This window comes from Streptomyces sp. NA02950 (genome assembly GCF_013364155.1).
Taxonomy (GTDB): Bacteria; Actinomycetota; Actinomycetes; order Streptomycetales; family Streptomycetaceae; genus Streptomyces.
This window is the reverse complement of the sequence record NZ_CP054916.1, coordinates 4,083,031-4,167,500: the sequence shown is the minus strand read 5'-3', so window position 1 is coordinate 4,167,500 and position 84,470 is coordinate 4,083,031. Positions and strand designations below refer to the sequence as shown.

80 protein-coding genes, 2 rRNA genes and 1 pseudogene (2 of these 83 only partly in view) are annotated in these 84,470 nt (G+C 70.2%); 61 read left to right on the top strand and 22 right to left on the bottom strand.

What is annotated here, in order from left to right:
• The 10 genes from HUT19_RS18000 to HUT19_RS17955 all read left to right on the top strand — a co-directional run.
• Positions 1 to 958 (top strand): 23S ribosomal RNA (locus HUT19_RS18000); it begins 2,164 nt to the left of the window's first position.
• Between the two features lie 71 nt (positions 959 to 1,029).
• Positions 1,030 to 1,146: ribosomal RNA gene (rrf, locus tag HUT19_RS17995) — 5S ribosomal RNA — on the top strand.
• A gap of 88 nt (positions 1,147 to 1,234) precedes the next feature.
• Complete coding sequence (locus tag HUT19_RS17990; protein WP_176181468.1) at positions 1,235 to 1,891, top strand: HAD family phosphatase; 657 nt, start codon at positions 1,235 to 1,237, stop codon at positions 1,889 to 1,891.
• A gap of 25 nt (positions 1,892 to 1,916) precedes the next feature.
• A complete protein-coding gene (locus HUT19_RS17985; protein WP_176181467.1) occupies positions 1,917 to 3,137 on the top strand; it encodes an MFS transporter in 1,221 nt (406 codons plus the stop codon).
• On the top strand, positions 3,106 to 4,278 hold the full coding sequence (locus tag HUT19_RS17980) for an acetoin utilization protein AcuC (protein WP_176181466.1): 1,173 nt from the start codon (positions 3,106 to 3,108) through the stop codon (positions 4,276 to 4,278). Before HUT19_RS17985 ends, HUT19_RS17980 begins: the two co-directional genes overlap by 32 nt.
• A gap of 88 nt (positions 4,279 to 4,366) precedes the next feature.
• Complete coding sequence (locus tag HUT19_RS17975) at positions 4,367 to 5,182, top strand: phosphatase (protein ID WP_176181465.1); 816 nt, start codon at positions 4,367 to 4,369, stop codon at positions 5,180 to 5,182.
• A 128-nt stretch (positions 5,183 to 5,310) separates the two neighbouring features.
• The gene (locus HUT19_RS17970) at positions 5,311 to 5,520 is read left to right on the top strand and encodes a helix-turn-helix domain-containing protein (RefSeq protein WP_014053989.1); all 210 of its coding nucleotides are present in this window, start codon (positions 5,311 to 5,313) and stop codon (positions 5,518 to 5,520) included.
• A 133-nt stretch (positions 5,521 to 5,653) separates the two neighbouring features.
• Entirely contained in the window at positions 5,654 to 5,752 is a 99-nt protein-coding gene (locus HUT19_RS17965) for an AURKAIP1/COX24 domain-containing protein (protein WP_003948845.1), read from the top strand.
• A 217-nt stretch (positions 5,753 to 5,969) separates the two neighbouring features.
• A complete protein-coding gene (locus tag HUT19_RS17960) occupies positions 5,970 to 7,013 on the top strand; it encodes an NAD-dependent epimerase/dehydratase family protein (RefSeq protein ID WP_176181464.1) in 1,044 nt (347 codons plus the stop codon).
• A 14-nt stretch (positions 7,014 to 7,027) separates the two neighbouring features.
• Entirely contained in the window at positions 7,028 to 8,086 is a 1,059-nt protein-coding gene (locus HUT19_RS17955; RefSeq protein ID WP_176181463.1) for a lysophospholipid acyltransferase family protein, read from the top strand.
• 99 nt (positions 8,087 to 8,185) lie between these two features.
• Here the strand turns inward: HUT19_RS17955 and HUT19_RS17950 are convergent, their stop codons facing one another.
• The 4 genes from HUT19_RS17950 to HUT19_RS17935 all read right to left on the bottom strand — a co-directional run bounded on the left by HUT19_RS17950 (position 8,186) and on the right by HUT19_RS17935 (position 12,222).
• Positions 8,186 to 9,412 (bottom strand): DUF5667 domain-containing protein, encoded by a 1,227-nt coding sequence (locus tag HUT19_RS17950; RefSeq protein ID WP_176181462.1) that lies wholly within the window; start codon positions 9,410 to 9,412, stop codon positions 8,186 to 8,188.
• Between the two features lie 219 nt (positions 9,413 to 9,631).
• Positions 9,632 to 10,438, bottom strand: coding sequence for an ECF subfamily RNA polymerase sigma factor, BldN family (locus HUT19_RS17945; protein ID WP_176181461.1), 807 nt, complete (start codon positions 10,436 to 10,438; stop codon positions 9,632 to 9,634).
• A 495-nt stretch (positions 10,439 to 10,933) separates the two neighbouring features.
• On the bottom strand, positions 10,934 to 11,857 hold the full coding sequence (locus HUT19_RS17940) for an HAD family phosphatase (protein ID WP_176181460.1): 924 nt from the start codon (positions 11,855 to 11,857) through the stop codon (positions 10,934 to 10,936).
• An 86-nt stretch (positions 11,858 to 11,943) separates the two neighbouring features.
• Positions 11,944 to 12,222 (bottom strand): glutaredoxin family protein, encoded by a 279-nt coding sequence (locus HUT19_RS17935; RefSeq protein WP_176181459.1) that lies wholly within the window; start codon positions 12,220 to 12,222, stop codon positions 11,944 to 11,946.
• A gap of 315 nt (positions 12,223 to 12,537) precedes the next feature.
• Between HUT19_RS17935 and HUT19_RS17930 the strand changes: the two genes are divergently transcribed.
• Genes HUT19_RS17930 through hemB form a run of 5 tightly spaced genes read left to right on the top strand, consistent with a single transcriptional unit; the run spans position 12,538 to position 18,464 of the window.
• Positions 12,538 to 13,344, top strand: coding sequence for a redox-sensing transcriptional repressor Rex (locus HUT19_RS17930; protein WP_176181458.1), 807 nt, complete (start codon positions 12,538 to 12,540; stop codon positions 13,342 to 13,344).
• A complete protein-coding gene (locus tag HUT19_RS17925) occupies positions 13,341 to 14,810 on the top strand; it encodes a glutamyl-tRNA reductase (protein WP_176181457.1) in 1,470 nt (489 codons plus the stop codon). The genes HUT19_RS17930 and HUT19_RS17925 overlap by 4 nt, the downstream gene beginning before the upstream one ends.
• A complete protein-coding gene (gene hemC / locus HUT19_RS17920) occupies positions 14,807 to 15,805 on the top strand; it encodes a hydroxymethylbilane synthase (RefSeq protein ID WP_176181456.1) in 999 nt (332 codons plus the stop codon). The genes HUT19_RS17925 and hemC overlap by 4 nt, the downstream gene beginning before the upstream one ends.
• Positions 15,802 to 17,466, top strand: coding sequence for a uroporphyrinogen-III synthase (locus tag HUT19_RS17915; RefSeq protein ID WP_176181455.1), 1,665 nt, complete (start codon positions 15,802 to 15,804; stop codon positions 17,464 to 17,466). The genes hemC and HUT19_RS17915 overlap by 4 nt, the downstream gene beginning before the upstream one ends.
• Complete coding sequence (gene hemB, locus HUT19_RS17910; RefSeq protein WP_176181454.1) at positions 17,463 to 18,464, top strand: porphobilinogen synthase; 1,002 nt, start codon at positions 17,463 to 17,465, stop codon at positions 18,462 to 18,464. The genes HUT19_RS17915 and hemB overlap by 4 nt, the downstream gene beginning before the upstream one ends.
• Before the next feature lie 17 nt (positions 18,465 to 18,481).
• Here hemB and HUT19_RS17905 read toward each other — a convergent pair whose 3' ends face one another.
• The 3 genes from HUT19_RS17905 to HUT19_RS17895 form a co-directional block, all read right to left on the bottom strand.
• Complete coding sequence (locus tag HUT19_RS17905) at positions 18,482 to 19,102, bottom strand: nucleoside/nucleotide kinase family protein (protein WP_176181453.1); 621 nt, start codon at positions 19,100 to 19,102, stop codon at positions 18,482 to 18,484.
• A gap of 33 nt (positions 19,103 to 19,135) precedes the next feature.
• The gene (locus HUT19_RS17900) at positions 19,136 to 19,951 is read right to left on the bottom strand and encodes an SDR family NAD(P)-dependent oxidoreductase (protein ID WP_176181452.1); all 816 of its coding nucleotides are present in this window, start codon (positions 19,949 to 19,951) and stop codon (positions 19,136 to 19,138) included.
• 135 nt (positions 19,952 to 20,086) lie between these two features.
• Complete coding sequence (locus HUT19_RS17895) at positions 20,087 to 20,668, bottom strand: hypothetical protein (protein ID WP_176181451.1); 582 nt, start codon at positions 20,666 to 20,668, stop codon at positions 20,087 to 20,089.
• Between the two features lie 227 nt (positions 20,669 to 20,895).
• Between HUT19_RS17895 and HUT19_RS17890 the strand changes: the two genes are divergently transcribed.
• Both HUT19_RS17890 and HUT19_RS17885 read left to right on the top strand, forming a co-directional pair.
• The gene (locus HUT19_RS17890) at positions 20,896 to 22,431 is read left to right on the top strand and encodes an alpha/beta hydrolase (protein ID WP_176181450.1); all 1,536 of its coding nucleotides are present in this window, start codon (positions 20,896 to 20,898) and stop codon (positions 22,429 to 22,431) included.
• A 97-nt stretch (positions 22,432 to 22,528) separates the two neighbouring features.
• Positions 22,529 to 23,128: a Uma2 family endonuclease gene (locus HUT19_RS17885; RefSeq protein ID WP_176181449.1), complete on the top strand. Its 600-nt coding sequence runs from the start codon at positions 22,529 to 22,531 to the stop codon at positions 23,126 to 23,128.
• A 79-nt stretch (positions 23,129 to 23,207) separates the two neighbouring features.
• Here the strand turns inward: HUT19_RS17885 and argS are convergent, their stop codons facing one another.
• On the bottom strand, positions 23,208 to 24,998 hold the full coding sequence (gene argS, locus HUT19_RS17880) for an arginine--tRNA ligase (RefSeq protein ID WP_176181448.1): 1,791 nt from the start codon (positions 24,996 to 24,998) through the stop codon (positions 23,208 to 23,210).
• 148 nt (positions 24,999 to 25,146) lie between these two features.
• Here argS and lysS point away from each other — a divergent pair, with 148 nt between their 5' ends.
• Positions 25,147 to 26,925, top strand: a complete 1,779-nt coding sequence (lysS, locus tag HUT19_RS17875) for a lysine--tRNA ligase (RefSeq protein WP_176181447.1) — start codon at positions 25,147 to 25,149, stop codon at positions 26,923 to 26,925.
• Between the two features lie 115 nt (positions 26,926 to 27,040).
• On the opposite strand, the gene HUT19_RS17870 is transcribed toward lysS, so the two are convergent.
• From HUT19_RS17870 to HUT19_RS17860, 3 genes are all read right to left on the bottom strand, one after another.
• A complete protein-coding gene (locus HUT19_RS17870) occupies positions 27,041 to 28,417 on the bottom strand; it encodes a DUF2637 domain-containing protein (protein ID WP_176181446.1) in 1,377 nt (458 codons plus the stop codon).
• 95 nt (positions 28,418 to 28,512) lie between these two features.
• Complete coding sequence (locus HUT19_RS17865) at positions 28,513 to 29,325, bottom strand: hypothetical protein (protein WP_254885634.1); 813 nt, start codon at positions 29,323 to 29,325, stop codon at positions 28,513 to 28,515.
• 145 nt (positions 29,326 to 29,470) lie between these two features.
• Entirely contained in the window at positions 29,471 to 30,406 is a 936-nt protein-coding gene (locus tag HUT19_RS17860; RefSeq protein ID WP_254885633.1) for a DUF3558 domain-containing protein, read from the bottom strand.
• Between the two features lie 160 nt (positions 30,407 to 30,566).
• On the opposite strand from HUT19_RS17860, the gene HUT19_RS17855 reads away from it, so the two are divergent.
• Together HUT19_RS17855 and HUT19_RS17850 are read left to right on the top strand one after the other, a co-directional pair.
• Entirely contained in the window at positions 30,567 to 31,760 is a 1,194-nt protein-coding gene (locus tag HUT19_RS17855) for an RtcB family protein (RefSeq protein WP_176181445.1), read from the top strand.
• Between the two features lie 76 nt (positions 31,761 to 31,836).
• Positions 31,837 to 32,052: pseudogene (locus tag HUT19_RS17850) on the top strand (MFS transporter); the annotation flags it as partial.
• A 111-nt stretch (positions 32,053 to 32,163) separates the two neighbouring features.
• On the opposite strand, the gene HUT19_RS17845 reads toward HUT19_RS17850, so the two are convergent.
• Positions 32,164 to 32,919, bottom strand: coding sequence for an SDR family NAD(P)-dependent oxidoreductase (locus tag HUT19_RS17845; RefSeq protein WP_176181443.1), 756 nt, complete (start codon positions 32,917 to 32,919; stop codon positions 32,164 to 32,166).
• A 220-nt stretch (positions 32,920 to 33,139) separates the two neighbouring features.
• On the opposite strand from HUT19_RS17845, the gene HUT19_RS17840 reads away from it, so the two are divergent.
• Positions 33,140 to 34,312, top strand: a complete 1,173-nt coding sequence (locus HUT19_RS17840) for a hypothetical protein (RefSeq protein ID WP_176181442.1) — start codon at positions 33,140 to 33,142, stop codon at positions 34,310 to 34,312.
• Between the two features lie 64 nt (positions 34,313 to 34,376).
• On the opposite strand, the gene HUT19_RS17835 is transcribed toward HUT19_RS17840, so the two are convergent.
• Together HUT19_RS17835 and HUT19_RS17830 are read right to left on the bottom strand one after the other, a co-directional pair.
• Positions 34,377 to 35,183 carry an aminotransferase class IV family protein gene (locus HUT19_RS17835; protein ID WP_176181441.1) on the bottom strand — a complete coding sequence of 269 codons (807 nt, stop codon included), beginning with the start codon at positions 35,181 to 35,183 and terminating at the stop codon, positions 34,377 to 34,379.
• Between the two features lie 105 nt (positions 35,184 to 35,288).
• Positions 35,289 to 35,837 (bottom strand): hypothetical protein, encoded by a 549-nt coding sequence (locus tag HUT19_RS17830; RefSeq protein ID WP_176181440.1) that lies wholly within the window; start codon positions 35,835 to 35,837, stop codon positions 35,289 to 35,291.
• A 116-nt stretch (positions 35,838 to 35,953) separates the two neighbouring features.
• Here HUT19_RS17830 and hemL point away from each other — a divergent pair, with 116 nt between their 5' ends.
• The 7 genes from hemL (at position 35,954) to ccsB (ending at position 43,882) form a co-directional block, all read left to right on the top strand.
• Positions 35,954 to 37,270 carry a glutamate-1-semialdehyde 2,1-aminomutase gene (gene hemL, locus HUT19_RS17825; protein ID WP_176181439.1) on the top strand — a complete coding sequence of 439 codons (1,317 nt, stop codon included), beginning with the start codon at positions 35,954 to 35,956 and terminating at the stop codon, positions 37,268 to 37,270.
• A gap of 8 nt (positions 37,271 to 37,278) precedes the next feature.
• Entirely contained in the window at positions 37,279 to 37,965 is a 687-nt protein-coding gene (locus HUT19_RS17820) for a histidine phosphatase family protein (RefSeq protein WP_176181438.1), read from the top strand.
• A gap of 289 nt (positions 37,966 to 38,254) precedes the next feature.
• Positions 38,255 to 39,436, top strand: a complete 1,182-nt coding sequence (locus tag HUT19_RS17815) for a hypothetical protein (protein WP_176181437.1) — start codon at positions 38,255 to 38,257, stop codon at positions 39,434 to 39,436.
• A 119-nt stretch (positions 39,437 to 39,555) separates the two neighbouring features.
• Positions 39,556 to 40,173 carry a TlpA disulfide reductase family protein gene (locus tag HUT19_RS17810; RefSeq protein ID WP_176181436.1) on the top strand — a complete coding sequence of 206 codons (618 nt, stop codon included), beginning with the start codon at positions 39,556 to 39,558 and terminating at the stop codon, positions 40,171 to 40,173.
• A 5-nt stretch (positions 40,174 to 40,178) separates the two neighbouring features.
• The gene (locus HUT19_RS17805) at positions 40,179 to 40,943 is read left to right on the top strand and encodes a cytochrome c biogenesis CcdA family protein (RefSeq protein WP_176181435.1); all 765 of its coding nucleotides are present in this window, start codon (positions 40,179 to 40,181) and stop codon (positions 40,941 to 40,943) included.
• Positions 40,944 to 40,946: 3 nt separating this feature from the next.
• On the top strand, positions 40,947 to 42,782 hold the full coding sequence (locus HUT19_RS17800; RefSeq protein ID WP_176181434.1) for a cytochrome c biogenesis protein ResB: 1,836 nt from the start codon (positions 40,947 to 40,949) through the stop codon (positions 42,780 to 42,782).
• The gene (gene ccsB, locus HUT19_RS17795; RefSeq protein WP_176181433.1) at positions 42,779 to 43,882 is read left to right on the top strand and encodes a c-type cytochrome biogenesis protein CcsB; all 1,104 of its coding nucleotides are present in this window, start codon (positions 42,779 to 42,781) and stop codon (positions 43,880 to 43,882) included. The genes HUT19_RS17800 and ccsB overlap by 4 nt, the downstream gene beginning before the upstream one ends.
• Before the next feature lie 98 nt (positions 43,883 to 43,980).
• On the opposite strand, the gene HUT19_RS17790 is transcribed toward ccsB, so the two are convergent.
• A complete protein-coding gene (locus HUT19_RS17790) occupies positions 43,981 to 44,469 on the bottom strand; it encodes a PLD nuclease N-terminal domain-containing protein (protein WP_176181432.1) in 489 nt (162 codons plus the stop codon).
• A gap of 89 nt (positions 44,470 to 44,558) precedes the next feature.
• On the opposite strand from HUT19_RS17790, the gene HUT19_RS17785 reads away from it, so the two are divergent.
• From HUT19_RS17785 to HUT19_RS17775, 3 genes are all read left to right on the top strand, one after another.
• On the top strand, positions 44,559 to 46,010 hold the full coding sequence (locus HUT19_RS17785; RefSeq protein ID WP_176181431.1) for a menaquinone biosynthesis decarboxylase: 1,452 nt from the start codon (positions 44,559 to 44,561) through the stop codon (positions 46,008 to 46,010).
• A complete protein-coding gene (mqnP, locus tag HUT19_RS17780; RefSeq protein ID WP_176181430.1) occupies positions 46,007 to 46,909 on the top strand; it encodes a menaquinone biosynthesis prenyltransferase MqnP in 903 nt (300 codons plus the stop codon). The genes HUT19_RS17785 and mqnP overlap by 4 nt, the downstream gene beginning before the upstream one ends.
• Positions 46,910 to 46,982: 73 nt before the next feature.
• The gene (locus HUT19_RS17775; RefSeq protein ID WP_176186999.1) at positions 46,983 to 47,651 is read left to right on the top strand and encodes a UbiX family flavin prenyltransferase; all 669 of its coding nucleotides are present in this window, start codon (positions 46,983 to 46,985) and stop codon (positions 47,649 to 47,651) included.
• Here the strand turns inward: HUT19_RS17775 and HUT19_RS17770 are convergent.
• Positions 47,648 to 47,815: a hypothetical protein gene (locus HUT19_RS17770; RefSeq protein WP_176181429.1), complete on the bottom strand. Its 168-nt coding sequence runs from the start codon at positions 47,813 to 47,815 to the stop codon at positions 47,648 to 47,650. The two genes, HUT19_RS17775 and HUT19_RS17770, sit on opposite strands and share 4 nt — an antisense overlap.
• A gap of 114 nt (positions 47,816 to 47,929) precedes the next feature.
• Between HUT19_RS17770 and HUT19_RS17765 the strand changes: the two genes are divergently transcribed.
• From HUT19_RS17765 to HUT19_RS17730, 8 genes are all read left to right on the top strand, one after another.
• Entirely contained in the window at positions 47,930 to 48,391 is a 462-nt protein-coding gene (locus tag HUT19_RS17765) for an Lrp/AsnC family transcriptional regulator (protein WP_176181428.1), read from the top strand.
• A gap of 97 nt (positions 48,392 to 48,488) precedes the next feature.
• Positions 48,489 to 49,667 carry an aminofutalosine synthase MqnE gene (gene mqnE / locus HUT19_RS17760; RefSeq protein WP_254885632.1) on the top strand — a complete coding sequence of 393 codons (1,179 nt, stop codon included), beginning with the start codon at positions 48,489 to 48,491 and terminating at the stop codon, positions 49,665 to 49,667.
• A gap of 42 nt (positions 49,668 to 49,709) precedes the next feature.
• Positions 49,710 to 50,381 (top strand): UdgX family uracil-DNA binding protein, encoded by a 672-nt coding sequence (locus HUT19_RS17755; protein ID WP_176181426.1) that lies wholly within the window; start codon positions 49,710 to 49,712, stop codon positions 50,379 to 50,381.
• 45 nt (positions 50,382 to 50,426) lie between these two features.
• Positions 50,427 to 50,951: a GNAT family N-acetyltransferase gene (locus tag HUT19_RS17750; RefSeq protein ID WP_176181425.1), complete on the top strand. Its 525-nt coding sequence runs from the start codon at positions 50,427 to 50,429 to the stop codon at positions 50,949 to 50,951.
• A gap of 61 nt (positions 50,952 to 51,012) precedes the next feature.
• The gene (locus tag HUT19_RS17745) at positions 51,013 to 51,300 is read left to right on the top strand and encodes a DUF4229 domain-containing protein (protein ID WP_254885631.1); all 288 of its coding nucleotides are present in this window, start codon (positions 51,013 to 51,015) and stop codon (positions 51,298 to 51,300) included.
• Between the two features lie 374 nt (positions 51,301 to 51,674).
• Entirely contained in the window at positions 51,675 to 53,018 is a 1,344-nt protein-coding gene (locus tag HUT19_RS17740; protein WP_176181424.1) for a dicarboxylate/amino acid:cation symporter, read from the top strand.
• 153 nt (positions 53,019 to 53,171) lie between these two features.
• The gene (locus HUT19_RS17735; protein ID WP_176181423.1) at positions 53,172 to 53,831 is read left to right on the top strand and encodes a TetR/AcrR family transcriptional regulator; all 660 of its coding nucleotides are present in this window, start codon (positions 53,172 to 53,174) and stop codon (positions 53,829 to 53,831) included.
• A 152-nt stretch (positions 53,832 to 53,983) separates the two neighbouring features.
• On the top strand, positions 53,984 to 54,427 hold the full coding sequence (locus HUT19_RS17730; protein WP_217712267.1) for a cupin domain-containing protein: 444 nt from the start codon (positions 53,984 to 53,986) through the stop codon (positions 54,425 to 54,427).
• 62 nt (positions 54,428 to 54,489) lie between these two features.
• Here HUT19_RS17730 and HUT19_RS17725 read toward each other — a convergent pair whose 3' ends face one another.
• Positions 54,490 to 55,203 (bottom strand): YafY family protein, encoded by a 714-nt coding sequence (locus tag HUT19_RS17725; protein ID WP_254885630.1) that lies wholly within the window; start codon positions 55,201 to 55,203, stop codon positions 54,490 to 54,492.
• A gap of 111 nt (positions 55,204 to 55,314) precedes the next feature.
• On the opposite strand from HUT19_RS17725, the gene HUT19_RS17720 reads away from it, so the two are divergent.
• Positions 55,315 to 56,196, top strand: coding sequence for an NAD(P)H-binding protein (locus HUT19_RS17720; RefSeq protein WP_176181420.1), 882 nt, complete (start codon positions 55,315 to 55,317; stop codon positions 56,194 to 56,196).
• A 121-nt stretch (positions 56,197 to 56,317) separates the two neighbouring features.
• On the opposite strand, the gene HUT19_RS17715 is transcribed toward HUT19_RS17720, so the two are convergent.
• Positions 56,318 to 56,521: a cold-shock protein gene (locus HUT19_RS17715; RefSeq protein WP_009715975.1), complete on the bottom strand. Its 204-nt coding sequence runs from the start codon at positions 56,519 to 56,521 to the stop codon at positions 56,318 to 56,320.
• 394 nt (positions 56,522 to 56,915) lie between these two features.
• Between HUT19_RS17715 and HUT19_RS17710 the strand changes: the two genes are divergently transcribed.
• From HUT19_RS17710 to HUT19_RS17690, 5 genes are all read left to right on the top strand, one after another.
• Positions 56,916 to 57,749, top strand: a complete 834-nt coding sequence (locus HUT19_RS17710; protein WP_176181419.1) for a menaquinone biosynthetic enzyme MqnA/MqnD family protein — start codon at positions 56,916 to 56,918, stop codon at positions 57,747 to 57,749.
• Positions 57,750 to 57,879: 130 nt separating this feature from the next.
• Positions 57,880 to 59,802, top strand: coding sequence for a serine/threonine-protein kinase (locus HUT19_RS17705; RefSeq protein ID WP_176181418.1), 1,923 nt, complete (start codon positions 57,880 to 57,882; stop codon positions 59,800 to 59,802).
• A 121-nt stretch (positions 59,803 to 59,923) separates the two neighbouring features.
• On the top strand, positions 59,924 to 61,123 hold the full coding sequence (gene mqnC / locus HUT19_RS17700) for a cyclic dehypoxanthinyl futalosine synthase (RefSeq protein ID WP_176181417.1): 1,200 nt from the start codon (positions 59,924 to 59,926) through the stop codon (positions 61,121 to 61,123).
• Positions 61,123 to 61,572: a hypothetical protein gene (locus tag HUT19_RS17695; protein WP_176181416.1), complete on the top strand. Its 450-nt coding sequence runs from the start codon at positions 61,123 to 61,125 to the stop codon at positions 61,570 to 61,572. Before mqnC ends, HUT19_RS17695 begins: the two co-directional genes overlap by 1 nt.
• A 64-nt stretch (positions 61,573 to 61,636) precedes the next feature.
• Positions 61,637 to 62,329 carry a demethylmenaquinone methyltransferase gene (locus HUT19_RS17690; protein ID WP_176181415.1) on the top strand — a complete coding sequence of 231 codons (693 nt, stop codon included), beginning with the start codon at positions 61,637 to 61,639 and terminating at the stop codon, positions 62,327 to 62,329.
• Here the strand turns inward: HUT19_RS17690 and HUT19_RS17685 are convergent.
• Positions 62,286 to 62,909: a GNAT family N-acetyltransferase gene (locus tag HUT19_RS17685; protein WP_176181414.1), complete on the bottom strand. Its 624-nt coding sequence runs from the start codon at positions 62,907 to 62,909 to the stop codon at positions 62,286 to 62,288. The genes HUT19_RS17690 and HUT19_RS17685 overlap by 44 nt on opposite strands.
• Before the next feature lie 65 nt (positions 62,910 to 62,974).
• Here HUT19_RS17685 and HUT19_RS17680 point away from each other — a divergent pair, with 65 nt between their 5' ends.
• Positions 62,975 to 64,285 carry a geranylgeranyl reductase family protein gene (locus tag HUT19_RS17680; RefSeq protein WP_254885628.1) on the top strand — a complete coding sequence of 437 codons (1,311 nt, stop codon included), beginning with the start codon at positions 62,975 to 62,977 and terminating at the stop codon, positions 64,283 to 64,285.
• 98 nt (positions 64,286 to 64,383) lie between these two features.
• Here HUT19_RS17680 and HUT19_RS17675 read toward each other — a convergent pair whose 3' ends face one another.
• Positions 64,384 to 65,172, bottom strand: coding sequence for a VOC family protein (locus HUT19_RS17675; protein WP_176181413.1), 789 nt, complete (start codon positions 65,170 to 65,172; stop codon positions 64,384 to 64,386).
• 249 nt (positions 65,173 to 65,421) lie between these two features.
• Between HUT19_RS17675 and HUT19_RS17670 the strand changes: the two genes are divergently transcribed.
• Positions 65,422 to 65,844 carry a CBS domain-containing protein gene (locus HUT19_RS17670; protein WP_176181412.1) on the top strand — a complete coding sequence of 141 codons (423 nt, stop codon included), beginning with the start codon at positions 65,422 to 65,424 and terminating at the stop codon, positions 65,842 to 65,844.
• 88 nt (positions 65,845 to 65,932) lie between these two features.
• Here HUT19_RS17670 and HUT19_RS17665 read toward each other — a convergent pair whose 3' ends face one another.
• On the bottom strand, positions 65,933 to 66,742 hold the full coding sequence (locus tag HUT19_RS17665; protein WP_176181411.1) for a C40 family peptidase: 810 nt from the start codon (positions 66,740 to 66,742) through the stop codon (positions 65,933 to 65,935).
• Positions 66,743 to 67,598: 856 nt separating this feature from the next.
• Here HUT19_RS17665 and HUT19_RS17660 point away from each other — a divergent pair.
• The 14 genes from HUT19_RS17660 to nuoN all read left to right on the top strand — a co-directional run bounded on the left by HUT19_RS17660 (position 67,599) and on the right by nuoN (position 84,059).
• Positions 67,599 to 67,958 carry an NADH-quinone oxidoreductase subunit A gene (locus tag HUT19_RS17660; RefSeq protein WP_176181410.1) on the top strand — a complete coding sequence of 120 codons (360 nt, stop codon included), beginning with the start codon at positions 67,599 to 67,601 and terminating at the stop codon, positions 67,956 to 67,958.
• A gap of 31 nt (positions 67,959 to 67,989) precedes the next feature.
• Entirely contained in the window at positions 67,990 to 68,544 is a 555-nt protein-coding gene (locus HUT19_RS17655) for an NADH-quinone oxidoreductase subunit B family protein (protein ID WP_176181409.1), read from the top strand.
• A gap of 180 nt (positions 68,545 to 68,724) precedes the next feature.
• Positions 68,725 to 69,459, top strand: coding sequence for an NADH-quinone oxidoreductase subunit C (locus HUT19_RS17650; RefSeq protein WP_176181408.1), 735 nt, complete (start codon positions 68,725 to 68,727; stop codon positions 69,457 to 69,459).
• Positions 69,459 to 70,793, top strand: coding sequence for an NADH-quinone oxidoreductase subunit D (locus tag HUT19_RS17645; RefSeq protein WP_176181407.1), 1,335 nt, complete (start codon positions 69,459 to 69,461; stop codon positions 70,791 to 70,793). Before HUT19_RS17650 ends, HUT19_RS17645 begins: the two co-directional genes overlap by 1 nt.
• Before the next feature lie 160 nt (positions 70,794 to 70,953).
• Entirely contained in the window at positions 70,954 to 71,763 is an 810-nt protein-coding gene (nuoE, locus tag HUT19_RS17640; protein WP_176186993.1) for an NADH-quinone oxidoreductase subunit NuoE, read from the top strand.
• Positions 71,763 to 73,145: an NADH-quinone oxidoreductase subunit NuoF gene (nuoF, locus tag HUT19_RS17635; protein WP_176181406.1), complete on the top strand. Its 1,383-nt coding sequence runs from the start codon at positions 71,763 to 71,765 to the stop codon at positions 73,143 to 73,145. Before nuoE ends, nuoF begins: the two co-directional genes overlap by 1 nt.
• Positions 73,142 to 75,637 (top strand): NADH-quinone oxidoreductase subunit G, encoded by a 2,496-nt coding sequence (locus HUT19_RS17630; RefSeq protein WP_176181405.1) that lies wholly within the window; start codon positions 73,142 to 73,144, stop codon positions 75,635 to 75,637. Before nuoF ends, HUT19_RS17630 begins: the two co-directional genes overlap by 4 nt.
• Positions 75,634 to 76,989: an NADH-quinone oxidoreductase subunit NuoH gene (gene nuoH, locus HUT19_RS17625; RefSeq protein ID WP_176181404.1), complete on the top strand. Its 1,356-nt coding sequence runs from the start codon at positions 75,634 to 75,636 to the stop codon at positions 76,987 to 76,989. The genes HUT19_RS17630 and nuoH overlap by 4 nt, the downstream gene beginning before the upstream one ends.
• On the top strand, positions 76,982 to 77,596 hold the full coding sequence (gene nuoI / locus HUT19_RS17620; RefSeq protein WP_254885627.1) for an NADH-quinone oxidoreductase subunit NuoI: 615 nt from the start codon (positions 76,982 to 76,984) through the stop codon (positions 77,594 to 77,596). Before nuoH ends, nuoI begins: the two co-directional genes overlap by 8 nt.
• Positions 77,593 to 78,552: an NADH-quinone oxidoreductase subunit J gene (locus tag HUT19_RS17615; RefSeq protein WP_176181402.1), complete on the top strand. Its 960-nt coding sequence runs from the start codon at positions 77,593 to 77,595 to the stop codon at positions 78,550 to 78,552. The genes nuoI and HUT19_RS17615 overlap by 4 nt, the downstream gene beginning before the upstream one ends.
• Positions 78,549 to 78,848, top strand: a complete 300-nt coding sequence (nuoK, locus tag HUT19_RS17610; protein WP_176181401.1) for an NADH-quinone oxidoreductase subunit NuoK — start codon at positions 78,549 to 78,551, stop codon at positions 78,846 to 78,848. The genes HUT19_RS17615 and nuoK overlap by 4 nt, the downstream gene beginning before the upstream one ends.
• 16 nt (positions 78,849 to 78,864) lie before the next feature.
• Positions 78,865 to 80,760 carry an NADH-quinone oxidoreductase subunit L gene (nuoL, locus tag HUT19_RS17605; RefSeq protein WP_176181400.1) on the top strand — a complete coding sequence of 632 codons (1,896 nt, stop codon included), beginning with the start codon at positions 78,865 to 78,867 and terminating at the stop codon, positions 80,758 to 80,760.
• Between the two features lie 3 nt (positions 80,761 to 80,763).
• A complete protein-coding gene (locus HUT19_RS17600; RefSeq protein WP_176181399.1) occupies positions 80,764 to 82,410 on the top strand; it encodes an NADH-quinone oxidoreductase subunit M in 1,647 nt (548 codons plus the stop codon).
• Positions 82,407 to 84,059: an NADH-quinone oxidoreductase subunit NuoN gene (nuoN, locus tag HUT19_RS17595; protein WP_176181398.1), complete on the top strand. Its 1,653-nt coding sequence runs from the start codon at positions 82,407 to 82,409 to the stop codon at positions 84,057 to 84,059. The genes HUT19_RS17600 and nuoN overlap by 4 nt, the downstream gene beginning before the upstream one ends.
• Positions 84,060 to 84,158: 99 nt before the next feature.
• On the opposite strand, the gene HUT19_RS17590 is transcribed toward nuoN, so the two are convergent.
• Positions 84,159 to 84,470: the final stretch of a fumarate reductase/succinate dehydrogenase flavoprotein subunit gene (locus HUT19_RS17590; protein WP_176181397.1), read on the bottom strand. Its footprint extends 2,463 nt past the window's final position; only the last 312 of its 2,775 coding nucleotides appear in the window; its start codon lies off the right edge, out of view; the stop codon is at positions 84,159 to 84,161.

Sequence of the window (84,470 nt, the reverse complement as noted above, 5' to 3'; positions counted from 1 at the left end):
CTTGTCGGGTAAGTTCCGACCTGCACGAATGGCGTAACGACTTCTCGACTGTCTCAACCATAGGCCCGGTGAAATTGCATTACGAGTAAAGATGCTCGTTTCGCGCAGCAGGACGGAAAGACCCCGGGACCTTTACTACAGCTTGATATTGGTGTTCGGTTCGGCTTGTGTAGGATAGGTGGGAGACTGTGAACTCTGGACGCCAGTTCAGGGGGAGTCATTGTTGAAATACCACTCTGGTCGTGCTGGATGTCTAACCTGGGTCCGTGATCCGGATCAGGGACAGTGTCTGGTGGGTAGTTTAACTGGGGCGGTTGCCTCCTAAAGGGTAACGGAGGCGCCCAAAGGTTCCCTCAGCCTGGTTGGCAATCAGGTGTTGAGTGTAAGTGCACAAGGGAGCTTGACTGTGAGACTGACGGGTCGAGCAGGGACGAAAGTCGGGACTAGTGATCCGGCGGTGGCTTGTGGAAGCGCCGTCGCTCAACGGATAAAAGGTACCCCGGGGATAACAGGCTGATCTTCCCCAAGAGTCCATATCGACGGGATGGTTTGGCACCTCGATGTCGGCTCGTCGCATCCTGGGGCTGGAGTCGGTCCCAAGGGTTGGGCTGTTCGCCCATTAAAGCGGTACGCGAGCTGGGTTTAGAACGTCGTGAGACAGTTCGGTCCCTATCCGCTGTGCGCGTAGGAGTCTTGAGAAGGGCTGTCCCTAGTACGAGAGGACCGGGACGGACGAACCTCTGGTGTGCCAGTTGTCCTGCCAAGGGCATGGCTGGTTGGCTACGTTCGGGAGGGATAACCGCTGAAAGCATCTAAGCGGGAAGCCTGCTTCGAGATGAGGGCTCCCACCCACTTGATGGGTTAAGGCTCCCAGTAGACGACTGGGTTGATAGGCCAGATATGGAAGCCGGGTGACCGGTGGAGTTGACTGGTACTAATAGGCCGAGGGCTTGTCCTCAGTTGCTCGCGTCCACTGTGTTGGTTCTGAAGTAATGAACCGTGTCCATGTCCGGTTCAACTTTATAGTGTTTCGGTGGTCATTGCGTTAGGGAAACGCCCGGTTACATTCCGAACCCGGAAGCTAAGCCTTTCAGCGCCGATGGTACTGCAGGGGGGACCCTGTGGGAGAGTAGGACGCCGCCGAACAATCTTTAGAAAAAGCCCGGTTGGGAGCCCAGTCTCCCGACCGGGCTTTTTCCATTGCCCGTTCGCGGCCCCTTTGTAGGCTGGCGGCATGCGCTACGACCTGGTCATCTTCGACAACGATGGGGTGCTCGTCGACAGCGAGCCCATCTCCAATCGGATCCTCGCCGCCCATCTCACCAGTCTGGGACACCCCACCAGCTACGAGGACTCCCTACGCGACTACATGGGGTCCGCCATGCACCGCATCCATGAACTGGTCCTGGCTCGCACCGGACAGCGCCTTCCGGCGGACTTCGACACCACCTTCCACGGCCGTGTCTTCGACGCGTTCGCCCGTGAGCTGGAGGCGGTGACCGGTGCGCGCACGGTGCTGGAGAAGCTGCGTGCGGACAGCGTTCCGTTCTGCGTCGCCTCCTCCGGAAGCCATGAGCGGATCAGGGTCGCCCTGCGGAAGACGGGGCTGTACGAACTCTTCGGCGAGGAGCGCATCTTCAGCTCCGAGGACGTGGGCCGCGGTAAGCCCGCGCCCGATCTGTTTCTGCACGCCGCCGAGCGGATGGGCGTCGCGCCCCGGCACTGCGCGGTCATCGAGGACAGCCCCCTCGGCGTTCAGGCCGCCGTGGCCGCGGAGATGGACGTCTACGGCTACACGGCGATGACACCGCCGGACAAGCTGGCGGCCGCCCAGGCGCTGTTCGCGGATATGGCCGAGCTTCCCCAACTGCTCGCGGCTACCCACAGGTAGGCGTCTGGCCGTACGCTCCACGGCCATGACGGATACGCGCCCGACCCCGCGTCTGCGACACGGCCGGACCGCACTGACCCTCAGCTTCTTCGTCCAGGGCGCGATCTTCGCTCTGCTGGTGACCCGGATCCCCGCGCTCCAGGACCGCTACGGGATATCCGACGGGCTGCTGCCCGCCTTCCTCGCCGCCGTGCCGATCCTCGCGGGCGTCGGGAGCGTGGGCACCGCGTACCTGGTGAAGCGGGTGCGGCCGGGCCAGGTGCTCCGCTGGGTGCAGCCCGTTGTCTCGCTCGCCCTGCTCGCCGCGGGTTCGGGCACGGCCGTGTGGCAGGCCGCCCTCGCCCTCGGGGGGTTCGGCCTGACCGTCGGGGCGCTCGACGCGTCCATGAACATGCTCGGGGTGAGCCTGCAACGCGCGTACGGGCGGAGCATCATGCTCGGCTTCCACGCCGCGTACAGCCTGGGCGGGATCACCGGTGCCACCTCGGCCTGGGCGGGCGCCCACGGGGAGATACCGCTGCCCGCGCTCTACGCACCGGTGGTCGCCCTGCTGGTGCCGGTCGCCCTCGTCGCCTCCCGCTGGTACGTGGACCAGCGGGACACGGGCCGCCCCGAGGCGGCACCCGCCGCCCAAGCCGCCGGCGCACCCGTGGGCATGAGGCCACTGCTGCCGCTCTGCCTCGTCATGGCGTTCACCTATATCGGCGACTCGACCGTCTCCAACTGGGGCGCCAAGTACCTGGAGGACGTGCTGCACAGCTCCGAGCAGCTGGCCACCCTCCCGTACAACGTCTACATGGTGATCACCCTCCTCGGCCGTTCCTTCGGTGACCTCGGGGTACGGCGCTTCGGTGCCGTCGCCGTGGTCCGGGCCGGAACGCTGCTGGCGGCCGGTGGTTTCGCGGTGGTCGCGACGGCGCCCGGCCCCTGGGCGGGGCTGCTCGGCTTCCTGCTGCTGGGGCTCGGATTGTGCGTGCTGGTGCCGCAGACCTTCGCGGCCGCCGGGCGGCTGTTCCCCGGGGCGTCCGACGCCGCCGTCGCCCGCCTGAACATCTTCAACTACGTCGGCTTCCTGGTCGGCTCACCGCTCGTGGGCGCACTCGGTGGCGCGTGGAGCTACCGGGGCGCCATGCTGGTGCCGATGGCGCTGGTGCTCGCGACGATGCCGTATGCGCGGTCGTTCGCTCCTGTACCAGCCAGATACGGTGACGGTCATGAGCGGCCGCGCACAGTTGATGTGGGATGAGGAAGTAACCGGATACGACTTCGGCACCGGGCATCCGATGGACCCGGTCCGGCTCGCGTTGACCATGCGACTGGTCGAGGCGTTCGGGCTGGACCGGGCGGTCGGGGTGGTGGCTGCCAAGGCGGCCGGGGATTCGACGCTCCGGCTGGTCCACCGCCAGGAGTACATCGACGCGGTGCGGCGGGCCTCGGCGGATCCGGCGTCGGCGGACGGTTCCTACGGGCTCGGGACCATGGACGACCCGGCGTTCGCCGGGATGCACGAGGCGTCGGCGCTGATCGCCGGTCAGTCGGTGGGCGCGGCGGAGAGCGTATGGCGCGGTGAGGCGCTGCACGCGGTGAACTTCGCGGGCGGGCTGCACCATGCGATGCCCGGTGGCGCGGCCGGGTTCTGTATCTACAACGACGCGGCGCTGGCCGTGGCGCGGCTGCTGGAGCTGGGCGCCGAGCGGGTCGCGTACGTGGACGTCGACGTGCACCACGGGGACGGGGTGCAGACGGCCTTCTGGGACGATCCGCGGGTGCTGACGATCTCTCTGCACGAACACCCCCGCACGCTCTTCCCGCAGACCGGCTGGCCCGAGGAGACGGGCGGGGACGGTGCCGAGGGCAGTGCGGTGAACCTGGCGCTGCCGGCCGGTACCGGGGACGCCGGATGGCTGCGGGCGTACCACGCGGTGGTGCCGGAGCTGTTGGCCGCGTTCCGGCCGCAGGTGCTGGTGACGCAGCACGGCGCGGACACCCATATCGAGGATCCGCTCGCCCACTTGGGGGTGACCGTGGACGCGCAGCGGGCGGTCGCGGAGAGCTGCCACCAGCTGGCGCACGACCTCACCGAGGGGCGGTGGGTCGCGCTCGGGGGCGGCGGCTACGCGGTGGTGGAGGTGGTGCCGCGGTCGTGGACGCATCTGGTGGCGATCGCGGCCGGGCGTCCGATGGCACCCGCGACGGAGGTGCCGGAGGACTGGCGGCGGGAGGTCTACCGGCGGACGCGTCTGGAGGCGCCGCGCCGGATGACGGACGGACGCGAGCCGCGCTGGCGGGACTTCGCGGAGTCCGGTTACGACCCGGCGGACCGGCTGGACCAGTCGATCCTGGCGACCCGCCGGGCGGTGTTCCCGCACCACGGCCTGCTTCCGTAGCGGCTCGCTCCGGCGGTCGTTAGGCCAACCGTGGGGTCTCGGGGCGTTCCCCGGCAGCGGGCCGCCATGATCCGTCAGCATCGTGGGCGTGTTGAGTACCGCCTCGCTGCGTGCGCATCTGCTGGCGGCGCGGCTCGCCGGACCGGTGGCCACCAGCCGGGAGGAGAGCCTGCGCCGCTACCGGCACTTCGCCGCCCGGGATCCCCGGGTGCTGCTCGGCCTCGAGCCCGAAAACGACTGGTTGTTCCTGGATTTGCTTCGCCTGATGGGCGACAAATGCGGAGTTTCGATCAATCCGGCTCACACTTCAGGTCAGGATGTGATCGACCCAGAGCGGACGATCACCGCCCTGGATGCCTTCGCGGCCCGGCTGCGGGCCGCCGCCCGGGACCGTCTCCCCGTCCTGCTCGGCACCGGCCATCCCCACCGACTCCTCGGTTTCTACGCCTCGTTGGCGTCGGCGCTCTCGGCGGCCGGATGTCGTGTGCTCACCCCGGGGCAGGGTAGATGTGTCGACATAACCACCCGGTTCGGAGTACGTATGTACCAGCTCGTCTACGTACAAGGAGTCGCGATGGTGCGGGAGCCCGGCGCCCGCCCGAGCCCGAGTGAGCCGGGCGCCCACAGTCACTCCCCGCTCCCGGTTCGGGTCGCGCTGGGCTGCGCCGCGGCGTCCGGCGGCACCCTGCCGGGACTGGTGATCGGGGACCACGGATGGGTCTGCGGAGCAGGTCAGCTGGGCTTTGAGGCCATGGGGCCGGGGGACACCGACGACCCCGCGCTGTTCGTCGGGGAGGCCGAGGGGCGGGTGTCGGTCGCCGTTCCGCTTGATGACGCTGTGCGGCCTGATTGCTACCGGCCGCTCACTCGCTATGTACTCAATCGGGCGTGTCTGTCACAGTAGGCGTCCGATAGCTACTCCTCTTCCCCACTTGCATCACGCGCCCCTAATCTGGGGAGGAGCGCGCATGCGACCAGGAGTCACCGGAGGGGAAGCCGGTGCCCGACATGTGCGGAAGGTTCAGGTGTGTCATGGCTGCTGGCGAAAGGCCTCTGAACGAGGTTCAGTTTCTGACCGTGGCGGAAGTTGCCTCGGTGATGCGAGTGTCCAAGATGACCGTGTACCGCTTGGTGCACAGCGGTCATCTGCCGGCGATCCGGGTGGGCAGGTCCTTCCGGGTCCCAGAGCAAGCGGTTCATGAATACCTCCGCGAGTCCTATGTGGGGGTGGAGTCCGCTTAGGTCCGGTCCGGTACGGGCCTGCGGAAGACCCTCGGATTACGTGGTTCGCTCGGTGCCGGGTAGGCTGGCCCGATGTAGGTCGTGTGGGCTCGGACGCCCCGCACCGAGTGATTCGAAGTGAGCGAGGGTAGTCGTGGGCTCTGTTATCAAGAAGCGGCGTAAGCGGATGGCCAAGAAGAAGCACCGCAAGCTGCTCAAGCGCACGCGCGTCCAGCGTCGCAACAAGAAGTAAGCAAGCGACGCTGTGTCCGTCCCGCAGCCCTTCCACCGCCGGTGGGAGGGCTGCGGTGTATGTACGGCTTCCGCCCCCGCGGTGACCCCGGTCACAGCCGTGGCCACGGCTTAAAACGCCGGTCGGCGCGGCGAGTGGTCATCACAGTGCAACATCAACCGGTTACGGTGTTCGGCACAGCCCAGCTCGGACGAGGGTGGGAAGGAAGGCGCTGATCTTGGGAAAGGTCGTGCTCGTCACCGGAGTCGCACGCCGGCTGGGAGGTCGTTTCGTACGGCGCATACAGCGTGAGCCCGATGTCGACCGGGTGATCGGCGTGGACGCCGTGGCACCCGAACACCACCTCGGCGGCGCCGACTTCGTCCGGGCCGACATCCGCCACCCCACGATCGGGAAGCTGCTCGCCGAGTTCGGCGTGGACACCGTCGTCCACATGGACATCAACGGCACCCCGCTCGGCGCCCGCAGCAACCGGGCCTCCGTCAAGGAGACCAACGTCATCGGCACCATGCAGCTGCTCGGTGCCTGCCAGAAGGCCCCGTCGGTCCAGCGGCTCGTGGTCAAGTCCAGCACCAATGTGTACGGCTCGGCGCCCCGCGACCCCGCCGTCTTCGGCGAGACCACGCCCCCCAAATCGCTGCCCAGCGGCGGCTTCGCCAAGGACACCGTCGAGGTCGAGGGCTATGTCCGCGGCTTCGCCCGGCGCCGCCCCGATGTCGCGGTGTGCGTGCTGCGCTTCGCCAATATCCTGGGGCCGTGCGCGGACTCCCCGCTCGCCGAGTACTTCGCGCTGCCGGTGCTGCCCACCGTCATCGGCTACGACCCCCGGCTCCAGTTCGTCCACGAGAAGGACGCCATCGAGGTGCTGCGGATCGCCGCCTCCGAGCCCCGCCGCGGCACCCTCAACAGCGGCACGTTCAACATCGCCGGGGACGGGGTACTGCTGCTCTCCCAGGCCGCCAGGCGGCTCGGCCGCCCCACCCTGCCGCTGCTGCTGCCCACCCTCCGCTGGGCCCGTACCGCGCTGCGCTCCCTCGGCGTCACCGACTTCTCGCCCGAGCAGGTCCGGCTGCTCACCCACGGCCGGGTCGTGTCGACCAACGAGATGCGCGAGACCCTGGGTTTCGAACCCGAGCACACCACCGCCGGCGCCTTCGCGGACTACGTGCACAGCCGCGGTCCCGGGCTGCTCCCGCCCGAGACCCTCGCCCGTACCATCGACCGGCTCGCCGCGCTGCTGCCCGCCGGCGCCCAGAATTGAGGAGCGCAACCACCATGGCGGATGCCAAGGTCATTCCGTTCGGTGAGGATCCGCGGTCCCGGAGAAAGGGCCCCCGTCCGGGACGCGCCAAGCGGTCCCAGGGCTCGCTGAAACCCGTACCGCAGCAGCGCGACGAGGAGCTGGGGCAGGGAGCCGACGCCACCGAAGCCACCACGGCGGCCTCCGCGGTGCCGCCCCTGCCGCCGCACCCGCCCAAGCGCGCCCCGGGCGGCGGCGACTGGGAGCGCAGACTCGCCCACGGGCTGAGCTTTCTGCGCCGCCGGATCACCGGTGACTACGAGGTCGACGACTTCGGCTACGACCACGACCTCACCGACCAGGTCCTGATGTCACTGCTCCGCCCGATGTACGAGAAGTACTTCCGGGTCGAGGTGAAGGGCATCGAGAACATCCCGGACAGCGGTGGCGCGCTGGTGGTCGCCAACCACTCCGGGGTGCTGCCGCTGGACGGGCTGATGCTCCAGGTCGCGGTGCACGACAACCATCCGGCCGACCGCCATCTGCGGCTGCTCGCCGCCGATCTGGTCTTCATGCTGCCCGTCATCAACGAGCTGGCGCGCAAGGCGGGCCACACCCTGGCCTGCGCCGAGGACGCCCAGCTGCTGCTGGAGCGCGGCGAGGTGGTCGGGGTGATGCCGGAGGGCTTCAAGGGGATCGGCAAGCCGTTCTCCGAGCGGTACAAGCTCCAGCGCTTTGGACGCGGCGGCTTCGTCTCGACGGCGCTGCGCGCGGGGGCGCCGATCGTGCCGTGCTCGATCGTGGGCGCGGAGGAGATCTATCCGATGGTGGGGAACGCGAAGACGCTGGCGCGACTGCTGGGTGTGCCGTACTTCCCGGTCACGCCGACCTTCCCGCTGCTCGGGCCGCTGGGCGCGGTGCCGCTGCCGACGAAGTGGACCATCCAGTTCGGTGAGCCGATCCCGACAGACGGGCATCCGCCGGAGGCGGCGGACGACCCGATGCTGATGTTCAACCTCACCGACCAGGTACGAGAAACGATCCAGCACACCCTCTACAAATTGTTGGTGCAGCGGCGGTCGGTGTTCTTCTGAGCCGGTGAGCGGGCCGACGTCATGGGGGCGTGCCCCATGCCCCGACGGACGGAGTCCGGCGCGGGCGGCCGGTGGTGGCATCACCGGCCGCCGACGTGGTCACCTCGTGTCGTCGCCGTTGAGGTCGAGGCCCGGCAGTAGGTCGGGCAGCAGCGGCGGAATGGTGATGTCCGGCTGCGTCGGCTTGCTGCCGGTGTCGCCGCGGCCCGGGGACGGGCTCGGCGTCACGGCACCGGCCGGCGGGTCGAGCAGATCGCCCGTACCGCCGATCAGCCCCTGGTCCTCGGACGCGACGGGGGCCGACGGACGCGGCCGGCTGGTCTCGTCGGTGCGGCCGCCGCTCGGGGCGGCCGAGGCCGAGGACGGATGGCGCTCCGGCGAGACCCCGCCCGAGCGCTGCGGCGCCTCGGCGCCCGGCCGGCCCGAGTGGCTCCGCTGGTCCTTGGTGGTGGGCAGCAGCGGCTGGAGCGGGCCGACCTCCTGGTCTATGGCGGCGAAGACCGAGCTCACCTCGTCCCGGACGTCCGCGAGCTGGAACGGCAGCCGCTCGCGCAGCTGGCTCCAGCTGTCGCGGTGGGCCTTGGCGAAGGAGGACAGCTCCTGCATCGGGCCGAGCGAACCATCCCGCTCGTAGACCTGGTGCAGCAGCCGGTGGCCCTCGGACGCGTCATGGCGCATACCGGTCAGGGCGCGGCGGATCTCACGCAGTGAATCGTGGTCCAGCTCGCCGGAGCGGGCCCGCTCCATCAGTCGGCGCGCCTCGCTCATCCGTGTCGACGCCTGGTCCAGATAGATCCGGCCCCGCGCGGCGTCGCCGTCCGCCATCTCCAGCTTCAGGTCCTCCATGCCGCGCTTGAACCCGTAGAGGGTGTCGCCCGGCAGGGCGTCCGAACTGGCCGCGGCGACCCCGCCGAACGCGCCCGCCGCGACCCCGACCGTGAGCCCCCCGGCCGCGAGCCCCTTGGACCAGCGCGAACGGGGCCGCAGTCTGGACACCGGTGGCTTGGCGCGGTGGGCGCCGCCGGGGCGGCGGCGCTGCTCGGGCACGCGTGGGCCGCCCTCGGCGAAGGCCGCTTCCATGGCGGCGATCAGCTGGGCCCGCTGTGTGGTCCTGACCTCGGGGTCCAATACCGGTGCCGGCAGCTCGCCGAGCCCGCTCGCCAGGGCCACCATCCGTCTCTGCTCGGCGCTCTCCGCCGATGAGCCGGGTTGCTGGTGCGGCGTCTCGTCCCGGGTGGCCTGGTGCTTGCTCTCCAGGGCCTCCAGGGCCTCCAGGGCCTTGGCGAAGGCGTTCGCCCGCCGGTGTGCCGATACGTTCGCGATCACAGGCGGCACCTCCTCTCGTCGTGACGGTCGACTCCCCAGGACACCCGAAGGTTCCTTCCCACCCGTGGGACCACCCGATCGAGTGAGTGGGTACGGGCAGGGTACGACCACAAGGCGCCTGCATCCCCCACAACGAGCGGCGCAGCACCCGGGTTACGCCCTCCCGAGGAGCGGGCCGGACGTGCCGGAGGGGGCACCGGGGGGGGCAGTGGATCCCGGTCAGCGGGCGTCGTCGGGGAGGAGCCTGGCCAGGGTGCGCACGGCCCGGTACTGAAGGGTCTTGATCGCGCCTTCGTTCTTCCCCATCACCCGGGCGGTCTCGGCGACCGAGAGCCCCTGGAGGAAGCGGAGCGTCACGCACTCCTGCTGCTGCGGGTTGAGCTTGCGCACCGCTTGCAGCAGGGCCGCGTTGGACAGCGACTCCAGGACGGAGTCCTCGGGGCTGCGCTCGACCTCGTTGGCGTCGAGCATCTCGCCGGTGGTGACCTCCAGCCGGAAGCGGCTGGACTTGAAGTGGTCGGCGACGAGATTGCGGGCGATGGTCACCAGCCAGGCGCCGAAGTCGCGGCCCTGCCAGGTGAAGGTGCCGATGCGGCGCAGGGCGCGAAGGAACGTCTCACTCGTGAGGTCCTCGGCGGTGGCCCGGCCGCCCACGCGGTAGTAGATGTACCGGTAGACGGTGTCGGCGTACTGGTCGTAGAGCCGGCCGAAGGCCTCGGCCTCGCCCGACTGGGCGCGCTCGACCAGGTCCATCATCCGGCGGCTGTCGCTGTCGGCGCTCGGCCGGCGGGCGGTGGAGGCGCCGCCGCGGGAGCGTCTGCCCACCGCAGCGCCGCCGTCGGCCAGGGCGTAGCAGGAGCTGGCCTGGCCGGACCGGTGGACCGTGCCGACGGATGGGCTGACGGGCACGGGCGTGGCGAGCGCGGGGACGGCATACGCGGTGGGGACGAAGCCGCGCAGACAGTCGAGGACCGTTGCGCGCAGCGTAGCCAGGCCCGAGGCGTCAACCCCGACGTGTGGGTACACGGGACTCCCAGAGGCAGAGCTTCCATCACGTGCAGTACGGGACCGTTCACCCGCCGTAGGGACGCGTGGGTACCGGTTTGCGTCTAAGGAGAATAACGCTTCGTATAGGCAGCACTACACCCAGTTGCTCAAATCATCGTTTCCGTTCACTCCGTTATGGATTGATGACGCATCAAGTACCGAATGGCGGACGGATTTTGATCGGAAACTTTCATGGCTTGTGCGATTACATGGCGTGTTGTGACAAACCGGCGGTAAGGGGACTGGCGGGGGCGCTGTGGGGTAGGAAGTGCGGATTGACCGAAACAGGATGGTCGCGGTCGGTCGGTGACGCTCCGTATCGATGGGCAGGTCGTCACACAGCGCAATCAGCGGTCAGCCCCGACCGCGCTCGGTCAGGCTCGTGCGCGCTCGGTCGCGGGCAGCCGTCACCGCTGGTCGGAGCGGAATGAGGGGCTCAGCGGGAGCCGGGGGGAGGGTGCGGTCGGGGCGCGGTCAGCGACGGCGCCGGTGCAGCGCCACGGCGGCCGCCGTGCCGCCCGCGACCGCACCCACCCCGGCCGCCGCCGGGATGCCGATCCTGGCCGCCTTGCGGCCGGTGCGGTAGTCGCGCAGCCGCCAGCCGTTGTCCCGGGCGTGTTTGCGCAGCCGCCCGTCCGGATTCACGGCGTACGGATGGCCCACGATCGACAGCATTGGGATGTCGTTGGCGGAGTCGCTGTAGGCCGCGCAGCGGGCCAGGTCCAGCCGCTCGGCCGACGCCAGCGCCCGTACGGCCTCCGCCTTGGCCGGGCCGTGCAGCGGTTCACCGACCAGCTTGCCGGTGTAGATCCCGCCGACGGATTCGGCCACGGTCCCCAGCGCCCCGGTCAGCCCCAGCCGCCGGGCGATGATCGTCGCGGTCTCCACCGGGGCCGCGGTCACCAGCCAGACCCGCTGCCCGGCGTCCAGGTGCGCCTGGGCCAGGGCCCGGGTGCCGGGCCAGATGCGGTCGGCCATGTACTCGTCGTAGATCTCCTCGCCGATCGACATCAGCTCGGAGACCCGGTGGCCCTTGACGATGGACAGCGCGCTGCTGCGCACGTCCTCCATATGGGCCGGGTCCTCGACGCCCGCCATCCGGAACCAGGTCTGCTGCCAGGCGAAGCGGGCCAGTTCGCGCTTGCGGAAGAAGTGCCGCTTGTACAGACCGCGGCCGAAGTGGAAGAGGGCGGCGCCCTGCATGACCGTGTTGTCGAGGTCGAAGAAGGCGGCGGCCTGTTCGTCCCCGACGACGGGGAACTCCGGTTCGGCGACGGACTGCGGCGCGGGAGTCTCGGCCGACGACTTGCGCGCCGCCTCGGCCGACGCCTCTCCGGCGAGGACGCTCCGCTCCGTGGCGGGTCGTCGACGGTGGGTGAACCATCCCAGTGCGGCCATGAAGCGAGCATAGCCAGCGGCGCGGCCCATCCCGTTACGCCCGGGTGTATGGACGATTCAGGTTGCGCGAAAGGGGGGCGGCGGGGTCAGCCGCCCAGCGCGGTCCGCAGCCGCTTGGGGTCCACCCGCCAGAAGTCGTGCTGGGCGCCGTCCACCAGGATCACCGGGATCTGCTCCCAGTACTTGCGGTAGAGCTCCTCGTCCTGGGTGATGTCCTTCTTCTCCCAGGGGGTGCCCAGCTCGCCGCAGACCTTCTCGATCACGGCCTCGGCGTCCTCGCAGAGGTGACAGTCGGGCTTGCCGATCAGTGTCACCGTGCGCTCGGCGGGGTTCTTGCGGGGTGTGCGGCGCAGCAGGGGACTCATGCTCGCCATTGTGCCCGGGTCCACGGGGTCGATTACGATCGTGGGCGATTTATAGGTGTCCGGGGGTAAAAAGGTGAGGAGTGAGGGCCTGTGCTCCCGTCGGCGCCCCACGGGTACGCGTGTGCCTGCCGGGAACGGTGTGATGCAGGTCGTGGTTCCGGGCGCGGCCGGAACGGGTGCGTGACACCGGTCACTTTGCTCGGACAAAGCGGACACCATCTTTGTGCACGCGTTCACAAAGACATAGCCTGCTGTCGATGGGGCGGTCATGCACCTGTGGACCGCCCGCAGCCCCGCTCTACCCGCAGGAGCACCGTGGCAACTGGCCGAACTCACCGACCGGCGACCCGAAGCCGAGGGATTCCCGAGGCCACCGTCGCCCGGCTACCGCTGTATCTGCGCGCCCTGACGGCGCTCTCCGAGCGCTCGGTGCCCACGGTGTCCTCCGAGGAACTGGCGACCGCGGCCGGAGTCAATTCGGCCAAGCTCCGCAAGGACTTCTCCTACCTGGGTTCCTACGGCACCCGCGGCGTCGGCTACGACGTGGAGTACCTCGTCTACCAGATCTCGCGGGAGCTCGGCCTCACCCAGGACTGGCCCGTGGTGATCGTCGGTATCGGTAACCTCGGCGCCGCCCTCGCCAACTACGGCGGCTTCGCCTCCCGTGGCTTCCGGGTCGCCGCGCTGATCGACGCCGATCCGGCGATGGCGGGCAAGCCCGTCGCGGGCATCGCGGTCCAGCACACCGACGAGCTCGAGAAGATCATCGACGACAATGGTGTGTCGATCGGTGTGATCGCCACCCCGGCGGGCGCGGCCCAGCAGGTCTGTGACCGGCTCGTCGCCGCGGGTATCACCTCCATCCTCAACTTCGCGCCCACCGTGCTGTCCGTTCCGGACGGGGTGGACGTGCGCAAGGTCGACCTCTCCATCGAGCTCCAGATCCTCGCCTTCCACGAGCAGCGCAAGGCGGGCGAGGAGTCGACCGGCCACGAGGAGGGCGCGGGCGCCGTTCCGCAGGCCCCCGTGGCCCCCCACACCCGGACGGCCGCGGGCGGACCCGGCGCCGACGGCGGCCGGCAAGGACCTGACGGGGACGTACCCGCCGTGATGCCGGCATGAGTCTCCTCGTCGTCGGACTGAGTCACCGCAGCGCGCCCGTGAGCGTGCTGGAGCGCGCCGCCCTGGTCGGGGACGAGCAGGCGAAGCTGGTGCAGGACACCCTCGCCGCCGAGCCCGCCACCGAGGCCGCGGTGCTGGCCACCTGCAACCGCATCGAGCTCTACGCCGACGTGGACAAGTTCCACGCCGGGGTCGCCGAGCTGTCCACGCTGATCGCCCAGCACACCGGCGTCGGCCTGGACGAGCTCACCCCCTATCTCTACGTCCACTACGAGGACCGGGCCGTCCACCATCTGTTCTCGGTGGCCTGCGGACTGGACTCGATGGTCGTCGGCGAGGGCCAGATCCTCGGCCAGATCAAGGACGCGCTGGCGCTCGGACAGCAGCTGCACACCGCGGGCCGGATGCTGAACGACCTGTTCCAGCAGGCGCTGCGGGTCGGCAAGCGGGCGCACAGCGAGACCGGTATCGACAAGGCCGGGCAGTCGCTGGTCACCTTCGGCCTGGAGCAGCTGGCCGGACCGGCGCCGGTGGCCGAGTGGGCCGCCGGGAAGCGTGCGCTGGTGATCGGCGCGGGCTCGATGTCCTCGCTGGCCGCCGCGACCCTCGCCCGCGCCGGTGTGGCAGAACTGGTGATCGCCAACAGGACGTTGGAGCGGGCGCTGCGGCTGGCCGAGTCCCTGGCCGAGCAGCACGCCGCCACCGACGCGGTCCGGATCGCCGGGCTGGTCGCCCGCGCCGTACCGCGGGACCGGGTCGCCGCCGAACTGCCGCACGCCGACATCGTCGTCTCCTGTACCGGCGCCACGGGTGTGGTGCTGACCGCCGACGAGCTGCGCACCGCGCTCGCCCAGCGCGCGGCCTGCCCCCCGGCGGGCGGGCCCGGTGACACGGACGGGGTCGCGCTGCTGGACCTGGCCATGCCGCGGGACATCGACGCCGCGGCACACCGGATCGACGGCCTGCGCCTGGTGGACATCGAGTCGCTCGCCGAGGCGGCCGCCACCCCGGCCGACGGATCGGGACCGGCCGCCGGGGCGATGGCCGCCGACGTCGACCAGGTCCGAGGCATCGTTTCCGCCGAGGTCGCCGCCTTCGGGGCGGCCCAGCGCGCCGCGCACATCACCCCCACCGTGGTCGCGCTGCGTACCATGGCGGCAGATGTCGTCGCGAGCGAGGTCGCCCGGCTCGAGGGACGTCTTCCCGACCTGGACGACAAGCAGCGGTCCGAGATCACGCAGACCGTGCGGCGGGTCGTCGACAAGCTGTTGCACGCGCCCACCGTGCGGGTCAAGGAGCTGGCGAGCACCCCGGGGGGTGCCGGGTACGCGGACGCGCTGCGCGAGCTGTTCGACCTCGACCCGCAGGCGGTCGCCGCTGTCAGCCGCGCCGACGCGGGCGGCCCCGGCGCCGCCCCCGCACGCGGCACCGCCGAACGGAACGACCCGAAGGGAGGCCGGGCATGAGCGCCACCCCTGCCACCCCCGCCACCCCCACCGCACCGCTGCGCCTGGGCACCCGCCGCAGCGCACTCGCCATGGCCCAGTCCGGGCTGATCGCGGACGCGGTGCGGACGCTGACCGGACGCCCCGTCGAACTGGTCGAGATCACCACCTACGGCGACACCTCGCGGGAACAGCTCGCGCAGATCGGCGGCACCGGCGTCTTCGTCTCCGCGCTGCGCGAGGCACTGCTGCGCGGTGAGATCGACTTCGCCGTGCACTCGCTGAAGGACCTGCCGACCGGCGAGCCCGAGGGGCTGGTGCTGGCCGCGATACCGCGCCGCGAGGACCCGCGCGACGCGCTGATCGCCCGTGACGGGCTCACCTTCGCCGAACTCCCTCCCGGCGCGCGGATAGGCACCGGCTCGCCCCGCCGCGCGGCCCAGCTCAACGCGTGGGCCCGTTCGTTCGGCCTCGCCGTCGACACCGTGCCGATCCGCGGCAATGTCGACACCCGCATCGGCTATGTGCGTTCGGGGGAACTGGACGCCGTGGTACTCGCCGCCGCCGGTCTGGTCCGGATGGGACGGATCCACGAGGCGACCGAGATCCTCGACGCCGACCACATTTTGCCCGCCCCCGGCCAGGGGGCCCTGGCAGTCGAATGCGCCGCGTCCGACGCTGCACTCGCTGCCCTGCTCGCCGAGCTCGACGACCCGCACACGCGGGCCGCCGTGACCGCCGAGCGATCCCTGCTCGCTGCCCTGGAGGCCGGTTGCAGCGCACCTGTGGGTGCGCTGGCCGACCTGCTGGGCGACGCTCAGGATGTCACCGAAATGCGCCTGCGCGGCGTCGTCGGCACCACCGACGGCTCGGCGCTGGTGCAGCTGTCCACCACCGGTCCCGTACCCGCTTCGCCTGGTGAGGCCGTGTCGCAGGCTCAGATCATGGGTCGCGAACTCGCCACCGAGATGCTCGCGAAGGGTGCGGCCGGTCTTATGGGGGAGCGAGCACTTTGAACCCCACCGCCCCGAACCACCCCGGCTGCGGACAGGTCACCTTCCTCGGCGCAGGCCCGGGAGATCCGGGCCTGCTGACGCTGCGCGCCGTGGAGGCACTTGCCGCCGCCGACGTACTCATCGCCGACCCTGACGTGCTCGACGTGGTACGTGCGCACGTCAGGCCGGGTGTGGCCGCGGACGCGCAGGGCGCACCGCAGCAGACGGACGCTGACGGGTCGTCAAGCTCCGCCGATGTCCCGGTACTCCGGGACACCGCCAATCTTGTCATGGCGGCCGCGCGCGGCGGCAAGCGGGTCGTCCGCGCCGTCGCGGGCGACCCCGGTCTCGACGGGTACGCCGCCGACGAGATGCTCGCCTGCGCCGCCGAGGGCCTCGTCTTCGAGGTGGTGCCGGGCATCGCGGCCGCGGTGGGGGTGCCCGCCTACGCGGGGGTGCCGCTGCGGGACGCGCAGAACGCCGACGTCCGCTTCGTGGACGCGCGGACCGCCGACGAGCGCTGCTGGAGCGAGGTCGGCTCCTCGGACGCCACCGCCGTCGTCTCCGCCACCCTGGAGAGCGTCGCCGCCGCGGCCGGGGAGCTGGTGGCCGCGGGCCGTAAGCCGGACACCCCGCTGACGGTGACCGTCGCGGGCACCACCACCCGCCAGCGGACCTGGACGGCGACGCTCGGGACCATCGCGCAGGTGCTGAAGTCCGCGAAGGTGCTGCCGTCGCCGCAGGGCGCACAGCCGGTGATAGCCGTGGTGGGCGAGCGGGGCGCGGCCGAGCGGCGCGACCAGCTGTCGTGGTTCGAGTCCAAGCCGCTGTTCGGCTGGAACGTCCTGGTCCCGCGGACCAAGGAGCAGGCCGCCTCGCTCTCCGACCAGCTGCGCTCGTACGGCGCGGTGCCCAGCGAGGTGCCGACCATCGCGGTCGAACCGCCGCGCACCCCGCAGCAGATGGAGCGTGCGGTCAAGGGCCTGGTCACCGGGCGCTACGAATGGATCGCCTTCACCTCGGTCAACGCGGTCAAGGCGGTGCGCGAGAAGTTCGAGGAGTATGGGCTCGACGCCCGCGCGTTCGCCGGGATCAAGGTCGCCGCGGTCGGTGAGCAGACCGCCAAGTCGCTGATCGACTTCGGCGTCAAGCCGGATCTGGTGCCCAGCGGTGAGCAGTCCGCGGCCGGGCTGCTGGAGGACTGGCCGCCGTACGACCCGGTCTTCGACCCGATCGACCGCGTCTTCCTGCCGCGCGCCGACATCGCCACCGAGACCCTGGTCGCCGGGCTGATCGAGCTGGGCTGGGAGGTCGACGACGTCACCGCGTACCGGACCGTGCGCGCCTCGCCGCCGCCGGCCGAGACCCGCGAGGCCATCAAGGGCGGCGGGTTCGACGCGGTGCTGTTCACCTCGTCGTCCACCGTGCGGAACCTCGTCGGCATCGCGGGCAAGCCGCACAATGTCACCGTCATCGCCTGTATCGGCCCGGCCACCGCGAAGACCGCGGAGGAGCACGGCCTGCGGGTGGATGTGCTGTCGCCCGAGCCCTCGGTGCTCAAACTGGCCGAGGCGCTCGCGGACTTCGGGGCCGCGCGGCGCCAGGCCGCGATCGAGAACGGGGACCCGGTCACCCGCCCGAGCGAGCGGCGGCCGGGATCGAGGAGGAGGGCACGCTCGTGACCAGGTACGGCAGTTTCCCGGGAGCGCGGCCGCGGCGGCTGCGCACCACTCCGGCGATGCGGCGCATGGTCGCCGAGACCCGGCTGCACCCCGCCGAGCTGATCCTGCCCGCGTTCGTGCGGGAGGGGGTGAGCGAGCCGGTGCCGCTGGCGTCGATGCCGGGCGTGGTCCAGCACACCCGGGAGACCCTGCGGAAGGCGGCCGCCGAGGCCGTCGAGGCGGGCATCGGCGGGATCATGCTGTTCGGGGTGCCGGAGGAGGCCAAGAAGGACGCCGTCGGTACGCCCGGCACCGATCCGGACGGGATTCTCCAGCTGGCCATCCGGGACGTCCGGGCCGAGGTCGGCGACGACCTGGTGATCATGTCGGACCTGTGCCTGGACGAGCACACCGACCACGGCCACTGCGGCGTCCTGGACGCCGAGGGCCGGGTGGACAACGACGCCACGCTGGAGCGCTACGCCGAGATGGCGCGGGCGCAGGCGGACGCCGGCGTCCACACGGTGGGCCCCAGCGGGATGATGGACGGCCAGGTCCGGGTGGTCCGCGAGGCGCTGGACGCCATCGGCCACCAGGACGTGTCGATCCTGGCCTACACCGCCAAGTACGCCTCCGCGTTCTACGGCCCCTTCCGCGAGGCCGTCGGCTCCTCGCTCAAGGGCGACCGCAAGACGTACCAGCAGGACCCGCCCAACGCCCGTGAGGCGCTGCGGGAACTGGAGCTGGACCTCGCCGAGGGCGCGGACATGGTCATGGTGAAGCCCGCGCTGCCCTACCTGGACATCCTGCGGCGGATCGCCGACGCGGTGGACGTACCGGTGGCGGCGTACCAGATCTCCGGTGAGTACGCGATGGTCGAGGCGGCCGCGGCCAACGGCTGGATCGACCGCGACCGCGCCATCATGGAGACGCTGACCGCCGTGCGGCGCGCGGGCGCGGGGATGATCCTCACCTACTGGGCCACCGAGGTCGCCCAGCGGCTGAACCGCGGCGAGTAAGCCCCCGGGGCCGGTGGTCACCGGCCCCTGACCACAAGATCGGCCGCCGTCCGCCCGGGTGCCACCCGGCGGGCGTTGGCCTCGTCGGAGCCGAGAACGAAGCGCTCGGCCTCCGCGCGCGGTTTGCCGAAGCGCTCATGACGGTCGATCAGCCTGCGCACCCGCTCCTCGCCGTCCAGCTCGATCCACCAGGTCTCGTCCAGCAGCTCGCGCACCGGACGCCACGGTTCCTCGCCGAGCAGCAGATAGTTCCCCTCGGTGATCACGAGGGGGACCTCCGGCGCCACGGGGACGGATCCTGCGAGGGGCTGCTCCAGCTCGCGGTCGAACCCCGGCGCGTACACCGTCTCCCCGTCGCGGGGTGTGCGCAGCCGCCGCAGCAGGGCGGTGTAGCCGTACGGGTCGAAGGTCTCCGGGGCGCCCTTGCGGTCCAGCAGGCCGAGTCTGCGCAGTTCGGCGTCGGCGAGGTGGAAGCCGTCCATCGGGACCAGGACCGCCCGCTCCGCCCCCAGCGCGTCCACCAGATACCGGGCGAGGGTGGTCTTCCCGGCGCCGGGCGGTCCGGCGACACCGAGCAGCCGGCGGCCGCCGGTGGCGGCCAGCCGCTCGGCGCGGTCCAGCAGGTCCTGGGGGATCATGGCGGCGCTTTCGGGCGGGGTTCCGGTGTCCGTTCAGGCTCGCATACCGCCGTCGACCGGCAGTATGGCGCCGGTGACGTACGAGGCGCGGTCGCTGAGCAGCCATGCGGCGGCCTCGGCGATCTCGATCGGCTCGGCGGGGCGCCGCAGCGGCGTACGGGCGTTGAGCCGGTCGATGACCCCGGGCGACCGGTCGGCCCACGCGTGGATCATCTCGGTCATGGTGGTGCCGGGCGCGACGGCGTTGACGCGGATGCCCTCCGGGCCGTAGCTGATCGCGGCGGACTCGGTGAGGCTGTTGACGGCCCGCTTGATCGCACCGTACGCGGGCAGGTCCGGGTTGCCGCGGAAGCTGCCGACGCTGGAGTTGTTGACGATGGCGCCGCGGCCCGCGGTGGCCTGGATGGCCTTGATCTCGGCCGCCATGGAGCGCCAGACGCCCTTCAGGCTGACCGTGGTGATCAGGTCGAAGTCCGCTTCGGCCACATCGGCCAGCGGTGCGGGCGGAATGGCCGCCCCGGCGTTGTTGAAGGCGGCGTCCAGTCTGCCGTGCAGGGCGACGGTCCGGTCGACGGCCGTCTGGACGCCGGCCGCGTCGGCCAGGTCGCACAGCACGTAGTCGGCGGTGCCGCCCGCTGCCCGGATCTCCTCGGTCACGGTCCTCAGCTGGGCCTCGGTGCGGGCGGCCAGCACCACCGCCGCGCCCTCACGGGCGAAGAGCCGCGCCGAGGCGGCGCCGATGCCCCGCCCGGCGCCGGTGATCAGCGTGACCTTGCCGCTGAGCAGGCCGGGGGAGGTCGGCTCAGGGGTGGGGCCGGGGATCGCGGGCTCGCTGGTCGGTTCGTTCATTCCCTCATCCTGCGCGGTGCCGGGCGTCCTGTGGGTGCCGCCGTCGGTTACGGCGCCGGGGGCGGGCCGGCCGGATACGGTGGCCGGCCCGAGCGGGGCGGGGGCGGACTCCGGTCCGCCCCCGCCCGTCCGGCGTCAGCGCACCGCGTTCCAGGAGTGCGCCACGTCCACGACCACGTGTCCGTCCGACTGGAACACCCGGAACGGAAGCCGGGCTCGCACGCCCAGCCCGACCTGGGTGTCGCCCTCGAAGCTGCTGCCGAACCGGGTGTCCTTGAAGGTCTTGTACCCCGTCAGGTTCACACCCGGAAGAGGCTTGCGCGCCCGGCCCGGGTACGTCTGGGCGCCGGTCTCCGGGTCGTAGCTGGGCGCGGACACCCGGATCTCCAGCACGGCGCCGCCGCCGACCGGGATCTCCTCACCGGAGCCGTCCTGGTACAGGGTGTCGACATAGGCCACCCGGTAGCCGATCCTGCTGGCGGCCGTACCGCCCTTGACGTCGAAGACCATGCGGTCGAAGCACTCGTGCCGACCGGTCCTGATGTTTTCCAGCGGCTTGTGGGCCGCCGGCTGCGCGCTCTTCTCCCCGCTGCCCCAGCCGGTGGCGCAGGCGGCCGCCGCCGACGGCTTGGCGGCGGCGTGCGCCGCCCCCATCGTCGTCGCCAGTCCGGCTCCTGCCAGTGCCATCGCCGCGAGCGCGGTCCCCCACCGTCGCATATCGGACCCCCATGTGAATGGAAAACGGATGTACATGGGGTTTGACGGACCGTAGCCGTCCGGGGTTGTGCCGCTGCCGGAGACTGTCGCAAAGAGGACGATCGTGTTCCGGCCAGCGTACGCCGACCGGCGGCCGGGCGGCCGGGCGGCCGGGGGGGGTTAACCCCAACTGCGTTGGCCGGGTGACCGGATGGGATCGGCGGGCCGGTTCCGCGAGCCTCGACGGCATGCGAATCCTCTCCGGCAAGACCACCGCGCTGGCCCTCGCCACCGCCGCCACGGCCGCTCTCCTCACCACCGTCTCCAGCGCCGACGCGACCGGGGGAGAGCTGTCCGGCAGCTCCTCCCGCCCGCTCGACTGGCGGCCGTGTCCGGGCACCGGACACGACCCGCGCCAGCAGTGCGCGACGCTGAAGGTGCCGCTGGACTACCGCGACCCCGGCGGGAAGCGGATCTCGCTGGCGGTCTCCCGGATCCGCAGCGAACGGCCGGCGGACCGCCGGGGCGTCCTGCTCCTGATCCCGGGCGGCCCGGGCTCCCCGGGCCTGGACCGGCCCACCACGCTCGGCAGGCGGCTGCCGGAGCCGGTGCGGGACGCCTACGACATCGTGAGCTTCGATCCGCGCGGCATGGGCCGCTCCACCCGGGCGAGCTGCGAACTGTCCACCGCCGACCTGTCGCCCACCGCCTCGCGCCCCTGGCCCGCCGCCGACGGGAGCATCGCGCGGAACGTGACCACGGGACGCCGCATCGCCGACCGTTGCGCCCGCAACGGCGGCGAGCTGCTGCGCAGCGTCAGCACGGTGAACGAGGCGCGGGACATCGACAGCGTCCGCCAGGCGCTCGGGGAGCGGAAGCTGTCGGCGTGGGGCATCTCCTACGGAACGTACGTGGGGTCGGTGTACGCGCAGATGTTCCCCGAGCGCACCGACCGCTGGGTGCTGGACAGCAACGACGACCCGGATCCGGAGCGGGTGGAGCGCGGCTGGCTGGCCAACTACACCGTCGGCGTCGAAAACACCTTCCCGGCCTTCGCCGCTTGGGCCTCCGCCCCCGACAGCCCGGTCCGGCTCGCCGACACCCCCGCCGGGGTGCGCCGCAAGGTCCTGGCCCTCGCCGCCCGTCTGGACGCGAAGCCGCTGTCGTGGCCCGGGGCCAACCCGCCGGAGCTGAACGGCAATGTGCTCCGCCAGAGCGTGCTCACCGCCCTGTACTCCCGGGACAGCTTCGAGGGCCTGGCCAAGCTGATCGCCGACGCGGACGCGGGCAAGGTGCCCGGCGCGGTGCCGCCGGACCCCACCCAGGACGCCGTGGCCGTTTCCTTGGGGACCATCTGCAACGACGTGGAGTGGCCGAGGTCCGTTCCGGCCTACGCGCGCGATGTCGCCGCGAGCCGCAGGAGCCACCCGCTGACCGCCGGTATGCCGGTGAACGTCACGGCCTGCACCTTCTGGCACGACACCCCGCGGGACAAGCCGGTGCGCATCACCGACCAGGGGCCGTCCAACGTCCTGCTGGTGCAGAACAAACGCGATGTGGCCACCCCGTACAGCGGGGCACTGAAGCTGCGGCGCGCCCTCGGTGACCGGGCGCGGATGGTCAGCGTGGACGCGACGGGCCACGGCGCGGCCTACCAGGGCCCGGGGAAGGGCAACCCCTGCGCGGACCGGCGGGTGACCGACTTCCTGCTGACCGGCGAGCGCCCGCACCGGGACACCACCTGTCCCGGCGTCCCTGGCCGGGGCGGTCACCCGGTTCGGTGATCTTCGGCCCTCCGGCTGACGGGGGTGGTGGGGCACTGCCACGGTCAGGGCAAGGCGCCTCCGCGGCTAGAATTTTCGTATCGCAAGGGAATGCATCATGACGACATCGCTTGTCGGAAGAGAGGACATCGTGGGCCTCACTCCGCCGGAGCCCGGCATGACCCCGCTTCGCAAGGCCGCCGAGGCAGCTGAGGAAGCCAGTGGGCTGCGCGCCGAGATCATCCGAGGAGTTCTCATGATGTCCCCGACCCCGCGCGGCAGGCACGCCGGGATCGTCAACGCTCTTTTCCGGCAGATCGATCCGGCTCTGCCCGAGCACCTGGAGTCATACCAGGTCGCTTCCGTGTCCATGCCGGGTGACAAGGACGACTACGCCACTCCCGATCTCCTGGTGTGTGACGCGGGGTTCGGTGAGTCCGACGAATGGCTGGCCGATCCGGGCGATGTCGAGCTCGTCTGCGAGGTCGTCTCCAAGGGCAACAGCTCCAAGGACACCCGGGACATGGTCGGCTGGTACGCCGATGCGGGCGTTCCCACCTATCTGATCATCGATCCCCGTGATGGCACGTGGACCCTCTACACGGTGCCCCGCGAGGGGGCTTATCAGGGAGTCCTCCACGGGCTGTACGGCGAGGACATCGAGCTGGCGGTACTCGGGCTGAAGATCACCACTGGAGGCTTCACCCAGTACGGCTGATCTGCGACGCACGTCCGCACACACGAGAGCGGCCCGCCCCCTCGCCGGGGCGGGCCGCTCTCGGCCGTCGGGGTGGGACTCAGAGCCGCTCGGGGGTGCGGATGCCGAGCAGGTCCATGCCCTGGTGGAGGGTGCGGGCGGTGAGCTCGCACAGGAAGAGGCGGTTCTCGACCTGGGACGGGCCGCCCTCGGCGGTGAGCACCGGGCACTGGTCGTAGAAGGTCGTGAACAGCGAGGCCAGCTGGTAGAGATACGAGGCCAGTTTGTGCGGCTCGTACCCCTTGGCGACCTCGCGCACCGTCTCCGCGAACTGGTCCAGGTGCAGTCCCATGGCCCGCTCGGCCGGGGACAGCGGCAGCTCGGGGTGGGCGGCCGGCTTCTGGCCCTCGGCGGCGCGGCGCAGGATCGACTGGATCCGGGCGTACGCGTACTGGAGGTACACCGAGGTGTCGCCGTGGAGCGAGACCATCTGGTCCAGGTCGAACTTGTAGTCGCGGGAGGCGGAAGTGGACAGGTCCGCGTACTTCACGGCGCCGATGCCGACCTGGGCGCCGCGCTCGGCGATCTCCCCCTCGGTGAGGCCGAGCTTCTCGCTCTTCTCCCGGACGACGGCCGCCGCCCGGTCGATCGCCTCGTCCAGCAGGTCCACCAGCCGCACCGTCTCGCCCTCACGGGTCTTGAACGGCTTGCCGTCCTTGCCCAGGACGGTGCCGAAGGCGAGCTGGACGGCGTGGGTCCGGTCGTTCAGCCAGCCGATCCGGCGGGCGGTCTCGAAGACCATCTTGAAGTGCAGCGACTGCCGGGCGTCGACGACATACAGCAGGTTGTCCGCCTGGAGGTGCTGCACCCGGTCGCGGATCGCGGAGAGGTCGGTGGCCGCGTAGCCGAAGCCGCCGTCGGACTTCTGGACGATCAGCGGCACCGGCTTGCCGTCCGGGCCCTTGACGTCGTCGAAGAAGACGCACAGCGCGCCCTCGGAGCGGACCGCGACCCCGGACTCCTCCAGCAGGCGGCAGGTCTCCGCCAGCATGTCGTTGTAACCGGACTCGCCGACCACATCGGGGTCGCGGATCTCCATGTCCAGCTTGTCGAAGACCGAGTAGAAGTAGAGCTTCGACTCGTCGACGAACTTCCGCCACAGGGCGATGGTCTCCTCGTCCCCGGCCTGGAGGTCGACCACCCGGCGCCGGGACCGCTCCTTGAACTCCGCGTCCGCGTCGAAGAGCGCCCGCGCCGCCTTGTAGAGGCGGTTGAGGTTGGACATGGCCTCCTCGCCGGAGGTCGCCGTGTCCTTGTGGTCCAGCTCGTGCGGGTGCTCGATCAGATACTGGATGAGCATGCCGAACTGGGTGCCCCAGTCGCCGATGTGATGGCGGCGGACCACCTTCTCGCCCGAGAACTCCAGGATCCGGACCACCGCGTCACCGATCACCGCCGAGCGCAGATGGCCGACGTGCATCTCCTTGGCCACGTTCGGCTGGGCGTAGTCGATGACGGTGGTGCCCGCGTCCGGCGCGAAGGGCACGCCGAGGCGGTCGTCGGCGGCGCGCGCGGCGAGGGTGGCGGTGATGGCGGAGTCGGCGATCGTGATGTTGAGGAAGCCGGGGCCGGAGACCTCGATGTCCGCGATCACCGGATCGGGGTCGGCGGAGGTGGCGGCCACCGGGATGTGCTCCACGACCTTCGAGGCCAGCTCGCGCGGATTCCCCTTCAGCTTCTTGGCCAGCGCCAGCATCCCATTGGCCTGGAAGTCGGCCCGGTCGCTTCGTCGCAGCAGCGGGTCGGCGGAAGCGGCCTCCGGCAGGGCAGCCGAGAGGGCGTCCGTGACGCGCTGGTGGACCGTAGCGGCAAGTGAGGGAACCGAGGCCATGGGTGAGATGCCGTTCCGTAGAGGACTGGGTTGCCGATGAGGCCACACCAGTATTTCACGGTGTGTCCAACCCGTTTTCCGGCCCTGTGGACAAGCTGTCCACAGGGCCCCGGAGGCCCCCGTTCCGTCTGGGACAATGGGCGGTGCCATGACCGCTAGGAAGGAAGTGCCGAAGGTGGCTCAGAGCACCGAGACCGACTGGGTCTCCCGATTCGCCGACGAGGTCATTGCCGAGGCGGAGCGCCGCGCGCCCGGCACGGCGAAATCAGGTGCCGCCGCACCGGTGATCGTCTGCGCCTCGGGTCTGAGCCCGTCCGGCCCGATCCACCTCGGCAACCTGCGCGAAGTCATGACCCCGCACCTGGTCGCCGACGAGATCCGGCGCCGCGGATACGAGTGCGTCCACATCCTGTCCTGGGACGACTACGACCGGTACCGCAAGGTTCCGGCCGGCATCGACCCGTCCTGGGCCGAGCACATCGGCAAGCCGCTCACCTCCGTCCCGGCCCCGCCCGGATCCAGCCATGCCAACTGGGCCGAGCACTTCAAGGCGCCGATGATCGAGGCGCTGCGGCAGCTGGGCATCGAGTTCCACGGCATCAGCCAGACCGAGCAGTACACCTCGGGGGTCTACCGCGAGCAGATCCTGCACGCGATGCGCCACCGCACCCAGATCGACGCCGTGCTCGACCGCTACCGCACCAAGGACAAGGCGGGGGCGGCCAAGGGCGGCAGGAAGCAGCAGCAGAAGCCGGTCGACGAGGCCGAGCTGGCCGCCGCCGAGGGCTCCGGCGCGGCCGCCGAGGACGACGGCAGCGCGGGCAGCGGGGGCTACTACCCGTACAAGCCGTACTGCTCGGTGTGCGAGCGCGATCTGACCACCGTCACCGCGTACGACGACGAAACCACCGAGCTGAGCTACACCTGCGCCTGCGGCCACGGCGAGACGGTCCGGCTCAGCGAGCACAACCGCGGCAAGCTGGTCTGGAAGGTCGACTGGCCGATGCGCTGGGCGTACGAGGGCGTGGTCTTCGAGCCCTCCGGCGTGGACCACTCCTCGCCCGGCTCCTCGTTCGTCGTCGGCGGGCAGATCGTGCGCGAGGTCTTCGGCGGCGATCAGCCGATCGGCCCGATGTACGCCTTCGTCGGCATCAGCGGCATGGCCAAGATGTCGTCCTCCAAGGGCGGGGTGCCGACCCCGGCCGACGCCCTGGAGATCATGGAGGCGCCGCTGCTGCGCTGGCTGTACGCGCGCCGTCGCCCCAACCAGTCCTTCAAGATCGCCTTCGACCAGGAGATCCAGCGGACCTACGACGAGTGGGACGCGCTGGAGCGCAAGATCGCCGACGGCTCGGCCCAGCCCGCGGACGCCGCCGCCCACAGCCGGGCGACCCGCACCGCCGCCGGGGAGCTTCCGGCCACCCCGCGCCCGCTGCCGTACCGCACGCTGGCGTCGGTGGTGGACATCACCACCGGCCATGACGAGCAGACGCTGCGCATCCTCAGCGACCTCGACCCGGAGAACCCGGTGAAGTCGCTGGAGGAGACACGGCCGCGGCTCGACAAGGCCGAGCGCTGGATCACCACCCAGGTCCCGGCCGACCAGCGCACCCGGGTGCGTGAGGAGCCGGACACCGAGCGGCTGGCCTCGCTCGGCGAGACCGAGCGCGAGTCGCTGCGGCTGCTGCTCGAGGGGCTGGACGACCACTGGTCGCTGGACGGGCTGACCACGCTGGTCTACGGCGTGCCCAAGATCCAGGCGGGGCTGGCGGCGGATGCCAAGCCCACACCGGAGCTGAAGGTGGCGCAGCGGTCGTTCTTCGCGCTGCTCTACGAGCTGCTGGTCGGCCGGGACACCGGCCCCCGGCTGCCCACGCTGCTGCTGGCGGTGGGGGTGGAGCGGGTGCGCAAGCTGCTCGCGGCCTGATCGCTTCGGCGGCGCCTCGCGAAAGCGCCTTGCGCGGCGCCTCGCACGGAAGGGGGCGGACCCAATTTCCAGGTCCGCCCCCTTCGGCGTGTACGGAACTCTTCCGCGGCGTCCGCTACGGGATCTGCTCGGCCGCCACCTCGGTCCGGTACCGGTCCTTGAAGTCGTTCACATACGCACCCAGCTCGTTGTTGCTCAGCTCGGTCACGCCGTAGGTCTCCCGCAGCCGCTGCCCGAACTGGAACGCCGAGGGGAACATGCCGTTGTCGGCGAGGAACTGCCGGAAGGCGCCGTAGAACACCTCGTCCCGCGGGACGTCGTCCGGCAGCTCGGCCACCGGCCGCCCCACCCCCTCGTACTCGGGGTACGACTCCGGCTCGCGCTGCTCCGGTACGTAGACGCCGTGGCCGTTCACCACGCCCTGGCCGCCGAGCTGCCGCACCCGGTTGGGCCCGACCGGGACGGTCACCTGCTGCTGCTCGGGCGACTCCGGCTGCTGATAGCCGGGCTGCTGATACCCGGACTGCTGGTAGACCGGCAGCGGCAGGGAGAGCGGCAGCTCCTGCGGCCCGGGGGCGGGCGCGGGGGCCGGGGCCGCCGGACCGGCACCCGGGGCACCGGGCACACCGGCCGCGCCGGGCGGGGTGGGGGCGCCCGGGGTGCCCGGCGCGCCGATCTCGGCCCGGGGGGCGTCGGACGCCGCCGGACCGGCGGCGTCCGACGCCCCCGCCGTAGCCTCCGTGCCCGTGCCGGTACCCGCACCTGTGCCCGTCCCCGTACCGGCCGGCAGCGCGGACGGCAGGACCGCGTTCGCCTCCAGACCGGCCGCGGCCAGCCCCGCCGGGGCGGTGTCCGCCAGCGGTACCCCGTACCGCGCCAGCCGCAGCGGCATCAGCGACTCGACGGGTGCCTTGCGGCGCCAGGCACGCCCGTAGCGGGCCCGCAGCCGGGCTCGGTAGACCAGCCGGTCCTGCTCCAGCCTGATCACCTCGTCGTAACTGCGCAGCTCCCACAGTTTCATCCGGCGCCAGAGCCGGAAGGTGGGCACGGGCGCGAGCAGCCAGCGGGCGATGCGGACCGACTCCATGTGCCGGTCGGCGGTGATGTCGGCGATCCGGCCGACCGCGTGCCGGGCCGCCTCGACGGAGACGACGAAGAGCACCGGGATGACGGCGTGCATCCCGACGCCGAGCGGATCCGGCCAGGCGGCGGCGCCGTTGAAGGCGATCGTGGCGGCGGTCAGCAGCCAGGCCGTCTGACGCAGCAGGGGAAAGGGGATCCGGATCCAGGTGAGCAGCAGATCCAGGGCGAGCAGTACGACGATCCCGGCGTCGATGCCGATGGGAAAGACATTGGCGAAGGCGCCGAAGCCCTTGTCGTGTGCGAGATCGCGCACGGCCGCATAGGAGCCGGCGAAGCCGATCGCGGCGATCACCACCGCTCCGGCGACGACCACCCCGATCAGTATTCGATGCGTACGTGTCAACTGCATCGCGGCCACCCGCGATCCCTCCCCGTCCTTGGCAACAGCGCGCCCAGCGTCGCATACACGTCAAGCGCCGCGGACGGGAAGGGGTGGCGGAGAGGTCAGGCGCTGCCCTTCTTCTTGCCGCTGCCGGAGGTGGCGCCGTCGCCGGACTTGTCGCCCGAACCGCTCGAACCGCCCGAGCCGTTTGCCTCGCTCGAGTCGCTCGACGTGCCCTTGTCGCCCTGGTCGCCCTTGGCGACGGACTCGACGACCTCCTTGGCCGCGTCCTTGGCGTCCTTCAGCAGATCGGCGGCGTCCGGCGTCTTGGCGGTCTCGTAGCCGGCACCGTCGTACTCGATCACCACGACGACGTTGGCGGTACGGGCGACGACCGTCTGGTTGCGGAAGTCGTCGCCGTCCTTCTTGGTCTTGGTGCTGACGGTGGTCGCCGCGTCACCGATGCCACCGGCCTGCTCGGTCTTGGCGTCCTTGGCGCCGTCGGCCGTAGCGGCCTTGGACGCCTGCTGGCCCGCGTACGCCTGGGCACGCTTGTCCCCGCTGCCCAGTCCGGTGTCGGAGTGGAAGAGCTTGAGGGAGACGGTCAGCGACCGGTACTTGAATCCGTCGAGGCCGCTCCACAGGCAGCTCGCGGACGTATTGGTGTCCGCCGACGGCAGCGCCTTGCCCCTCTTCTTCTCCGCCTTCGGAACGAGTTCGCCGATGGTCTTCCCCGACAGGGAGGTGCAGACGTCGGGCAGCTTGCTGAACTTTGCCGCCGCTACGGTCGGGGACGGACTGGACGAGGCGGATCTCGATGGACTGTCCGCGTTCTTCTTGCTGTCATCGGAGCCGGAGGAGCAGCCTGCGACCAGCACCACAGGTACGGTCGCGCAGGCGAGTATTCGGGCGAGTCGCGGGGCTGAACGGTGCATGGATCCTTCGCTCATTCTCTGTCGATGGGCGGACATACCGCCCGCGTCATTAGTCGGCACGGTACGCGGCCGATGCGCGGGCGTCCCAATCTTCGAGGTCTTCGCGGGGTGTCCGGGGGTAATCCGCGAGGTCGTGCCGGGCCCGTTATTCGTTGAGGGTGTCGGTCAGCTCCTGGGCCAAGTCTTCGGCGTTTTCCTGTAGTTCTTCGCTATCGGGAATGCTCGTCTTGTCGGTCGACCACTGGTTGTAACGAATGGTGGCAATCACATTCGAGGACCGGAACACCACGGTGATGTCACGGTGGATACCGGAGTCCTTGGTGATCAGTTGGTCGTTGAGGAAGGCGTCATCGCCGAGGTCGTCGAGGCGACGCGGGGCGGTGTCGTCCGATTCCTCATCACTCGTGGCGCTTTCATCGCTTTGAGGTGACTCATCACCCTCAGGGCTTTTGTTGGCCTTGTCGTTCTTGTCCCCGCTGTTGGTCTCGTTGCCCGTTTCGCCGGCACCGCTCTTGTCGGAGCGGGGCGTCGAACCGGCGGCCGCGTTGTCGTCGCTGCCCTCGCTCGCGTCGCCGGAGTCCTCGGAGTCGTCCGAGGAGGGGGTCGAGGGGGCGTTCGGGGCGTCCGGGATGTGCGCGGCGACGGCCTTCTTCTCGTACGTGTCCTGCGCCCGGTCATCATCGCTGACGGACGGGTCGTAGGAGACGACGCGCTCGAAGTCCAGGGTCAGATAGCGCGTGCCGCTGGACGTCTCCATCTTCCAGCGGCAGCCGTCGCGCCGGTCGATGTCGTAAGTGAGGGCCGCCTGCCCCTCGTACGCCTTGCTGTCCTCGTCACCGCCCGGCAGCAGGGTCTGGAGGGTCTTCGTGCTCACGGCGCCACAGGCCTCGGGCAGGGACCGGTAGCGGCCGGGCTCGGCCGAGACCTGACGGCCGGAGTCGTCCGAGGTGCCGCCGTCCCCGCTGGGCTTCGAGTCGGAGCCGGTGCATCCGCTGAGCCCGGCGGCGGCGAGCACGCCGACGAGCACGGCGACGGCCGGGGCGGCCCGCCGTCCGTGCGCCCTTCGCTGCGCTGGCTGCACTGTCCGTGTCCCTTCGAGCGAAAACTGCTTGCCGCCCGTAGGCGGAGGCTGGACACAATGTCTACCGCACGCACCGCCATGCTTGCCGGTCGACCGCCACCAATGAGGCATAGGACCGGTTTTTGCGTTTTCTGGCTTTCTCGGGGGAATGAGTAAAAACATGTCGTATGTCGAGGTATCCGGGGCGAACGTCCCGATCCGCATGTGGGCCGACCCCGCGACGGTCGAGGACGGCGCCATGCAGCAGCTGCGGAACGTTGCCACGCTGCCGTGGATCGAGGGCCTCGCCGTGATGCCGGATGTGCACTACGGCAAGGGCGCCACGGTCGGCTCGGTGATCGCCATGCGGGGCGCGGTGTGCCCGGCGGCGGTCGGCGTCGACATCGGCTGCGGTATGTCGGCCGTCAAGACCTCACTGACCGCGAACGACCTGCCCGGAGATCTGTCCCGGCTACGGTCCAAGATCGAGCAGGCGATCCCGGTGGGCCGGGGGATGCACGACGACCCGGTGGACCCGGGGCGGCTGCACGGATTCCCCACGGCGAAGTGGGACGACTTCTGGGGGCGCTTCGACGGCGTTGCCGAGGCGGTCAAGTTCCGTCAGGACCGGGCCACCAAGCAGATGGGTTCGCTGGGTTCGGGAAACCACTTCATCGAGTTCTGTCTCGATGACACCGGCTCGGTCTGGCTGATGCTCCACTCCGGCTCCCGCAACATCGGCAAGGAGCTGGCCGAGTACCACATCGGCGAGGCCCGGAAGCTCCCGCACAACCAGAACCTGGTCGACCGCGACCTGGCCGTCTTCATCGCGGACACCCCGCAGATGGCCGCGTACCGGCACGATCTCTTCTGGGCGCAGGAGTACGCCAAGTTCAACCGCTCGATCATGATGGGGCTCTTCCAGGACGTGGTGCGCCGGGAGTTCAAGAAGGCCAAGCCGGTCTTCGAGCCCGTCATCTCCTGCCACCACAACTATGTCGCCGAGGAGCGCTACGAGGACATGGACCTGCTGGTCACCCGCAAGGGCGCGATCCGCGCGGGCAGCGGGGACCACGGGATCATCCCGGGCTCGATGGGCACCGGTTCGTACATCGTGCGCGGTCTGGGGAACGCGGCGTCGTTCAACTCCGCCTCGCACGGCGCCGGCCGGAGGATGAGCCGCAACGCGGCCAAGAAGCGCTTCTCGACGCAGGACCTGGAGGAGCAGACGCGGGGCGTGGAGTGCCGCAAGGACTTCGGCGTCGTGGACGAGATCCCGGGCGCGTACAAGCCGATCGAGCAGGTCATCGATCAGCAGCGGGACCTCGTCGAGGTGGTGGCGCGGCTCAAGCAAATCGTGTGTGTGAAGGGCTGAGGGCCAGGACCGCACGTGGTCGACAGCCCTGGCACCGACGTCGGCGGCCTGCGAGTGGCCTGCGGGGGGACGGGGCCTTCTCGTGGCCTCCGTCCCCCGGCTGCTTCCCCCGGGCATCTGGAAGGCTGTCCGAGGGCTGTCGACCACGGTGTTGCCGCGCGGTCTCTCGTTCGGCAGGTACCTCACGATCGAGGCGTTCGTGCCACTGATGCTGATCGCCGAACGGGACGTGGCCCCGGTGGTGACCGGCCTGGCGTTCACCGGCGCCGCCGTGCTGTGGGCGGCTGCCTCCTGAAGTGGTGGAGAAGTCGGTTAGCCGATCGACTGGAGGCGTACCCCGGCGCGCGCGTTGCCCCCGTGCATGCCGTATCGGATGGGCATCCCCATGTCCGGCGTGCGGCTCTCAGCGCTCGCGGTGGACCTTGTGCTGGGCGGCCTGGGCGCGGGGCCGGACCACCAGCAGATCGATGTTGACGTGGGAGGGCCGGGTGACGGCCCACTCGACGGTGTCGGCGACATCGTCCGCGGTGAGCGGCTCGGCGACACCCTCGTAGACGGCCGCGGCCTGGGACGCGTCACCGCGGAACCGCTTCACCGCGAACTCGTCCGTCTTGACCATGCCGGGCGCGATCTCGATGACCCGCACCGGCTCGCCGCACAGCTCCAGCCGCAGGGTGGCGGCGATGGCGTGCGCCCCGTGCTTGGCGGCCACATAACCGCCGCCGCCCTCGTACGCGAGATGGCCCGCTGTCGAGGACATGACGACGACCGTACCGTCGCCCGAGGCGATGAGCGCGGGCAGCAGGGCCTGGGTGACCTGGAGGACACCCATCACGTTCACCTCGTACATCGCCCGCCAGTCGGCCGGGTCGGCGTTGGCGACGGTCTCGGTGCCGATGGCGCCGCCCGCGTTGTTCACCAGGACGTCGCAGCGGTCGAGGGAGGCGGCGAAGGTGTTGACGGCGTCGCGGTCGGTGACGTCCAGGACGTACGCCTCGGCCTCGTGGCCCGCCTCGGCCAGCTCACCGGCGAGCGCCTTGATCCGGTCCGCGCGGCGCGCGGTGAGGACGACGCGGAAACCGGCGGCGGCCAGCCGGTGGGCGGTCGCGGCGCCGATGCCGCTGCTGGCGCCGGTGATGACTGCGGTACGGGTGGTCATCGGCCCTCCTGTGACGAATCTGGCGACGTGGCTCACGGCCGGCTGCGGACGAGGCCGCACGCAGGTGATCCATACGCAGGATATGACGAGCTTATTTACCTCCAATCGGTGGACTCAAGATCCCAAACCGCTACTGGCTCCAGGGGCCGGGGAAGGGAGCACAGCGACCGGCGCGGCGCCGGCGAGGAGCATTCCCATGCCCAAGGAGTGAATTCAGCCCATGACGCAGCAGAACAGATTCGTGCAACGGTCCCGTCGGTCCTTCCGTCGCTGGGGCGTCGTCTCGGCAAGCGCCGTCGCGGCGGCGGCGCTGGTAGCCGGTACGCCGACGGCCGCATGGGCCGCGACGTCGCACCCGACGTCCAACAGCGCATGCCAGCGGGCCCAGGACCCAGGGCAGCACAACCACGAGCATGGGGATGGCCGCCAGCAGGAGCACGAGCACAACGGTCAACGCGAGCACAACGGTCAACAACACGAGCAAAGCGGCCGGCATGAGCAGTACGGGCAACAGCAGGAGCACAACGGCCAGGACGGGCAGCGCGAGGAGAACGGTGGCCGTGAGCAGTACGGCCAGGACGGGCAGCGCGAGGAGAACGGCGGGCGCGAGCAGTACGGCCAGGACGGGCAGCGCGAGGAGAACGGCGGGCGCGAGCAGTACGGCCAGGACGGGCAGCGCGAGGAGAACGGCGGGCGCGAGCAGTACGGCCAGGACGGGCAGCGCGAGGAGAACGGTGGCCGTGAGCAGTACGGCCAGGACGGGCAGCGCGAGGAGAACGGCGGGCGCGAGCAGTACGGCCAGGACGGCCAGCGCGAAGAGGGCGGTCAGCGCGAGCAGTACGGTGAGAGCGGCCAGTACGGCGAGGACGGCCAGTACGGCGAGAGCGGCCAGTACGGCGAGGACGGCCAGCGGGAAGAGAACGGGCAGTACAACAACGGCCGCTACGACGAGGGCCATTACGGTGACGGCTCCCGGCCGCAGGACCGCAGCGGAATGCGCCCCGCCCACGGCGACCACCAGAGCGACCCCGCCCACCACCAGGCCCAGCAGAAGCACGAGGGCCGCGTGACGGTCGCCGAGGCGGCCCGGATCGCCGAGTGCGAGGTCGGGGGCCGGGCCCTCAGCGTCGAGCTGGTGGAGGACTGCCCCGAGGAGGACGCCCACCACCAGGGCCGGCCGCACCAGGACCGGTCCGGTATGACCGACCCGCACAACGACCCCCAGCACCAGAAGAAGCACCTGGTGTGGGCGGTGGAGGTCGAGTGCGACCACGACCACACCATCAAGCGGGTTCTGATCGACCCGGACACCGGCTGTGTGCTGAGCAACACCCCGGCGGAGAACCACAACGACCACGGCCACCACGACAACCAGGGCCACCCCGGCGCGTAAGCGCGACACCGTTCATGACGCCCGGCCGGGGCGACCCCGGCCGGGCGTCATGAACGGCAGGGCCTCACGGCGAGGTGAGCGGCTCGGCCTCGTAGGCCCGGTGCAGCAGCTCCACGAAGGTCGGCGCCTCGGGCACGGCCGTGTCGTCGATGCGGTGCACCGCGACCCCCGGCGTCCAGGAGTTCATGACCACGGCCCCGGCCAGCCCCGGCACATCGGCGAGAGTGATCTCCGCGTCCCGCTGCGGCGCCCCGAGCCGCTCCAGCTGACGCCGGACGATGCCCATCGTCACCCCGCCCAGCATCTCGGCCACCGGCCAGACCACCGCGGAGCCGTCCCAGAAGGCCAGGTTCCAGATCGACCCCTCGCTGAGCCGCCCCCGGCGGTCGACGAAGACGGCGTCGTCGAAGCCGTGCTGCACGGCCTGCCGCGGGTAGTACATCTTGGCCACCTCACCCACGTGCTTCACCGCCGGGAGGACCCGCTCGTACTCGACGGCCTCCACGGCCAGCGGCCCCGCGGGCGCGGTCGACACCGGCCCCGTACGCACCAGCACATCGAGCTCGGCACCGGACCCGTCCGCGGTGACCCCGCCCATCGGTGAGTACACGGTGGCCCGCAGCGAGACATCGGCCGCACCACCCGCGTCCAGCGCGGTCCGCAGCAGCCCGCGCACCCGTTCGTCCGGCAGCGCCGTCCCGAACATCTCCTCCGAGCCCGTGCGCAACCGCCGCAGATGGAGATCGAGCCCCCGTACCCCGCCCTCACGCACCTGCACGGCGGTGAAGTGGGCGTACCCCGCGAACGCGAGCGGCGCCAGGTCCTCGACGGACGCCGCCATCCCATTGCGCTGAACGACATACCTGCTCATATCCACCCCGCGGAGGGACTCGACGCGGAGTGCCCGCGCACCCGGCGACGTCAGCACGTCACATCGGTGGCAACCGGATGGAGGACCCTCCACCTCATCGAGGGCTCACGGCCACACCAGGCAGTACGGCTGGTGGCCCGCCTCGTGCAGCCGGTGCGAGAAGTCCTGCCACTCGTGCAGCAGTTGGTAGACGTTGAACGCGTCGCGGGGGCCGCCGCGGTCGGGGACGGTGGACCAGATGAAGGCGGCGGCGCCGACGGCTTCTTCGCCTACGCCGCGCAGGGGGTCGACCACGGTCATCGGGAGCTTGACGACGGCGTAGTCGGGGTGGAGGACGACCAGTTCGAGCGGGGGGACCTTGTGGAGGGGGACACCCTCGATGCCGGTGAGGACCATCGCGGCCACCGTCTCCGGCTTGATCTTGGTGAACATGCCGTGGCCGAGCTCGTCGCCGCCGAGTTCCTCGGGGCGCATGGAGATGGGGACCCTGGCCGCGGTGGCCCCGTCGGGCGCACCGAAGTACTTGTAGGTCACCCCCATGCGGCCCCCGCTTCTGCTTGCCCTGCCCGCGTCATCTCGCCGATGGCGTCCGGGGCGGGCGCGCTCGGGGCCTCGGTCGTCAGTCCCTTCACCCAGTTCGCCACCGCGATGCATATCTCCACCCGACCACTCGCGGCCACTACCGCGCAACCCGATCAATGTGAGAGAGACCTCCCCCGCACCGGAGCGGTGAAACGCCCCACGGCAGGACTCCGTAAGCCTCTGACAACATGGCTTGCGTGAGCTATCCGTACGCAGCCCCAGTTTCGCAGATGCTTTTCGATCGCGCGGCGGTCGTGACACCCGGGGGCGTGAACTCTCCGGTGCGGGCCTTCCGCGCCGTGGGAGGTACGCCCCGATTCATGGTGTCCGGTGATGGTCCGTACCTCACGGATGCCGATGGAAGGGAGTATGTCGACCTCGTGTGTTCGTGGGGACCGATGATCCTCGGCCATTCCCACCCCGAGGTCACGGCGGCCGTGCAGGCCGCGGTCGCACGCGGTACGTCGTTCGGTACGCCCGGTGAGGGCGAGGTGGAGCTCGCCGAGGAGATCGTGGGCCGGGTCGGGCCGGTCGAGCAGGTGCGTCTGGTGTCGTCGGGCACCGAGGCGACGATGTCGGCGATCCGGCTGGCCCGCGGCTTCACCGGCCGGGCCAAGGTGATCAAGTTCGCCGGGTGCTACCACGGGCATGTGGACGCGCTGCTGGCGGCGGCCGGGTCCGGGGTGGCGACCTTCGGGCTGCCGGACACTCCGGGGGTGACGGGCGCGCAGGCGGGGGAGACCGTCGTACTGCCGTACAACGACCTTCAGGCGGTGCGGGAGGCGTTCGCCGCGCACCCGGGGGAGATCGCCTGTGTGATCACCGAGGCGTCGCCGGGCAACATGGGCGTGGTGCCGCCGCTGCCGGGGTTCAACGCCGACCTGAAGCGGCTGTGCGCGGAGAACGGCGCGCTGTACATCTCCGACGAGGTCATGACCGGCTTCCGGGTCTCCCGGGCGGGCTGGTTCGGCCTGGACGGCGTGGTGCCGGACCTGATGACCTTCGGCAAGGTGATGGGCGGCGGCTTCCCGGCCGCGGCCTTCGGCGGGCGCGCCGACATCATGGCCCGGCTGGCTCCGGCCGGACCGGTCTACCAGGCGGGCACCCTGTCCGGGAACCCGGTCGCGACGGCCGCCGGGGTGGCGCAGCTGCGGCTGCTGGACGACGCGGCGTACGCGAAGGTCGACGCGTTCTCCGAGCGGCTGCGGGCGCTGGTGACGGAGGCGCTCGCCAAGGAGGGTGTCGAGCACCGCTTGCAGGTCGCGGGCAACATGTTCTCGGTCTTCTTCACCGGTGAGGATGTCACCGACTACGAGAAGGCCAAGGCGCAGGAGGCGTTCCGCTTCACCGCGTTCTTCCACTCGATGCTGTCGCAGGGTGTGTATCTGCCGCCGTCCGCCTTCGAGTCGTGGTTCGTCTCCACGGCCCATGACGACCGGGCGCTGGAGCGGGTGGCCGCGGCTCTGCCGGGGGCGGCGCGGGCCGCCGCCGAGGCGTCTGAATGATGGGTGACATGACTCAGAGCGAGAACGAGATCACCGTCGTCCATGTGATGCGCCACGGGGAGGTGGAGAACCCCAAGGGTGTGCTGTACGGACGGCTGCCCGGGTACCACCTGTCCGAACTGGGCCGCCGGATGGCCGACCGGGTCGCCGAGCACCTGACCGACCGTGACATCACGCATGTGGTCGCCTCTCCGCTGGAGCGGGCGCAGGAGACGGCGACGCCGATCGCCAAGGCGCACGGCCTGGACGTGGCGTCGGACCGGCGGCTGATCGAGGCCGCGAACGTCTTCGAGGGCAAGACCTTCGGCGTGGGCGACGGGGCCCTGCGCAAGCCCGCCAACTGGCGCCATCTGACCAACCCCTTCCGCCCCTCCTGGGGCGAGCCGTACATCGACCAGGTGGTGCGGATGATGGCGGCGCTGGGTGCGGCGCGGGACGCGGCACGCGGGCACGAGGCGGTCTGCGTCAGCCACCAGCTGCCGATCTGGATCGTGCGCAGCTTCGTGGAGCGGCGGCGGCTGTGGCACGACCCGCGCAGGCGGCAGTGCACGCTGGCGAGCCTCACCAGCTTCACCTACCGCGGTGACCAGATCGTGTCCGTGGGCTACAGCGAACCGGCCCGCGATCTTGTTCCGGCTCATCTGCTGACGGGCGCCAAGCCGGTGAAAGGGGCGTCCAAGGGGTTCGGTGCATGATCCACGCGTGGTTCACACTCGATCCCTGAGTGGATCCCTGAGTGGATCTCCGAGCGGATCCCCGAGTGGATCCCCGAGTGGATCCCCGAGTGGTCCACTCATGACACGCGCATAACATCCCAGACGGTTCTGCCCGCGCATCGGTTCCAACGCGCGGTAATCACTTGAGGACAATGTGTCGCTTGTGTAATTGATCGCGCCCCTTCGGAACCCCGCTATTCGTCTCGCCATCTCCATGGTTGTCCGCTACCCCGGACAACCAGTACGGCGAGTGCGAATTGAGGACGTTATGCGTGAGGTCAGCCGGAGGGGGATCCTCGGTCTTGGTGCGGGAGCGGTGGCGTCACTGGCCGTCGCCGGCTGCTCCTCATCGGGCGGGAGTCCGAAGCCGCGGGAGACGCGGCAGGCGAAGCCGATCGGTGACGGTTCGACCTCGCGGGGCGTCCAGCGGCCGAAGGACCCGAAGCCGGAGCGGCTGGAACGGGGCCAGAAGCCGCCGCAGTTCGTGGTCTTCTCGTGGGACGGCGCGGGAGAGGTCGGCAACGGTCTCTTCCCGCGGTTCCGCAAGCTGGCCAAGGACCACGGCGCGACCATGACCTTCTTCCTCTCCGGCATCTACTGTCTGCCGGAGTCGAAGAAGTCGATGTACCGGCCGCCGAACAACCCGGTCGGCGCCTCCGACATCGGCTATCTCACCGATGGGCACATCCGGGCGACGCTGGAGAACGTGCGGAAGGCATGGCTGGAGGGCCATGAGATCGGCACCCACTTCAACGGCCACTTCTGCGCCGGAAGCGGTTCGGTCGAGCGCTGGACGCCCGCCCAGTGGAGGTCCGAGATCGACCAGGCTGTGTCCTTTGTCACGAAATGGCGGACGAACACCGGCTTCACGGACCTCGATCCGCTGCCGTTCGACTACCACAAGGAGCTGATCGGCGGCCGGACCCCGTGTCTGAAGGGCCAGGAGAATCTGCTGCCGACGGCCCGGAAACTGGGCTGGCGCTATGACGCCAGCTCGCCCGGGGGCAAGCAGGTGTGGCCGTCGAAGAAGCAGGGACTGTGGGACTTCCCGTTGCAGCAGATTCCTTTTCCCGGGCACTCCTTCGAAGTGCTCTCGATGGACTACAACATCCTGGCCAACCAGTCGCGGAATTCCACGAAGGCGCCGCCCGTGAACTACCCGCGCTGGCGCAAGCAGGCCACCGACGCCTACATAGGCGGATTCCGGCGCGCCTATGAGACCAATCGCGCGCCGCTGTTCATCGGAAATCACTTCGAGGAGTGGAACGGCGGAATCTATATGGATGCCGTCGAAGAGGCGCTGAAGCATATGGCGGACGAGAAGCACAAGGATGTGCGGCTGGTCTCCTTCAAGCAGTTCACGGACTGGCTGGACGCCCAGGACCCGGCGGTGCTGGACGAGCTGCGTTCGTACCAGGTGGGCGAGACCTGGCGGGCGAACGGCCGCTGACGGCCACTGGCCGCCGTGCCGTCGGCCACCGGCCGTGCCGTCGGCCGCCGTCGGCCCGGGCCGCGGGGGGCCAAGGGGGGTGGCGAAGATCCCCAAAAGGTCCATGCGAAACTTTTCACATGAGTGCCTGCCGCGCCCCTCGGCGCCTCGCGACCCGCCGTCGCGCAACCGTGCTGGCCACTGGGGCCGTGGTTGCCGCGCTGACCCTTACCGCCTGCGGCTCCGGCGGCACCTCGGGCGGCTCCTCCGACACCAAGTTCGTCCAGGGCAAGGGCGGCGTGGACACCGTTCCCCGGGGGAAGCGCGCCGACGCTCCCGAGCTGTCGGGGAAGACCCTCGAGGACAAGCGGCTCGATGTGGCCGACTACAAGGGCAAGATCGTTGTCCTGAACGTCTGGGGCTCGTGGTGTGCGCCGTGCCGGGCGGAGGCGCCGAATCTCGCCAAGGTCGCGAAGGACACCAAAGGCGACGGCGTGCAGTTCGTGGGGATCAACACGCGTGACTCCGACCAGGCCCCCGCTCGCAGGTTCGAGCAGGATTTCGGCGTCGAGTACCCGAGCCTGTACGACCCGATGGGGAAGCTGATGCTGCGCTTCCCCAAGGGCAGCCTCAACCCGCAGGCCATCCCGTCGACGATCGTCCTGGACCGGGACGGCAAGATCGCGGCCCGGACGCTCACCGCGCTGAGCGAGGAGCGGCTCCGCAAGATGCTCGACCCGCTGATCGCGGAGAAGTGAGCTCCGTGAGCACACTCGCCGCCGTCGCCGGATACAACGAGACCGTCATGACCGGGGGACTGCTGGTCTCCCTGCCGATCGCGATCTTCGCTGGACTGGTCTCCTTCTTCTCCCCCTGTGTGCTGCCGCTGGTACCGGGCTATATGTCGTACGTCACGGGGATCACCGGCGCCGATCTCGCCGAGGCGCGGCGCGGCCGGATGCTCGCGGGCGCCTCGCTGTTCGTGCTCGGGTTCAGCGCGGTCTTCGTCTCCGGTGGGGCCCTCTTCGGCAACTTCGGCAATGACCTCCAGGCGCACCGGGAGACCCTGAGCAAGGTCCTCGGGGTGGTCACCATCGTGCTGGGCCTGGCCTTCATGGGCGTGCTGAAGGGTTTCGGGCAGCGGGAGTTCCGCTTCCACATCAAGCCCACGATGGGGCTGGCGGGCGCACCGGTGCTGGGGGTCCTGTTCGGCGTCGGATGGACGCCGTGTCTGGGGCCGACGCTCAGCGCCGCCAGCTTCCTGGCGATCCAAGAGGGGACAGCGGGGCGCGGCGCGCTGCTGGTCGCCGCCTACTGTCTGGGTCTGGGGCTGCCGTTCATAGCGGTGGCCCTCGCCTACCGCCGCACGCTGGGCGCCTTCGGCTGGGTCAAGCGGCACTACGTCTGGGTGATGCGGGCCGGTGGCGGGCTGCTGATCACCCTGGGGGTGCTGATGCTCACCGGTGTCTGGGACACCATGATGGGCGAAATGCAAGGCTGGGCCGCGGGCTTCAACGTTGGGATCTGATCGATGTCCACCACCGATACCGACACGGCGGCCGACAAGGCGGCCGGCGCCGGCGCCGAGGAGAGTGAACTCGGCGCGGCGGGCTCGCAGCTGTCCACGGCGCCCTCCGAGGAGATCGCCCTCCCCTCGCTGGGGCTGCTGGGCTGGGCGCGGTGGTTCTGGCGCCAGCTGACCTCGATGCGGGTCGCCCTGCTGCTGCTCTTCCTGCTCTCGCTCGGCGCGATCCCCGGTTCGCTGATCCCGCAGACCAGCATCGATGTGCTCAAGGTCCAGGCCTTCAAGGACAAGCACCCGACGCTGACGCCGATCTACGAGAAGCTCCAGCTGTTCCACGTCTACAGCTCGGTGTGGTTCTCGGCGATCTACCTCCTGCTGTTCATCTCGCTCATCGGCTGCATCGTGCCGCGCACCTGGCAGTTCATCGGCCAGCTGCGCGGCCGTCCACCGGGTGCCCCGCGCCGCCTCACCCGGCTTCCGGCGTACACCACCTGGCGTACCGACGCCGAGCCGGAGCAGGTGCTCCGGGCCGCCCGGCGGATCATGAAAGGGCGCCGCTTCCGCACCGAGAGCTCGGATGACGCGGTCGCCGCGGAGAAGGGCTATCTGCGCGAGGTGGGCAACCTCCTCTTCCACATCGCGCTGATCGTGCTGCTGGTGTCCTTCGCCGCGGGCCAGCTGTGGAAGGTCGAGGGCAGCAAGCTGGTCGTGGAGGGCGACGGCTTCAGCAACAGCTTGACGAGCTACGACGACATCAAGTCGGGCCAGCTGTTCAACAGCGACGATCTGGCCCCCTTCCGTTTCCAGCTGGACCGCTTCACCGCGACCTACGAGCGCAGCGGTCCGCAGATGCGCACCCCGCGCACCTTCAACGCGGACGTGACGTACTGGGAGGGCGCGGACGGCCCCGAGCGCAAGACCCGGATCAAGGTCAATGAGCCGCTCGAGATCTCCGGTTACAAGGTCTATCTGCTGAACCACGGCTACGCACCGGTGGTCAGCGTCAGGGACGGGGAGGGCGAGGTCGCCTACAAGGGGCCGGTGCCCGGTCTGCCGATCGACGGGGCCAACCTCACCGAAAGCATGGTGATCAAGGTCCCCGACTACCGCAACAAGGCAGGCAAAAAGGATCAAATCGCCTTCCAGGGGCAGTTCCTGCCCACCTGGGTACGCAGCCAGGGGATGTTCTCCGTCTTCCCGGCGCTGGACAACCCGACGCTGGTGCTCACCGCCTACCACGGCAGCCTCGGCATCAACGGGGGCACTCCGCAGAGCGTGTACCAGCTGGACAAGTCGCGGATGAAGCAGTTCATGGAGTCCGACGGCAAGACCAAGTACGCCCGCGCGCTCGCGGTCGGCGACACCATGAAGCTGCCGAACGGCCAAGGCTCGCTGAAGTTCGAGGGGATCAGGGAGTGGGCCAGCTTCCAGGTTTCGCACAAGCCCGGTAACGAGGGCGCCCTCATCGGCGCCGTCGCCGCCCTGGTGGGCCTGGCCGCCTCCCTGTTCATCCAGCGCCGCCGGGTGTGGGTGCGGGCGGTGACCGGCGAGGACGGCACCACCGTGGTCGAGATGGCCGGGCTCGGCCGCAGCGAGTCCGCAAAACTGCCGGAGGAACTCGCCGATCTGGCCGTCCGCCTCCAGACCGACGCACCCCCCGCGTCCGAAGCCGACGCACCCCCCGCGTCCGGAACGGAGCCGGAACACCAACCGGAACCCGCACCGGAATCGACGTCGGAACCCGAGTCCGAACCCGAGTCGGAAGGTGAACCGGAATCTGATCCGGGACCCGAGGCCGACGGCACGGATCCCGCAGATCCATCCGAAGGAGCGCACGCGTGAACCTCGCCGCCGAAGTCAACGAGACACTGGCGCACTACAGCAATGTGCTGATCTATTCGGCGATGGCGGTCTACACCCTCGCCTTCCTCGCCCATATCGCCGAGTGGGTGTTCGGCAGCCGCAGCGCCGTCGGCCGCACCGCCGCCGCGATCACCACCGAAGCGGACGCCTCCTCCCGTGCCCAGGTCACCGTCCAGCTCGGCGGGAACACCGCCGAGAAGGGCGGCACCGCCGTACTGGAGCGGCCCAAGGTGGTCACCCGCTCCGCCGCGGGCAGCCGTGACGTCCCGGACGGGCCGGGCGCCGCCGGAGGCACCGAACAGGGCGATGTGTACGGGCGGATCGCGGTGGGTCTGACCGTGCTGGCCCTCCTCTTTCACGCCGCCGGTGTCCTCGCCCGCGCCCTGTCGGTGCAGCGTGCCCCCTGGGGCAACATGTACGAGTTCTCCACGACCTTCGCCATGGTCGCGGTCGCCACGTACCTCACGCTGCTGGCGCTGAAGAAGAACGTGCGCTGGATCGGACTGCCTCTGGTCACCACGGTCCTCCTCGACCTCGGTCTCGCCGTCTCTGTCCTTTACACCGACAGCGACCAGTTGGTTCCCGCCCTGCACTCCTACTGGCTGTGGATCCACGTCAGCTGCGCCATCGTCTCCGGCGCCTCGCTGTACATCGGCGCCGTCTCCACGCTGCTCTACCTCTTCCGCGACCGGTACGAAGCGCGGCTCGAGGACCCCAAGGGGAAGCAGTTCGGCCGGTTCGCCTCCTCCGTCCTGGAGCGGGTGCCCTCGGCGGCGTCCCTGGACAAGTTCGCGTACCGGATCAACGCCACGATCTTCCCGCTGTGGACCTTCACGATCATCGCGGGCGCGATCTGGGCCGAGGCCGCCTGGGGCCGTTACTGGGGCTGGGACCCCAAGGAGGTCTGGTCCTTCATCACCTGGGTCGCCTACGCCTGTTATCTGCACGCCCGGGCCACCGCGGGCTGGAAGGGCCGCAAGGCCGCGTACCTCGCGCTGATCGCCTTCGGCTGCTACCTGTTCAACTACTACGGGGTGAACATCTTCGTCACCGGCAAGCACTCCTACGCCGGAGTCTGACCGGTCCGACCGTGTCCCCGGTCATGGCCCACACCGGCCGTGACCGGGGACCCTCCATGTCCCGTGACCGGGGACCCTCCATGTCCGGGGAGAGGCCGTCAGGACCCGGCGGCCGGCGGGGTGTCCTCGGGGCCATCGCCCCGGCGGCGCAGCTCCTCCTCGCGGCGGCGCAGATCCGCCTCCCAGCTCCGCAGCACTTCCTCGTCCTTCGGACCGTCGCGGCCGTCGTCGCCACCGCCGCCGCCGTCCCGGCCGTCCTGAGCGGCCTCCTCCAGCCCGTCCAGCCCGCCCTGCCCCTTGTTCTCCCCCAGGGACTTCAGGAACTCGGGATTGTCGTCCGGCGCGACCCAGCCGTCGCCACCGCCGCGCGAGCCGCTCCGGACACCGTCCCGGCGCCCGCCGCCCACCGCGCGCTTGCGGCCCGCGATCAGCCAGGAGACCGAACCGACGACCGGGAACAGCAGCACCAGAATGGCCCAGATCGGCTTGGGGATGTAGCGGATGTCCTGCTCGTCGGTGGTGATGCAGTCGATGAACGCATAGATGCTGAGTGCCAGCGGCACCAGGATCATCAGCACCCGGAGCATGAGGCGATCCCCCTGCGTGTGGTGTTCGGGGCCGATGGCACGGGCCCCAGGTACGGGACCAGGGTAGTGCGTACCGGATACTGGAACGCATGGCTTATGACGATCTTCGTTCCTTTCTGCGGGCGCTGGACAGAGAAGGCGACCTCACGCGGGTCAAGGCCGAAGTCGACCCGTACCTGGAGATCGGCGAGATCGTCGACAGGGTCAACAAGGCGGGCGGCCCCGCCCTGCTGTTCGAGAACGTCAAGGGCTCGTCGATGCCGCTGGCGATGAACGTCTACGGCACCGACCGCCGGTTGCTGAAAGCCCTCGGGCTGCGCTCCTACGACGAGATCAGCGAGAAGATCGGCGGGCTGGTCAAACCCGAGCTGCCACAGGGCTTCGGCGGGCTGCGCGAGGCGTTCGGGAAGCTGGGCGCCATGGCGCACGTACCGCCGAGGAAGGTCAAGGAGGCGCCCGTCCAGGAGGTCGTCCTCACCGGTGACGACGTCGATCTGGAGGCGCTTCCGGCGCTGTTCACCTGGCCCGAGGACGGCGGTTCGTTCTTCAACCTGGGCCTGACGCACACCAAGCACCCGGAGACCGGGGTACGCAACCTCGGCCTCTACCGCCTCCAGCGCCATGACCGCCGCACGATCGGCATGCACTGGCAGATCCACAAGGACAGCCGCAACCACTACCAAGTGGCCGCCAGGCGGGGCGAGAAGCTGCCCGTCGCCATCGCCTTCGGCGCACCGCCCGCGGTGACGTACGCCTCCACCGCCCCGCTCCCCGGCGACATCGACGAGTACCTCTTCGCCGGATTCGTCCAGGGCAGGCGGATCGAGATGGTCGACTGCAAGACGGTGCCGCTCCAGGTCCCGGCCAACGCCGAGGTGGTCATCGAAGGATGGCTGGAGCCGGGGAAGACGCTGCCGGAGGGCCCGTTCGGCGACCACACCGGCTTCTACACCCCGCAGGAGCCGTTCCCGGCGCTGACCATCGACTGTGTGACGATGCGCAGGCGGCCGCTGTTGCAGTCGATCGTGGTGGGTCGGCCGCCGACCGAGGACGGCCCGCTGGGCCGGGCCACCGAGCGGTTCTTCCTCCCGCTGCTCAAGATCGTCGTCCCGGACATCGTGGACTACCACCTCCCCGAGTCCGGCGGCTTCCACAACTGCGCGATCGTCTCGATCGACAAGAAGTACCCCAAGCACGCCCAGAAGGTGATGCACGCCATCTGGGGCGCCCACATGATGTCGCTCACCAAGCTGATCGTGGTGGTCGACGCCGACTGTGATGTGCACAACCTCCACGAGGTGTCCTGGCGCGCGCTGGGGAACACGGACTACGCGCGCGACCTCACCGTCGTCGAGGGCCCGGTCGACCATCTCGACCACTCCTCGTACCAGCAGTTCTGGGGCGGCAAGGCGGGGATCGACGCCACCGCGAAATGGCCCGAGGAGGGCTATACGCGCGACGGCGGCTGGCCCCGGATGGTCGAGTCCGATCCCGCGACATCCGACCGGGTGACGCGTCGTTGGAAGGAGTACGGGCTGTGACGTCCGCCGCCGCTGCCGCGCCGCGCCCCGGCACCACCAAGTCGTTCCTGCGGCTGGTACTGATCGAGCACTCCGTCTTCGCGCTGCCCTTCGCCTACATCGCCGCGTTCACCGCGATGTTCCAGTGGGACGAGAGCGTCCACTGGACCCGGCTGCTGCTGATCACGGTGGCGATGGTGGGGCTGCGCACCTTCGCGATGGCGGCGAACCGGATCATCGACCGCGAGATCGACGCCCGCAATCCGCGTACCGCGGGCCGTGAACTGGTCACCGGCGCCGTGTCCGTGCGCACCGCGTGGACCGGGGCGTTCATCGCGCTCGCGATCTTCCTGGGCGCCGCGGCGCTGCTGAACCCGCTGTGCCTGGTGCTGGCGCCGGTCGCCGTGGTGCCGATGGTGGTCTATCCGTACGGCAAGCGGTTCACCGACTTTCCGCACGCGATCCTGGGCCTCGCCCAGGCGATGGGGCCGGTCGGCGCCTGGATCGCGGTCACCGGCGAGTGGTCCTGGGACGCGGTGATCCTGGGGCTCGCGACCGGCATCTGGATCGGCGGCTTCGACCTGATCTTCGCCTGCCAGGACGTGGCCGCCGACCGGGCGCACGGGGTGCGGTCGGTCCCGGCCCGCTTCGGGATCGCCGGGGCGCTGTACGGGGCGCGGGTCTGCCATGTGCTCACCACGGCCCTGCTGGTCTGGTACGCGCTGGCCACGGACGCCGGAGCGTTCTTCTGGGCGGGACTGGTGATCGTCGCCGCGGCCTTCGGGTACGAGCACAGCATCGTGCGCCCGGGCGATCTGTCGCGGCTGAACCGCGCCTTCTTCACCGTCAACGGGTTCATCGGGATCGCGCTGTTCTGCTGTGCGCTGCTCGACCTGGTGGTGCGGGGGCTGAGCCTGTGAGAGCGCCCGGACGGCGGCGGATAGGCTCGGTCGTGTGGAGCCGCCGCAGGAGCCGTCCAGGCCGTACGAACAGGTGAGCCGCCGCCGTCCCTGGGTGGTCGGTGTCTCCGGCGCGTCCGGGACGCCGTACGCCGCCTCGGTGCTGCGCGCGCTGCTGGCGGCGGGCGAGGCCGTCGATCTGGTGATCAGCCGGGCATCACGGCTGACGCTGCTGGACGAGACCGGCATCGCGTTCCGGGACGCCCACTGGCGCGACGATCTGCGCCGCTGGCTGGCGCGCGGCGCGAACGGCACTCCCGACGCCTTCGAGGTACCGGCCGCGGTGGCGGACGTGCGCCACTGGGCGGCCGGGGACCTGGCCGCCGGGCCGTCCTCCGGTTCGTACGAGGTCAAGGGGATGCTGATCGTCCCGGCGAGCACCGCGTGTGTGGCCGGGGTGGCGCTGGGGCTGTCGAAGGACCTGCTCCAGCGGGCCGCGAGTGTGACGCTCAAGGAGCGGCGCCGGCTCGTGGTCGCCGTGCGGGAGACGCCGCTGAACGGGCAGACGCTCCGGCATCTGGTGTCGCTGGACGAGGCGGGCGCGGTGGTGCTGCCCGCCTCTCCGGCGTTCTACGCGGGGGCGACGCATATCCAGGACCTGGTGGACTTCGTCGCGGGGCGGGTGCTGGACGCGGCCGGGGTGCCGCACAAGCTGTACCGCCGGTGGGAGGGGGAACTCGGTGGGGACCGAGGGAGGGGTTAGCGGGTCCAGCGCTTCCGGGCCAGCGCGGCGCGGGCCGCGACGACAACAGCGCGGCGCCCCGCACGGGTGGTGGGCCGGTGGTTCGCACGCGAGCGGTTGGCCAGGTCCCGCAGCTCGTGCATGCGGGCTTCAAGACCCTCGATCGTGTACACGGTGAGTCTCATCTCCTGAGGAAAACAGGTCGATCGCCTAAAAGATTTACAGGACTTGTGGTCCTGATGCCTTAGATTCTACATGTAATGTCGCTCGAACTCTGAATAATGGAAGGCGCACGGCATATGGACGCGGTGGACAGGCAGCTCATCCAGGCGCTGCGGGAGAACGGCAGGGCCTCGTACGCGGAGTTGGGCAGGCTTGTCGGCCTGTCCGGACCCAGCGTCACGGACCGCATCAACCGCCTGGAGGCGGCCGGGGTCATCACCGGCTATCGCGCGACCGTCGACGCCGCTTCCCTCGGGCTCGGGGTCACCGCGCTGATCGGCATTCAGCTCTCCGACGCCACCGACCACGAGGACGTGGCGCAGCGGCTGCGCGAACTGGCCGAGATCGAGGACTGCTGGTTCATCGCGGGCGACGACTCCTACATGCTCAAGGTGCGCGCCTCGGACGTGGACGGCCTGGAGCGGACCATCCGCAGGCTCTCCGGCACCAAGGGGGTCTCCCGGACCCGCACCACGATCGTGCTGTCCACCAAGTGGGAGAACCGGGTCGGGGAACTTCCGGCGGACACCGAGGCGTAGTCTCGGCGAAGCCGACATCGGCAGAGAAGCCGGCATCGGCGGAGAAAGGGCCGGACACACACGGCCGACGCAGGGCGAAGGCATGGGAGGCGACCGCGTGACGGCGACCACACACGACGTGGGTTTCAAGCGGGAGTTGGAACAGAAGGTTCGTGCGGGGGAGCGGCTCTCCCGTGAGGACGGCATCGCCCTGTACGAGTCCGACGACCTGGCCTGGCTCGGCGGTCTCGCCCACGAGGTGCGCACCCGCAAGAACGGCGACGTCGTCCACTTCAACGTCAACCGTCACCTCAACATGACGAACGTGTGCACCGCGTCCTGCGCGTACTGCTCCTTCCAGCGCAAGCCGGGCGAGAAGGACGCGTACACGATGCGCATCGAGGAAGCGGTGCGGCTCGCCAAGGCGATGGAGCACGAGAACCTCACAGAGCTGCACATCGTCAACGGTCTGCATCCCACCCTTCCCTGGCGCTACTACCCGCGGTCACTGCGGGCGCTCAAGGAGGCGCTGCCGGAGGTGTCGCTGAAGGCGTTCACCGCCACCGAGATCCACCACTTCGAGAAGATCTCCGGACTCAGCGCCTCCGAGATCCTCGACGAGCTGATCGACGCCGGTCTGGAGTCGCTGACCGGCGGCGGCGCCGAGATCTTCGACTGGGAGATCCGCCGCCACATCGTCGACCACGAGACCCACTGGAAGGACTGGTCGCGCATCCACCGGCTGGCCCACCAGAAGGGGCTGAAGACCCCCTGCACCATGCTGTACGGCCACATCGAGGAGCCCCGGCACCGCGTGGACCACGTGCTGCGGCTGCGGGAGCTCCAGGACGAGACCGGCGGCTTCCAGGTCTTCATCCCGCTGCGCTACCAGCACGACTTCGTGGACATGCGGGACGGCAAGGTCCGCAACCGGCTCCAGGCGCGGACCACCATGGCGACCGGGGCCGAGGCGCTGAAGACCTTCGCGGTCTCCCGGCTGCTCTTCGACAACGTGCCGCATGTGAAGGTCTTCTGGGTCATGCACGGGGTGCAGACCGCACAGCTCGCGCTCAACCACGGCGCGGACGACATGGACGGGTCGGTCGTCGAGTACAAGATCACGCACGACGCGGACAACTACGGCACGCCGAACAAACTGACCCGCGACGACCTGCTGGAGCTGATCCGGGACGCGGGCTTCCGCCCGGTCGAGCGGAACACCCGGTACGAGGTCATCCGCGAGTACGAGGGCCCCGACGCGGAGCGGCGGGAGTCGCCGCAGCCGATGCGGGTGTGACGACGGCTGTCTGAGCGCTGCTGAGCGGGGCACCCGGGGCGTATGACCCGCGGCAGAGGCCGGACGAGCCCGGAGGACGCCTACACCGCCGCCCCCTTCGTTCCGGAGGGCGCCGACCTCGGCGCGCTCCGGGAAGCGGCGTCCGGATGCCGCGGCTGTCCGCTGCACCGCGAGGCGTCGCGGACGGTCTTCGGGGCCGGTGACGCGGACGCCCGGGTCGTGCTCGTCGGTGAGCAGCCCGGCGACCAGGAGGACCGGCGGGGCAAGCCCTTCGTCGGCCCCGCGGGCAAGGTGCTCGACCGGGCCCTGGACGAGGTCGGTATCGACCCGGACGAGACATACATCACCAACGCCGTCAAGCACTTCAAGTTCACCCAGGTCCCCGAGCGCGGCAAGCGCCGTATCCACAAGGCGCCGAGCCTGCGCGAGATCTCCGCGTGCGGGCCGTGGCTGGCGGCGGAGCTGGAACTGATCGAGCCCGAGGTGATCGTCGCGCTCGGCGCGACGGCCGGAAAGGCGCTGCTCGGCCCGGGGTTCCGGGTGACCAAGGAGCGCGGGACGCGGCTGGAGGCGGACGGCTCGGGCCCGGCCCCCGGCGGGCTGGTCGTCGCCACCATCCACCCCTCCGCCGTACTGCGGGCCGACGACCGGGAGGCGGTCTACCAGGGGCTGGTGGCCGACCTCGGGGTGGCGGCGGACGTGCTCAACGGGTGAGGCACCCGGGACCGCGGCGATATCCGGCTCGGTATCGTCGGCGGCATGCCACTGACGTTCGAACTCGACCCGGCCGTCACCCCCGCGCTGCGCGACGGGATCTGCGCCCTGTGGGCCGACACCTCGAACGCGGACGGAGCCGTCGGCTTCGTCCCGCCCGTCACGGTCGACGACGTCCGTGCCGCTCTCGTCAAACACCTGGTGGCGATGGCCGAGGACCGCGCCCGGCTGCTGGTCGGCCGTGACGAGGGCGGCGCGGTCGCCGCCACCGCCCTCATCGGCCTCAACACCCACCGGCTGATGCGCCACTGGTGCTGGCTCTACACCGTGCTGGTCCACCCCTCCCACCAGGGCAAGGGGTACGGCCGCGCGCTGATGACGGCGGCCGAGGAAGCGGCCCGCGGGCTGGCCGGGATCACCGGGATACGGCTGACCTGCCGCGGCGGCCGCGGTCTGGAGCGGTTCTACGGCACCTGCGGCTACAAGGAGGTCGGCCGGGTACCGGACGCGATCCGCGTCGCGGAAGGCGAGTTCCGCGACGACATCACGATGTGGCTGCCGCTGAATTGATCGAAAGGCGGACGTGCTTCACTGGGAGGGCAGGATCCCCCCAGCAGAAAGAAGTCCAGCCGTGTCACTCCAGCCGAGCGCCACGTTCCGCTACACCCTGATGCGCCTGGGGATCTTCGCCGGTTCCTTCCTGGTCATCTGGGGGCTGGTCTGGTTCCGCATCGTCCCGTCCGGCCTCGGCCGGTCGAACCTGTTCTGGGTGGCCCTGCTCGCGCTGATCGTCTCCGCCCCGCTCAGCTGGATCCTGCTGCGCAAGCAGCGGGAGGCCATGGCGGTCCAGGTCGCCGGGAAGGTGGACCGGGCCAAGGAGCGGCTGGCGGCGAACCAGAGCCAGGAGGACGGCGTCTGACCGGCACCGCACCGGCCGCGCTGTAACCCCCTCCTGTAACCCTCCTCACACCGCCGACACACGCCTTGACGCGCCCCTTGGGCCGGCATCCGCCGCCCCAGGGGGCGTTGACGCGTTCCGGGCCGAGCGGGGGTCAAAGATATTCTTTGGGTTCCTCAAAGCGGCGGTGTTAACGTACTTGTCATGAAGACAGCAGCCGCGCCCCGTATCGCAGCGAGCGTTCCGCTCGTGGCGCGCCTGCACATCGATCTTTGCCGCTGCCTGTCCGCGGCCTGTCGCCGCCGCTGACCCCTCTCGCGTACAGCGGCCGGAGATCCCGTACGGACTCCTGGCTCCTCTTCACCCTTTTCTTGACCTCCCCCGGAGTGTGTCCGTTGTCGTCCGTCCCCGAGACGTCGTCGAAGACGTCGTCGTCCTTCCGCCTGCCCAAGGTCCCCTTCTGGGCCCAGATCCTGCTCGGCCTGGTGCTGGGCGTCCTGCTCGGCTGGGTCGCCCGGAGCGGCGACGTCGGCTGGCTGGTCACCACTCTCGACAAGATCGGCACGATCTTCGTCCAGCTGCTCAAGCTGGCCGTGGCCCCGCTGGTCTTCTTCGCGATCCTGATATCGATCACCAACCTGCGGAACGTCAACAACGCCGCCCGGCTGGCGACCCGCACCCTGCTGTGGTTCATGGCCACCTCGCTGATCGCGGTCGCCATCGGCCTGACCATCGGTCTCCTCACCAACCCCGGCTCCGGCACCGGCCTGACCCCCAAGGACGGCGCCGAGCCCGAAGAGGCGGGCTCCTGGCTGGACTTCCTGACCGGCATCGTGCCCACCGACATCGTCACGCCGTTCACCCAGCTCAACGTCCTCCAGATCGTCTTCCTCGCCGCCGTGGCGGGCGTCGCCGCCCTCCAGCTCGGCGAGAGGGCCCAGCCGATCCTGACCCTGAGCCAGTCGGTGCTGGAACTGCTCCAGAAGGCGCTGTGGTGGGTCATCCGCCTCGCCCCGCTGGGCACCCTCGGCCTCATCGGCTTCGCCATCGCCGAGTACGGCTGGGACCTTACGGCCAAGTACGCGACCTTCACCGCCGACATCTACATCGGCTGCGCACTGGTGATGTTCGGCGTCTACCCGCTGCTGCTCTCCACGGTCGCCAAGGTCAACCCGCTGAACTTCTTCAAGGGCGCCTGGCCCGCCATCCAGCTCGCCTTCGTCTCCCGTTCCTCGGTCGGCACCATGCCGCTGACCCAGAAGGTCACCGAGCGCCTGGGCGTCCCCAAGGAGTACGCCTCCTTCGCGGTGCCGTTCGGCTCCACGACGAAGATGGACGGCTGCGCCTCGATCTACCCGGCCATCGCCGCGATCTTCATCGCCCAGATCTTCGACGTCCACCTGGGCATCGGTGACTACCTGCTCATCGCCTTCGTCTCGGTCATCGGCTCCGCCGCCACCGCCGGCCTCACCGGCGCCACGGTCATGCTGACCCTGACCCTCTCCACCCTGGGCCTGCCCCTGGAGGGCGTCGGCCTGCTGATGGCCATCGACCCGGTCCTGGACATGATGCGGACAGCGACCAATGTGGCGGGCCAAGCGCTGATTCCGGTCCTGGTCTCGGCACGGGAGAAGATCCTCGACCGCGACGCCTACGCCCACGCCTCGTCGTCCCCGCTGGACGATCCGGACGGCACCGGTCAGACGGACCCGGCCGAACCCCAGCTGGCCGCCGCGTAACACCGCGGCCGGCGCGCCACCGCGACGGCGTCCCGGTGCCCCCGGACCTCACCGAGGTCCGGGGGCACCGTGCTGCGCGCGGCTGGATAGGCTCGTCGGCGATATGTGTGCGGGGGCACGATCGAAGAGGGGGCTGCCTGCGTGGGCGGGGCGATGAGGAGCAAGCGCGTACCGCGGGCGGTGCGGGAGCAGCAGATGCTGGACGCGGGGGTGCGGGCGTTCGCGCGCAGTGGCTATCAGCACGCCTCGATGGACGACATAGCGGAGCTGGCGGGGGTCTCCAAGCCGCTGGTCTATCTCTATCTGCACTCCAAGGAAGAGCTGTTCGCCGCGTGCATACGGCGTGAGGCCGCGGCGCTGGTGGCGGCGGTGCGGGCCGCCGTGGAGCAGGGAGCGCCCGCCGACCGGCAGTTGTGGAGCGGGCTGAGCGGGTTCTTCGCCCACACCGCCGCCCATCAGGAGGGCTGGACGCTGCTGCACGTCCAGGCCCGTACGCACGGGCGGCCGTTCGCGCGGGAAGTGGGCGAGATGCGGAAGGAGTTGGTGGATTTCGTGACCCAGCTGCTGGCCGTCGCGGCGCGGGACAACGCGGTGCGGGAGCGGCTGGACCGTACGGATGTGACCGCGATCGCGTACGCCCTGGTGGGCGCGGCCGAGTCGCTGGCCGACTGGGCGGGTGTCCGGGGCGGTCCTTCGGCCCAGGAGGCGGCAACGACCCTGATGGACTTCGCCTGGGCGGGGCTGGGCAATGTGCTCCGTGGAGAGGGATGGTCGCGCAAGGCCGTGTCCCGCGAGGCGGCCTACGATGGATGACGCGTTGTCAGCCGCGGTTCCCCGGGGGGGGCGGACGGTCACCCGATCGGGCGCGCGCGTCCGCGGTGCGCCGCCGTCGGCCTCCGTGCGCTGGCTAGTCTCGATGGGCTCGGTTCCGGTCGGACGTGTGAGAGCGGTGAGGGAGCATGGCCATGAACCGTCGGCCCGCCACGGCCGAATGGCTCGGCCTCCGGCCGCATCCCGAGGGCGGCTGGTACCGGGAGACCTGGCGCAGCGAGGTCTCGGCCCAGCCGCCGGGTTACACCGGTGAGCGGGCGACGGCCACGGCGATCTACTTCCTGCTGACTCCGGGTGAGGAGTCCCGCTGGCACGTGGTGCTCTCGGCCGAGTTGTGGATGTGGCACCGTGGCGGTCCGCTGCGGCTGCTCCTGGGCGGGGCGGGTGAGCGGCCGGAGACCGGCCGCCCCGCCGAGGTGATGGTGGGGCCGGATATCGCGGCCGGGCAGCGGCCGCAGGCCGTTGTCCCTCCGGGGGTGTGGCAGTCGGCGCGTCCGGCGACGGACGAGGAGGTTCTGGTGAGCTGTGTGGTCTCGCCGGGTTTTGAATTCGCCGACTTCCGCATGCTGGAAGACTGACGTCAGGCGGCGCGGCCGTCCTGTTTTCGTGGAGCCACGGCGCACGGATGCACATGCCGACGTCACCGATCCGGCTCGGCGGCGGAGCGGGGTGACCGTGCAGCGGCGCGGCCGAAGTCGGTGGTCAACCAGCATTCGATGGACACATCAGGGAATGCGTGGGGCTGGTAGGCGCCCGCCACCGGGGAGATGTCGGTGATCCGGTCGAGACGGAAGGTGCGCCAGTCGTCCCGGTCGACATCGAAGGCCACCAGGTACCAGTGGCCGCCGCGTAGGAAGTGGCGGTACGGCTCGACCAGGCGGATCGACGGCCGGTCGTGCTGGTCGATGTAGCGGAACCGGAGCCTGCTCTCCTCGGCCACCGCGTCGGCGATCACGCCGACGGTCGCTGCCGCGACCACGGCGCCGGGCTGCTGAAGCACCTCGGTTGCGAGGTCGGTCGCGGCCGCGCGGCGGCGCAGGGGGCGGGGCAGGACTTGGTCGAGCTTGAGCAAGGCGCTCGATGCGACCGCCTCTTCGGGGAGCCAGGCACGGATCAGATGCAGCCCGGCCACCAGTGCGGTGACCTCGTCGGCGGTGAACAGCAACGGCGGGACCTTGACTCCGGGCCTCAGCCGATAGGCGCTGCCAGGTCCCGGGCGGGCCTCGACGGTGTATCCGAGCCGGCGTAGCCGCTGGGCGTCGCGCCGTACGGTGCGGACGCTCGTGCCGAGCCGTTCGGCCAGGTCGGCGGCCGTCCACTCGCCCCCCGACTGCAGCAGGGTCAGCAAGGTCAAGGTCCTGATCGTCGGATCCGGTTCCATGCCTTCAGCCTTCCAGGAGAGGAGGACGGGTTCGGGCCGCCTCTGTTCCTAGCCTGAAGTCGAACCACCGAATGAGAGGAAGCCATGCAGATCGCTGTCACCACTCCGACGGGCAACGTCGGCCGCCACGTCGTCGCCACGCTGGTGCGCGCCGGGGTCCGGCCGCGCGTCCTGCTGCGTGAGCCCGGCCGGCTGGCTCCCGATGTCCATGACGAGGTGGATGCCGTATCGGTCGACCAGTACGACGCCGACGCGGTGGTGGCCGCCACCGAGGGCGTCGACGCACTGTTCTGGGTGGACCCGACCACCGGTGGTGCGGATCCCCTCGCCGACTACGCCCGCGCCACCGGCAGTGTGGTCCGCGCCGTCGCCGAGAACCGGATCGGCCGTGTCGTCTTCCTCAGCAGCGTCGGCGCCGAGAAACGTCACGGGGCCGGCGAGATCGACGGCCTGGCACACACCGAAACCGCCTTGGATGACATCGGCGTCGACGTCACCCACCTCCGCTGCGGCTACTTCTTCACCAATCTCGAGCTTCAACTCGACGCCCTGCGCGGCGGCGCGCTCCAGGTGATCCTTCCGCTCGACCAACCCATGGCCTGGGTGGCGCCTCGCGACATCGCCGAGGTGGCCGCCACTCGTCTGCTGTCTCCTGCCTGGTCCGGACGTTGCGTACAGGCGGTTCACGGGCCCGCCGACCTCACCTGGCGGCAGGTCGGCGACATCCTCACCGCTGCCACCGGTCGGCGGATCAGCGTCGAACGGATCACCGACGACGCCATGCGCGCCCGGCTCCATCAGGCCGGGATGACCGACGGATTGGTCGAGGCCGTGCTCGGAATGTCGACCGGCCTGCGCGAGAACTTCGTGCCCGAACAGCGCCGCACCGTCCGGACCACCACCCCGACCACCCTCGCCGCCTGGGCCTACGACCATCTCCGGCACCGGATCGTCGGCGCGTCGTGAGTCATCCGTCGTGAGTCATCCGTCGTGAGTCATCCGGGGGGCCGGAACACGGGCCCGGAAAGGCAGGAGCCCCGCTTCCTCCGCGGTTGCGGAGGAGCAGGGCTCCTTGGGTACTGCTAGATCAGACCGCGCTGACGTTCTCGGCCTGCGGGCCCTTCGGACCCTGGGTGACGTCGAAGGTCACGGCCTGGTTCTCCTCGAGGGAGCGGAAGCCAGACGCGTTGATCGCGGAGTAGTGAACGAAGACATCGGGGCCGCCGCCGTCCTGGGCGATGAAGCCGAAGCCCTTCTCGGCGTTGAACCACTTGACGGTTCCGGTAGCCATAAGCCCTCCTTGGGCCAAAGGGTTGCCCTGCTCCAGAACCTGCAAGAAGTCTGAAAACTACAAAAGCCTGCGGTTACATGCTCCGCAGGCTCTGTACTGCAAGGGAAACCAAACTGCAACTTGCGGCGAGCTTAGCACGCTGCGTGTGCGAGGCGAAAGAGCCGAAGATCACGAATACGTGGGGTTTCCGGGCGCCTGGAGATGGATAAGAACGCAGGTCGCGCGGCTGCGCCCGGGGAATCGCGGGTGATCGCGCGCCCCCGCCGCCGTCGCGGATGCCGCACGGGGCTAGCCTCCGGATGTGGACAATTCACCGAGTTCCCCCACGCGGAGTACACAGGGTGCCGCCGAAGGCGTCACGGCCGCCGGCGACCACCGGCGCAGCCGCCCGAGAGTGGGCCACATCCAGTACCTGAACTGCATGCCGCTGTACTGGGGGCTCGCCCGGACCGGCTCGCTCCTCGACTTCGAGCTCACCAAGGGGTCGCCCGACGCGCTGAACGACCTGCTCGTCAGCGGCGACCTCGACATCGGTCCGATCAGCCTGGTCGAGTACCTGCGCAACGCCGACGACCTGGTGGCGCTCCCCGATATCGCGGTGGGCTGCGACGGGCCCGTGATGTCCTGCGTGATCGTCTCGCAGTTGCCGCTGGAGCAGTTGGACCGGGCCCGGGTGGCGCTCGGCTCGGCCTCCCGCACCTCGGTGCGCCTGGCCCAGCTGCTGCTGGCCGAGCGGTACCAGATCACGCCCGAGTACTACACCTGCCCGCCGGACCTCAGCCTGATGATGCAGGAGGCCGAGGCGGCGGTGCTCATCGGTGATGCCGCGCTGCGCGCCAACCTCCACGACGCGCCCCGGCTGGGTCTCCAGGTCCATGACCTCGGCCAGATGTGGAAGGAGTGGACCGGGCTGCCGTTCGTCTTCGCGGTCTGGGCCGCCCGCCGCGACTACCTGGAGCGGGAACCGGTGATCGTGCGCAAGGTGCACGAGGCGTTCCTCGCGTCCCGGAACCTCTCGCTGGAGGAGGTCGGCAAGGTCGCCGAGCAGGCGGCGCGCTGGGAGGCCCTGGAGGAGTCGGTGCTGGAGCGTTACTTCACCACCCTCGACTTCAGCCTCGGCGAGGCGCAGTTGAAGGGCATCGCCGAGTTCGCCCGCCGGACCGGACACGAGGGGGGCTACCCGGCGGACGTGCGGGTGGAGCTGCTGGATCTGTCCTCCGGCGCCTGAGCGGACGGAGGCGTCTGAGCGGGCGAAGCGGATCCGGAAGGTTCGCGGAGGTCGGGGGCCGGGGCTGGGCTGGGCCGCCGTCCCGGCTCCCGCCTAAGCTGGACCGCGCCGTCGAGGGGGGAGGGGCGCCATGGATCCGCTGGGAGCGGACGACCCGCGGGTCATCGGCGCGTACCGGCTGCTCGGGCGGCTCGGATCGGGCGGTATGGGCCGGGTCTATCTGGCGCGCAGCGCCGGAGGGCGCACGGTCGCGGTCAAGGTGGTGCACGCGCACTTCGCGCTGGACGAGGAGTTCCGCGCCCGCTTCCGGCGTGAGGTCGAGGCCGCCCGCCGGGTCGGTGGCTCCTGGACCGCACCGGTGCTGGACGCGGACCCGGAGGCACCCGTTCCGTGGGTGGCCACGGGCTATGTGGCGGGCCCCTCGCTCAGCCGGGCCGTATCCGACGAGGGACCGCTGCCCGAGGCGTCGGTACGGGCACTGGGGGCGGGGCTCGCGGAGGCGCTGGGCGCCGTGCACGCCCTGGGTCTGGTCCACCGTGACGTCAAGCCGTCCAACGTGCTGCTGGCCCTCGACGGGCCGCGGCTGATCGACTTCGGGATCGCCCGGGCCACCGACGGCACCGCGTCGCTCACCTCCACCGGCGCATCCATCGGCTCGCCCGGCTATATGTCGCCCGAGCAGATCCTCGGCGAGAACGTCGGCGGCCCGACCGACGTCTTCTCGCTGGGCTCGGTGCTGGCGTACGCGGCGACCGGTGGGGGCCCCTTCCCCGGCGACAGCTCGGCGGCGCTGCTGTACAAGGTGGTCCACACCGAGCCCCGGCTCAGCGAAGGGCTCACCGGCGAACTGCGCGCTCTGGTGACCGCGTGCCTCGCCAAGAACCCCGCCGACCGCCCCACCCCGGAGCAGATCGTCCGGCGGCTGGCGCCCGCGGCCGGTGCCTCGGAGCTCGTACGGTCCGGCTGGCTGCCGGGGGCGCTGGTCGAGCGGGTGAGCCGACGGGCGGTGGAGCTGCTCGATCTGGAGGCGGAAACGGAGGATCCGGAGCCGGTCACGGCAGCCGAACCGGCGGCTACGCGCGAACCGGCGGCTACGCGCGAACCGGCGGCTACGCGCGAACCGGCGGCTACGCGCGAACCGGCCGCCGCATCGGAGGCGGCTGCCGCACCCGAACCGGCCGCCACGCGGAACCCGGCGGCCGAGGAGACGTCCGCCACCGGCCCGGACCGGCCGGCGCCGCCCCCGGCCCCTTCCCCGCCTCCCAAGACCTCCACCGCCGGAGCGCCCGCCCTGGGCGCCTTCGGCCCCCCTGACCCCTCGTACGCGGGCGGGACCTCCTACCCGAACGGGCTCCCCCGCCACGAGCCCGCCGACGGCCCCACCCCGCCGCCGTCCCACCCCGCCCCGGCACCACCGCACCCGGGGCCGTCGGCCCCGGCACCGCCGTCCCCGTCCCCGGTCCCGGAACAAGCCCGCAGCGTCGCGCTCAGCGCGTCCCTCGGCGGCCGGAAGCGGCCCAAGGCGGTCAGCTGCACCCTCGTGCTGTCCGTCGCGGGCGCCCTGGCCGCCGCGACGACCGCCGCGGTGGTCTTCCACGTCCTGCCCGGCAGTGACAAGGACGCCGGCGCCGGTTCCGACCGCGGCGACACCCGGCCCGACAGCCCGTCCAGGACGCCGCCCGGCGACGGCGCGGGCCCGGGCGCGGTGCCGAAGAAGTTCCTCGGCACCTGGCGGGGCGATCTCACCTCCGACTCCGGCATCCCCGTGGGCACCATGACCATCACCTTCCGGCAGGGCCGCGTCGGCGCGCAGGTCGCCAGCGGCCGGGTGACGCTGTCGGTGCTGCGCTGCGACAGCACCTGGAAGCTGCTCTCCGCCACCTCCGGCGAACTCCGTCTCGACGCCGCTCTGAAGCGGGACGGGCCCCGGGAGGGATGCAGCGACGGCTCCACGGACGAGCGGTTCGTCCTCGTCAACGGCAACACCCTGAGGTACCGCGCGAAGGACAAGCAGGCGGGCGACCCCAGCGGCACCCTGCGCAAGCTCCGTTAGGGCGCGGCCGAGGCCACGTCCCAAGGGCCCTCGGGGTACCGGACACGCACCCGCAGCGGCCTGCAACCGCTGGCGTAGGCTGAGTCGGTCCGCCCGTAAATCCTCCGAAAGGTACGCCCCGGTGACCGCGAACGCAGAGTTGCAGGCAGTCCTCGACCGCGCCGCCGGCGGGGGGCGTATCTCCCCGGAAGAGGCGCTCGACCTCTACCGGTCCGCTCCGCTGCACGCGCTGGGAGCCGCCGCCGACGCCGCCCGCCGCAGGCGTTACGCGGGTACCGAGCACATCGCGACGTACATCATCGAGCGGAACATCAACTACACCAACGTCTGTGTGACGGCGTGCAAGTTCTGCGCCTTCTACGCCCCGCCCAAGGACACCGCCAAAGGCTGGACCCGCGATCTCGACGACATCCTGCGCCGCTGTGCCGAGACCGTCGAACTCGGCGGCACCCAGATCATGTTCCAGGGCGGCCACCACCCGGACTACGGCGTCGAGTACTACGAGCGGCACTTCGCGGCCATCAAGAAGGAATTCCCGCAGCTGGTGATCCACTCGCTGGGGGCCTCCGAGGTCGAGCACATGGCACGGATCTCGGGTGTCCCGGCGCAGGAGGCGATCCGCCGGATCCACGCGGCGGGGCTGGACTCCTTCGCGGGCGCGGGCGCCGAGCTGCTGCCCGAGCGGCCGCGCAAGGCCATCGCCCCGCTGAAGGAGTCCGGTGAGCGGTGGCTGGAGATCATGGAGATCGCCCACAACCTCGGGGTGGAGTCCACCTCCACGATGCTGATGGGCACCGGCGAGACCAACGCCGAGCGGATCGAGCACATCAGCATGATCCGTGACGTGCAGGACCGTACGGGCGGCTTCCGCGCCTTCATCCCGTACACCTACCAGCCCGAGAACAACCACCTCAAGGGCCGCACACAGGCGACCGTCTTCGAGTACCTGCGGATGATCGCGATCGCCCGGCTCTTCCTCGACAACGTCGCCCACATCCAGGGCTCCTGGCTGACCGTCGGCAAGGAAGCCGGACAGCTGTCCCTGCACTACGGCGCGGACGACCTCGGCTCGGTCATGCTGGAGGAGAACGTGGTCTCCTCCGCGGGCGCCAAGCACCGCTCCAACCGGATGGAACTGCTCCATCTCATCCGCGCCGCGGGCCGCGTCCCCGCACAGCGCGCCACCACCTACGAGCACCTGGTGGTGCACGACGACCCGGCGAACGACCCGGTCGACGACCACGTCGTCTCCCACCTGTCGTCCACGGCCATCGCGGGCGGCACCGCCCACCCCGAGCTGACGGTCATCGAAGCCTCCTGATGCTGACGCTCCACGCCGCGCCCCTCGTCCGGCACACCCCGGACGACGCGGCACCGCTGCACGACGCCGCCGTCGCGGTCGACGGCGACCGCATCGCGGCCATCGGCCCGCTGGAGGAGCTGCGCCGGACCCATCCGCGGGCCCGGGTGCGGGAGTGGCCCGGCGCACTGGGCCCCGCCCTCGTCCACGAGGGGCCGGTGCCGGAGGCGCCCAGTCCGCGCGAGCGGATCCACGCCCTGCTGCGGCAGGGGGCGACGGGCGTCCTCGCGGACCGGCTCACCGACCCCGAGCTGCGCGCGGCCGCCCATCGCAACGGCCTCGCCGTCCTGGACCGGCCACGGGCGGTCGCCCTGGTCCCCGGCGGCCGTGCCGACCTCGCCGTCTTCGGCCCGGACGGGGAGTGCCTGGCCACCGTGGTCGCCGGGCGGCTAATGCACCGTCGCCGGTGATCGCCGCCGCGGCGGTGCCGACCCCTGCGGCGGACCGCCGCCGCGCGAGGTGAACAATAGGGCTGTGACCCGAGCATCCCTGGACAAGCAGCCGCATGAAGTCGCCGCCATGTTCGATGACGTGGCGGCCAACTACGACCTCACCAACGACGTGCTGTCCCTCGGGCAGGCCCGGCTGTGGCGCAAGGCGGTCGCCCGGGCGGTCGACGCGTCCCCCGGTGAGCGGGTGCTCGACCTCGCCGCCGGTACCGGCACGTCCTCGCTGCCGTTCCGCGCCGCGGGCGCCTACGTGGTCCCCTGCGACTTCTCGCTCGGCATGCTCCGGGAGGGCAAGAAGCGCCACCCGAGGCTGCCGCTGACCGCGGGCGACGCGACCCGGCTGCCCTTCGCTGACGGGGTCTTCGACGCCGTCACGATCTCCTTCGGGCTGCGCAACGTCCAGGACACCCAGGGCGCGCTGCGCGAGATGCTGCGGGTGACCCGGCCCGGCGGCCGGATCGTCATCTGCGAGTTCAGCCACCCCACTTGGGAGCCGTTCCGCACGGTCTACACCGAATACCTGATGCGCGCGCTGCCGCCGATCGCCACCGCGGTCAGCAGCAGCCCGGACGCGTACGTCTACCTCGCCGAGTCCATCCGCGCCTGGCCCGCTCAGCCGGGGCTGGCCGCACGGCTGAGCCGGGCGGGCTGGTCCCGGCCCGCCTGGCGCAACCTCACCGGCGGTGTGGTGGCCCTGCACCGCGCGTACCGGCCGTAACCGGCTGCCGAGGCTTGTCTGCTCCGGAGGTTTGCAGATCCAGCCGGTGGCAGATGGCCGGGGACCGGGAGTCCGGGCTCACCAGGTTCTCCGCGGACCGCATGCCCAGCCGCCGGGTCACCGCTATGGAGCGTTCGTTGCGGGCGTGCACCGTCGCGACCACATGGCCGACCCCGGGGGCGCGCACCCGCTCCAGGGCGGCCGCCTCCGCGGCCACCGTGGCGTACCCCTGGCCCCAGTACGCGCGGCCGAGCCGCCAGCCGGTCTCGATCTCGCCCACCGGTCCCCAGTCCTGGGGCCACGGCTGGGCGCCGGTGAAGCCGATCACCTCGTCCGAGGCGTCCAGCAGGGTGTAGAGGCAGAAGCCGTACCGCTCGGCGTGATCGCGCCGGCGGGCGGTGAACTCCTCGTAGTGGGCGAGGTCGTGGGAGGCGTCGCCGTGGAACTCCATCACCTCCGGATCGTCGAAGACCCGGTGCCAGGCCGCGGCGTCGCCGGGGGTGGGCACACGCAGACGTACGGCAGGCTGGGTCACGGTCGTGGAGTACGGCCCTTCGCAAGTGGTGGAGCGCGCCCCCATAGACTGCTGGTGTCCAGTGACCGGCGCGACCGGCATGCCGTTACCGAGGCTTCGGGAGACCCCGCGTGAGCGAGACCGCACCCACCCAGAGCGCGTCCTCCGTGAGCTCGGAGCGCAGCGCCGACGTGATCGTCGTCGGCGCCGGACCGGCCGGTTCCACCACCGCGTACTACCTGGCCAAGGCGGGCCTGGACGTTCTGCTGCTGGAGAAGACGGCCTTTCCGCGCGAGAAGGTGTGCGGTGACGGACTGACCCCGCGCGCCACCAAGCAGCTGGTCGCCATGGGCATCGACGTCTCCGAGGAGGCGGGCTGGCTGCGCAACCGGGGCCTGCGGATCCTGGGCGGCGGGGTGCGACTGGAGCTGGACTGGCCCGATCTGGCCGCGTATCCGAACTACGGACTGGTCCGCAAGCGCGACGACTTCGACGAGCAGCTGGCGCGCCAGGCGCAGAAGGCCGGGGCGCGGCTGTACGAGCGCTGCAACGTGGGCGCGCCGATCACCGATCCGCGCACCGGCCGGATCACCGGTGTCGAGGCCAAGCTGGGCGAGGAGAAGACCCCGGTCACCTTCCACGCGCCGCTGGTCGTCGCCGCCGACGGCAACTCCACCCGGCTGTCGCTGGGGATGGGGCTGCACCGGCGCGAGGACCGTCCGATGGGCGTGGCGGTGCGCACGTACTTCACCTCGCCCCGGCATGACGACGACTACCTGGAGTCCTGGCTGGAGTTGTGGGACCGGCGCGGTCCGCAGGACCGGCTGCTGCCCGGCTACGGCTGGATCTTCGGCATGGGCGACGGTACGAGCAACGTCGGTCTGGGGGTGCTCAACACCTCGTCCTCCTTCAAGGAGTTGGACTGGCGGGAGGTCCTCAAGGCGTGGTGTGCCTCGATGCCGGAGGACTGGGGCTACACCCCGGAGAACATGACCTGCCCGATCCGCGGTGCCGCCCTGCCGATGGCGTTCAACCGTCAGCCGCACTACACCCGCGGGCTGCTGCTGGTGGGCGACGCGGGCGGCATGGTCAACCCGTTCAACGGCGAGGGCATCGCCTATGCGATGGAATCCGGGCAGCTGGCCGCGGAGGTGACCGTGCAGGCGCACGCCCGGGCCACCGCCGCGCAGCGCGAGATGGCGCTCCAGCGCTATCCGAAGGTCCTCAAGGACACCTACGGCGGCTACTACACGCTGGGCCGGGCCTTTGTGAAGCTGATCGGCAATCCGAAGGTGATGAGGCTGGCGACCGAGCGTGGGCTGACCCATCCGATGCTGATGCGCTTCACTCTGAAGCTGCTGGCGAACCTGACCGATCCGACGGGCGGGGACGCGATGGACCGCATCATCAACGGTCTGACGAAGGTGACGCCGCGGGCCTGAGCGGGCGTGGCCTGAGCGGGCCTGAGCGGGCGTGCGGGCCCGGCGGGGCTTCTTACGCGCCGGGCGGGGCTCTTACGGGCCATCCGCCGCCGACGTGGCTACCCGCCGCTGTCCGGGCTCGCGCTGGTGATGACGCCGAACGGCGCCCCGGCCACATCCGTCAGCCAGGCCATCCGGCCGATGCCCTCGGCCGACACGGCGGGCATCAGCACCGAACCGCCCAGCTCCTGCCCCTTGGTGACCACTTCGTCACAGTCCGTCACCTCGATGTAGGGCAGCCACTGCGGTGGAGTCGAATGCCCCTCCTGGAGCTGGGCGACACCGCCGAAGGAGCCGTCCTTTCCGGCACCGGCCGTGGAGAGCATGGTGTACGTCCCGCCCGGGAACGACATCTCCTCGGTGTCCCAGCCGAAGACGGCGCGGTAGAAGGTGCGGGCCTCGGCGGGGTCGGGGGAGTGCAGCTCGGTCCAGCACAGGCTGCCCGGTTCGGTGACCAGTTCCAGGCCCGCCGTCTTGCCGGGCTGCCAGACGGCGAACCGGGCGCCCGCGGGATCGGCGAAGTGGGCCATCCGCCCCTCGTCGAAGACGTCGAACGGCGCGACCGCCACCCCGCCGCCCGCCCGCTCGACGGACTTCGCGGTGGCGTCGGCGTCGGGCGTGTGGAAGTACGGCGTCCAGGCCGCACGGGCACTCTGTTCGGTGAGCGGACCGAGGGCGGCGACGGTTTTGCGGTCCCGCTTGAAGAAGCCGTATCCGCCCGCCTCGGGACCGGCCGACTCGAAACTCCAGCCCAGCACCCCCTGGTAGAAGGCCGCGGCCGCATCGGTGTCGGGAGCGCCGAGATCGAGCCAGTTGGGTGCGCCGGGGACGTAGTCGGTGGTGAGCATGGATGCTCCTTCAACGATCGGACGTGAAGGACTTCTCGTACTCAGTCTGGCACCGGCCACCGGCCGCCGCCGCCGGGACCGCACGGTGTCCCAAGGGTTCGGAAAGCACCGCGAGGGTCCGAAATGACGGCATCGCCCGCGGGTGGTGACAATGAACAGAGGGGGCGCCGCGGGCGTCAGCCGCGGCGACCGGAACGATGGGGCCCGCGGGCCGGTTCCGCCGCCGGTGGGCCGTCAGGAGGTACACCCATGACGAAGGCAGCGGACATCATGCACCCGGGCGCGCAGTGGATTCCGGCCACGGAGTCGCTGGACCGCGCCGCGCAACTGATGCGCGAACTGAACGTCGGGGCGCTGCCGGTCAGCGACAGCAATGAGCGGCTGTGCGGCATTCTCACCGACCGCGACATCGTGGTCGGCTGTGTGGCGCGCGGTGGCGACGCGGCCCGGATGACGGCCGGCGACCTGGCCAAGGGCACCCCGCGCTGGATCAGCGCGGACGCCGATGTCAGCGAGGTCCTGCGGGAGATGGAGGAGCACCGGATCCGCAGACTGCCGGTGATCGACAAGAACAAGCGGCTCGTCGGCATGATCAGCGAGGCGGATCTCGCCCGTCACCTCTCCGACCAGCAGATCGGCGAGTTCGTGGAAAAGGTGTACGCCACGTCGTGAACGGCGTGAGGCCGCCGCCCCGGGAAGGGAACGGCGGCCCCGCGGCCATATTGGTGCGGCACGTGTGTGCGCGCGGGAATGACGGGAACTACAGGACGCGCACGGCGCCGGTGGGCTGGTCGTAGTCCAGCGGACGCTCGACGATGCCGGTGCTCGGGTTCTGGGCGCCGATGAACTTGCCGCCGCCGATGTAGACGCCGACGTGGTACGCGCTGCCCGCGCTGCCCCAGTAGAGGATGTCGCCGGGCTGGAGGTTGTCCAGCGAGACCGGGGTGCCGGTGGTGGACTGGTCCTGGGAGACCCGCGGCAGGTCGACGCCGACCTGCTTGAACGCGGCCTGGGTCAGACCGGAGCAGTCGTAGGAGGACGGGCCGCTGGAGCCGAGCACGTACGCCTTGCCGAGCTGCGCCTTCAGGAAGCTGATGACGGTGGCGGCGTTGCCTGTGGCGTTGCTGGTGCTCGGGGCGGAGAGCGTGCTGCGCTCCGCGGAGCGGGACGCCTTCGCGGCCTTGGCCTTGGCCTCGGCCGCACGCTTGGCGGCGGCCTTGCGCGCCGCCTCCCTGGCTTCCTTCGCCTTGCGGTCGGCCTCCGCCTTGGCCTTCTTGGCCGCGGCCTTCGCGTGGGCGGCGGCCTGGTCCTGCTGCGCCTGGAGCTGGTAGTCGGACGCGGCCTGCTGCGTGGCGTCGGCGGTCTGGGCGGCCGTGCTCGCCAGCGTGGCGCTGACGGTCGGCATCTCCACCGTCGACTCGGCGGCCGACGACTCGGTGGCGGAAGCGGGCACGGCGGCACCGGCCACCGCAATGGTGAGGAAGCCACCGGTCACCCCTGCGCGGAGTGTGCCCTTGGACGCGGCACGGCGGGGCTTCCGGTGGCTGGGTATGTGTGCGACTGGGGACATAGGTCACTGGCTATCAGGGCCGAAAGGCCCGGATCAACAAAAGTGGGGTGCGCCACATTTGGCGTGTACACGCCTGAAATTCGCCCTAACCGATCTCCATCGCAGGCTCCGCGGCGATGTCCGAATTTCTCGATCATGTCTCTACGCATGGCATTTGGCGGCCGTGTGGAAGCGGCGAGCGGCCTACCACCGATACGGCCCGCGTATCAAAGATTCCCGTGAAATCGCGTTCCACAACCCATCGCGGCGTGGGATACCTCACTCCGTGGGGCCCGCTCGTGAAGCAACCGGGGCCGGTGGTGAAGCAAACGCGACCCACCGGTGAAGCGAGCGGGGACGCGTGCGGAGACGAGCGGGATCGACATGCGGAAGCGGTCGCGGCACGCGCTCGTGAATCAAAGCGCGAACCGGCGATCAAGAAGACGGGAGGGGTGCCGGACGGAGCCCGGAGGAGACCCGGGGGTGGTGCGGGCCGCGGTCCGGAGACCGGATCACCCGGGAGGGTGGCGGATAAGTATCAGCTGACGATGCCCATCGCAAATTTGCATGTATGTACCATGTCTTGGTAAGGGCGCAACGTCCTCACCAGTGACGACGCCCCCGAATGTCACCTCTCGTGATCGTTCGGATGCTTCGCGTGCAAGATCACCGCTCATCCGACTTCATGATCCTTCGTCAGGTGGTGGAGATCACAAAGACGTTGTCGCACCCCGTGTCGCAGATCACAGACCGACAGGCATAGGATGCAGGCGAAACGGGCTTGTGAACTGCCTCACATGAGCACGATCTTCGTGGGGCGACAGCACGTCCGTGCGGTCCGCCAGACAGTCATCGTCGACTGAAGGGAGCGAGGACGGTGAACGCATACGCGCCCATCCTCGTACTGGGAGCCCTCGGGGCAGGTTTTGCGATCTTCTCGGTTTTCATGGCCGCGATCATCGGCCCCAAGCGCTACAACCGGGCCAAGCTCGAAGCCTATGAATGCGGCATCGAGCCGACTCCGCATCCGGCCGGCGGTGGGCGCTTCCCCATCAAGTACTACCTGACGGCGATGCTCTTCATCGTCTTCGACATCGAGATCGTCTTCCTCTACCCCTGGGCCGTCTCCTTCGACGCCCTGGGGCTGTTCGGGCTCGTGGAGATGCTCCTCTTCGTGCTCACCGTCTTCGTCGCCTACGCCTATGTGTGGCGGCGCGGCGGACTGGAGTGGGACTGAAGGGCTCTAGAGGAGATAGGGGAAACAGCGCATGGGTATCGAAGAGAAGCTCCCCAGCGGCTTCCTGCTCACCACCGTTGAGCAGGCCGCCGGACTGGCCCGCAAGTCCTCCGTGTTCCCGGCCACCTTCGGCCTGGCCTGCTGTGCCATCGAGATGATGACCACCGGCGCCGGCCGCTACGACCTCGCACGCTTCGGCATGGAGGTCTTCCGGGGGTCGCCCCGGCAGGCCGACCTCATGATCGTCGCCGGGCGGGTCAGCCAGAAGATGGCCCCGGTGCTGCGCCAGGTCTACGACCAGATGCCGAACCCCAAGTGGGTCATCTCCATGGGCGTGTGCGCCTCCTCCGGAGGCATGTTCAACAACTACGCGATCGTGCAGGGCGTCGATCACATCGTCCCCGTCGACATCTATCTGCCCGGCTGCCCGCCGCGCCCCGAGATGCTCTTGGACGCGATCCTCAAACTGCACGAGAAGATCCGCGAGGAGAAGCTCGGCGTGAACCGCGAGCGTGCGGCCCGGGAGGCGGAGGAAGCGGCGCTGAAGGCGCTCCCGACGATCGAGATGAAGGGGCTGCTCAGGTGAGCGACGCACGCGAGGCCGCCCGGCGGCTGTCGACGACGAAGCCCGCACGTCTGCGCCTCGTGGGCGGAGAAGCGAACGGAGGGACGCTGTGAGCGACGCACGCGAGGCCGCCCGGCGGCTGTCGACGACGAAGCCCGCACGTCTGCGCCTCGTGGGCGGAGAAGCGAACGGAGGGACGCTGTGAGCGAGGCTAATGGGGTCAACCCGGACCAGGACCTCAACGCGGAGAACCTCCCCGGCAGGCGTGGTGACCACGGCGAGGCGATCCGTGTCCAGCGCGGCATGTTCGGCGCCGACAACGGCGGCGACACCACCGGCTACGGCGGTCTGGTGCGCCCGGTGCGGCTGCCCGGCCAGGCCAACCGTCCGTACGGGGGCTGGTTCGACGAGGTCGCCGACGAACTCGAGGGTGCCCTGGAGGAGCAGTCGCTGCTCCCGCAGAACGCGATCGAGAAGACCGTCGTGGACCGCGACGAGCTGACCTTCCACATCGCGCGCGAGTATCTGCCGCGGGTCGCCCGGACCCTGCGCGACGACCCGGCGCTCCGCTTCGAGTTGTGCACCGGCGTCAGCGGGGTCCACTTCCCCGGTGACAAGGGCCGTGAGCTGCACGCCGTGTACCACCTGCGGTCGATCACCCACAGCCGGGTGATCCGGCTGGAGGTGAGCGCTCCCGACAGTGATCCGCACATCCCGTCGATCGTCGATGTGTATCCGACCAACGACTGGCACGAGCGCGAGACCTACGACTTCTTCGGCCTGGTCTTCGACGGACATCCCGCGCTGACGCGGATCATGATGCCCGACGACTGGCAGGGCTTCCCGCAGCGCAAGGACTACCCCCTCGGCGGCATTCCCGTCGAGTACAAGGGCGCCCAGATCCCGGCTCCGGACCAGCGGAGGTCGTACAGCTGATGTCTGCCACCCGTGCAACCCCCTCCGCCTCCGCGCGCGAGACGACCGAGGGCACCGTCTACACCGTCACCGGCGGCGACTGGGACGAGGTCGTGGCCGCCACGGCCAAGGCCGACGACGAGCGGATCATCGTCAACATGGGTCCGCAGCACCCCTCCACCCACGGGGTGCTCCGGCTGATCCTGGAGATCGACGGCGAGACGGTCACCGAGGCCCGCTGCGGAATCGGTTATCTGCACACCGGAATCGAGAAGAACCTCGAATTCCGGAACTGGACGCAGGGCACCACGTTCGTGACCCGCATGGACTACCTGACGCCCTTCTACAACGAGGCGGCGTACTGCCTGGGCGTCGAGAAGCTGCTCGGCATCGAGGACCAGGTCCCGGACCGGGCCTCGGTCATCCGGGTGCTGCTGATGGAACTCAACCGGATCTCCTCCCATCTGGTGGCCATCGCCACCGGCGGGATGGAGCTGGGCGCGACCACCGTGATGATCTACGGCTTCCGCGACCGCGAGATGATCCTCGACATCTACGAGCTGATCACCGGGCTGCGGATGAACCACGCCTACATCCGGCCCGGTGGGCTCGCCCAGGATCTGCCGCCGGGAGCGGTCGACCAGATCCGCGCCTTCATCAAGAAGATGCGCAAGAACCTGACCGAGTACGACAAGCTCGCGACCGGGAACCCCATCTTCAAGGCCCGGCTCCAGGATGTCGGCTATCTCGATCTGGCGGGCTGTATGGCCCTCGGTGTGACCGGCCCGATACTGCGCGCCACCGGACTCCCGCATGATCTGCGCAAGACCGATCCGTACTGCGGTTACGAGACGTACGACTTCGAGGTGCCGACCGCCGACACCTGCGACGCCTACGGCCGTTTCCTGATCCGGATGGAGGAGATGCGCCAGTCGCTGCGGATCGTCGAACAGTGCCTGGAGCGGCTGGAACCCGGTCCGGTGATGGTCGCGGACAAGAAGATCGCCTGGCCCGCGCAGCTGGCGCTCGGCCCGGACGGCCTCGGCAACTCGCTCGACCACATCAAGAACATCATGGGCACCTCGATGGAGGCCCTGATCCACCACTTCAAGCTGGTGACCGAGGGATTCCGGGTACCGCCCGGACAGACGTACATCGCGGTGGAGTCGCCCAAGGGCGAACTCGGTGTGCACATGGTCAGCGACGGCGGCACCCGCCCCTATCGCGTCCACTTCCGGGATCCGTCGTTCACCAATCTGCAGGCCGTGGCGGCGATGTGCGAAGGCGGCCAGGTGGCCGATGTGATCGTCGCTGTCGCGTCCATCGACCCCGTGATGGGAGGCGTCGACCGGTGACCGACGCACGCATGAAAGGTGCCTGCGCGCAGCGCGGCCGCTTGAGGGCGGTGGCGGGTGACGGGCGGGACGCTCGGCCGCGGACGACGATGGCCGCACCTCTGCGCCGTGCGGGCGGAGAAGGGAACGGTGAGGGACTGTGAGCGATGTTGAGCTGGGGATGCCGCAGCTTCCCGCCCCCGACTACCCGGCCGAGGTACGTGCCCGGCTCGAGGCGGACGCCCGGGAGGTGATCGCCCGCTACCCGGACAGCCGCAGCGCGCTGCTGCCGCTGCTGCACCTGGTGCAGTCCGAGGAGGGCCATGTCACCCGCACCGGGGTGCGGTTCTGCGCCGAGATGCTGGACCTCACCACCGCCGAGGTCACCGCGGTCGCCACCTTCTACACCATGTACCGGCGCAAAGCCTCCGGCGACTACCAGGTCGGGGTGTGCACCAACACGCTGTGCGCGGTGATGGGCGGTGACGCGATCTTCGAGGAGCTCCAGCGCCATCTGGAGGTGGGCAACGGGGAGACCACCGAGGACGGCAAGGTCACCCTGGAGCACATCGAGTGCAACGCGGCCTGCGACTTCGCCCCCGTGGTGATGGTCAACTGGGAGTTCTTCGACAACCAGACGGTGGAGTCCGCCAAGCGGCTGGTCGACGACCTCCGGGCGGGCCGGACCGTCGAGCCCACCCGCGGCGCACCGCTGTGCACCTACAAGGAGACCGCGCGCATCCTCGCCGGATTCCCCGACCCGCGGCCGGGCGCCGTCGAGGCCGGTGGCTCCGCCGGGCCCGCCTCACTGGTCGGGCTGCGGCTGGCCAGGGGCGAGGGCGCACCGGGGCGGGTCGTCTCGCCGAGGTCCGCGGGAGCCCCGTCGGACGAGGCGCCGGCAACGCACCCCAGCTCGCACGACGCACCGCAGCGGACCTCCGCGTCCGACCCGCACCACCCGTCCGGTCCGGTCACCGAGGAGGGGGAGTGATGACCGTGACGACCGAGATCAACGAACACAGCCCCGAGAAGCTGCTGGCACCCGTGCTCTCCGCGTTCTGGGACCAGCCCAACGCGTGGACCCTGCGCACCTATCTGCGGCACGAGGGCTACGACGGCATGCGCAAAGCCCTCGCGATGGACCCCGACGATGTGATCGCGCTGGTGAAGGACGCGGGTCTGCGCGGCCGCGGCGGGGCGGGCTTCCCCACCGGAATGAAGTGGCAGTTCATTCCGCAGGGCGACGGCAAACCGCACTATCTCGTGGTCAACGCGGACGAGTCGGAACCGGGCACCTGCAAGGACATCCCCCTTCTCTACGCCAATCCGCACTCCCTCATCGAGGGCATGGTCATCGCCTGCCACGCCATCCGCTCCGAGCACGCCTTCATCTATCTGCGCGGCGAGGTCGTCCCCGTACTGCGGCGGCTGCACGAGGCGGTGCGCGAGGCGTACGAGGCGGGCTACCTGGGCACGGCCGAACGGCGCGGCCGGAAGCTGGGGGTGGCCGGACTTCCCGGTCTCGACATCACGGTGCACGCGGGCGCGGGCGCGTACATCTGCGGTGAGGAGACCGCACTGCTGGACTCGCTGGAGGGACGTCGCGGTCAGCCCCGGCTGCGGCCCCCCTTCCCGGCGGTCGCGGGTCTGTACGCGTGCCCCACTGTGGTGAACAACGTCGAATCCATCGCCTCGGTTCCCGCCATCCTCAACAAGGGCAAGGAATGGTTCCGTTCGATGGGCAGTGAGAAGTCCCCGGGCTTCACGCTCTACTCGCTGTCCGGCCATGTGGCCAACCCCGGGCAGTACGAGGGCCCGCTCGGCATCACCCTGCGCCAACTGCTCGACATGAGCGGCGGGATGCGCCCCGGCCACCGGCTGAAGTTCTGGACCCCGGGCGGTTCGTCCACCCCGCTGCTCACCGAGGAGCACCTCGATGTCCCGCTGGACTACGAGGGCGTGGGCGCGGCCGGGTCGATGCTGGGCACCAAGGCGCTCCAGTGCTTCGACGAGACGACCTGTGTGGTGCGGGCCGTCACCCGCTGGACCGAGTTCTACGCCCATGAGTCCTGCGGCAAGTGCACGCCCTGCCGCGAGGGCACGTACTGGCTGGTGCAGCTGTTGCGCGACCTGGAGGCCGGCAAGGGGCGCATGGACGACCTCGACAAGCTGGCGGACATCGCCGACAACATCAACGGCAAGTCCTTCTGCGCGCTGGGCGACGGTGCGGCCAGCCCGATCTTCTCCTCCCTGAAGTACTTCCGTGCGGAGTACGAGCAGCACATCACCGGCGGCGGCTGTCCCTTCGACCCGGCCAAGTCCACCGTCTGGGCCGACGAGCCGCGCTCCACTCACCTGGGGGTGAACGCATGACCGTGACCACCAACGCACCCTCGGGAGGCGGGGAGGCGGCGGTGCCGCGAGAGGATCTGGTCTCCGTCACCATCGACGGAATCGAGGTCTCCGTCCCCAAGGGGACTCTGGTCATCCGTGCCGCCGAGCTGCTCGGCATCGAGATCCCGCGGTTCTGCGACCATCCGCTGCTGGACCCGGCCGGTGCCTGCCGCCAGTGCATCGTCGAGGTCGAGGGCCAGCGCAAGCCGATGGCCTCGTGCACCATCACGTGCACCGACGGGATGGTGGTGAAGACCCAGCTCACCTCGCCGGTCGCCGAGAAGGCACAGCGCGGGGTGATGGAGCTGCTGCTGATCAACCACCCGCTGGACTGCCCGGTCTGCGACAAGGGCGGTGAGTGCCCGCTCCAGAACCAGGCGATGTCCACCGGCTCGGCCGACAGCCGCTTCGAGGGCAGGAAGCGGACGTTCGCCAAGCCCGTGCCGATCTCCACGCAGGTGCTGCTGGACCGCGAGCGCTGTGTGCTGTGCGCGCGCTGCACCCGCTTCTCCAACCAGATCGCGGGCGACCCGATGATCGAGCTGCTGGAGCGGGGCGCGCTCCAGCAGGTCGGCACCGGTGAGGGCGACCCGTTCGAGTCGTACTTCTCCGGCAACACCATCCAGATCTGCCCGGTGGGAGCGCTCACTTCGGCGGCGTACCGCTTCCGCTCCCGCCCCTTCGACCTGGTCTCCTCGCCGAGTGTGTGCGAGCACTGCGCGGGCGGCTGCGCGACCCGCACCGACCACCGGCGCGGCAAGGTCATGCGGCGCCTCGCGGCGGACGACCCCGAGGTCAACGAGGAGTGGATCTGCGACAAGGGCCGTTTCGGCTTCCGTTACGCGCAGGCGGCGGACCGGCTCACCGCCCCGCTGGTGCGCAACCGGGAGACCGGGGAGCTGGAGACGGCGAGCTGGCCGGAGGCGCTGGAGGCGGCGGCCGCGGGGCTGGCCGCGGCGCGTGGCCGGACCGGAGTGCTGACCGGCGGCCGGCTGACGGTCGAGGACGCCTACGCCTACGCGAAGTTCGCGCGGGTGGCCCTGGAGACCAACGACATCGACTTCCGCGCCCGGGTGCACAGCCAGGAGGAGGCCGACTTCCTGGCCGCCCATATCGCCGGGCGCGGCCGTGACCTGGACGGCACCGGGCTGACCTACACCACGCTGGAGAAGGCCCCCGCGGTGCTGCTGGTCGGCTTCGAGGCGGAGGAGGAGGCGCCCGGGGTCTTCCTGCGGCTGCGCAAGGCCCACCGCAAACACGGCCAGCGCACCTTCTCGCTCGCCACCCACACCACCCGGGGCCTGGAGAAGGCGGGCGGCACCCTGTTGCCCGCCGCCCCCGGCACCGAGACCGAGTGGCTGGACGCCATCGCGGGCCGCACCGGTCTGGACGAGGCCGGGGAGCGCGCGGCCGAGGCGCTGCGCGCCGAGGGCGCGGTGATCCTGGTGGGTGAGCGACTGGCGTCCGTGGCGGGCGCGCTGACCGCCGCGGTGCGGGCCGCCGCCGCCACCGGGGCCACGCTCGCCTGGATCCCGCGGCGGGCGGGGGAGCGGGGCGCGATCGAGGCCGGGGCGATGCCCGGGCTGCTGCCCGGCGGCCGTCCGGCCACCGACCCGCGCGCCCGCGAGGAGACCGCGGCCGTGTGGGGCGTGGCCGGTCTGCCGCACCAGGAGGGCCGGGACACCGACCGGATCATCGAGGCCGCGGCGGCCGGAGGGCTCGGCGCGCTGCTGGTCGCCGGGGTCGAGGTGGCCGATCTGCCCGATCCGGCGCGGGCGTTGGAGGCGCTGGACGCGGTCGGCTTCACGGTCAGTCTGGAGCAGCGGCCCTCGGAGGTCACCGAGCGGGCGGACGTGGTGCTGCCGGTCGCGGCGGCACCGGAGAAGCCGGGTACCTTCCTCACCTGGGAGGGCCGGGCCCGGCCGTTCGAGGCGGCGCTCAAACCCGACCAGATGACCCGTCGGCACACCCTCCCGGACGTCCGGGTGCTGCACATGCTGGCCGACGCGCTCGACGCCCCGCTTGACCTGCCGGACGTGGCCGCGGCCCGTGCCGAGCTGTCCCGGCTGGGCAGCTGGCAGGGCCCGCACGCCACCGTTCCGCTGGAGACCGGGGGCCCGCTGCCGCGGCCCGCCGAGGGCGAGGCGGTCCTCGCCGGTCACCGGCTGCTGCTGGACAACGGCCGGCTCCAGGAGGGCGACCCGGCGCTGGCGGGCACCCGCCACGCCGCGGTGGCCCGGCTCTCGGCGGCGACGGCCGAGGAGGCGGGGGTGACGGACGGCCAGACCCTGCGGATCACCGGCCCGGCCGGATCCGTCCTGCTGCCCCTGGCCGTCACCGCGATGCCCGACCGGGTCGTCTGGCTGCCGATGGCCTCCACCGGCGGCGGAATCCACCGCGACCTGGGGGCGCGCCCCGGTGATGTGGTCCAGATCGCCGCGCCCGCGACCGAGCCGGAGGTGACCGCATGAACTTCGCCGCTGAGGACCTGTCGATGTTCGGCCGCGACCCGTGGTGGCTGATCCTGATCAAGGTCGTCTTCTGCTTCGCGTTCCTGATGCTGACCGTGCTGATCTCCATCGTCATGGAGCGCAAGGTCGTCGGCTGGATGCAGCTGCGCATCGGGCCCAACCGGCACGGCCCCTGGGGCATGCTGCAGTCCCTCGCGGACGGCGTGAAGCTCATGCTCAAGGAGGACGTGACGGTCAAGGGCGCGGACAAGGTGGTCTATGTCCTGGCGCCGATCGTCGCGGCCATCCCCGCCTTCATGGCGGTCGCGGTGATCCCGTTCGGCCCGGCCGGTAACGAGATCTCGGTCTTCGGCCACCGCACCACGATGCAGCTGACCGATCTGCCGATCGCCGTCCTCTACATCCTGGCCACCGCGTCGGTCGGCATCTACGGCATCGTGCTGGCGGGCTGGTCGTCCGGTTCCACCTATCCGCTGCTCGGCGGACTGCGCTCATGCGCCCAGATGATCAGCTACGAGATCGCGATGGGGCTGTCGTTCGCGGCGGTGTTCCTCTACTCCGGGTCGATGTCGACCTCGCAGATCGTCGCCTCGCAGCAGGACCGCTGGTACGCGGTGCTGCTGCCGGTCTCGTTCCTCATCTACATCGTCTCGATGATCGGTGAGACCAACCGGGCGCCGTTCGATATGCCGGAGTCCGAGGGCGACCTGGTCGGCGGCTTCAACACCGAGTACTCCTCGATCAAGTTCGCGCTGTTCATGCTCGCCGAGTACATCAACATGGTCACCGTCTCGATGGTCGCGGTCACCCTCTTCCTCGGCGGCTGGCGGGCGCCCTGGCCGGTCAGCACCTTCTGGGCGGGCGCCAACCACGGCTGGTGGCCCCTGCTGTGGTTCCTCGGCAAGGTCGTGACCTCGCTGTTCGTCTTCATCTGGGTGCGCGGCACGCTGCCGCGCGTGCGCTACGACCAGTTCATGAAGCTGGGCTGGAAGGTGCTCATCCCGATCTCGATGGTCTGGCTGATGCTGGTCGCCAGCGTGCGGGCACTGCGCAACGAGAACTACGACTACCAGGACGTCGTGCTCTACGTCGGCGGCGCGGTGATCACGCTGTTGCTGCTGTCCTTCGTCGTGGACGTCTTCCGCGACCGCGGGGCGGCCAGGGCCGCGGCCGAGGCCGAGGAGGCTCCCGAGCCCGCCTTCGATCCGATGGCGGGCGGCTTCCCGGTGCCACCGCTGCCCGGGCAGTCCCTGCCACCCGTACCCCGCCGACGGTCCCGCCAGGAACGCGAGTTGATTGTCAGTGGCGGCCCCGACACTGTCAGTGACGGAAAGGAGGCCGACGATGTCTGACTTCCAGAATCCGGTGGCCGGCTTCGGCGTGACCTTCAAGGCCATGTTCAAGAAGCGGCTCACCGAGCAGTACCCCGAGGAGAAGAAGCCCACCGCGCCCCGATTCCACGGACGCCACCAGCTCAACCGCCACCCGGACGGGCTGGAGAAGTGCATCGGCTGCGAGCTGTGCGCCTGGGCCTGCCCGGCGGACGCGATCTACGTCGAGGGCGCGGACAACACCGAGGAGGAGCGGTACTCCCCGGGGGAGCGCTACGGCCGCGTCTACCAGATCAACTATCTGCGCTGCATCCTGTGCGGTCTGTGCGTCGAGGCGTGCCCCACCCGGGCGCTGACCATGACCAATGACTACGAGCTCGCCGACCGCACCCGCGAGTCGCTCATCTACACCAAGGAGGAGCTGCTCGCCGGGCTCGAGGAGGGCATGGTCGACAGCCCGCACGCGATCTACCCCGGGACGGACGAGCAGGACTACTACCGGGGCCTGGTCACCGAGGCGGCGCCCGGGACCCGGCGTCAGGTCGCGGTCAGCAAGGGCGAGACGCCCGCGGGGGACGAGGTCGCGGAGAACAGCGGTGAGCGCGCGGACGAGGGGGTGCAGGCATGAGCGGCGCGCTGGCCGCGGCGGCCTCCACCACCTCCACCGGTGAGGCCGTCCAGTTCTGGGTGCTCGGCACCGTCGCCGTGATCGGCGCGCTGTGCACGATCCTGATGCGCAAGGCGGTGCACAGTGCGCTGAGTCTGGCCGGGACCATGATCGTTCTGGCGGTGTTCTACCTCGCCAACGGCGCGTACTTCCTGGGCGTCGTCCAGATCGTGGTCTACACCGGCGCGATCATGATGCTCTTCCTCTTCGTGGTGATGCTGGTCGGTGTCACCGCCGCCGATTCGCTGAAGGAGACCCTGAAGGGGCAGCGCTGGCTCGCCGCCCTGTGCGGGCTGGGCTTCGGCATCCTGCTGTGCGCCGGGATCGGCAATGCCTCGCTCACCACGTGGAACGGTCTGGGCCAGGCCAACTCCGGGGGCAATGTCGAGGGGTTGGCGACGCTGGTCTTCACCAAGTACGTCTTCGCCTTCGAGATCACCGGCGCGCTGCTGATCACCGCGGCGGTCGGCGCGATGGTGCTGACCCACCGCGAGCGCATCGAGCGGGCGCGCAGCCAGCGCGAGCAGTCCGAGGAGCGGGTGCGCACCGGGCGGAACGTCCCGCCGCTGCCCGCCCCCGGTGTCTACGCCCGGCACAACGCGGTGGACATCCCCGGTCTGCTGCCCGACGGCACCACCTCCGAGCTCACGGTCAACGCCACCCTGCGCGGCCGCGGTCAGATCCGGGATGTCTCCGGTGAGGCGCTGGCCGAGCTGGCGGCGCTGGAGCAGCGCTCCGAGCGCTGGCTGGGGCGCAAGCCCAAGGGCGCAGGCGGTGCCGCGAACGGACGCGGAGCGAACGGCACCTCGGCGAACGACGCCGTCAACGGCGCGGACGCGAACGGCGCGAGCGCCGACGGCAAGGGCGCCGACGAGCGGTCCGAGGACGCCGAGAGCCACAAGGGAGCCGCCAAGTGAATCCGGTCTACTACCTCTACCTGGCCGCCCTGTTGTTCACCATTGGTGCGGCCGGGGTGCTGATCAGGCGGAACGCGATCATCCTCTTCATGTGCGTCGAGTTGATGCTGAACGCGTGCAACCTCGCGTTCGTCACCTTCTCCCGGATGCACGGCAATCTCGACGGCCAGATCATCGCCTTCTTCACGATGGTCGTCGCCGCCGCGGAGGTCGTGGTCGGCCTCGCGATCATCGTGACCGTCTTCCGCTCCCGCCATTCGGCCTCGGTCGACGACGCCAGCCTGATGAAGCTCTAGAAGGGGTCGCGTTCAAGTGGAGAACCTCATCGGATTGCTTGTCGCGGTGCCGCTGTTCGGAGCGGCCCTGCTGCTGTGCGGAGGGCGGCGGCTGGACGGCAAGGGCCACTACATCGGCACGCTGCTCGCGGCGTCCTCCTTCGCGATCGGGGCGGTGCTCTTCGCCGCCATGCTCGGCCGCGGCGAGCACGACCGCGCCCTGCACAGCAAGGTGTTCAGCTGGATCCCGGTGGGCGGCTTCCGCGCGGACGTCGCCTTCCAGCTCGACCAGTTGTCGATGACCTTCGTCCTGCTGATCACCGGTGTGGGCACGCTGATCCACATCTACTCGATCGGCTACATGGAGCACGACGAGCGCCGCCGCCGCTTCTTCGGCTATCTCAATCTCTTCCTCGCGGCGATGCTGCTGCTGGTCCTCGCCGACAACTACCTGCTGCTGTACGTCGGCTGGGAGGGCGTGGGCCTCGCCTCGTACCTGCTGATCGGCTTCTGGCAGCACAAGCCCAGCGCGGCAACGGCGGCGAAGAAGGCGTTCATCGTCAACCGCGTCGGTGATGTCGGCCTGTCCATCGCGATCATGCTGATGTTCACCACCTTCGGGTCGTTCGCGTTCGCCCCGGTGCTGGCCGAGGCGGACCGCGCGGGCGAGGGCAAGCTCACCGCCATCGGGCTGATGCTGCTGCTGGCCGCCTGCGGCAAGTCGGCCCAGGTACCGCTCCAGTCCTGGCTCGGGGACGCGATGGAGGGCCCGACCCCGGTCTCGGCCCTGATCCACGCGGCCACCATGGTGACCGCGGGCGTCTACCTGATCACCCGCTCCGGCGCGATCTTCAACGCCGCACCGGACGCCCAGACCGCGGTGGTCACGGTCGGCGCGGTCACGCTCCTCTTCGGTGCGATCGTCGGTTGCGCGAAGGACGACATCAAGAAGGCCCTCGCCGGATCCACCATGTCGCAGATCGGCTACATGATCCTGGCGGCCGGGCTCGGTCCGATCGGCTATGTCTTCGCGATCATGCACCTGGTGACCCACGGCTTCTTCAAGGCCGGGCTCTTCCTCGGCGCCGGCTCGGTCATGCACTCCATGAACGACGAGGTCGACATGCGCAGGTACGGCGGCCTGCGGACGTACATGCCGATCACCTTCGTCACCTTCGGGCTCGGCTATCTCGCCATCATCGGCTTCCCCGGACTCTCCGGCTTCTGGTCCAAGGACAAGATCATCGAGGCCGCCTTCGCCAAGGGCGGCACCGAGGGCTGGATCCTCGGCGGCGCGGCCCTGCTGGGCGCGGCCATCACCGCGTACTACATGACCCGCGTGATGCTGATGACCTTCTTCGGCGAGAAGCGCTGGGTCCCGGACGAGAACGGCAATGAACCGCATCCGCACGAATCGCCGGGGTCCATGACCTTCCCCATGATCGTCCTGGCCATCGGATCGGTCTTCGCGGGCGGGCTGTTCAGCCTCAACGACGCGTTCGTGAAGTGGCTGGAGCCGGTCACCGGCCACAGCCACGGCGACTCACCGCTCAGTGCCGCCGCCGTCACCGGCGGCACCATGGTCGTGCTGCTGATCGGCGTCGCGCTCGCCTGGGCGCAGTACGGGCGGCAGCCGGTGCCGCGCACCGCGCCGCGCGGCAGCCTGCTCACCCGGGCCGCCCGCCGCGATCTGCTCCAGGACGACTTCAACCACGTCGTCCTCGTCCAGCCCGGCCAGTACCTCACCCGCGGTCTGGTCTACGTCGACCACAAGCTGGTCGACGGAGTGGTCAACGGCACCGCGGCCTCCGTCGGCGGGCTCTCCGGCCGGCTGCGCAGGCTCCAGAACGGCTACGCCCGCACGTACGCGGTCTCGATGTTCGGCGGTACGGCGGTGCTCATCGCCGCGACCCTGCTGATGAGGGCGGTCTGAGTGATGTCCTTTCCCCTGCTGACGGTCACGGCCGCGGTGCCCGCGCTCGGCGCGGTCGCCACCGCCGCCGTACCCGCCGCCAAGCGCGCCGCCGCCAAGTGGGTGGCGCTGGCCTTCTCGCTGGCCACGCTCGTCCTCGCGGCCGTGGTGCTGGTCCGCTTCGACCCCGGCGGCAGCCGCTTCCAGCTCACCGAATCCCACGCCTGGATCAAGGACTTCGGGGTCCGCTACGAACTGGGCGTGGACGGGATCGCGGTGGCGCTGATCGCCCTCACCGCGGTGCTCATCCCCTTCGTCATCCTGGCGGGCTGGCATGACGCCGATCCGCTGGAAGGGGAGCGGCCCAACCGCCGCTGGCGACCCACCCAGGGCTTCTTCGCGCTGATCCTGATGGTCGAGGCGATGGTGGTGATCTCCTTCGAGGCCACCGACGTCTTCCTCTTCTACATCTTCTTCGAGGCCATGCTCATCCCGATGTACTTCCTCATCGGCGGCTTCGGGGACCGGGCCGGAGAGCGGTCCGAGGAGGAGACGGCCACCCAGCGCTCGTACGCCGCGGTGAAGTTCCTGCTCTACAACCTGGCGGGCGGCCTGATCATGCTGGCCGCGGTGGTCGGGCTGTACGCGGTCACCGCAGACGACCTGGGCACCGGCACCTTCTCGCTCCAGGAGATCGTCCAGGCGCGGGCGGGCGGTGAGCTCTCCATCGCGACCGGCACCGAACGGCTGCTGTTCCTCGGCTTCTTCTTCGCCTTCGCGGTGAAGGCCCCGCTGTGGCCGCTGCACACCTGGCTGCCCAACGCGATGGGGGAGTCCACCGCCCCCGTCGCCGTGCTGATCACCGCGGTCGTCGACAAGGTCGGCACCTTCGCGATGCTCCGCTTCTGCCTTCAGCTCTTCCCCGAGGCCAGCAAGTGGGCCACCCCGGTGATCCTGGTGCTGGCGCTGATCAGCATCATCTACGGCGCGCTGCTGGCGGTCGGCCAGCGGGACATCAAGCGGCTGATCGCCTACGCCTCGATCTCCCACTTCGGCTTCATCATCCTCGGCATCTTCGCCATGACCACCCAGGGCCAGGGCGGAGCCACCCTCTACATGGTCAACCACGGGATCTCGACCGCCGCGCTGATGCTGGTGGCCGGATTCCTGATCACCCGGCGCGGTTCACGGCTCATCGCCGACTACGGCGGGGTGCAGAAGGTCGCCCCGGTGCTCGCGGGCACCTTCCTGATCGGCGGTCTGGCCACCCTATCGCTGCCCGGCCTCGCCCCCTTCATCAGTGAATTCCTGGTCCTGGTCGGCACGTTCAGCCGCTATCCGGCGCTCGGTGTCATCGCGACCGTCGGAATAGTGCTCGCCGCGCTCTACGTCCTGGTGCTCTACCAGCGCACCATGACCGGACCGGTGAAGGCCGAGGTCCGCGGTATGCCCGATCTGAAGGCGCGCGAACTGCTGGTGGTCGCCCCGCTCATCGCGCTGCTGATCTTCCTCGGTGTCTATCCCAAGCCGCTGGCCGACATCGTCAACCCGGCGGTCGACCACACCCTGTCGGTGGTGGACAAGAAGGACCCCAAGCCCGACCACCCCGTTGACGCGGGCTGGTTCAGCTACAGCCCGATGCACGACGGTGCTTCCGGAGGTGCCAAGTGACTCACGCGGCCCCTGTCCACAGCCTGTGGACAACAGCGGCGGCGGCGCCCGACAAGATCCCCGCGCCGCATATCGAGTACGGCCAGCTGTCCCCGACGCTGATCGTGCTCGGCGCGGCGATCGTCGGCGTCCTGATCGAGGCGCTCCTGCCGCGCCGCCGGCGCTACGCGGCGCAGCTGTTCCTCTCCGTCGTCGCCCTGGCCGCCGCGTTCGCCGCGGTCGTCGGGCTGGCCGCCGGTGACTACGGCACCGGCAAGGCTCATGTCGCGGCCATGGGCGCGATCGCGATCGACGGCCCGGCGCTGTTCCTCCAGGGCACCATCCTGCTGGTGGCGCTGGTCGCGGTGTTCACCTTCGCCGAGCGACGGCTCGACCCCGTGGTGCACGGCAACCAGGTCGACTCCTTCGCCGCACAGGCGGCCGCCGTCCCCGGCGGCGACGCCGAAAAGGCCGCCGTGAAGGCCGGGTTCACCACCACCGAGGTCTTTCCGCTGGTGCTCTTCGCGGTCGGCGGCATGCTGGTCTTCCCGTCGGCCAACGACCTGCTGACGCTGTTCGTGGCGCTGGAGGTCTTCTCGCTGCCGCTGTACGTGCTGTGCGCGCTCGCCCGGCGCCACCGCATGCTCTCCCAGGAGTCCGCCGTCAAGTACTTCCTGCTCGGCGCCTTCTCCTCCGCGTTCCTGCTGTTCGGCATCGCCCTGCTCTACGGTTACGCGGGCACCGTCGGCTACGCGGGGATCGCGGACGTGGTCGACGGCCAGGTGCGGAACGTCACCCCGGCGCTCGCCGGGACCATGGGCAATGACGCGCTGCTGCTCATCGGCGGTGCGATGGTGCTGATGGGGCTGCTGTTCAAGATCGGCGCCGTGCCGTTCCACATGTGGACCCCGGACGTCTACCAGGGCGCCCCGACCCCGGTCACCGGCTTCATGGCGGCGGCCACCAAGGTCGCGGCGTTCGGCGCGCTGCTGCGGCTGCTGTATGTCGTCCTGCCCGGGCTGCGCTGGGACTGGCGGCCGGTGATGTGGGGCGTCGCGATCGTCACCATGCTGGGCGGCGCCATCGTCGCGGTCACCCAGACCGATGTGAAGCGGCTGCTGGCGTACTCGTCGATCGCGCACGCGGGCTTCATCCTCGCCGGTGTCATCGCCACCACGCCCGACGGCATCTCCTCGGTCCTCTTCTACCTCGCCGCGTACTCCTTCGTGACGCTGGGCGCCTTCGCGGTGGTCACCCTGGTGCGGGACGCGGGCGGCGAGGCCACGCACCTGTCCAAGTGGGCCGGGCTCGGCCGCCGTTCGCCGCTGGTGGCCGCGGTCTTCGCGGTCTTTCTGCTGGCCTTCGCCGGTATCCCGCTGACCAGTGGCTTCGCCGGGAAGTTCGCCGTCTTCAAGGCGGCGGCCGACGGCGGTGCGGGCCCGCTGGTGGTCATCGGTGTGATCTCGTCGGCGATCGCGGCGTTCTTCTACATCCGGGTGATCGTGCTGATGTTCTTCAGCGAGCCGCGCACGGAGGGCCCGTCGGTCGCCGTGCCGAGCGTGCTGACCTCGTCGGCGATCGCGATCGGTGTGGCGGTCACGCTGGTGCTCGGTGTCGCGCCGCAGTACTTCCTCGATCTGGCGGGCCAGGCAGGGGTGTTCGTGCGGTAGCGGATCCGTTCGCCCGTGGGGTGGGCCCTCCCGTCGTGGGAGGGCCCATCTCTTTGCGATCGGGGCTGTGATCGGGGCATCGAGAAAACCGCTCGGCGGCTACACCGTCTGCCCCTCCCGGGCGGACGCCGTACCCCCGCCCTTCACGGCCCTGGACGCGTAGGCACGGACATCGGCGTCCGGATCGGTGAGCACCGTGGCGAGGGCGTCGTGGGCGGCGGGCCGGCGGTCCGCGTGCGGCGACAGCGACAGCACGGCCGCCTTGCGGACATCGGCGTGCGGATCGGCCAGGGCGTCCGCCAGCGCCGGGATACCGAACTCCGGTTCGGCGGCGGTCAGCGCCGTCGCCGCTCCCTTGCGCACCTGCCACGCGGGGTCGCCCAGCGCCGCGACCGCCTCGGCGTCGAGCGG

Excerpts from the sequence above, each read along its gene's own strand:
- HUT19_RS17990 (WP_176181468.1), top strand. The coding sequence starts at position 1,235 with ATGCGCTACGACCTGGTCATCTTCGACAACGATGGGGTGCTCGTCGAC.
- HUT19_RS17985 (WP_176181467.1), top strand. The coding sequence starts at position 1,917 with ATGACGGATACGCGCCCGACCCCGCGTCTGCGACACGGCCGGACCGCA.
- HUT19_RS17980 (WP_176181466.1), top strand. The coding sequence starts at position 3,106 with ATGAGCGGCCGCGCACAGTTGATGTGGGATGAGGAAGTAACCGGATAC.
- HUT19_RS17970 (WP_014053989.1), top strand. The coding sequence starts at position 5,311 with ATGGCTGCTGGCGAAAGGCCTCTGAACGAGGTTCAGTTTCTGACCGTG.
- HUT19_RS17955 (WP_176181463.1), top strand. The coding sequence starts at position 7,028 with ATGGCGGATGCCAAGGTCATTCCGTTCGGTGAGGATCCGCGGTCCCGG.
- HUT19_RS17940 (WP_176181460.1), bottom strand. The coding sequence starts at position 11,857 with ATGGCCGCACTGGGATGGTTCACCCACCGTCGACGACCCGCCACGGAG.
- HUT19_RS17935 (WP_176181459.1), bottom strand. The coding sequence starts at position 12,222 with ATGAGTCCCCTGCTGCGCCGCACACCCCGCAAGAACCCCGCCGAGCGC.
- HUT19_RS17925 (WP_176181457.1), top strand. The coding sequence starts at position 13,341 with ATGAGTCTCCTCGTCGTCGGACTGAGTCACCGCAGCGCGCCCGTGAGC.
- hemC (WP_176181456.1), top strand. The coding sequence starts at position 14,807 with ATGAGCGCCACCCCTGCCACCCCCGCCACCCCCACCGCACCGCTGCGC.
- HUT19_RS17905 (WP_176181453.1), bottom strand. The coding sequence starts at position 19,102 with ATGATCCCCCAGGACCTGCTGGACCGCGCCGAGCGGCTGGCCGCCACC.
- HUT19_RS17900 (WP_176181452.1), bottom strand. The coding sequence starts at position 19,951 with ATGAACGAACCGACCAGCGAGCCCGCGATCCCCGGCCCCACCCCTGAG.
- HUT19_RS17895 (WP_176181451.1), bottom strand. The coding sequence starts at position 20,668 with ATGCGACGGTGGGGGACCGCGCTCGCGGCGATGGCACTGGCAGGAGCC.
- HUT19_RS17890 (WP_176181450.1), top strand. The coding sequence starts at position 20,896 with ATGCGAATCCTCTCCGGCAAGACCACCGCGCTGGCCCTCGCCACCGCC.
- HUT19_RS17885 (WP_176181449.1), top strand. The coding sequence starts at position 22,529 with ATGACGACATCGCTTGTCGGAAGAGAGGACATCGTGGGCCTCACTCCG.
- argS (WP_176181448.1), bottom strand. The coding sequence starts at position 24,998 with ATGGCCTCGGTTCCCTCACTTGCCGCTACGGTCCACCAGCGCGTCACG.
- lysS (WP_176181447.1), top strand. The coding sequence starts at position 25,147 with ATGACCGCTAGGAAGGAAGTGCCGAAGGTGGCTCAGAGCACCGAGACC.
- HUT19_RS17870 (WP_176181446.1), bottom strand. The coding sequence starts at position 28,417 with ATGCAGTTGACACGTACGCATCGAATACTGATCGGGGTGGTCGTCGCC.
- HUT19_RS17865 (WP_254885634.1), bottom strand. The coding sequence starts at position 29,325 with ATGCACCGTTCAGCCCCGCGACTCGCCCGAATACTCGCCTGCGCGACC.
- HUT19_RS17855 (WP_176181445.1), top strand. The coding sequence starts at position 30,567 with ATGTCGTATGTCGAGGTATCCGGGGCGAACGTCCCGATCCGCATGTGG.
- HUT19_RS17845 (WP_176181443.1), bottom strand. The coding sequence starts at position 32,919 with ATGACCACCCGTACCGCAGTCATCACCGGCGCCAGCAGCGGCATCGGC.
- HUT19_RS17840 (WP_176181442.1), top strand. The coding sequence starts at position 33,140 with ATGACGCAGCAGAACAGATTCGTGCAACGGTCCCGTCGGTCCTTCCGT.
- HUT19_RS17835 (WP_176181441.1), bottom strand. The coding sequence starts at position 35,183 with ATGAGCAGGTATGTCGTTCAGCGCAATGGGATGGCGGCGTCCGTCGAG.
- HUT19_RS17830 (WP_176181440.1), bottom strand. The coding sequence starts at position 35,837 with ATGCATCGCGGTGGCGAACTGGGTGAAGGGACTGACGACCGAGGCCCC.
- hemL (WP_176181439.1), top strand. The coding sequence starts at position 35,954 with ATGGCTTGCGTGAGCTATCCGTACGCAGCCCCAGTTTCGCAGATGCTT.
- HUT19_RS17820 (WP_176181438.1), top strand. The coding sequence starts at position 37,279 with ATGACTCAGAGCGAGAACGAGATCACCGTCGTCCATGTGATGCGCCAC.
- HUT19_RS17815 (WP_176181437.1), top strand. The coding sequence starts at position 38,255 with ATGCGTGAGGTCAGCCGGAGGGGGATCCTCGGTCTTGGTGCGGGAGCG.
- HUT19_RS17810 (WP_176181436.1), top strand. The coding sequence starts at position 39,556 with ATGAGTGCCTGCCGCGCCCCTCGGCGCCTCGCGACCCGCCGTCGCGCA.
- HUT19_RS17800 (WP_176181434.1), top strand. The coding sequence starts at position 40,947 with ATGTCCACCACCGATACCGACACGGCGGCCGACAAGGCGGCCGGCGCC.
- HUT19_RS17790 (WP_176181432.1), bottom strand. The coding sequence starts at position 44,469 with ATGCTCCGGGTGCTGATGATCCTGGTGCCGCTGGCACTCAGCATCTAT.
- HUT19_RS17785 (WP_176181431.1), top strand. The coding sequence starts at position 44,559 with ATGGCTTATGACGATCTTCGTTCCTTTCTGCGGGCGCTGGACAGAGAA.
- HUT19_RS17770 (WP_176181429.1), bottom strand. The coding sequence starts at position 47,815 with ATGAGACTCACCGTGTACACGATCGAGGGTCTTGAAGCCCGCATGCAC.
- HUT19_RS17765 (WP_176181428.1), top strand. The coding sequence starts at position 47,930 with ATGGACGCGGTGGACAGGCAGCTCATCCAGGCGCTGCGGGAGAACGGC.
- HUT19_RS17755 (WP_176181426.1), top strand. The coding sequence starts at position 49,710 with ATGACCCGCGGCAGAGGCCGGACGAGCCCGGAGGACGCCTACACCGCC.
- HUT19_RS17750 (WP_176181425.1), top strand. The coding sequence starts at position 50,427 with ATGCCACTGACGTTCGAACTCGACCCGGCCGTCACCCCCGCGCTGCGC.
- HUT19_RS17735 (WP_176181423.1), top strand. The coding sequence starts at position 53,172 with ATGAGGAGCAAGCGCGTACCGCGGGCGGTGCGGGAGCAGCAGATGCTG.
- HUT19_RS17730 (WP_217712267.1), top strand. The coding sequence starts at position 53,984 with ATGAACCGTCGGCCCGCCACGGCCGAATGGCTCGGCCTCCGGCCGCAT.
- HUT19_RS17720 (WP_176181420.1), top strand. The coding sequence starts at position 55,315 with ATGCAGATCGCTGTCACCACTCCGACGGGCAACGTCGGCCGCCACGTC.
- HUT19_RS17715 (WP_009715975.1), bottom strand. The coding sequence starts at position 56,521 with ATGGCTACCGGAACCGTCAAGTGGTTCAACGCCGAGAAGGGCTTCGGC.
- HUT19_RS17705 (WP_176181418.1), top strand. The coding sequence starts at position 57,880 with ATGGATCCGCTGGGAGCGGACGACCCGCGGGTCATCGGCGCGTACCGG.
- HUT19_RS17695 (WP_176181416.1), top strand. The coding sequence starts at position 61,123 with ATGCTGACGCTCCACGCCGCGCCCCTCGTCCGGCACACCCCGGACGAC.
- HUT19_RS17685 (WP_176181414.1), bottom strand. The coding sequence starts at position 62,909 with ATGGGGGCGCGCTCCACCACTTGCGAAGGGCCGTACTCCACGACCGTG.
- HUT19_RS17675 (WP_176181413.1), bottom strand. The coding sequence starts at position 65,172 with ATGCTCACCACCGACTACGTCCCCGGCGCACCCAACTGGCTCGATCTC.
- HUT19_RS17670 (WP_176181412.1), top strand. The coding sequence starts at position 65,422 with ATGACGAAGGCAGCGGACATCATGCACCCGGGCGCGCAGTGGATTCCG.
- HUT19_RS17665 (WP_176181411.1), bottom strand. The coding sequence starts at position 66,742 with ATGTCCCCAGTCGCACACATACCCAGCCACCGGAAGCCCCGCCGTGCC.
- HUT19_RS17655 (WP_176181409.1), top strand. The coding sequence starts at position 67,990 with ATGGGTATCGAAGAGAAGCTCCCCAGCGGCTTCCTGCTCACCACCGTT.
- HUT19_RS17645 (WP_176181407.1), top strand. The coding sequence starts at position 69,459 with ATGTCTGCCACCCGTGCAACCCCCTCCGCCTCCGCGCGCGAGACGACC.
- nuoE (WP_176186993.1), top strand. The coding sequence starts at position 70,954 with ATGCCGCAGCTTCCCGCCCCCGACTACCCGGCCGAGGTACGTGCCCGG.
- nuoF (WP_176181406.1), top strand. The coding sequence starts at position 71,763 with ATGACCGTGACGACCGAGATCAACGAACACAGCCCCGAGAAGCTGCTG.
- HUT19_RS17630 (WP_176181405.1), top strand. The coding sequence starts at position 73,142 with ATGACCGTGACCACCAACGCACCCTCGGGAGGCGGGGAGGCGGCGGTG.
- nuoH (WP_176181404.1), top strand. The coding sequence starts at position 75,634 with ATGAACTTCGCCGCTGAGGACCTGTCGATGTTCGGCCGCGACCCGTGG.
- nuoI (WP_254885627.1), top strand. The coding sequence starts at position 76,982 with ATGTCTGACTTCCAGAATCCGGTGGCCGGCTTCGGCGTGACCTTCAAG.
- HUT19_RS17615 (WP_176181402.1), top strand. The coding sequence starts at position 77,593 with ATGAGCGGCGCGCTGGCCGCGGCGGCCTCCACCACCTCCACCGGTGAG.
- HUT19_RS17600 (WP_176181399.1), top strand. The coding sequence starts at position 80,764 with ATGTCCTTTCCCCTGCTGACGGTCACGGCCGCGGTGCCCGCGCTCGGC.